Origin of the sequence: Pseudomonas sp. GW456-L13 (assembly GCF_017350115.1) — a bacterium.
GTDB classification, from domain to species: domain Bacteria; phylum Pseudomonadota; class Gammaproteobacteria; order Pseudomonadales; family Pseudomonadaceae; genus Aquipseudomonas; species Aquipseudomonas jessenii.
On record NZ_JACNAS010000001.1, the window covers coordinates 2,379,238 to 2,494,580 of the forward strand.

At 59.7% G+C, this 115,343-nt stretch carries 93 protein-coding genes, 3 tRNA genes, 1 other RNA gene and 1 pseudogene (1 of these 98 running past the window's edge); 39 read left to right on the top strand and 59 right to left on the bottom strand.

Features of this window, described 5'->3' with window-relative positions:
- Both mreC and mreB read right to left on the bottom strand, forming a co-directional pair.
- Positions 1-982, bottom strand: the 5' portion of a protein-coding gene (gene mreC / locus J4D25_RS10850) for a rod shape-determining protein MreC (protein WP_079246811.1). It extends 143 nt beyond the left edge of the window; only the first 982 of its 1,125 coding nucleotides appear in the window; its start codon is at positions 980-982; the stop codon falls past the left edge of the window.
- A gap of 143 nt (positions 983-1,125) precedes the next feature.
- Positions 1,126-2,163 (bottom strand): rod shape-determining protein MreB, encoded by a 1,038-nt coding sequence (mreB, locus tag J4D25_RS10855; RefSeq protein ID WP_002555108.1) that lies wholly within the window; start codon positions 2,161-2,163, stop codon positions 1,126-1,128.
- Positions 2,164-2,374: 211 nt separating this feature from the next.
- Between mreB and gatC the strand changes: the two genes are divergently transcribed.
- The 7 genes from gatC (at position 2,375) to J4D25_RS10890 (ending at position 9,310) form a co-directional block, all read left to right on the top strand.
- The gene (gene gatC, locus J4D25_RS10860) at positions 2,375-2,662 is read left to right on the top strand and encodes an Asp-tRNA(Asn)/Glu-tRNA(Gln) amidotransferase subunit GatC (protein WP_003221657.1); all 288 of its coding nucleotides are present in this window, start codon (positions 2,375-2,377) and stop codon (positions 2,660-2,662) included.
- A gap of 17 nt (positions 2,663-2,679) precedes the next feature.
- Complete coding sequence (gatA, locus tag J4D25_RS10865; protein WP_057398872.1) at positions 2,680-4,131, top strand: Asp-tRNA(Asn)/Glu-tRNA(Gln) amidotransferase subunit GatA; 1,452 nt, start codon at positions 2,680-2,682, stop codon at positions 4,129-4,131.
- 10 nt (positions 4,132-4,141) lie between these two features.
- Positions 4,142-5,587, top strand: a complete 1,446-nt coding sequence (gatB, locus tag J4D25_RS10870; protein WP_057716433.1) for an Asp-tRNA(Asn)/Glu-tRNA(Gln) amidotransferase subunit GatB — start codon at positions 4,142-4,144, stop codon at positions 5,585-5,587.
- A gap of 164 nt (positions 5,588-5,751) precedes the next feature.
- On the top strand, positions 5,752-6,126 hold the full coding sequence (locus J4D25_RS10875) for a septal ring lytic transglycosylase RlpA family protein (RefSeq protein ID WP_008051680.1): 375 nt from the start codon (positions 5,752-5,754) through the stop codon (positions 6,124-6,126).
- Positions 6,127-6,176: 50 nt separating this feature from the next.
- The gene (locus J4D25_RS10880; protein ID WP_057716434.1) at positions 6,177-7,238 is read left to right on the top strand and encodes a calcium/sodium antiporter; all 1,062 of its coding nucleotides are present in this window, start codon (positions 6,177-6,179) and stop codon (positions 7,236-7,238) included.
- Positions 7,235-7,615, top strand: coding sequence for a carboxymuconolactone decarboxylase family protein (locus J4D25_RS10885; protein ID WP_057716435.1), 381 nt, complete (start codon positions 7,235-7,237; stop codon positions 7,613-7,615). The genes J4D25_RS10880 and J4D25_RS10885 overlap by 4 nt, the downstream gene beginning before the upstream one ends.
- Before the next feature lie 213 nt (positions 7,616-7,828).
- The gene (locus tag J4D25_RS10890) at positions 7,829-9,310 is read left to right on the top strand and encodes a PhoPQ-activated pathogenicity-related family protein (RefSeq protein WP_057716436.1); all 1,482 of its coding nucleotides are present in this window, start codon (positions 7,829-7,831) and stop codon (positions 9,308-9,310) included.
- Here J4D25_RS10890 and J4D25_RS10895 read toward each other — a convergent pair.
- The 9 genes from J4D25_RS10895 to J4D25_RS10935 form a co-directional block, all read right to left on the bottom strand.
- Positions 9,307-10,248: an AEC family transporter gene (locus J4D25_RS10895; protein WP_057716437.1), complete on the bottom strand. Its 942-nt coding sequence runs from the start codon at positions 10,246-10,248 to the stop codon at positions 9,307-9,309. The genes J4D25_RS10890 and J4D25_RS10895 overlap by 4 nt on opposite strands.
- 187 nt (positions 10,249-10,435) lie before the next feature.
- Entirely contained in the window at positions 10,436-11,989 is a 1,554-nt protein-coding gene (gene garD / locus J4D25_RS10900) for a galactarate dehydratase (protein WP_057716438.1), read from the bottom strand.
- An 11-nt stretch (positions 11,990-12,000) separates the two neighbouring features.
- Positions 12,001-13,362 (bottom strand): MFS transporter, encoded by a 1,362-nt coding sequence (locus J4D25_RS10905; protein WP_057716439.1) that lies wholly within the window; start codon positions 13,360-13,362, stop codon positions 12,001-12,003.
- A gap of 188 nt (positions 13,363-13,550) precedes the next feature.
- Positions 13,551-14,996, bottom strand: a complete 1,446-nt coding sequence (locus J4D25_RS10910) for an aldehyde dehydrogenase family protein (protein ID WP_057716440.1) — start codon at positions 14,994-14,996, stop codon at positions 13,551-13,553.
- A 61-nt stretch (positions 14,997-15,057) separates the two neighbouring features.
- A complete protein-coding gene (kdgD, locus tag J4D25_RS10915; protein ID WP_057716441.1) occupies positions 15,058-15,969 on the bottom strand; it encodes a 5-dehydro-4-deoxyglucarate dehydratase in 912 nt (303 codons plus the stop codon).
- A gap of 403 nt (positions 15,970-16,372) precedes the next feature.
- Complete coding sequence (locus J4D25_RS10920) at positions 16,373-17,122, bottom strand: FadR/GntR family transcriptional regulator (RefSeq protein ID WP_178081865.1); 750 nt, start codon at positions 17,120-17,122, stop codon at positions 16,373-16,375.
- A gap of 189 nt (positions 17,123-17,311) precedes the next feature.
- Positions 17,312-19,039 (bottom strand): ABC transporter ATP-binding protein/permease, encoded by a 1,728-nt coding sequence (locus tag J4D25_RS10925; RefSeq protein WP_057716442.1) that lies wholly within the window; start codon positions 19,037-19,039, stop codon positions 17,312-17,314.
- Positions 19,040-19,136: 97 nt separating this feature from the next.
- A complete protein-coding gene (locus tag J4D25_RS10930) occupies positions 19,137-19,697 on the bottom strand; it encodes a response regulator transcription factor (RefSeq protein WP_007973041.1) in 561 nt (186 codons plus the stop codon).
- Positions 19,690-20,952 (bottom strand): ATP-binding protein, encoded by a 1,263-nt coding sequence (locus J4D25_RS10935; RefSeq protein ID WP_057716443.1) that lies wholly within the window; start codon positions 20,950-20,952, stop codon positions 19,690-19,692. The genes J4D25_RS10930 and J4D25_RS10935 overlap by 8 nt, the downstream gene beginning before the upstream one ends.
- Before the next feature lie 372 nt (positions 20,953-21,324).
- On the opposite strand from J4D25_RS10935, the gene J4D25_RS10940 reads away from it, so the two are divergent.
- The 9 genes from J4D25_RS10940 (at position 21,325) to J4D25_RS10980 (ending at position 33,266) form a co-directional block, all read left to right on the top strand.
- Complete coding sequence (locus J4D25_RS10940; protein WP_057716444.1) at positions 21,325-22,041, top strand: SIMPL domain-containing protein; 717 nt, start codon at positions 21,325-21,327, stop codon at positions 22,039-22,041.
- Positions 22,042-22,489: 448 nt separating this feature from the next.
- Positions 22,490-24,115 carry an ABC transporter substrate-binding protein gene (locus tag J4D25_RS10945; RefSeq protein WP_057716445.1) on the top strand — a complete coding sequence of 542 codons (1,626 nt, stop codon included), beginning with the start codon at positions 22,490-22,492 and terminating at the stop codon, positions 24,113-24,115.
- A 303-nt stretch (positions 24,116-24,418) separates the two neighbouring features.
- Positions 24,419-26,020: an ABC transporter substrate-binding protein gene (locus J4D25_RS10950; protein WP_057716446.1), complete on the top strand. Its 1,602-nt coding sequence runs from the start codon at positions 24,419-24,421 to the stop codon at positions 26,018-26,020.
- 174 nt (positions 26,021-26,194) lie between these two features.
- Entirely contained in the window at positions 26,195-27,628 is a 1,434-nt protein-coding gene (locus J4D25_RS10955) for an OprD family porin (protein ID WP_057716447.1), read from the top strand.
- A gap of 78 nt (positions 27,629-27,706) precedes the next feature.
- Entirely contained in the window at positions 27,707-29,302 is a 1,596-nt protein-coding gene (locus J4D25_RS10960; RefSeq protein ID WP_057716448.1) for an ABC transporter substrate-binding protein, read from the top strand.
- A gap of 72 nt (positions 29,303-29,374) precedes the next feature.
- On the top strand, positions 29,375-30,385 hold the full coding sequence (locus J4D25_RS10965; RefSeq protein ID WP_008051717.1) for an ABC transporter permease subunit: 1,011 nt from the start codon (positions 29,375-29,377) through the stop codon (positions 30,383-30,385).
- Between the two features lie 10 nt (positions 30,386-30,395).
- Positions 30,396-31,307: an ABC transporter permease subunit gene (locus tag J4D25_RS10970; RefSeq protein WP_057716449.1), complete on the top strand. Its 912-nt coding sequence runs from the start codon at positions 30,396-30,398 to the stop codon at positions 31,305-31,307.
- A gap of 10 nt (positions 31,308-31,317) precedes the next feature.
- Positions 31,318-32,286, top strand: a complete 969-nt coding sequence (locus J4D25_RS10975; protein ID WP_057716450.1) for an ABC transporter ATP-binding protein — start codon at positions 31,318-31,320, stop codon at positions 32,284-32,286.
- Positions 32,286-33,266, top strand: coding sequence for a peptide ABC transporter ATP-binding protein (locus J4D25_RS10980; protein WP_057716451.1), 981 nt, complete (start codon positions 32,286-32,288; stop codon positions 33,264-33,266). Before J4D25_RS10975 ends, J4D25_RS10980 begins: the two co-directional genes overlap by 1 nt.
- A gap of 195 nt (positions 33,267-33,461) precedes the next feature.
- On the opposite strand, the gene J4D25_RS10985 is transcribed toward J4D25_RS10980, so the two are convergent.
- Complete coding sequence (locus J4D25_RS10985) at positions 33,462-33,716, bottom strand: hypothetical protein (protein WP_057716452.1); 255 nt, start codon at positions 33,714-33,716, stop codon at positions 33,462-33,464.
- Positions 33,717-34,054: 338 nt separating this feature from the next.
- Positions 34,055-35,638: a peptide chain release factor 3 gene (locus tag J4D25_RS10990; RefSeq protein ID WP_057716453.1), complete on the bottom strand. Its 1,584-nt coding sequence runs from the start codon at positions 35,636-35,638 to the stop codon at positions 34,055-34,057.
- A gap of 438 nt (positions 35,639-36,076) precedes the next feature.
- Between J4D25_RS10990 and J4D25_RS10995 the strand changes: the two genes are divergently transcribed.
- The 5 genes from J4D25_RS10995 (at position 36,077) to J4D25_RS11015 (ending at position 41,351) form a co-directional block, all read left to right on the top strand.
- Positions 36,077-36,793, top strand: coding sequence for an ABC transporter permease (locus J4D25_RS10995; RefSeq protein WP_057716454.1), 717 nt, complete (start codon positions 36,077-36,079; stop codon positions 36,791-36,793).
- Positions 36,794-36,813: 20 nt separating this feature from the next.
- Positions 36,814-37,707, top strand: coding sequence for a glycine betaine ABC transporter substrate-binding protein (locus J4D25_RS11000; RefSeq protein WP_057716455.1), 894 nt, complete (start codon positions 36,814-36,816; stop codon positions 37,705-37,707).
- A gap of 12 nt (positions 37,708-37,719) precedes the next feature.
- Entirely contained in the window at positions 37,720-38,373 is a 654-nt protein-coding gene (locus tag J4D25_RS11005) for an ABC transporter permease (RefSeq protein WP_057716456.1), read from the top strand.
- Positions 38,370-39,527 (top strand): betaine/proline/choline family ABC transporter ATP-binding protein, encoded by a 1,158-nt coding sequence (locus tag J4D25_RS11010; RefSeq protein WP_057716457.1) that lies wholly within the window; start codon positions 38,370-38,372, stop codon positions 39,525-39,527. Before J4D25_RS11005 ends, J4D25_RS11010 begins: the two co-directional genes overlap by 4 nt.
- Before the next feature lie 660 nt (positions 39,528-40,187).
- Positions 40,188-41,351 carry a type III PLP-dependent enzyme gene (locus tag J4D25_RS11015; RefSeq protein WP_056728269.1) on the top strand — a complete coding sequence of 388 codons (1,164 nt, stop codon included), beginning with the start codon at positions 40,188-40,190 and terminating at the stop codon, positions 41,349-41,351.
- 157 nt (positions 41,352-41,508) lie between these two features.
- Here J4D25_RS11015 and J4D25_RS11020 read toward each other — a convergent pair whose 3' ends face one another.
- Positions 41,509-42,267 carry a tetratricopeptide repeat protein gene (locus tag J4D25_RS11020; RefSeq protein ID WP_057716458.1) on the bottom strand — a complete coding sequence of 253 codons (759 nt, stop codon included), beginning with the start codon at positions 42,265-42,267 and terminating at the stop codon, positions 41,509-41,511.
- Positions 42,264-42,944: a Fe2+-dependent dioxygenase gene (locus tag J4D25_RS11025; protein ID WP_057716459.1), complete on the bottom strand. Its 681-nt coding sequence runs from the start codon at positions 42,942-42,944 to the stop codon at positions 42,264-42,266. Before J4D25_RS11025 ends, J4D25_RS11020 begins: the two co-directional genes overlap by 4 nt.
- 207 nt (positions 42,945-43,151) lie before the next feature.
- Between J4D25_RS11025 and J4D25_RS11030 the strand changes: the two genes are divergently transcribed.
- Positions 43,152-45,476 (top strand): TonB-dependent siderophore receptor, encoded by a 2,325-nt coding sequence (locus J4D25_RS11030; protein ID WP_057716460.1) that lies wholly within the window; start codon positions 43,152-43,154, stop codon positions 45,474-45,476.
- Positions 45,477-45,638: 162 nt separating this feature from the next.
- Complete coding sequence (locus tag J4D25_RS11035; protein WP_057716461.1) at positions 45,639-48,167, top strand: sulfite reductase flavoprotein subunit alpha; 2,529 nt, start codon at positions 45,639-45,641, stop codon at positions 48,165-48,167.
- Positions 48,168-48,295: 128 nt separating this feature from the next.
- Here the strand turns inward: J4D25_RS11035 and J4D25_RS11040 are convergent, their stop codons facing one another.
- From J4D25_RS11040 to ptsP, 4 genes are all read right to left on the bottom strand, one after another.
- Positions 48,296-49,837, bottom strand: a complete 1,542-nt coding sequence (locus tag J4D25_RS11040; RefSeq protein WP_057716462.1) for an alkaline phosphatase — start codon at positions 49,835-49,837, stop codon at positions 48,296-48,298.
- A 176-nt stretch (positions 49,838-50,013) separates the two neighbouring features.
- The gene (locus J4D25_RS11045; RefSeq protein ID WP_057716463.1) at positions 50,014-51,753 is read right to left on the bottom strand and encodes a PTS fructose-like transporter subunit IIB; all 1,740 of its coding nucleotides are present in this window, start codon (positions 51,751-51,753) and stop codon (positions 50,014-50,016) included.
- 11 nt (positions 51,754-51,764) lie between these two features.
- Complete coding sequence (gene pfkB, locus J4D25_RS11050) at positions 51,765-52,703, bottom strand: 1-phosphofructokinase (RefSeq protein WP_057716464.1); 939 nt, start codon at positions 52,701-52,703, stop codon at positions 51,765-51,767.
- Positions 52,703-55,564: a phosphoenolpyruvate--protein phosphotransferase gene (gene ptsP, locus J4D25_RS11055; RefSeq protein WP_057716465.1), complete on the bottom strand. Its 2,862-nt coding sequence runs from the start codon at positions 55,562-55,564 to the stop codon at positions 52,703-52,705. The genes pfkB and ptsP overlap by 1 nt, the downstream gene beginning before the upstream one ends.
- A gap of 290 nt (positions 55,565-55,854) precedes the next feature.
- Between ptsP and cra the strand changes: the two genes are divergently transcribed.
- A complete protein-coding gene (gene cra, locus J4D25_RS11060) occupies positions 55,855-56,850 on the top strand; it encodes a catabolite repressor/activator (protein WP_057716466.1) in 996 nt (331 codons plus the stop codon).
- Between the two features lie 3 nt (positions 56,851-56,853).
- Entirely contained in the window at positions 56,854-57,630 is a 777-nt protein-coding gene (locus J4D25_RS11065) for a TatD family hydrolase (protein WP_057716467.1), read from the top strand.
- Positions 57,631-57,657: 27 nt separating this feature from the next.
- Here J4D25_RS11065 and J4D25_RS27260 read toward each other — a convergent pair whose 3' ends face one another.
- The 4 genes and pseudogenes from J4D25_RS27260 to ampD all read right to left on the bottom strand — a co-directional run bounded on the left by J4D25_RS27260 (position 57,658) and on the right by ampD (position 61,290).
- The gene (locus J4D25_RS27260) at positions 57,658-58,587 is read right to left on the bottom strand and encodes a methyl-accepting chemotaxis protein (RefSeq protein ID WP_373423036.1); all 930 of its coding nucleotides are present in this window, start codon (positions 58,585-58,587) and stop codon (positions 57,658-57,660) included.
- Positions 58,564-59,655, bottom strand: a pseudogene (locus J4D25_RS27265) (methyl-accepting chemotaxis protein); the annotation flags it as partial. The pseudogene J4D25_RS27265 and the gene J4D25_RS27260, both read right to left, overlap by 24 nt.
- Positions 59,656-59,896: 241 nt before the next feature.
- Positions 59,897-60,733 (bottom strand): regulatory signaling modulator protein AmpE, encoded by an 837-nt coding sequence (ampE, locus tag J4D25_RS11075; protein ID WP_057716469.1) that lies wholly within the window; start codon positions 60,731-60,733, stop codon positions 59,897-59,899.
- Positions 60,730-61,290, bottom strand: a complete 561-nt coding sequence (ampD, locus tag J4D25_RS11080) for a 1,6-anhydro-N-acetylmuramyl-L-alanine amidase AmpD (protein WP_057716470.1) — start codon at positions 61,288-61,290, stop codon at positions 60,730-60,732. The genes ampE and ampD overlap by 4 nt, the downstream gene beginning before the upstream one ends.
- Before the next feature lie 243 nt (positions 61,291-61,533).
- Between ampD and nadC the strand changes: the two genes are divergently transcribed.
- Entirely contained in the window at positions 61,534-62,382 is an 849-nt protein-coding gene (gene nadC / locus J4D25_RS11085; RefSeq protein ID WP_057716471.1) for a carboxylating nicotinate-nucleotide diphosphorylase, read from the top strand.
- Positions 62,383-62,513: 131 nt separating this feature from the next.
- Here nadC and J4D25_RS11090 read toward each other — a convergent pair whose 3' ends face one another.
- The 17 genes from J4D25_RS11090 to rlmE form a co-directional block, all read right to left on the bottom strand.
- Positions 62,514-62,819 (bottom strand): DUF6388 family protein, encoded by a 306-nt coding sequence (locus J4D25_RS11090; RefSeq protein ID WP_057716472.1) that lies wholly within the window; start codon positions 62,817-62,819, stop codon positions 62,514-62,516.
- Positions 62,820-63,150: 331 nt separating this feature from the next.
- A tRNA-Thr gene (locus J4D25_RS11095) sits at positions 63,151-63,226 on the bottom strand.
- 139 nt (positions 63,227-63,365) lie between these two features.
- Positions 63,366-65,471 carry a polyribonucleotide nucleotidyltransferase gene (gene pnp, locus J4D25_RS11100; RefSeq protein WP_007915263.1) on the bottom strand — a complete coding sequence of 702 codons (2,106 nt, stop codon included), beginning with the start codon at positions 65,469-65,471 and terminating at the stop codon, positions 63,366-63,368.
- Between the two features lie 206 nt (positions 65,472-65,677).
- The gene (gene rpsO / locus J4D25_RS11105) at positions 65,678-65,947 is read right to left on the bottom strand and encodes a 30S ribosomal protein S15 (protein WP_015093441.1); all 270 of its coding nucleotides are present in this window, start codon (positions 65,945-65,947) and stop codon (positions 65,678-65,680) included.
- Between the two features lie 117 nt (positions 65,948-66,064).
- On the bottom strand, positions 66,065-66,982 hold the full coding sequence (gene truB, locus J4D25_RS11110; protein ID WP_057716473.1) for a tRNA pseudouridine(55) synthase TruB: 918 nt from the start codon (positions 66,980-66,982) through the stop codon (positions 66,065-66,067).
- A gap of 3 nt (positions 66,983-66,985) precedes the next feature.
- Complete coding sequence (gene rbfA / locus J4D25_RS11115) at positions 66,986-67,387, bottom strand: 30S ribosome-binding factor RbfA (protein ID WP_007973108.1); 402 nt, start codon at positions 67,385-67,387, stop codon at positions 66,986-66,988.
- Positions 67,388-67,546: 159 nt separating this feature from the next.
- Complete coding sequence (infB, locus tag J4D25_RS11120) at positions 67,547-70,072, bottom strand: translation initiation factor IF-2 (RefSeq protein ID WP_057716474.1); 2,526 nt, start codon at positions 70,070-70,072, stop codon at positions 67,547-67,549.
- 27 nt (positions 70,073-70,099) lie between these two features.
- Positions 70,100-71,581 carry a transcription termination factor NusA gene (gene nusA / locus J4D25_RS11125; RefSeq protein WP_007988680.1) on the bottom strand — a complete coding sequence of 494 codons (1,482 nt, stop codon included), beginning with the start codon at positions 71,579-71,581 and terminating at the stop codon, positions 70,100-70,102.
- Between the two features lie 59 nt (positions 71,582-71,640).
- Positions 71,641-72,099: a ribosome maturation factor RimP gene (gene rimP, locus J4D25_RS11130; protein WP_007915250.1), complete on the bottom strand. Its 459-nt coding sequence runs from the start codon at positions 72,097-72,099 to the stop codon at positions 71,641-71,643.
- 138 nt (positions 72,100-72,237) lie between these two features.
- Positions 72,238-72,314, bottom strand: a tRNA-Met gene (locus tag J4D25_RS11135).
- Positions 72,315-72,411: 97 nt separating this feature from the next.
- Positions 72,412-72,497, bottom strand: a tRNA-Leu gene (locus J4D25_RS11140).
- Positions 72,498-72,519: 22 nt separating this feature from the next.
- Entirely contained in the window at positions 72,520-72,903 is a 384-nt protein-coding gene (secG, locus tag J4D25_RS11145) for a preprotein translocase subunit SecG (protein WP_017336473.1), read from the bottom strand.
- 4 nt (positions 72,904-72,907) lie between these two features.
- Entirely contained in the window at positions 72,908-73,663 is a 756-nt protein-coding gene (gene tpiA, locus J4D25_RS11150; RefSeq protein ID WP_057716475.1) for a triose-phosphate isomerase, read from the bottom strand.
- 66 nt (positions 73,664-73,729) lie between these two features.
- The gene (glmM, locus tag J4D25_RS11155) at positions 73,730-75,067 is read right to left on the bottom strand and encodes a phosphoglucosamine mutase (protein ID WP_057716476.1); all 1,338 of its coding nucleotides are present in this window, start codon (positions 75,065-75,067) and stop codon (positions 73,730-73,732) included.
- 16 nt (positions 75,068-75,083) lie between these two features.
- Entirely contained in the window at positions 75,084-75,935 is an 852-nt protein-coding gene (gene folP / locus J4D25_RS11160; protein ID WP_057716477.1) for a dihydropteroate synthase, read from the bottom strand.
- 8 nt (positions 75,936-75,943) lie between these two features.
- Positions 75,944-77,854 carry an ATP-dependent zinc metalloprotease FtsH gene (gene ftsH, locus J4D25_RS11165; protein WP_057716478.1) on the bottom strand — a complete coding sequence of 637 codons (1,911 nt, stop codon included), beginning with the start codon at positions 77,852-77,854 and terminating at the stop codon, positions 75,944-75,946.
- Positions 77,855-78,053: 199 nt separating this feature from the next.
- The gene (gene rlmE, locus J4D25_RS11170; RefSeq protein ID WP_057716479.1) at positions 78,054-78,686 is read right to left on the bottom strand and encodes a 23S rRNA (uridine(2552)-2'-O)-methyltransferase RlmE; all 633 of its coding nucleotides are present in this window, start codon (positions 78,684-78,686) and stop codon (positions 78,054-78,056) included.
- Between the two features lie 105 nt (positions 78,687-78,791).
- On the opposite strand from rlmE, the gene J4D25_RS11175 reads away from it, so the two are divergent.
- Positions 78,792-79,100 carry a YhbY family RNA-binding protein gene (locus J4D25_RS11175; RefSeq protein WP_020796529.1) on the top strand — a complete coding sequence of 103 codons (309 nt, stop codon included), beginning with the start codon at positions 78,792-78,794 and terminating at the stop codon, positions 79,098-79,100.
- 9 nt (positions 79,101-79,109) lie between these two features.
- On the opposite strand, the gene J4D25_RS11180 is transcribed toward J4D25_RS11175, so the two are convergent.
- From J4D25_RS11180 to grpE, 8 genes are all read right to left on the bottom strand, one after another.
- On the bottom strand, positions 79,110-79,514 hold the full coding sequence (locus J4D25_RS11180; RefSeq protein WP_057716480.1) for a hypothetical protein: 405 nt from the start codon (positions 79,512-79,514) through the stop codon (positions 79,110-79,112).
- 28 nt (positions 79,515-79,542) lie between these two features.
- Positions 79,543-80,019: a transcription elongation factor GreA gene (gene greA, locus J4D25_RS11185; protein WP_057716674.1), complete on the bottom strand. Its 477-nt coding sequence runs from the start codon at positions 80,017-80,019 to the stop codon at positions 79,543-79,545.
- A 2-nt stretch (positions 80,020-80,021) separates the two neighbouring features.
- Positions 80,022-83,243 (bottom strand): carbamoyl-phosphate synthase large subunit, encoded by a 3,222-nt coding sequence (gene carB / locus J4D25_RS11190; protein WP_007988688.1) that lies wholly within the window; start codon positions 83,241-83,243, stop codon positions 80,022-80,024.
- A 116-nt stretch (positions 83,244-83,359) separates the two neighbouring features.
- A complete protein-coding gene (carA, locus tag J4D25_RS11195) occupies positions 83,360-84,496 on the bottom strand; it encodes a glutamine-hydrolyzing carbamoyl-phosphate synthase small subunit (protein ID WP_046038697.1) in 1,137 nt (378 codons plus the stop codon).
- 259 nt (positions 84,497-84,755) lie between these two features.
- Complete coding sequence (gene dapB, locus J4D25_RS11200; protein WP_057716481.1) at positions 84,756-85,559, bottom strand: 4-hydroxy-tetrahydrodipicolinate reductase; 804 nt, start codon at positions 85,557-85,559, stop codon at positions 84,756-84,758.
- Positions 85,560-85,569: 10 nt separating this feature from the next.
- The gene (gene dnaJ, locus J4D25_RS11205; protein ID WP_057716482.1) at positions 85,570-86,694 is read right to left on the bottom strand and encodes a molecular chaperone DnaJ; all 1,125 of its coding nucleotides are present in this window, start codon (positions 86,692-86,694) and stop codon (positions 85,570-85,572) included.
- Positions 86,695-86,989: 295 nt separating this feature from the next.
- A complete protein-coding gene (gene dnaK, locus J4D25_RS11210; RefSeq protein ID WP_057716483.1) occupies positions 86,990-88,906 on the bottom strand; it encodes a molecular chaperone DnaK in 1,917 nt (638 codons plus the stop codon).
- Between the two features lie 102 nt (positions 88,907-89,008).
- Positions 89,009-89,575, bottom strand: a complete 567-nt coding sequence (grpE, locus tag J4D25_RS11215) for a nucleotide exchange factor GrpE (protein ID WP_015093431.1) — start codon at positions 89,573-89,575, stop codon at positions 89,009-89,011.
- A gap of 240 nt (positions 89,576-89,815) precedes the next feature.
- Here grpE and recN point away from each other — a divergent pair, with 240 nt between their 5' ends.
- Positions 89,816-91,489 (top strand): DNA repair protein RecN, encoded by a 1,674-nt coding sequence (recN, locus tag J4D25_RS11220; RefSeq protein WP_057716484.1) that lies wholly within the window; start codon positions 89,816-89,818, stop codon positions 91,487-91,489.
- A 76-nt stretch (positions 91,490-91,565) separates the two neighbouring features.
- Here the strand turns inward: recN and fur are convergent, their stop codons facing one another.
- Positions 91,566-91,970, bottom strand: a complete 405-nt coding sequence (fur, locus tag J4D25_RS11225; protein WP_003197684.1) for a ferric iron uptake transcriptional regulator — start codon at positions 91,968-91,970, stop codon at positions 91,566-91,568.
- 97 nt (positions 91,971-92,067) lie between these two features.
- Between fur and J4D25_RS11230 the strand changes: the two genes are divergently transcribed.
- A complete protein-coding gene (locus J4D25_RS11230; protein ID WP_057716485.1) occupies positions 92,068-92,595 on the top strand; it encodes an outer membrane protein assembly factor BamE in 528 nt (175 codons plus the stop codon).
- Positions 92,596-92,656: 61 nt separating this feature from the next.
- Here J4D25_RS11230 and J4D25_RS11235 read toward each other — a convergent pair whose 3' ends face one another.
- From J4D25_RS11235 to J4D25_RS11245, 3 genes are read right to left on the bottom strand one after another with little or no spacing between them, the layout of a single operon-like run.
- A complete protein-coding gene (locus tag J4D25_RS11235; protein ID WP_057716486.1) occupies positions 92,657-92,971 on the bottom strand; it encodes an RnfH family protein in 315 nt (104 codons plus the stop codon).
- Positions 92,964-93,398, bottom strand: coding sequence for a type II toxin-antitoxin system RatA family toxin (locus tag J4D25_RS11240; RefSeq protein ID WP_057716487.1), 435 nt, complete (start codon positions 93,396-93,398; stop codon positions 92,964-92,966). The genes J4D25_RS11235 and J4D25_RS11240 overlap by 8 nt, the downstream gene beginning before the upstream one ends.
- 7 nt (positions 93,399-93,405) lie before the next feature.
- A complete protein-coding gene (locus J4D25_RS11245; RefSeq protein WP_057716488.1) occupies positions 93,406-94,809 on the bottom strand; it encodes a sodium-dependent transporter in 1,404 nt (467 codons plus the stop codon).
- 118 nt (positions 94,810-94,927) lie between these two features.
- Here J4D25_RS11245 and smpB point away from each other — a divergent pair, with 118 nt between their 5' ends.
- The gene (smpB, locus tag J4D25_RS11250; protein ID WP_008057382.1) at positions 94,928-95,410 is read left to right on the top strand and encodes an SsrA-binding protein SmpB; all 483 of its coding nucleotides are present in this window, start codon (positions 94,928-94,930) and stop codon (positions 95,408-95,410) included.
- Between the two features lie 115 nt (positions 95,411-95,525).
- Here smpB and J4D25_RS11255 read toward each other — a convergent pair whose 3' ends face one another.
- Positions 95,526-96,293, bottom strand: a complete 768-nt coding sequence (locus J4D25_RS11255) for a GntR family transcriptional regulator (protein ID WP_057716489.1) — start codon at positions 96,291-96,293, stop codon at positions 95,526-95,528.
- A 261-nt stretch (positions 96,294-96,554) separates the two neighbouring features.
- Between J4D25_RS11255 and J4D25_RS11260 the strand changes: the two genes are divergently transcribed.
- The 8 genes from J4D25_RS11260 to ssrA all read left to right on the top strand — a co-directional run bounded on the left by J4D25_RS11260 (position 96,555) and on the right by ssrA (position 105,735).
- On the top strand, positions 96,555-98,249 hold the full coding sequence (locus J4D25_RS11260; protein WP_057716490.1) for a lactate permease LctP family transporter: 1,695 nt from the start codon (positions 96,555-96,557) through the stop codon (positions 98,247-98,249).
- A 150-nt stretch (positions 98,250-98,399) separates the two neighbouring features.
- Complete coding sequence (locus J4D25_RS11265) at positions 98,400-99,224, top strand: (Fe-S)-binding protein (RefSeq protein ID WP_057716491.1); 825 nt, start codon at positions 98,400-98,402, stop codon at positions 99,222-99,224.
- Positions 99,221-100,678 (top strand): LutB/LldF family L-lactate oxidation iron-sulfur protein, encoded by a 1,458-nt coding sequence (locus J4D25_RS11270; RefSeq protein WP_057716492.1) that lies wholly within the window; start codon positions 99,221-99,223, stop codon positions 100,676-100,678. The genes J4D25_RS11265 and J4D25_RS11270 overlap by 4 nt, the downstream gene beginning before the upstream one ends.
- Positions 100,675-101,346, top strand: coding sequence for a lactate utilization protein (locus J4D25_RS11275; RefSeq protein WP_057716493.1), 672 nt, complete (start codon positions 100,675-100,677; stop codon positions 101,344-101,346). The genes J4D25_RS11270 and J4D25_RS11275 overlap by 4 nt, the downstream gene beginning before the upstream one ends.
- Positions 101,343-104,153, top strand: a complete 2,811-nt coding sequence (locus J4D25_RS11280) for an FAD-binding and (Fe-S)-binding domain-containing protein (protein ID WP_057716494.1) — start codon at positions 101,343-101,345, stop codon at positions 104,151-104,153. Before J4D25_RS11275 ends, J4D25_RS11280 begins: the two co-directional genes overlap by 4 nt.
- 202 nt (positions 104,154-104,355) lie before the next feature.
- The gene (locus tag J4D25_RS11285) at positions 104,356-104,631 is read left to right on the top strand and encodes a hypothetical protein (protein WP_057716495.1); all 276 of its coding nucleotides are present in this window, start codon (positions 104,356-104,358) and stop codon (positions 104,629-104,631) included.
- A gap of 334 nt (positions 104,632-104,965) precedes the next feature.
- Positions 104,966-105,244, top strand: a complete 279-nt coding sequence (locus J4D25_RS11290; protein WP_057716496.1) for a hypothetical protein — start codon at positions 104,966-104,968, stop codon at positions 105,242-105,244.
- Positions 105,245-105,338: 94 nt separating this feature from the next.
- Positions 105,339-105,735, top strand: a transfer-messenger RNA (tmRNA) gene (gene ssrA, locus J4D25_RS11295).
- Positions 105,736-105,831: 96 nt separating this feature from the next.
- On the opposite strand, the gene J4D25_RS11300 is transcribed toward ssrA, so the two are convergent.
- From J4D25_RS11300 to J4D25_RS11310, 3 genes are all read right to left on the bottom strand, one after another.
- A complete protein-coding gene (locus tag J4D25_RS11300; protein ID WP_008047515.1) occupies positions 105,832-106,095 on the bottom strand; it encodes a hypothetical protein in 264 nt (87 codons plus the stop codon).
- Positions 106,096-106,607: 512 nt separating this feature from the next.
- Positions 106,608-107,435: a phosphatase PAP2 family protein gene (locus J4D25_RS11305; protein ID WP_057716497.1), complete on the bottom strand. Its 828-nt coding sequence runs from the start codon at positions 107,433-107,435 to the stop codon at positions 106,608-106,610.
- A 31-nt stretch (positions 107,436-107,466) separates the two neighbouring features.
- Positions 107,467-108,138: a phosphoglycerate kinase gene (locus J4D25_RS11310; protein ID WP_057716498.1), complete on the bottom strand. Its 672-nt coding sequence runs from the start codon at positions 108,136-108,138 to the stop codon at positions 107,467-107,469.
- A gap of 259 nt (positions 108,139-108,397) precedes the next feature.
- Here J4D25_RS11310 and J4D25_RS11315 point away from each other — a divergent pair, with 259 nt between their 5' ends.
- Positions 108,398-110,317, top strand: coding sequence for a methyl-accepting chemotaxis protein (locus J4D25_RS11315; protein WP_057716499.1), 1,920 nt, complete (start codon positions 108,398-108,400; stop codon positions 110,315-110,317).
- Positions 110,318-110,522: 205 nt separating this feature from the next.
- Here the strand turns inward: J4D25_RS11315 and J4D25_RS11320 are convergent, their stop codons facing one another.
- From J4D25_RS11320 to J4D25_RS11330, 3 genes are all read right to left on the bottom strand, one after another.
- Complete coding sequence (locus J4D25_RS11320; RefSeq protein ID WP_057716500.1) at positions 110,523-111,896, bottom strand: DUF1329 domain-containing protein; 1,374 nt, start codon at positions 111,894-111,896, stop codon at positions 110,523-110,525.
- Positions 111,897-112,030: 134 nt separating this feature from the next.
- On the bottom strand, positions 112,031-113,986 hold the full coding sequence (locus tag J4D25_RS11325; RefSeq protein ID WP_191622245.1) for a DUF1302 domain-containing protein: 1,956 nt from the start codon (positions 113,984-113,986) through the stop codon (positions 112,031-112,033).
- Positions 113,987-114,046: 60 nt separating this feature from the next.
- The gene (locus J4D25_RS11330) at positions 114,047-115,336 is read right to left on the bottom strand and encodes a hypothetical protein (RefSeq protein ID WP_057716502.1); all 1,290 of its coding nucleotides are present in this window, start codon (positions 115,334-115,336) and stop codon (positions 114,047-114,049) included.
- Positions 115,337-115,343: the final 7 nt, after the last annotated feature.

Genomic DNA, 115,343 nt, shown 5'->3' on the forward strand with positions numbered 1-115,343 from the left:
CAGGTGCCGCCGTCGCAGGAATCGCCAGTGCGGCGGCCGGTGCAGCGGGGACCGCGGGGCTGACCGGTTTCGGAACCGTCGACGGAATGATCGGCCCACCGCCCTGCGCATCCAGGCTTTCCTGGGCCTGGGCGGCAGCGTTGACGCGCTCTTCGGCAGTCCGGTTGTCGCTGAACACCAGCAACAGGTAACGGCTACGGTTCAAGGCGGCGGTCGGAACGGCGCGGACAATGGCAAACGGCTGGCCGGAATCGTGAATCACTTCCTTGACCGTCGCCACCGGATAACCCGCCGGGAAACGCTGACCGAGGCCGGAGCTGACCAGCAGGTCGCCCTCCTTGATGTCGGCGGTATCGGCCACATGCCGCAACTCTAGACGTTCCGGGTTACCGGTGCCGCTGGCAATCGCCCGCAAACCGTTACGGTTCACCTGCACCGGAATACTGTGGGTGGTATCGGTCAGCAGCAAGACGCGGGAGGTGTAGGGCATCAACTCGACCACCTGCCCCATCAGGCCACGGGCATCGAGTACCGGCTGACCGAGGACTACGCCATCGCGCTCACCTTTATTGATGATGATGCGATGGGTGAAGGGGTTGGGGTCCATGCCGATCAACTCGGCCACTTCGACCTTCTCGTTGACTAGGGCCGAAGAGTTGAGCAACTCGCGCAGCCGAACGTTCTGCTCGGTCAGGGCGGCAAGCTTCTGCATGCGCCCCTGCAACAGCAGGTTCTCGGTCTTGAGTTTTTCGTTTTCGGCGACGAGTTCGGTCCGGCTGCCAAACTGACTGGCAACGCCTTCCCACAGTCGTCCGGGCAGGTCGGTGATCCAGTAGGCGTCCATCAGCACCAGCGACATCTGGCTGCGTGCAGGCTTGAGCAGACTGAAACGGGCATCGACCACCATCAGCGCGACCGATAGCACGACCAGCACCAACAGGCGCACGCCAAGTGAAGGGCCCTTGGTGAAAAGCGGTTTAATAAGCCGCTCCTCCCAGGCAAATGTTCTGTTTATTCATACGGCAGCAATCCGGCCTGGATGCAGACTGACAGAAGATAAACGCGAACAGGCAGCACTGCAAAGTGCTGCCTGCGCGCTCAACAGCATAGAGGCAATCCGGCGACTTATTCGCTGGAAAGCAGGTCCATGGTGTGTTTATCCATCATTTCCAATGCACGGCCACCGCCGCGAGCAACGCAGGTCAGCGGGTCTTCGGCAACGATCACCGGCAGACCGGTTTCCTGGGCCAGCAATTTGTCCAGGTCACGCAGCAAGGCGCCACCACCGGTCAGTACCAGACCACGTTCGGCGATATCGGAAGCCAGCTCCGGAGGCGATTGCTCCAGGGCGCTTTTCACGGCCTGAACGATGGTTGCCAGCGACTCTTGCAGAGCTTCCAGCACTTCGTTGGAGTTCAGGGTGAATGCGCGTGGAACGCCTTCGGCCAGGTTACGGCCGCGAACGTCGACTTCGCGAACTTCGCCGCCCGGATACGCGGTACCGATTTCCTGCTTGATGCGCTCGGCGGTGGATTCACCGATCAGGCTGCCGTAGTTGCGACGCACGTAGGTGATGATCGCTTCGTCGAAGCGGTCGCCGCCCACACGTACGGATTCGGCGTAAACCACACCGTTCAGGGAGATCAGCGCGATTTCAGTGGTACCGCCACCGATATCCACGACCATCGAACCGCGAGCTTCTTCAACCGGCAGACCGGCACCGATCGCAGCGGCCATTGGCTCTTCGATCAGGAACACTTCACGGGCACCGGCGCCAAGGGCCGATTCACGGATGGCACGACGCTCAACCTGGGTGGATTTGCATGGAACGCAGATCAACACGCGTGGGCTAGGCTGCAGGAAGCTGTTTTCGTGAACCTTGTTGATGAAGTACTGCAGCATTTTTTCGCACACGCTGAAGTCGGCGATCACGCCGTCTTTCATCGGACGAATGGCAGCAATGTTGCCCGGCGTACGACCCAGCATGCGCTTGGCTTCGGTGCCGACAGCAACGACACTTTTCTGGTTACCGTGTGTCCGAATGGCCACAACGGAGGGCTCATTCAGGACGATACCGCGCTCGCGCACGTAAATAAGGGTGTTGGCAGTGCCCAGGTCAATGGAAAGATCGCTGGAAAACATGCCACGCAGTTTCTTGAACATGGGAAAGGGACCCTAGGCAACGCGTGGGTAAAAAAGTGCGGCAAACTCTAACAACGACAGGGATTTTGGGCAAGGCGCCAATATGTTAAATTGGCCGCTTTTCTGTGCACCAAGCCCCACAATCGCGGCCTTATGACCGTAGAAGTGCGGTAGTGTTCCGACAATCTAACACACGGACGCCGTCCGTTTTGTTTTCCACTGGAGAATCCCAATGGCGCTTGAACGCTCCGACGTGGAAAAAATCGCTCATCTGGCCTGCCTTGGCCTTAATGATGCCGATCTTCCACACATCACTTCGGCCCTTAACAGCATTCTCGGGCTGGTCGACGAAATGCAGGCGGTCGATACCGACGGTATCGAACCGCTGGCCCACCCACTGGAAGCCAGCCAGCGCCTGCGCGCAGACGTCGTGACCGAGACCAATCACCGCGAGGCCTACCAGTCCATCGCACCAGCGGTCGAAAACGGCCTGTACCTGGTTCCGAAAGTCATCGACTAATAGGGAAAGAGCCTGCAATGCATCAATTGACTCTGGCCGAGATCGCCCGCGGACTCGCCGATAAAAAGTTTTCCTCCGAAGAGCTGACCAAGGTCCTGCTGGCGCGCATCGCCCAGCTCGATCCGCAGCTCAACAGTTTCATCAGCCTCACCGAAGACCTGGCGCTGACGCAGGCGAAAGCCGCTGACGCCCGCCGGGCCAATGGTGAGAGCGGCGCCCTGCTCGGCGCGCCGATCGCCCACAAGGACCTGTTCTGCACCCAGGGCATTCGCACCAGCTGCGGCTCGAAGATGCTCGACAACTTCAAGGCCCCGTACGACGCCACCGTCGTCGCCAAGCTGGCCGCTGCCGGCGCCGTGACCCTGGGCAAGACCAACATGGACGAATTCGCCATGGGTTCGGCCAACGAGTCGAGCTACTACGGCGCGGTGAAAAACCCGTGGAACCTGGAACACGTGCCAGGTGGTTCGTCCGGCGGTTCGGCGGCGGCGGTGGCCGCTCGTCTGTTGCCTGCGGCTACCGGCACCGACACCGGCGGCTCGATCCGCCAGCCAGCGGCATTGACCAACCTCACCGGCCTGAAACCGACGTACGGTCGCGTATCGCGCTGGGGCATGATCGCTTACGCCTCCAGCCTCGATCAGGGCGGCCCGTTGGCGCGCACTGCCGAAGACTGCGCAATTTTGTTGCAAGGTATGGCTGGCTTTGATCCGAATGACTCCACCAGCATCGACGAACCCGTGCCGGACTACAGCGCCAGCCTCAACGGTTCGCTGCAAGGCCTGCGTATCGGTGTACCGAAAGAGTACTTCAGCGCCGGTCTCGACCCGCGCATTGCCGACCTGGTCATGGCCAGCGTCGAAGAGCTGAAAAAGCTCGGCGCCGTGGTCAAGGAAATCAGCCTGCCGAACATGCAGCACGCGATTCCTGCGTACTACGTGATCGCCCCGGCGGAAGCGTCCTCCAACCTGTCGCGTTTCGACGGCGTACGTTTCGGCTACCGTTGCGCAGACCCGAAAAACCTGGAAGACCTGTACAAGCGCTCCCGTGGCGAAGGTTTCGGGACAGAAGTGCAGCGCCGGATCATGGTCGGTGCCTACGCCCTGTCCGCCGGTTACTACGACGCCTACTACCTGAAGGCGCAGAAGATTCGTCGCTTGATCAAGAACGACTTCATGGCCGCCTTCAATGAGGTCGACATCATCCTCGGCCCAACCACGCCGAACCCGGCCTGGAAGCTTGGCGCCAAGAACAGCGACCCGGTCGCTGCGTACCTGGAAGACGTCTACACCATCACCGCCAACCTCGCAGGCCTGCCCGGCCTGTCGATGCCAGCCGGTTTTGTCGACGGCCTGCCGGTCGGCGTGCAATTGCTCGCTCCGTACTTCCAGGAAGGTCGCCTGTTGAACGTTGCCCACCAGTATCAGTTGAACACTGACTGGCACACCCGCACCCCAACCGGCTTCTGAGGAGACACACATGCAATGGGAAGTCGTGATCGGGCTGGAGATTCATACCCAGCTCACCACCCGGTCGAAAATCTTTTCCGGTAGTTCCACCACCTTCGGTTCCGAGCCGAACACCCAGGCCAGCCTGGTGGACCTGGGCATGCCCGGTGTGCTGCCGGTGCTGAACCAGGAAGCGGTACGCATGGCGGTGATGTTCGGTCTGGCGATTGACGCCGAGATCGGCCAGCACAACGTGTTCGCCCGTAAAAACTACTTCTACCCGGATTTGCCCAAGGGCTACCAGATCAGCCAGATGGAGCTGCCGATCGTCGGCAAGGGCCACCTGGACATCGCCCTCGAGGACGGCACGGTCAAACGTGTCGGCATCACCCGCGCGCACCTGGAAGAAGACGCCGGCAAGAGCCTGCACGAAGAATTCAGCGGCGCCACCGGCATCGACCTGAACCGTGCCGGCACGCCGCTGCTGGAAATCGTTTCCGAGCCGGACATGCGCAGCGCCAAGGAAGCCGTGGCCTACGTCAAGGCGATCCACGCCCTGGTGCGTTACTTAGGGATCTGCGACGGCAACATGGCCGAAGGTTCGCTGCGTTGCGACTGCAACGTGTCGATCCGTCCGAAAGGCCAGGTCGAGTTCGGCACCCGCTGCGAGATCAAGAACGTCAACTCGTTCCGCTTCATCGAGAAGGCGATCAACAGCGAAATCCAGCGTCAGATCGAATTGATCGAAGACGGCGGCAAGGTGATCCAGCAGACCCGCCTGTACGACCCGAACAAGGACGAGACCCGTCCAATGCGCAGCAAAGAGGAAGCCAACGACTACCGTTACTTCCCCGATCCTGACCTGTTGCCAGTGGTCATAGAGAACTCCTTCCTCGACGACGTGCGCGCCACCCTGCCGGAATTGCCACCGCAAAAGCGCGAGCGCTTCCAGGAGCAATTCGGTCTGTCGGTCTATGACGCCAGCGTGCTGGCCACCAGCCGCGAGCAAGCCGATTACTTCGAGAAAGTCGCGAGCATCGGCGGCGACGCCAAACTGGCAGCGAACTGGGTGATGGTCGAGTTGGGCAGCCTGCTCAACAAGCAAGGCCTGGACATCGAAGAGTCGCCGGTTTCCGCCGAGCTTCTGGGCGGCATGCTGCTGCGCATCAAGGACAACACTATCTCCGGCAAGATCGCCAAGGTGGTGTTTGAAGCGATGGCCAACGGCGAAGGCAGCGCAGACGAGATCATCGACAAGCGCGGCCTCAAGCAAGTGACCGACACCGGCGCCATCTCGGCGGTGCTGGACGAAATGCTCGCGGCCAACGCCGAGCAGGTCGAACAATACCGCGCCGCAGACGAAGCCAAGCGCGGCAAGATGTTCGGCTTCTTCGTCGGTCAGGCCATGAAAGCCTCCAAAGGCAAGGCCAATCCGCAACAGGTCAACGAACTGCTCAAAAGCAAGCTCGAAGGCTGATGAGAATGGAGCCAGCTCTAAAATCTGGCTCCATTCCCTGTGGGAGCGACGGTGCGACGATTCGACTTGCTCGCGATAGCGGTCCGGCACTCAACACAAAGTTGACTGTCAGAATGCCAATCGCGAGCAAGCTCGCTCCCACATTTGTTTTCGGAAGCTTTCAAATGAAGCGTCTACTTGGACTTTGCGCCCTCCTTTCGCTCCTGGCCGGTTGCGCCAGCACCGACACCGTCGATCCGCATGGCTACGACAAAACCGGCGTGGCTTCGTACTACGGCGCCAAACACCAAGGCAAACGCACCGCCAACGGCGAGCGTTTCAACATGAATTCCATGACCGCCGCCCATCGCCAGCTACCCTTCGGTACACGGGTGAAGGTCACCAATCTGAATAACGACAAATCCTGCGTGGTGCGCATCAATGATCGCGGGCCGCACACCCGGGGCCGCCTGATCGACCTGTCCAAGGAAGCCGCCGAGCGCCTGGGCATGCTGCGCAGCGGCACCGCGCGGGTTCGCGTGCAAGCCCTCGACGACTGACCGATGGAGCCCCGACCATTTTCGGATTAGCCGATTTACCCCTGATCAGCGTGATCGAATTGCTCAGCGGATTGCTCCTGCTGATTATCGGCGCCGAATTGATGGTGCGCGCCGCCGTACGCATCGCCGCGCGATTGCACGTACGACCGCTGATCATCGGCCTGACCATCGTCGCCCTCGGCAGCAGCGCACCGCAGATGGCGGTCAGCCTGCAAGCGACCCTGGCGCACAATGCCGACATCGCCGTCGGCAGTGTGATCGGCAGCAGCATTTTCAACATCCTCGTCACCCTCGGGTTGTCCGCGCTAATCATTCCTTTACGGGTTTCCCGGCAACTGGTGCGCCTGGATATTCCGTTGATGATCGGCGCCAGCCTGTTGGTGTTCGTACTCGCCTGGAATGAAGAACTGACCCGGGCCGACGGCGTGATGTTGCTGACGGCGCTGGCGATTTACCTGGGCTTGTTACTGCGTCAGTCGCGACACTCGGCACGCCCGGTATCGAGCCATGATCACAACGGCCAGGCGTCATGGCTGAGCAGCCTGCTGATGATCGTCGCCGGACTGGCGATGCTGGTGTACGCCGGACACTTGCTGCTGGGGGCAGCCGTTGCGGTCGCTACCGACCTTGGGTTGTCGGAGCGGATCATCGGCCTGACCATCGTCGCCGTCAGTACCTCACTGCCTGAGCTCGCCACTTCGTTGATCGCGGCTATACGCGGCGAACGCGATATTGCCGTGGGCAACGTGATTGGCAGCAACCTGTTCAACCTCCTGGGCGTGCTCGGCTTTACCGCGCTCGTAGCACCGTCACCGCTGTCGGTGTCGCCCAACGCCCTGGATTTCGACCTGCCGGTGATGCTCGGCATCGCGGCGCTGTGCCTGCCGGTGTTCTACTCCGGCTATCGGGTGACCCGCGCCGAAGGCCTGCTGTTTCTGGGTTTGTACCTGGCGTATGGGCTGCACGTGGTGTCGTTCACCACCGGCATGCCACTGGCCGGCAAGCTGGAACACTTGATGCTGTTATTCGTCCTGCCAGCGCTGGTAGCGTTTTTGCTGTTCACGTCACTTCGCGCCTGGCGTCGCCAGCACCATAAGAAGGAAGTCCCATGACCGAGAATAAAAAACCCGGCGTTGAAGTCCGCCGCCAAGTGATGGGCGACGCCTTCGTCGACCGCGCACTGGGCAACGCCACCGAGTTCACCCAGCCGCTGCAAGACTTCGTCAACGAACACGCCTGGGGCGGCGTGTGGAATCGCGAAGGCTTGCCGCTGAAAACCCGCAGCCTGATTACCCTCGCAGCCCTGACCGCACTCAAGTGCCCGCAGGAGTTGAAAGGTCACGTGCGCGGTGCGCTGAACAACGGCTGCACCGTGGAGGAGATTCGCGAAGCGCTGCTGCATTGCGCGGTGTATGCCGGCGTGCCGGCGGCGATCGATGCGTTTCGCGCGGCGCAGGAAGTGATCGACAGCTACCAGAAGCCGGAGTGATCACCATCGCCAGAGCGGACCACAGCCCTCGGTAACGCTCGTGACTGAACGGCTCAACCACATATTTCGACAATAAAAGGCGCCCCGCCAAACCTGTTCATCCACACCTCCTTTCGACACACTGCGCCGACAAAAAACCGCCAGGGGGAAGGCCGGCGCAGCTTCGTTACACCCAGCACTCGAACCTCCCCCTGCCTTACAAGGAGGGTTCCCATGCGATTGAAAGTCAGGTTCGTATTGTCGAAATTGATGTTATCCAGCCTGCTCGTCAGCAGTTCGATACATGCTTCAACCCAAGCGTGCTTCGAGGCCGGCAATCAAGACTTCAGCGAAGTGCTTGCCTGCTACAAGAAAGCCGAAGACGCCAATCCACTGGTTTACACCGCCAAAGGCAACACGACATTTCCAGGTGTGGAAAAGCGCAGTTTCGACCTGTCCTCCCAGCAATGGTCGCCGCTGGGATTGGTCAGTCCAGCACAGTGGAAACACACCGTGGACATCTACATCCCGGACAATGCCCTGCGCGCCCAGTCACTGTTGGTTGCCAATAACGGAACCCCCAACGCAGGGAAAAACAACGCCGGCGAACCGACGGACTTTACCGAAGCCATGGCACTTGAAGTGGCGCGCAAAACACGCACGATTGTCATTTCAGTCAGCAACGTTCCGAACCAGTACCTGACCTATGCCGACGACGGCATAGCGCGCACGGAAGATGCCAGTGTCGCCCACAGCTGGAAACTCTTCCTCGATGACCCGCACCAGCGCCCGTACATGTCGGTGCGCCTGCCCATGGTGGTGTCGATGGTCAAGGCCATGGACCTCGCGCAAAAGGAGCTGCAACCCTGGGGAATAGACCGATTCATTGCCAGCGGCGCATCAAAACGTGGCTGGACCACTTGGCTGGCGGCGATTGCAGATGACCGGATCATGGCCATCGTGCCGTTTGTGATCGACGTACTGGGCACGGACAATGTGCTTGAACATACCTGGCAAGCCTATGGAAAGAACTGGCCACTGGCATTTTTTGACTACCATCACGAGGGCATCACCCAACAGATCAAGACTGAAAACTTCGCACACCTGATGAAAATCGAAGACCCGTTAAGCTACCTGCAAACCCGCTATGCCGATCGGCTGGCGATTCCGAAATACATCGTCAATGCCAGCAGCGACGATTTTTTCCTGCCAGACAATTCGCAGTATTTCTTCGATCAATTGCCAGGTCCGAAAGCTTTGCGAGTCGCTCCCAATGCGAGCCACTACGGTATCAACCGGTTCATCGAGAACTCGCTGATACCGGTCATCAATCGCTGGCAACAGGACAAACCTTTGCCGGTCATTTCCATGCGCTCGAACCCGCACGTTTCATCACAAGGGATGGGGCTGAGCTTTTCCGAGGCACCGGTGCGAGTGGTTCAGTGGACGGCGGTAAATCCGGTCGCCCGGGACTTTCGTCACCCCTGTGGCATCCAGTACGCGCCGGAAGACGTAAAGCTCACGGACCCGTTCAACGCCGACATGCAGATCGACACACCGGAAAATGGCTGGAAAGCGACCTTTGTCGAAACGACTTTTGCCGATGGCTTCGTCGTGACGACCCCGGTTCAGGTCATACCCACGCACTATCCGACCCAGGCGCCTCCGGTTATCGAACCGGCGTGCAAAACCCTGGCCGATGAACAGAGGCGTTAAATCCAGCCACCCCACTGCAAAAAGAAGATCCCGACGTTAGTGGTGACCGCCGCCATCAGCGTGGTGATCACGATGATCGCTGCCGCCAACTCGTGATTGCCGTCCGCCGCCCGGGCCATGACGAAACTGGCTGCGGCTGTCGGGCTGCCGAAGTACAGAAACAGAATCCCCAGTTCCGCCCCACGAAAGCCCCACAACCACGCCCCCAGTGTCGCCAATACTGGCAAGCCGATCATCTTCACCAGGCTTGAACTCAGCGCCATGCTGCCGCTTTTGCGCAGTGCCGCCAGCGACAGCGTGCCGCCGATGCAGATCAGCGCCAGCGGCAACGTGGTTTGCGCCAGGTACTGGCCGGAGGTTTCCAGCCAGCCGGGCAAGCCGATCTTGAAATAGGCGAAGGGTGCAGCCGCAATCACGCTGATGATCAGCGGATTGCTGAACACGCTTTTACAGATGCTCCACGGATCGGACTTGATCACCGGGCTGTACACCGCCAGCACGATGGTCGAAAGGGTGTTGTAGAACAGGATCACCAGCGCCGCCAGGATCGCCCCGAGGGAAATCCCGTAGTCGCCGTACATGCTCGCCGCCAGCGCCAGGCCAATGACCCCGTTGTTACCGCGAAAGGCACCTTGGGTGTAGATCCCCCGATCTTCCCGCGGGCACTTCCAGATCGCCCAAACCCAGGCGATGGCAAAACACACCAGGGTCGCAAGGGAAAAATAGATCAGCAGCGCCGGCTGTAACGCCGCGTGCAGGTCGGCATGCAGGATGCCCAGAAACAGCAGCGCCGGCATGGTGACGTTGAACACCAATGCCGACGCGGTGTGGATGAAATTGTCGTTGATCCAGTCGATGCGCTTGAGCAGCCCCCCCAGAAACAGCATGACGAACACCGGCGCGGTGATGTTCAGGGTTTCGAGGAAAATTGCCAGCATGCCGGGATGACCTTGGGGGTGGGCGTCGTTAGGGGGCTAATGATAAGCCACCAAGTCCCCTGGCGTCTGTTAGACCGATATCGCGAGCAAGCTCGCTCCCACATTTTTCCAGTGCCGAACACAAAATCTGTGCACGGCGAAAATCCATTGTGGGAGCGAGCTTGCTCGCGATGAAGGCGACTCGGTCTTAGGTGATCGGCGCCGGGTTAAACAAGGTGATGTCGTTATGCAGCTTGTGCTGCTCGGCCCACGTCTGCTTCTTGCCGCTCGCCACGTCCAGATAGTAGTGGAACAACTCCCAGCCAAGATCTTCGATGGACGCGCGGCCGGTGGCAATACGCCCTGCGTCGATGTCGATCAGGTCCGGCCAGCGTTGCGCCAGTTCGGTCCGGGTAGAGACCTTCACCACCGGCGCCATGGCCAGACCGTAAGGCGTGCCACGACCGGTGGTGAACACGTGCAGGTTCATCCCCGCCGCCAACTGCAAGGTCCCGCAGACAAAGTCGCTGGCCGGGGTCGCGCAGAAGATCAGGCCTTTGCGCTTGAAACGCTCGCCAGGGCCAAGCACGCCGTTGATCGCGCTGCTGCCGGACTTGACGATCGATCCCAGGGATTTCTCGACAATGTTCGACAACCCGCCCTTCTTGTTGCCCGGCGTAGTGTTGGCACTGCGATCCGCCTCGCCCTTGGCCAGGTATCGGTCGTACCAGTCCATTTCCCGCACCAGTTCCTGGGCGACGTCCTGGTTTTCCGCGCGGGAGGTCAGCAGATAAATCGCATCGCGCACTTCGGTGACTTCGGAGAACATCACCGTCGCACCGGCCCGTAGCAGCAGGTCGGAGGCATAACCGAGCGCCGGGTTGGCGGTGATGCCGGAGAACGCATCACTGCCACCGCATTGCATGCCCAGGATCAACTCGGATGCCGGCACGGTTTCCCGGCGACGTTGATCGAGCTTCTTCAAGCGCGTCTCGGCCAGTTCCATGATCTGCTCGATCATCTCGGTGAAGCCGTGACTGGAATCCTGCAAGCGGTACAGCCATGGCTCGCTCAAATCCACCGAGCTGTCGTTCTCGTGCATCACTTGCCCGGCCTGCAATTTCTCGCAGCCCAGGCTGATCACCAAGGCTTCGCCACCCAGGTTCGGGTTGCGTGCCAGGTTGCGCACGGTGCGGATCGGGATGTACGCGTCGGTGGCGGTGATGGCCACGCCACAGCCGTAGCTGTGGGTCAGCGCCACCACATCATCGACGTGCGGGTACTTGGGCAGCAACTCGTCCTTGATGCGCTTGACCGCATGATCCAGTACTCCGGTCACGCACTGCACGGTGGTAGTGATGCCGAGAATGTTGCGCGTGCCGACGGTGCCGTCGGCGTTGCGATAACCCTCGAAAGTGAAGCCCTCCAGCGGTGCCTGCGCGGCCGGCACGTCGGTGGACAGCGGCAGGCTGTCCAGCGGTGGCGCGGTCGGCATGCGCAGTTGATCTTCCTTGACCCAACTGCCGCGGGGAATCGGCTGCAAGGCATAGCCAATGACCTGGCCATAACGAATCACCTGGCCACCTTCGGGAATGTCTTCCAGGGTGACCTTGTGGCTCTGCGGCACGAAATCCACGGTAACCAGACCGTCCGCAAACTCGGTGCCGGCCGGTACACCCTGATCATTGACCACGATCACTACGTTGTCCCGCTCGTGCAGGCGGATGTAGCGCGGCGAGTCGGAATGTTCAATCAACTGCATGACGCCGCTCCTCAGGAATGCGCTTGAGACAATTTGCCTGGGGCTTCAGTACCGTTCGCTGGTGGCTCTTTGAGCACCACGCGCTTGATCGGGCCCACGATCACCAGGTAGCTGAACACCGCAACCAGTGCGTTGCAACCGACGAACACCAACGCCCACTTGAATGAACCGGTGGAGCTGATGATGTAACCGATCACGATTGGAGTGGTGATCGAAGCAATGTTACCGAAGGTGTTGAACAGGCCACCGCTCAGACCGGCGATCTGCTTCGGCGAAGTGTCGGACACCACGGCCCAGCCCAGTGCGCCGACGCCTTTGCCGAAGAACGCCAGGGCCATGAAGCCGACGACCATCCATTCTACGTCCACGTAGTTGCACGCCACGATGCTGCTGGAAACCAACAGGCCAGCGATGATCGGTGCCTTGCGGGCGAAGGTCAGGGAATGGCCCTTGCGCAACAGGTAATCGGAAATCACCCCGCCGAGCACACCACCAATGAAGCCGCAGATTGCCGGCAAGGACGCAATGAAACCGGCCTTGAGGATGGTCATGCCGCGCTCCTGCACCAGGTACACCGGGAACCAGGTCAGGAAGAAGTAAGTGATGCCATTGATGCAGTACTGGCCCAGGTACACGCCGAGCATCATGCGGTTGGTCAGTAACTGGCGGATGTAATCCCACTTCGGACCGTCGGACTTCTTGCCCTTCTGGTCCATGTCGACCATGCCGCCGTTTTCGGAGATGTGCTTGAACTCAGCATCGTTGATCCGTGGGTGTTCGCGCGGGCTGTAGATCACTTTCAGCCAGACCAGCGAGAAGATGATGCCCAGGATACCCATGACGATGAACACGTGCTCCCAGCCGAAGGAGTAGACGATCCAGCCCATCAGCGGAGCGAACAGCACGGTGGCGAAGTATTGCGCCGAGTTGAAGATCGCCGAGGCCGTACCGCGTTCAGCAGTCGGGAACCACGCCGCAACGATTCGGGCGTTACCAGGGAAAGACGGCGCTTCAGCCAGGCCCACCAGGAAGCGCAGCATGAACAGCGCAACCACCGCCGTGGACATGCCGAATTCACCGACGAAGCCTTGCAGCACGGTGAACAGCGACCAGGTGAAGATGCTCAATGCGTAGATTTTTTTCGAGCCAAAACGGTCCAGTAGCCAGCCGCCGGGGATTTGCCCGGCCACATAGGCCCAACCGAATGCGGAGAAGATGTAGCCGAGGGTCACGGCGTCGATGCCGAGGTCTTTTTGCAGGCTGGAGCCAGCGATTGCGATGGTAGCCCGGTCGGCGTAGTTGATTGTGGTCACCAGAAACAGCATGAGCAGGATCAAATAGCGGACGTGAGTCGGCTTCTGGGTCGATTGCATGTAGATGTACTCCCACTGATTATTTTTATGCGGGTAATAACGGTGCTTTGCAGGAGCGAGCTTGCTCGCGATGGTCGTCAACGATGACGCTGGGCATCAGGCTGAACTTCGCGATCTCGAGACCATCGCGAGCAGAGCTCGCTCCTACAGGGGGCGCGGTATCGTTGCCAATACCGCGGTGTTTCTTGTTACGAACCGATGTAGCTGGTCTTCACGACCGTGTAGAACTCTTGCGCATAGCGACCTTGCTCACGTGATCCATAGGATGAACCTTTACGCCCACCGAACGGAACGTGGTAATCCACACCGGCGGTCGGCAGGTTGACCATCACCATCCCGGCCTGGGAGTGCCGTTTGAAGTGATTGGCGTACTTCAGCGAGGTGGTGGCAATGCCCGCCGACAGCCCGAACTCGGTGTCGTTGGCCATGGCCAGCGCGGCTTCGTAATCGGCGACGCGGACGATGTTGGCCACTGGGCCGAAGATCTCTTCCTGGCTGATGCGCATCGAAGCTTCGCTGTCGGCAAACAGGGTTGGCGCGAGGAAGTAGCCCTCGGTGTCGCACGTCACCAGACCACCGCCGCTGACCAGACGCGCACCTTCGGACTGGCCGATGTCGATGTACTTCATGTCCTGCTCGAGTTGCGCTTGCGAGACCACCGGACCGATATCGGTACCCGCCTTCAATGCATGGCCGACCTTGATCGACTTCATGCGCTCGGCCATGGCTTCGACGAACTGGTCGTGAATCCCGGCGGTGACGATAAAGCGGCTGGAAGCCGTGCAACGCTGGCCGGTGGAATAGAACGCGCTCTGTACTGACAACTCGACCGCTTGCTTGAGGTCGGCGTCGTCGAGAATGATCTGCGGGTTCTTGCCGCCCATTTCCAACTGGACTTTGGCCTGGCGCGATACACAGCTGACAGCGATCTGACGACCCACGCCCACGGAGCCTGTGAAGCTGATGCCGTCGACTTTCGGGCTGTGGACCAGTGCATCGCCCACCACGCGACCGCTGCCCATCACCAGGTTGAACACACCGGCCGGGAAGCCTGCGCGGGAGATGATTTCGGCCAGGGCCCAGGCGCAACCTGGAACCAGGTCTGCGGGTTTCAGCACGACGCAGTTGCCGTAGGCCAGGGCCGGGGCGATTTTCCATGCCGGGATGGCGATCGGGAAGTTCCACGGGGTGATCAGACCGACCACGCCCAAAGCTTCGCGAGTGACTTCAACGTTGACGCCCGGACGCACCGACGGCAGGTAGTCGCCGGACAGGCGCAGGCACTCGCCGGCGAAGAACTTGAAGATATTGCCGGCGCGGGTCACTTCGCCGATGGCTTCAGGCAGGGTCTTGCCCTCTTCCCGGGCCAGCAGGGTGCCGAGTTCTTCGCGACGGGCGAGGATCTCAGTGCCGACTTTATCCAGGGAATCGTGACGCGCCTGAATGCCGGACGTGGACCAGGCCGGGAACGCGGCACGGGCGGCGTCGATGGCAGCGTGGACCTGAGCCAGATCAGCCTTGGCGTAGTCGCCAATGGCGTCGGTCAGTTCGGACGGGTTGATGTTGGTCGAATAATCGCCACCGGCAACCCATTCGCCGTTGATGTAGTTATCGAAACGCTTTGTATCTGCCACTTTGAGATCTCCTCACGCAAAAGGCCGCTGATTGCTCAGCGGCCTTACTTGAACGGATGTGTTACTGCGCGCCCTGCTTGTCGATCAGCGCGGCGAGCATTTCGTACTCTTCGCCGGTCAGATCGGTCAGCGGTGCACGCACAGGACCTGCGTCGTAGCCGGCAATTTTTGCCCCGGCCTTGACGATGCTTACGGCATAACCGGCTTTGCGGTTACGGATGTCCAGGTACGGCAGGAAGAAGTCGTCGATGATCTTGCCGACGGTGGCGTGATCTTCGCGAGCGATCGCGTGGTAGAAGTCCATCGCGGTTTTCGGAATGAAGTTGAACACCGCCGAGGAGTAGACCGGCACGCCCAGTGCCTTGTAGGCCGCGGCGTAGACTTCGGCGGTCGGCAAGCCACCCAGGTAGCTGAAGCGATCACCGAGGCGGCGACGGATCGACACCATCAACTCGATATCACCCAGGCCATCCTTGTAGCCGATCAGGTTCGGGCAGCGCTCGGCCAGACGTTCCAGCAGCGGCGCGGTCAGGCGGCAGACGTTACGGTTGTAGACCACCACGCCGATGTTGACCGATTTGCACACGGCTTCAACGTGGGCGGCAACGCCGTCCTGGCTGGCTTCGGTCAGGTAGTGCGGCAGCAGCAGCAGACCTTTGGCGCCCAGACGCTCTGCTTCCTGTGCGTATTCGATAGCCTGGCGGGTCGAACCGCCGACACCGGCCAGGATTGGCACGCTGGTGGCGCAAGTGTCGACCGCAGTCTTGATGATTTGCGAATATTCGCTGGCCGCCAGAGAGAAGAACTCACCGGTGCCGCCTGCGGCGAACAGAGCCGAGGCGCCGTATGGGGCCAACCATTCCAGACGCTTGATGTAACCCGCGCGGTTGAAGTCGCCCTGTGCATTGAAATCGGTAACCGGGAAAGACAGCAGACCGGAAGAGAGGATGGACTTCAGTTCTTGTGGATTCATTATTCGAACACCCTGGATTGCGACGTTGTGTGAGAAAACCGTTCAGCCTGCGCTGAAGTTGTAGGTCATCGTACAACTTAAAATACAACCGTCAACTGCATTTCATCGCTGCGGGTGAAAATTGTTGGACAACCGGATCAGGAAACCAGCAAATCAGAGGCTCTCCGACCTAAGAGCACGGAGGAAAAAAGTCGCGACCGTAGGCGTATCAGAGATACGTTGTCAGAAGAGAAGTCAGTAGGAACGAGGCTTTCTGGTGTGGCTTACGGCCCAATCGCGAGCAAGTTCGCTCCCACAGGGGGCTGTGTGTGATCTCGATTCTACGATCAACACAAGACACTGTGAGAGCGAGCTTGCTCGCGATGGCGGCAGATCAGGCGAGGGATTACCGGAGTCGGATTTCTTATCCGCGCTGCGCCTCAGCCTCTTCATGGGCATGACGCAACCGCTCACGGCTGTTGGTCAGGTGCAAACGCATGGCGGCCCGCGCCGCATCGGAATCCTGACGGGCAATGGCGTCGTAGATTTCTTCGTGCTCACGGCTCAGGCGACTCATGTAGTGCTGCTGGTCGTCATGGGCCAGGCGCGCGGAGTTCAGCCGGGTGCGCGGAATGATACTGGTGCCCAGGTGGGTCATGATGTCGGTGAAGTAGCGGTTGCCGGTGGACAGCGCGATTTCGAGGTGGAAGGCGAAGTCCGAAGCCACGGCGTCACTGGCGTGAGCGGCACTTTCATTCAACGCATCGAGGGCGGCGCGCATGTTGGCCAGTTGTTCCGGACTGCGACGTTGCGCCGCCAGCCCGGCAGACTCCACTTCCAGACTGATGCGCAGTTCCAGGATCGCCAGCACATCTCGCAGGGTTACCACAGTCGCCGGGTCGATACGGAAACCGCTCGGGCTCGGCGTGTCGAGCACGAAGGTGCCGATACCGTGGCGGGTTTCCACTTGCCCTGCCGCCTGCAAACGGGAAATCGCCTCGCGCACCACCGTGCGGCTGACACCATGGGCATCCATGATGGCCGACTCGGTGGGCAACTTGTCGCCACGCTTGAGATGGCCGTCGCGGATCTGCTCCGACAGCACCGTCACCAGTTCCTGAGCGAGGCTGCGGCGCTTGCGTGGGAGGCGTGGTACGTCGTTCGGGTTTTCCATGGTGAACATCTGTCTCGAAAAAATCGGCGGCTGAAAGCGCATCATAGCGCAACGCGGTTGTACGATCACCTTACCCTGTAGGAGCGAGTCTGCTCGCGATGGAGGTTAACGATAACGCGTGCTTCCTGGATCAACGCGGCGTTTTCAAGTCCATCGCGAGCAAGCTCGCTCCTACAAGGGATTGTGGTGTTATGCAGTCACAGCCTGGTCCACCAGATGGCCATTCTCGATACGAATGTGCCGAGGGTGGAAGCGCTTCAGGCTGCTGCGATGGCCGACACTGACGATGCTCAGCCCCGGCAACTCGTCGATCAGCGCCTGATAAAGCGTGGCCTCGTCTTCTTCGTCCATCGCCGAGGTGGCCTCATCCATGTACAGCCATTGCGGTGCATAAAGCAGCGCACGGGCGAAGGCCAGGCGCTGCTGCTCACCCGGCGACAACATGCGCTGCCAGTGGTTGGCTTCGTCGAGACGGGCAATCAGGTGCGGCAAGCGGCAGGTTTCCAGCACCTGCGCGTAGCGCTCGTTCGGATAGGTATCGCCGGGCTGTGGATAACTGAGGACATCACGCAGGGTGCCAATCGGCAAATACGGTTTTTGCGGCAGGAACAGGTAGCGCGCCGATGGCAGGCGAATACTGCCGTGGCCGGTCGGCCACAGATGCCCCATCGCCCGCAGCAGGGTCGATTTGCCGCTGCCGGAACGACCGCTGAGCATCACACGCTCGCCCTCCTTCACGGTCATGTCGGCGTTGGTCAGCAGGTGACGACCTTCAGCCAGGTCGAGGCCGAGATTGTGCACCTTCAGCACCGATCCCGAATTCTGGACGTCGATGGCCGGCGCACGTTCTTCGTTGTCACGCATGGCCTGGTGGAAGCTCAACAGACGATCGCAGGTGGCGCGCCAGGAAGCGAGGCTCTGGTAGGCACTGATAAACCAGCTGAAACTTTCCTGCACATTGCCGAACGCCGAGCTGATTTGCATCAGTTCGCCCAGTTCGATCTTGCCGGAAAGGTAACGCGGGGCGGCAACCATGAAGGGGAAGATGATCGCGGCCTGGCTGTAACCAGCGGTGAAGAACGTCAGGCGCTTGGACACCTTCATGATGTCCCAGAAGTTATGCCAGACCATCCCGAAGCGGCTGCTCAGCCGGCGGTTTTCGTTCGGCTCTCCGTTGTACAACGCGATGCTTTCGGCGTTCTCGCGAATTCGCACCATGGAGAAACGCAGGTCAGCTTCAAAGCGTTGTTGCTGATTGTTCAGGCCGATCAGGCGACGACCGATCAAATGCGTCAACCAGCTGCCGACCACCGCGTAAACCAGCACGCACCAGAACATGTAGCCGGGAATGGTGATGCCGAATACTTCAATACTGCCCGACACGCCCCACAGGATGATCGAGAACGACACCAGGCTGACGATATTGCGCAGCAGCCCGATACCCAGCTCAAGGGTGTTGGAGGTGAAGTTGTTGAGGTCTTCGGAAATCCGCTGGTCCGGGTTATCGGTGTAACCGCCCTGCTCCAGCTGGTAGTAGTTTTTGTCACCCAGCCAGCGGGTGAAATGCTTTTCGGTGAGCCATGCCCGCCAGCGGATCGTCAGCATCTGCGTCAGGTACAGCCGATACACCGCGCCGACGATCGCCACCGCAGCAATCCCGCAGAAATACAGGATCAGCCGCCAGAATGCCTCCTCGTCCTTTTGTTGCAGCGCGTTGTAGAAATCCTTGTACCAGGTGTTGAACCACACCGAGATCCCTACGCTGATCAGCGACAGCGCAATCACGGCGATCAGCAGAGTCCAGGCTTTGACCTTTTCTTCACTGCGCCAGTAAGGCGTGATCATCGCCCACACTTTGCGAAAAAACTGCCCGCGCACAGCGTCGTTGACCGCGGAATACTCAGCGTTCTGATTCATGGATAAGGCTCGATAGAAAAAAGTACACACACGAACCGATCATAGATGATCGGTCCGGTTTTTCGCGAGATACGGCCCGCATTCGTTCAGCGCAGGTTCAGCGGCGAACGGGACGCTTCTGCAGTTTGCGCTGCAGGGTGCGGCGGTGCATGCCCAGGGCACGGGCGGTGGCGGAGATGTTGCCTTCGTGTTCCGTCAGCACGCGCTGGATGTGCTCCCATTGCAGACGGTCCACGGACATCGGGTTTTCCGGCACCAGGCTGTCGAGGTCGGCGTGCTCGGACAGCAGCGCCGCCAGCACGTCGTCGGCGTCCGCCGGCTTGCACAGGTAGTTGCAGGCACCGCGCTTGATCGCCTCGACGGCAGTGGCAATGCTCGAGTAACCGGTGAGGATTACCACGCGCATTTCCGGGTCCATTTCCAGCAACTTGGGCAGCAGCACCAGGCCGGAATCGCCGTCCATCTTCAGGTCCAGGGCGGCGTAATCCGGCAGATCGGCCTTGGCCAACTCCAGGCCTTCCTCGGCGGAACCGGCAGTGCTGACGCGAAAACCGCGGCGAGCCATGGCGCGGGCCATGACGCGGGTGAATGTGGCGTCGTCATCGACCAGCAACAAATGCGGCAGTTCTTCGCCTTCGACTTGGATCTCTTCACTCATGTTCGTCTCCTCGGGCGACACGGGGCAGGCGCAGCTCGGTGAGCGTGCCACCTTCCTCATGACTGTAGAGTTTCACTGAGCCGCCGGCGCGTGTCACGCTGGCCTTGCTCAAAAACAGGCCCAGGCCGAAGCCTTTGCCCTTGGTGGTAAAAAACGGCTTGCCGATTTGCTCGGCGATGGCCAGCGGCACACCGGCACCATGGTCACGAATGCTGATGGTGAGGTTTTCCCAATCCCAGTCCAGCGTCACTTGCAGCCCTTCGGGGCAGGCATCGGCAGCGTTGTTCAACAGATTCAGCAAAGCCTGGGTCAGGTCCGGCGGCGGCGCCATCCGGGGGACCGGGCCCTGGCCGAGGCGCTGGAAGCGATAACTGGCTTCCGGGCGCATCAGGTGCCAGCGATTGAGGGCTTCATCAAGCCAATCGGTGACGTCCTGCATCTCCACCGCCAACCGGCGATTGGCCTCGGCGGCGCGTACCAGATGCTGCAAGGTCTCTTTACACAGCTTGACCTGATCCTGCAGCACGCTCAGGTCGTCCTGCAACATCGGATCATGATGATCCTGGCGCATTTCCTTGAGTAGCACACTCATGGTCGCCAACGGCGTGCCCAGTTCATGGGCCGCACCGGCGGCCTGGGTGGCGACGGCCAGCAGTTGCTGATCGCGCAGGCCTTCTTCGCGGCGAATGGCGCGCAACTCTTCCTGACGACGCAGCTCTTCGGCCATGCGCGCGGCGAAAAACGTGATCACCGCTGCAGCCAGGGCGAAGCTCAGCCACATTCCGTACACCTGCAGGTTCTCCCGGGCGATCGGGAAGGTTTGCAGCGGGTAGAACTGCGCCAGCAACAGCGTGTACATCGTCAGCGCTATACCCGACAGGATCACCGAGTAACGCCACGGCAAGGTCACGGCGGCAATGGTCAGCGGCACCAGGTAATAGGAGACGAAGGGGTTGGTCGAACCACCGGAGAAATACAGCAATGCGCTGTGGATAAACAGATCGCAGGCCAGTTGCACGGCGTATTCGAGCTCGGTCACCGGCCACGAGGTACGCAGACGAATGGCCGTGAACACGCACAGCAGCATTGAACATGCGAGCGTCGCCGCCAATTGAAACCAGGGCAGTGGCAGCAATTCGAGCCAGTAGGCCAGACCAACGGAACCGGCCTGGGCGGCCAGCACCAACGTGCGGATGAACGTCAGCCGCCAGAGGTTCTGGCGAGTGGCGGAAGTGATTTGAACGGGGGCGAGCATGAGCTCTCCTGATGAGCGCTCCAGGCGGATCGCAGGGAGTATAACCAAGCGCGGGGGCTGACAGGCAAAAGTGCGGCAAACGGCCACAGTGCTACCCATAATTTCGCGGGCGATGACAACTGTGGCGAGGAGGCTTGCCCCCGTTAGGCTGCGAAGCAGTCGCAAATAGGTCGATGCGGTCTAACTGTCATTACGCGGTGCAGGTTTTGGGACTGCTGCGCAGTCCAACGGGGGCAAGCCCCCTCGCCACAGGGCCACCTGAGTTCCATCTGTATAGAAGTTGTAACTGTGCGAACCGAAACTTAAAAGCTAGAGTCTGATGGTTTCACGCAGGTCCGGACCATGCCCCTGCGCACCTTTCAAGGAGCCTTCATGCACACATTCCGCCGCAGCGCCGCCGTCCTCGCCCTGAGCGTTGGCACCGTCGCCAGCCTCCCGGCCCTGGCCGCCGACGAGCTTCATTACAACCAGATTTCCCTGCGCGCCGAAGTCAGTCAGGAAGTGGCCCGCGACCTGATGATCGTGACCCTCTACACCGAAGAACAGAACACCGACCCGGCCAAACTCGCCGCCGATGTCAGCACCACCATGAACAAGGCGCTGGCCAAGGCCAAGCAAGTCAAGGACATCACTCTGCGCCAGGGCAGCCGCAACAGCTACCCGATCTATGACACCAAGGGCCAGAAAATCACCGGCTGGCGCGAGCGCGCCGAATTGCGCCTGGAAAGCCCGGACTTCGCTGCGCTGTCGAAGCTGACCGGCGAACTGCTCACCGACCTGAAAATGGGCGGCATGGACTTCGCCATCGCCACCCCGACCCGCAAGGCCAGCGAAGATGCCCTACTCAAGGACGCCGTGACCGCCTTCAAGGCCCGCGCCCAACTGGCCACCGACGCCCTTGGCGGCAAGAGCTACAAAATCGTCAACCTGAACCTCAACAGCAACGGTTATCCACAGCCTTACATGCGCGCGCCGATGATGATGAAAGCCGCCGCCATGGACAGCGCACCGGTGACGCCGGATGTCGAGGCCGGCACCAGCCAGGTCAGCATGACCGCCGATGGCTCGATTGAAGTGCTGATGCCTTGAATCGGTAGCCCGTAAACAAAAACGGCGATCATGAAAATGATCGCCGTTTTTTTTTTGGCAGTTTTCAGGCATGAGCTATAACTGGATAGGTCCCCCCGAGAAAAGCCGTCGATTGGCCACTATCGGTACAACAATAACCACTCTTATTCACGCCATGCCCACCCCACAATCCGGGGTATGAATAAGTAACACCCCGCCCCACGCGGGAGCAACCCGAGTCAAGAGCGCACTGTAAAAGTGCGTCATTTGCACCATAAAAACGCTGCGCAAACGGTCAAATGCGTCAGGAATTATACAAATGCGACATTAAGGTACGTTCGTGCCACCGTTTAAGGCTTGTAGTCACTCTGGATCTTGCATTGGGTATGGCCCCTGCATAAGTATCCGCAGGCACGACTCACGAGGTCGTCCTCTAATTCCAAAAATGACAACAAATCATGAGGCCACCATGCTTAAACACGCGGTCATTCCGTTCTTAGTTGGCGCAAGCTTGTTAGCCAGCGCACCGTTCGCCCAAGCAGCGACTAACCTGGTGTTCTGCTCCGAAGGGAGCCCGGCCGGTTTCGATCCAGGTCAATACACCACCGGAACCGACTTCGACGCCTCTGCAGAAACCATGTTCAACCGCCTCACCCAGTTCGAACGTGGCGGCACCGCCGTGGTTCCTGGGCTGGCGACCAAGTGGGACGTTTCCGATGACGGCCTGACCTACACCTTCCACCTGCGTGAAGGCGTCAAGTTCCACACTACCCCGTATTTCAAACCGACTCGTGAGTTCAACGCCGACGACGTGCTGTTCACCTTTAATCGCATGATTAACAAGGATGATCCGTTCCGCAAAGCGTACCCGACCGAATTCCCGTACTTCACCGACATGGGGATGGATACCAACATCACCAAGATCGATAAAGTCGACGACCACACGGTCAAGTTCACCCTCAAGGACGTTGATGCCGCGTTCATCCAGAACATGGCCATGAGCTTCGCCTCGATCCAGTCCGCCGAGTACGCTGCCCAGCTGCTCAAGGAAGGCAAGGCCGCCGACATCAACCAGAAGCCGGTCGGCACCGGCCCGTTCGTGTTCAAGAGCTACCAGAAAGACTCCAACATCCGCTACACAGGGAACAAGGACTACTGGAAGCCTGACGACGTGAAGATCGACAACCTGATCTTCGCCATCACCACCGACCCGTCGGTACGCATCCAGAAGCTGAAGAAGAACGAGTGCCAGGTCACCCTGTTCCCTCGTCCGGCCGACCTGAAGGCGCTCAAGGAAGACAAGTCCTTGAAGATGCCTGAGCAGGCCGGGTTCAACCTGGGCTACATCGCCTACAACGTGATGGACAAGATCAAGGGCGACGACAAACCAAACCCGATGTCGCAGTTGAAAGTGCGCCAGGCCATGGACATGGCCGTCAACAAGCAGCAGATCATCGACTCCGTTTACCAGGGCGCTGGCCAACTGGCGGTCAACGCCATGCCGCCGACCCAGTGGTCCTACGACACCACCATCAAGGACGCCAAGTACGATCCCGAGAAAGCCAAGGAGCTGCTCAAGGAAGCCGGCGTCAAGGAAGGTACCGAAATCGTCCTGTGGGCGATGCCGGTTCAGCGTCCGTACAACCCGAACGCCAAGCTGATGGCAGAAATGCTGCAGTCCGACTGGGCCAAGATCGGCCTCAAGGTCAAGATCCAGAGCTACGAGTGGGGCGAGTACATCAAGCGCTCCAAGGGCGGCGAGAACGGCGCGATGCTGATTGGCTGGAGCGGCGACAACGGTGACCCGGACAACTGGCTGAACGTGCTGTTCGGCTGCGATTCGCTGGAAGGCAACAACTTCTCCAAATGGTGCGACAAGAAGTTTGACGACATCGTCAAGCAAGCCAAGCGCACTTCGGACCAAGGCAAACGCACCGAGCTGTACAAACAGGCGCAACACGTCCTCAAGGACGCTGTGCCTATGACACCTATCGCTCACTCGACGGTGTTCCAACCCATGCGCGCCAACGTGCAGGACTTCAAGATCAGCCCATTTGGCTTGAACTCCTTCTACGGCGTCAGCGTCAGCAAATAAGGTTTTGCAACGGCGACGTTCCTGACGTCGCCGTTGCTTTATCTTCCGAGAAAGCAGGAATTCGCCTACACCCTAGTCCGCAGCTGACTACAGCATCGGGCGAGGACGCGTTGCCATTTCCTACGAGTCTTTAGGACTCTACGCATTTACTGCCGGACCCGTGGCTCATACCGTCGGGATCTGACCAGTGCACGCGTGGGTCATCGGTTAATGCTGCGCGCATGGCTTGAAATCAGTGATGCCTCTACGTCCGCGGACGGGACGGCGACTCATTGAAAACACTTTGAGAGAGAAGGGAGCGTTATGCGCCATACCTTGGTTTTATCCGCATTGCTGGGCACCGGCCTGTTGGCCGCCACTTCCATCAGCCAGGCCGCCAACAACAGCCTGGTGTTCTGCTCCGAAGGCAGCCCCGCCGGTTTCGACACGGCACAGTACACCACTGCGACCGACAACGACGCCGCCGAGCCGCTGTACAACCGGTTGGCTGAGTTCGAAAAAGGCGCGACCAACGTCGTACCGGGCCTGGCCACGAGCTGGGATATTTCCGAGGACGGCCTCAAATACACGTTTCACCTGCGCGAAGGGGTGAAGTTTCATACCACCAAATACTTCACGCCGACCCGAGACTTCAATGCCGATGACGTGCTGTTCACCTTCAATCGCATGCTCGACCCGCAGCAACCTTTCCGTAAGGCTTATCCGACAGAGTTTCCGTACTTCAACGGCATGAGCCTGAACAAGAACATCGCCAAGGTCGAAAAGACCGGGCCACTGACCGTGGTCTTTACGCTCAATAGCGTGGACGCCGCGTTCATCCAGAACATCGCCATGAGCTTCGCCGCCATCCTTTCGGCCGAATACGCCGACAAGCTGCTGGCCGAAGGCAAGCCGAGCGACATCAACCAGAAGCCGATCGGCACCGGGCCGTTCGTGTTCAAGAGCTACCAGAAAGACTCGAACATCCGTTACACCGGCAACAAGCATTACTGGGCCCCTGACCGGGTCAAGCTCGATAACCTGATTTTCGCCATCAACACCGACGCCTCGGTGCGCGTGCAGAAACTCAAGGCCGGCGAGTGCCAGATCACCCTGCACCCGCGCCCTGCCGATGTGCCCGCACTGAAGAACGACACGGCCCTGCAACTGATCGAAAAGCCCGGTTTCAACCTCGGTTACATCGCCTACAACGTGCGCCACAAACCGTTCGACCAGCTTGAAGTACGCCAGGCGCTGGACATGGCGGTGAACAAGCAAGGCATTCTCAATGCCGTCTACCAGGGCGCGGGGCAACTGGCGGTAAACGCCATGCCGCCGACCCAATGGTCCTACGACGAGACTATCAAGGACGCCGCCTATAACCCGGAAAAAGCCAAGGAATTGCTCAAGGCTGCCGGCGTCAAGGAAGGCACCGAAATCACCCTCTGGGCCATGCCGGTCCAGCGTCCGTACAACCCCAACGCCAAGTTGATGGCCGAGATGCTCCAGGCTGACTGGGCGAAGATCGGCCTCAAGGTCAAGATCGTCAGTTATGAGTGGGGCGAGTACATCAAGCGCACCAAGAATGGCGAACACGACATCAGCCTGATCGGCTGGACCGGCGACAACGGTGACCCGGACAACTGGCTGGGCACGCTCTACAGCTGTGACGCCATTGGCGGCAACAACTACTCGATGTGGTGTGATCCGGCTTACGACAAGCTGATCAAACAGGCCAAGGTCGTCACCGACCGCGACCAGCGCACCCTGCTCTACAAACAGGCGCAGCAATTGCTCAAGCAGCAAGTGCCGATGACGCCAGTCGCCCACTCGACGGTCAACCAGCCGCTAAGCGCCAAAATCGAAGGGTTCAAGGTGAGCCCGTTCGGTCGCAATGTTTTCTCGGGTGTCAGCATAGAAAAATAACCGATTAGCCAGAAATGCCGGAGGGCGGATTTTCCGCCCTCACGCAGACGCTTTGCCGTCTTTTGCCAATTTGGCTGACAGCAAACGTTTGCGATGCCGTGAATGAGTTCTAAACCAATAGCCGGATCACAAAAAAAGACCGGCATAAAAAAAAGAAAGTAAGGAGCTTTACCCATGAAACTGAGCAGCACCGCGTTATTGGCCATGGCCATCAGCAGCGTAACCGCCACGGCTTACGCAGAAACCCAAAGCCAGGCTTTCACCCCGGTTACCGTGAACGAGAAAAGCGCCCAAAGCGAAGCCACCGGCTTTATCGAAGGCCAGTCGATCACCGGCACCACGCGCAACTGGTACGCCAACGAACAACTGCAACGCGGCGCAAAGTTCGCCTACAAGAAAGACGGCGTTTCGACCCCGACCGATCGCCGGATCAACTGGGTCCAGGGCACCATCCTCAAGTACAACTCGGGCTTCACCGAAGGCACCGTTGGCTTCAGCACTGAGGTAGCGGCGTACAACGCCATCGCACTGGACCAGGACCGCAAAGACCTGGCGTCCAACAACGGCGGCGCACCGGGCACTCGTCCAGGCGCGGGCAACAACCGTACCCTGACCAAAGAGGGCGGCGACGCTCAAGGCCAGTGGAGCAAACTGGGCCTGGCCAACGTCAAGGCTCGTGTCTCCAACAGCACCCTGACCGCCGGCCGCATGAACTTCAGCAGCCCGATGGTCGACGTGATCGGTAACCGTGCACTGCCTTCGAGCTTCCAGGGCGTGGCCCTCCACAGCGAAGAGCTGAACAACCTGGCCTTCGACCTGGCCACCTTCGACCGCAACTCACCGCGTACCGAAGAAAGCCAGCGCAAATTCCGCACCGAATACGCAAACGGCATCGTCGAAACCGACCACGTCTACACCGGCGGTATCACCTACAACCCGTTCGCCAGCCTGACCACCAGCCTCTGGGCGACCCAGGCTGAAGATATCTGGAACCAGTACTACTTCGGCGCCTCTCACGTACTGGGCGACAGCCAGGTACTGAGCCTGACCACCGGCCTGAACTACTACAAAACCAAGGAAACCGGTAAAGCCCTGATCGGCGACATCGACAACGACACCTACTCGCTGTCGTTCGGCCTGACCCACCAGGCCCACACCCTGACCTTCTCGTACCAGGAAGTGAACGGTAACGAGTACTTCGACTACCTGCACGAAACCAACGGCATCTACCTGGCCAACTCCCTGTTGTCGGACTTCAACGGCCCGAACGAAAAATCGTTCCAGGTTGCCTACGGTCTGAACATGGCCGAATACGGCGTACCAGGCCTGAAGTTCAACATCTACCAGGCTCGCGGCTGGGGTATCGACGGTACTCACTACACCGGCAACGGCGGCGTGGCAGGCAAGGGTTACGACGGCATCCAGTCCCAGGATGGCGAACACCATTATGAATACGGCATCGGCGCGACCTACGCCGTGCAGAGCGGCCCGCTCAAGGCCACCACGATTCGCGGCACCTACACCGCTCACCGTGCCAGCGAAAACCAGGCTGACGGCAGCATCAACGAGTTCCGCCTCGTGACCACGGTTCCGTTCAACATCCTGTAATGCCCGTGCCGAACGGCTGATTCAGTGACGAATCGGCCGTTCGGCTTTTGTCCTTTAACTGATTGCAGAGGGTTCTTGATGAAAATGCTTCCCCTACGTGCGGCCATCGCGGCCGCGTTGCTCAGTGTCGCTGTCGGTGTTTCGGCCAAGCCCCTGGTGGTTTGCACGGAAGCCAGCCCCGAAGGCTTCGACATGGTCCAGTACACGACTGCAGTCACCGCCGATGCCGTGGCCGAAACCATCTTCAATCGCCTGGCAGACTTCAAGCCCGGCACCACCGACGTGATTCCGGCACTGGCCGACTCCTGGGACATCAGCGAAGACGGCCTGACCTACACGTTCCATCTGCGTAAAGGCGTAAAGTTCCACACCACCGAATACTTCAAGCCGACCCGCGACATGAATGCCGACGACGTGGTCTGGAGCTTCCAGCGTCAGCTGGACCCGAATCATCCGTGGCACAAGCTGTCGAGCGTGGGCTTCCCGTACTTTGAAAGCATGGGCTTCAAGGAACTGCTCAAGAGCGTCGAGAAAGTCGACGACAACACGGTCAAGTTCACCCTGACCCGTCGCGAAGCACCGTTTCTGGCCGACATCGCCATGGCGTTCTCCTCGATCTACTCCGCCGAGTACGCCGACCTGTTGCTCAAAGCGAACAAGACCGGCGACCTGAACAACAAGCCGATCGGCACTGGCCCGTTCGTCTTCCAGCGCTACAACAAGGACGCCCAGGTCCGCTTCAAGGCCAACCCGGACTACTTCCGTGGCAAACCGCCAGCCGATGCGTTGATCCTGGCCATCGCCACCGACAACAACGTGCGCCTGCAGAAGCTCAAGGCCAACGAGTGCCAGGTCGCGCTCTATCCGAAGCCGGATGACATTCCGAGCATCAAGAAAGACGACAAGCTAAAAGTCGATGAACTGAACGCGATGACCGTTTCCTACATCGCCATGAACACCACGCACAAATATATGAGTGATGTGCGGGTGCGCAAAGCCATCGACATCGCCTTCGACAAAGAGGCATACGTCAATGCGTTGTTCGGCAAGGGCAATGCGACCGCCGCGGTCAACCCGTACCCGGACACCCTGCTGGGCTACAACCACAGCCTGAAAAACCCGGCCCGTGATCTGGACAAGGCTCGCGCCCTGCTCAAGGAAGCCGGCGTACCGGAAGGCACCACCTTCACCCTGTTCACCCGCAACGGTGGCGGTCCGACCAACCCGAACCCGATGCTCGGCGCGCAGATGATGCAAGCCGACCTGGCCAAGGTCGGGATCAAGATCGACATCCGTGTGATGGAATGGGGCGAAATGCTCAAACGCGCCAAAAACGGCGAGCACGACATGGTTTCCGCCGGATGGGCGGGTGATAACGGCGACCCGGATAACTTCCTGACGCCTATGCTCAGTTGTGAAGCGGCCAAGAACGGAGAAAACTACGCACGCTGGTGCAATGACAAGTTCCAGGCGCTGCTCGACCAGGCCCGGGAAAAAACCGATCCGGCCGAACGCGCAGCGCTCTACGAACAGGCCCAGGTTATTTTCAACCAGGACCAGCCGTGGATCAGCATGGCGCACACTAGAATGTTTACCGCAATGCGCAACAACGTAGAGGGCTATCACATTAGCCCCCTCACCACGAATAACTTCGCCACCACCCAGGTGAAGTAATAAGAAAACTCCCGGCATTCCTGACCCAGGCATGCCGGGCACGCCTAACCGGCTGATGAGGTACAACACACGATGTTTAGTTTTATTGCCCGCCGACTGGGGTTACTGATCCCCACGTTCTTCGGCATCACCTTGCTGACTTTCGCGTTGATTCGCATGATCCCGGGCGACCCCGTAGAAGTCATGATGGGAGAACGTAGGGTCGATCCAGAAATGCACGCTCAGGCAATGGAACGCCTAGGTCTGAACAAACCCCTGTATGCCCAGTACCTGGATTACATCGGCAAGCTGGCCCACGGCGATCTCGGGGAATCCCTGCGTACCCGTGAAAGCGTGTGGAGCGAATTCACCTCCCTGTTCCCCGCGACCCTGGAACTGTCCATGGCCGCCCTGTTGTTCGCCGGCATCCTGGGCCTTCTGGCCGGGGTGATCGCGGCACTCAAGCGAGGGTCCCTGTTCGACCATGGAGTGATGGGTGTCTCCCTGGCGGGATACTCGATGCCGATTTTCTGGTGGGGCCTGATCCTGATCATGTTCTTCTCGGTAAGTCTGGGCTGGACCCCGGTATCCGGGCGCATCGACCTGCTGTATGACATCGAGCCACGCACCGGCTTCATGCTGATCGATACGCTGCTGGCCGACGAGCCGGACGCCTTCTTCGACGCCCTGCACCACCTGATCCTGCCGGCCATTGTGCTCGGCACCATTCCGCTGGCAGTGATCGCGCGGATGACCCGTTCATCGATGCTCGAAGTGCTGCGTGAAGACTACATCCGCACCGCCAAGGCCAAAGGTTTGTCGCCGGCACGCGTGGTGTTCGTACACGGCCTGCGCAACGCTCTGATCCCGGTACTCACCGTGGTCGGCCTGCAAGTCGGCACCCTGCTGGCCGGTGCGGTCCTGACCGAAACCATCTTCTCGTGGCCCGGCATCGGCAAATGGCTGATCGAAGCCATTGGCGCCCGGGATTATCCCGTTGTGCAAAACGGCATCCTGTTAATCGCCTGCCTGGTGATTGTGGTCAACTTCGTAGTGGACATCCTCTACGGCTTTGCCAACCCACGCATCCGTCATCAGCGCTGAGATCATGACCATGACCACTCCAATTCCATCGGTAGCAGTCGATCAAAGCCTGCTGTACCCGTCTCCGTACAAAGAATTCTGGCAAGCGTTTTCCAAGAACAAAGGTGCCGTCGCTGGCCTGATGTTCATGCTGCTGGTGATTTTCTGCGCCATCTTCGCCCCGTGGGTTGCCCCTCACGACCCGAGCGAGCAATACCGTGATTTCCTGCTGACCCCGCCGGCCTGGCTGGAAGGTGGACAGATGCAGTTCCTGCTCGGCACCGACGAACTGGGTCGCGACCTGCTGTCGCGCCTGATCCAGGGCTCGCGCCTATCGTTGCTGATCGGTTTGTCGTCGGTGGTGATGTCGCTGATCCCGGGGATCCTGCTGGGTCTGTTCGCCGGGTTCTTCCCGCGCATACTTGGCCCGAGCATCATGCGTCTGATGGACATCATGCTGGCCCTGCCGTCCCTGCTGCTGGCCGTGGCGATCGTCGCCATCCTCGGCCCTGGCCTGATCAATACCGTGATCGCCATCGCCGTGGTGTCCTTGCCGTCCTACGTTCGTCTGACCCGCGCTGCGGTGATGGGCGAACTGAACCGCGACTACGTGACCGCCGCGCGCCTGGCCGGTGCCGGTCTGCCGCGCCTGATGTTCGTCACCGTGCTGCCTAATTGCATGGCGCCGCTGATCGTTCAGGCCACCCTGAGCTTCTCCTCGGCGATCCTCGATGCCGCCGCACTGGGCTTCCTCGGCCTTGGCGTACAACCGCCAACCCCTGAGTGGGGCACCATGCTGGCTTCGGCCCGCGACTACATCGAACGCGCCTGGTGGGTAGTGAGCCTGCCTGGTCTGACCATTTTGCTCAGCGTGCTGGCAATCAACCTGATGGGCGACGGCCTGCGCGATGCGCTGGACCCGAAACTCAAGAACGCCGCCTGAGGAGATTCCCATGTCACTGCTAGAAATCAAGAATCTCAATGTTCGCTTCGGCGACAAAAACGCCACGCCAGTCGTCGATGGCCTCGACCTGCAAGTGGACAAGGGCGAAGTGCTGGCCATCGTTGGCGAGTCCGGTTCCGGCAAGTCCGTGACCATGATGGCGCTGATGGGCCTGATCGAGCATCCGGGGATCGTCACCGCTGACGCCCTGAATTTCGACGGCAAGAACATGCTCAAGCTCAACAATCGCCAGCGTCGCCAGATCGTCGGTAAAGACCTGTCCATGGTCTTCCAGGATCCGATGACTGCCCTGAACCCGAGCTACACCGTCGGTTTCCAGATTGAAGAAGTGCTGCGCCTGCACCTGAAAATGTCCGGCAAGGCTGCCCGCAAGCGCGCCATCGAACTGCTGGAAAAAGTTGAAATCCCGGGTGCCGCCAGCCGTATGGACGCCTACCCGCATCAACTGTCCGGTGGCATGAGCCAACGTGTCGCGATTGCCATGGCGATTGCCGGCGAACCGAAACTGCTGATCGCCGACGAACCGACCACGGCGCTGGACGTAACCATCCAGGCGCAAATCATGGACCTGCTGCTGGCGTTGCAGAAAGAGCAGAACATGGGCCTGGTGCTGATCACCCACGACCTCGCCGTCGTGGCCGAAACCGCCCAGCGCGTGTGCGTGATGTACGCCGGCCAGGCGGTCGAAGTCGGCCAGGTGCCGCAACTGTTCGACATTCCGGCACACCCGTACAGCGAAGCGTTGCTCAAGGCAATTCCGGAACACAGCCTGGGTGCCTCGCGCCTGTCGACCCTGCCGGGCATCGTTCCCGGTCGCTACGACCGCCCGCAAGGTTGCCTGCTGTCGCCACGCTGCCCGTACGTGAAAGACAACTGCCGTCAACAACGTCCGGCCCTTGACCAGAAAAGCAACAGCCTCGCTCGCTGCTTCTACCCGCTGAACCAGGAGGTGGCGTAATGGCCGTCGTTCTTACCGCCCGCGACCTGACCCGTCACTACGAGGTGTCCCGAGGCCTGTTCAAGGGTCACGCCACCGTGCGCGCCCTCAACGGCGTGTCGTTCGAACTGGAAGCCGGCAAGACCCTCGCTGTCGTAGGCGAGTCGGGTTGCGGCAAATCCACCCTGGCCCGTGCCCTGACCCTGATCGAAGAGCCGTCCTCCGGCTCCTTGAAAATTGCCGGGCAGGAAGTCGCCGGTGCCGACAAGGCCCAGCGCAAGCAACTGCGCAAAGACGTGCAGATGGTGTTCCAGAGCCCGTACGCCTCGTTGAACCCTCGGCAGAAAGTCGGTGATCAGCTTGCAGAGCCGTTATTGATCAACACCAACCTGAGCGCCGCGGAACGTCGCGAGAAAGTCCAGGCGATGATGAAGCAGGTGGGCTTGCGTCCCGAGCACTATCAGCGTTATCCGCACATGTTCTCCGGTGGTCAGCGCCAGCGGATCGCCCTGGCCCGCGCGATGATGCTGCAACCGAAAGTGCTGGTGGCGGACGAACCGACCTCGGCACTGGACGTGTCGATTCAGGCACAGGTGCTCAACCTGTTCATGGATTTGCAGCAAGAGTTCAACACCGCCTATGTGTTCATCTCCCACAACCTGGCAGTGGTACGCCACGTTGCCGACCATGTGATGGTGATGTATCTCGGTCGCCCGGTGGAAATGGGCACGAAAGAGGACATTTACTCCCGACCTCTGCACCCCTACACCCAGGCGCTGCTGTCGGCGACGCCGGCCATCCACCCGGATCCGGACAAGCCGAAAATCAAGATCGTAGGCGAATTGCCCAACCCGCTGAACCCGCCGTCCGGCTGCGCCTTCCACAAGCGCTGCCCGTACGCCACCGAGCGTTGCAGCACTGAAGAGCCGGCCCTGCGCCTGATCGCCGGCCGCCAGGTGGCTTGCCACTACGCCGAGCAATTCCTCGACGGCGCGGCATAAAAATGTGGGAGCGGGCTTGCTCGCGAAGGCGTCATTCCAGTCAACCTCAAAGTCGACTGACAGATCGCTTTCGCGAGCAAGCCCGCTCCCACAGGGATTGAGTAGCTCAAGTAATTACGCGTTAACCAAACCCCTTCTGCCTCGAATGCGCATCACTCAGGTAGAAGGGGTTTTCTTTTGCCTGCAATAGAGCGACTACGTCTGGCTGTCGCCCTCTTCCTCATCGGAGTCCGGTTCGTCGGTGGTCGAGTCATCGTCGTTGTCCGCACCGCCCTGCCCCTGATCTCCCGGTTCCGATTCAGACTTGGCAATCATCAACCCCGCATAACCCGCCTGCCCGCTCGAAGCCTGCTCCCCGTGATCGATACACTCGGCCCACGCCGTCGAAGCTCCGAGCGAGAGCATCACCATCACCTTCAACAGCAGTAAAACGCGAAACAACCTGTTCATAGCCGATTCCTTCCTTTCGTTGAGTGCCTGTCTGGTGCTGAGTCAAATCTAGTTCCGATCAGCCGGGTTCTCCAGATTGGACGCTATCTGGCAGGGGAAAATGCAGCGGGTTTGGAGACTGGTTTGGAATAGGGGTTATTCACAACTCAACTAACACCGAAGCCCCCTGTTGGAGCGAGCCTGCTCGCGATGGATGCTAGCGATGACGCGCTCTGTCTGGATAAATACAGCACGGCTGGAATCATCGCGAGCAAGCTCGCTCCTACAGGGAATTGCGCCAGGCAACAAAAAGCCCCGCAGCTTTCGCAACGGGGCTTTTGGATTTTGCAACTCAGCGCTTAATGATGCTCACGGGTCGCACGGAATTTCACGTCCGGCCAGCGCTCTTCCATCAGGGCCAGGTTGACCCGCGTCGGTGCGAGGTAGGTCAGGTGACCACCGCCGTCCAGCGCCAGGTTTTCCACAGCCTTGTTGGAGAATTCCTCAAGCTTCTTCTTGTCGCTGCATTCGATCCAGCGCGCAGAGTAAACAGTGATCGGCTCGTAGGAGCACTCGACCTTGTATTCCTCTTTCAAACGGCTGGCGACCACATCGAACTGCAGCACACCGACGGCGCCGAGGATGATGTCGTTGCTGCGTTCCGGGAAAAACACCTGGGTCGCGCCTTCTTCGGCCAGTTGTTGCAGGCCCTGGCGCAGTTGCTTGGATTTCAGCGGATCTTTCAGGCGTACGCGACGGAACAGTTCCGGGGCGAAGTGTGGAATGCCGGTGAAACCCAGGACTTCGCCTTCGCTGAAGGTGTCGCCGATCTGGATGGTGCCGTGGTTGTGCAGGCCGATGATGTCGCCGGCAAACGCTTCTTCCAGTTGCTCACGCTCGGAGGAGAAGAAGGTCAGCGCGTCGCCGATCCGCACGTCCTTGCCGGTGCGCACGTGGCGCATCTTCATGCCTTTTTCGTACTTGCCGGAGCAGATACGCATGAAGGCGATGCGGTCGCGGTGTTTCGGGTCCATGTTCGCCTGGATCTTGAAGATGAAACCCGAGAACTTCTCTTCCACCGGCTCCACGGTGCGCTCGTTGGCCACGCGTGCCAGTGGACGCGGCGCCCAATCAACGACGGCGTCGAGGACGTGGTCGACACCGAAGTTGCCCAGTGCCGTACCGAAGAACACCGGAGTCAGTTGACCGTCGAGGAACTCCTGCTGGTTGAACTCGTGGCAGGCGCCCTGCACCAGTTCCAGCTGCTCGATGAAACGTTCGTACTCGTCACCCAGGTGGGCGCGGGCTTCATCGGAGTCGAGCTTCTCGATGATCCTGGTTTCGGTGCGTTCGTGGCCGTGACCGGCGGTGTACACGATGATGTAGTCATCGGCGAGGTGATACACGCCTTTGAAGTCACGGTAGCAACCAATCGGCCAGGTGATCGGCGCAGCCTTGATCTTGAGGACGGCTTCGATTTCGTCGAGCAGTTCGATCGGGTCGCGGATGTCACGGTCGAGTTTGTTGATGAAACTGACGATCGGCGTGTCACGCAGACGGCAGACGTCCATCAGGGCGATGGTCCGAGGCTCTACACCTTTACCGCCGTCGAGAACCATCAACGCCGAGTCCACCGCCGTCAGGGTGCGATAGGTATCTTCGGAGAAGTCTTCGTGGCCCGGGGTGTCGAGCAGGTTGATCATGTGTTCGCGATACGGGAACTGCATGACCGACGTGGTAATGGAGATACCCCGCTGCTTTTCCATTTCCATCCAGTCGGAGGTGGCATGGCGATCGGATTTACGAGATTTCACCGTACCGGCTACCGCAATCGCCTTGCCCATCAGCAGGAGCTTCTCGGTGATGGTGGTCTTACCGGCATCGGGGTGGGAAATAATGGCGAAAGTGCGGCGTTTCGCGACTTCGGCGGCCTGTTTGGTCATGGGAAATCGCCTGGCAGGTGATTCAAAAAAGGGCGCAGATTATAGCCCAAGTTGATCCAAGAACCGAACCGTTGAGCACATTAGGGGTGGCCAAATGCTGCTTCAGATGGGAACCTTTTAAGGCACGGAGACGTCCACTCCCCCGTAACGACCACTCGTCGGGGGCTTGAAACACCTGCAATTCGGCCTGACGAGGCTGTGCTCATGGCTCGATTGCCGTGCGTTTCCCCCTGTAGGAGCGAGCCTGCTCGCGATGGACGTCAACGATAATGCTGGGTACCTGAAGGTACGCATTGTCTTGAAGTTTTTCGCGAGCAAGCTCGCTCCTACAGTGAAACGCGCTCGGCATGAGCTGCTTATCGCGATCATTTTTTCGGCAGCCAGGAATGGCGTTGCCACACGAGAAAGTGTTCGCCGACTGAAAAAAGGAGTCCGCCTGTGGCTATCCACTATGGCAAAGGGCTGATAGGAGGCGCGCTGGTATTCGCCCTTCTGGCCCTGCTGATCCAATGGATCGGCATCAACACGATCGAACACTACCGCGACGATTTGTTGTTTTACCTGCAAGCTCATCTGGTTCTCGTCCTCGCTTCCATGCTGGCCGCCCTTGTCGTGGGCATTCCTGCCGGCATCCTCCTCAGCCGCCCGTCCATGATCGGCCGTGCCGAACGCTTCATGCAGTTCTTCAACATTGGCAACACCATTCCGCCCCTGGCCGTCCTGGCCATCGCCTTGGGCATCCTCGGCATCGGCAGCGGTCCTGCCATCTTCGCCCTGTTCCTCGCCTCTTTGCTGCCCATCGTGCGCAACACCTACGAAGGCCTGAAAAACGTTCAGGGTTCGCTCAAGGAAGCCGCCGTCGGCATCGGCATGACCCCGCGCCAGGTGCTGTGGAAAGTCGAATTGCCCAACGCGGTGCCGATCATCATCGGTGGTGTGCGTGTGGCACTGGCGATCAATGTCGGGACGGCGCCGCTGGCGTTCCTGATCGGCGCCAACAGTCTCGGCAGCCTGATCTTCCCCGGCATCGCCCTGAACAATCAGCCGCAATTGCTGCTCGGCGCGGCCTGCACCGCCCTGCTGGCCTTGTTGCTCGACGGCCTGGTGACACTCGCCAGCCGCCTCTGGCTCGAACGCGGCTTGCGCCCGTCTTAAGCCTCGGCAAAGGAATCGTCATGAAAACTTCAAGCTTTTTACTAGGCTGCGTCCTGCTGTTCGCAGGATTTGCCCAAGCCACGGAAAAACCGTTGATCCGCATCGGCGCCCGGGTGTTCACCGAACAGACCCTGCTGGCGGAAATCACCTCGCAGTACCTGCGCACCAAGGGTTACGAGGTGCAGGTGACCGGCGGCCTGGGCAGCAATCTGGCCCGCAGCGCCCACGAAAGTGGCCAACTGGACATGCTCTGGGAATACACCGGCGTTTCGCTGGTGGCCTACAACCATGTCACTGAAAAACTCGACAGCGAACAGTCCTACGCACGAGTAAAAGAACTCGACGCGAAAAAAGGCCTGGTCTGGCTGACACCGTCGAAATTCAGCAACACCTATGCCCTGGCACTGCCGAAAAACGTTGCTGACCAATACCCGCAGATCAACACCATCAGCGAGCTGAACTCGGTGCTGCGCAAGGAGGCCGAGACCAACAATCTGGTGGCGCTGGATACCGAGTTCGCCAACCGCTCGGACGGTCTTGATGGCATGGTCAAGCTCTACGACATGAACCTGACCCGCAAGAACATCCGGCAGATGGACGCCGGTCTGGTTTATACCGCCCTGCGCAACGGCCAGGTGTTTGCCGGTCTGGTCTACACCACCGACGGTCGCCTCAACGCCTTCAAGCTGAAGCTGCTGGAAGACGACAAGCATTACTTCCCCGACTACACCGCTGCACCGGTGGTGCGTCAGGCCTACCTCGATGCGCATCCGCAACTGGCCGAACAACTCAAGCCTCTGGCTGAGCTGTTCGACGACAACACCATGCGCGAGCTCAATGCGCGGGTCGATGTCGATCACCAAAGTCCTTCGTCCGTTGCCGCAGATTTCCTGCGCCAGCATCCAATCAAATAGGGAGGAAAAGCCATGGAATTTCTCAACGCCTTTTCCCACCTCGACTGGCAGCAGGTGATACAGCTGACCGGCCAACACATCACCCTGGTCGGCATCGCCGTGACCCTGGCGATTGTGGTTGGCGTGCCGCTGGGCATCCTGATGACACGCTTCCCGAGCCTCGCCGGGCCTTTGCAAGCCAGCGCCACGGTGCTGCTGACCGTGCCGTCGATTGCCCTGTTTGGCCTGCTGCTGCCGTTCTACTCCAAGTTCGGCCAGGGCCTGGGCCCGATGCCGGCCATCACCGCGGTGTTTCTGTATTCGCTGCTGCCGATCATGCGTAACACCTACCTGGCCCTGACCAACGTCGAACCGGGCATCCGTGAAGCCGCGCGCGGCATCGGCATGACCTTCGGTCAGCGCCTGCGCATGGTCGAATTACCCATTGCCGTGCCGGTGATCCTCGCTGGTGTGCGCACTGCCGTGGTCATGAACATCGGCGTCATGACCATCGCCGCGACCATCGGCGCCGGTGGCCTGGGCGTACTCATCCTCGCTGCCATCAGCCGCAGCGACATGTCGATGCTGATTGTCGGCGCTGTACTGGTCAGTGTGCTGGCGATCATCGCCGACCTGATCCTGCAAGTGCTGCAACGTTCGCTGACTCCAAAAGGACTGCTCAAATGATCGAACTTCAAAACCTCAGCAAGACCTTCCAAAGCAACGGCAAAGATGTGAAAGCCGTGGACTCGGTGAGCCTGACCGTCAATGAAGGCGAAATCTGCGTGTTCCTCGGGCCATCGGGTTGCGGCAAAAGCACCACGCTGAAAATGATCAACCGCCTGATCAAACCGACCTCAGGCAAGATCCTGATCAACGGTGAAGACACCACGGGCCTCGACGAAGTGACGCTGCGCCGCAACATCGGCTACGTCATCCAGCAAATCGGTTTGTTCCCGAACATGACCATCGAGGAGAACATCGTCGTGGTGCCGAAACTGCTCGGCTGGGACAAGCAGAAATGCCACGACCGCGCCCGCGAGTTGATGAGCATGATCAAGCTCGAACCCAAGCAATATCTGCATCGCTATCCACGAGAATTGTCCGGTGGGCAGCAACAGCGGATCGGCGTGATTCGTGCACTGGCCGCCGATGCACCACTGCTATTAATGGACGAGCCGTTCGGGGCAGTCGACCCGATCAACCGCGAGATGATCCAGAACGAGTTCTTCGAAATGCAGCGGGCGCTGAACAAGACCGTGATCATGGTCAGCCACGACATCGACGAGGCGATCAAGCTCGGCGACAAGATCGCGATTTTCCGCGCCGGCAAGCTGCTGCAGATCGATCACCCGGACACTTTGCTCGCACATCCGGCGGATGAGTTTGTCAGCAACTTCGTCGGCCAGGACAGCACACTGAAACGCCTGCTGCTGGTGAAAGCCGAAGATGCGGCGGACAACGCGCCTTCCGTCAGCCCGCATACCCCGGTGGCCGAAGCGCTGGAGTTGATGGACGAGCATGACCGACGCTATGTGGTGGTCACTTGCGCCGAGAATAAAGCCCTGGGTTATGTACGACGTCGCGACTTGCACCGTCAGGCCGGCACCTGCGCGCAGTACCAACGCGAGTTCAACGCCACGGCGGCGTACGACGAGCATTTGCGCATTCTGCTGTCGCGCATGTACGAGTTCAATCGGGCGTGGTTGCCGGTGATGGATGCCGAGCGGGTGTTCCTTGGCGAGGTCACACAGGAGTCGATTGCGGCGTACCTGAGCTCCGGACGTTCGCGGGGGATGAAGACCAATATCGTCTCGCCAGCTGAGGCAGTGGTCGCCTGACAGCTCACGTTACCCGGTAAAAATACAAAACCTGTGGGAGCGAGCTTGCTCGCGATGGCGTCATTTCAGGCAACTACGATGCTGGCTGTGAAAATGTCATCGCGAGCAAGCTCGCTCCCACAGGTTCGATGCGATTTTCCAGTGATTCGCAGGCCGGAAAAAAATATCAACAGTAGCGTCTGTAAAAGCTATCCGAAAACACGCTCCTGAATACTCAAATCCCCTATCAGCCTACCTTTTCGCGGCCAACGTCGCCGATGTTGACGCTATCGTAGTTACTAGCGACTTCGCACACAAAAGCGTCGAACGTGCAGGTATTTTTAACACTCCATAAATCCTCGGGAACATCCGACTGTCATCTGTGTCGGTTACAAAGAGTGATGCCTGCAACGCGCGTCAGAAGAGTGCAAAAACGCGACATTTTTTGTTGATCTCAAGCCCCTCACGCCCTAAAGTTCGCGCCGAACGTCCATGCTGGAAACGATCCATCCGGCTCAAGTACTGACGACGAGACAGCAAGGCCAAGGGAAAGCTGCACTTCCCATGGCCTTTTTGCTTTCGGCGACATGCCTTGGGAAGTAGGCGAACCAAAGTGGGGATACGGAGGACGTTCATTTGCACCCATTGATTAACAACGTTTGCCTTTAGGAGCTCCCAGGTATGTCGATCCAGGTCGAAGACTATTTCGCGCGTGAAACCTTTCAGAAAATGAAGGCGTTCGCCGACAAACAGGAAACCCCGTTCGTGGTGATCGACACCGCGATGATCAGCCAGGCCTATGACGACCTGCGCGCCGGTTTCGAATTCGCCAAGGTCTACTACGCGGTCAAGGCCAACCCGGCCGTCGAGATCATCGACCTGCTCAAAGAGAAAGGCTCGAGCTTCGACATCGCCTCGATCTACGAGCTGGACAAAGTGCTTGGTCGCGGCGTCAGCGCCGACCAGATCAGCTACGGCAACACCATCAAGAAATCCAAGGACATCCGCTACTTCTACGAGAAGGGCGTGCGCCTGTTCGCCACCGACTCCGAAGCCGACCTGCGCAACATCGCCAAGGCCGCACCGGGCTCGAAAGTCTACGTGCGTATCCTGACCGAAGGCTCGACCACCGCCGACTGGCCGTTGTCGCGCAAATTCGGCTGCCAGACCGACATGGCCATGGACCTGCTGATCCTCGCTCGCGACCTGGGCCTGGTGCCTTACGGCATCTCGTTCCACGTCGGCTCGCAGCAGCGCGACATCAGCGTCTGGGACGCGGCGATCGCCAAGGTCAAAGTGATCTTCGAACGTCTGAAGGAAGAAGACGGCATCCACCTGAAGCTGATCAACATGGGTGGCGGCTTCCCGGCCAACTACATCACCCGCACCAACAGCCTGGAAACCTACGCCGAGGAAATCATCCGCTTCCTGAAGGAAGACTTCGGTGATGACTTGCCGGAAATCATCCTGGAGCCAGGCCGCTCGCTGATCGCCAACGCCGGCATCCTGGTTAGCGAAGTGGTACTGGTTGCACGTAAATCCCGTACCGCGGTAGAGCGTTGGGTGTACACGGATGTGGGCAAGTTCTCCGGCCTGATCGAAACCATGGACGAAGCCATCAAGTTCCCGATCTGGACCGAGAAGAAAGGCGAAATGGAAGAAGTGGTCATCGCCGGTCCAACCTGCGACAGCGCCGACATCATGTACGAAAACTACAAGTACGGCCTGCCGCTGAACCTGGCCATCGGTGATCGCCTGTACTGGCTGTCGACCGGTGCGTACACCACCAGTTACAGCGCCGTCGAGTTCAATGGCTTCCCGCCGCTGAAGTCGTTCTACGTGTAAATACTGCGTAGAAAACAAAAAGCCCATGACCTGTCATGGGCTTTTTCATTTACGCCACCCTCTGTGGGAGCGAGCTTGCTCGCGATGGCGATAGCTCAATCAACATTGATGCTGAATATCATGACGTCATCGCGAGCAAGCTCGCTCCCACAAAGGCTCAAGAGACTGGGGTTAATTCTTCGGCACGATGATGGAATTCGTGGGCCAGTGCCTGGATCCGAGGATCGACCGCGCCCATCAGCGCCTGACTCGCTACTCGCAGAAAATTCAGGTTGCCACCGGCCAACGCCTTGCGCAGCCAGACCAACGCATCCTCGATATTCCCTTCGTCGGTCAAGACCGCAGCAAAGCTGAACTGCCCGCGAAAATCCCCGCCTTCGGCCGAACGTCGATACCAGTTACGAGCCGCTGCCGGATTCACAGGACTGACCCGCCCTTCTTCCAGATACCGCCCCAACAGATTCATCGATTTTGCATGACCCAACTCAGCCGCACGGCGATAGAGACTCAGTGCTTGAAGCTGATCCTCAATCACCCCGCGACCGGTCGCCAGCAGATTGGCGTAGTTGTACATCGCCCAATCCAGCCCTGCAGTGGCGGCAAGTCGGTAATGCCTGGCCGCTAGCGATGCATCGGCAGCGCAGCCCCAACCATGCTCATGGCAACGACCGAGCATGTTGCGCGCCATGAGGTGCCCCTGGCGCGCTGCGATGCCGAACCAGCTCAGCGCCAGCGGTTGGTCCTGCGCGATCCCCTGGCCGTCGAGCAGGATCTGCCCGAGCAAGGCCTGGGCTTCGACCTCTCCTTCTCGTGCGGCAATCAGGATGGCCTGGGCCGCACGGGCCGGACTTTCGTCGAGCATGGCTTTGAGCCGGTCACCGTCGAGTACTTCTTCGCGGCGCAGTTGATAACTCATACCTCGACCCAGCGACGCAACAGGTTGTGATAGGTGCCGGTGAGGCGAATCAGCGAAGGGTGGTCGGGCATGTCCTGGGTCAGTTGCTGGATCGCCCCGTCCATTTCGAACAGCAACGCGCGCTGGCTGTCTTCACGCACCAGGCTTTGCGTCCAGAAAAACGAGGCGAGCCGCGCTCCGCGTGTCACCGCATTGACCTTGTGCAGACTGGTGCCGGGATACAGCACCATGTCGCCGGCAGGCAGCTTCACCCGTTGGGTGCCGAAAGTGTCCTGGATCTCCAGCTCGCCGCCGTCGTAATCCTCCGGCTCGCTGAAGAACAGCGTGGCGGACAAATCCGTTCGCACCCGCTCGATGCTGCCTTTTGGCTGACGCACCGCGTTGTCGATATGGAAGTCGAAACTGCCACCGGCGGTGTAACAGTTCACTAACGGAGGGAACACTTTGTGCGGTAACGCTGCTGACATGAACAGCGGATTTTTCCACAGCCGCTCCAGCATCGCCGCGCCGATCTCCTTGGCCAGCGGGTGACCTTCCGGCAACTGCAAATTGTGTTTGGCCTTCGCCGACTGGTAGCCGGCGGTGATCTTGCCATCGGCCCAATCGGCTTGCTCCAGAGCCTCGCGAATGCGCTGCACCTCGTCTTTTTCAAACAGGCCGGGAATGTGCAGCAGCATGACAAAGGCACCTGAAACCAAAGGGATGCCAATGGTATTGATTCTTATTGCCTGTGTAAAACACATCTGACGAATGAGTCAGCAGAAACCGTAAGGGTAAATTGTAAAGAATGTAAATTCAGTGCGAATAGTAATGTTTCGCAATTGATACGAATACGTGTTTACCCTATATTCCGCGGCCTCAAATCCTTGGGGAGGGGAACTCAAATGTCGCGTCAACAACCACAAGTACCGGTCAGTTCACCACGTCTGCTCGCATCGGCCATCGGCATGGCGATTACTGCCGGCTCTGCGGGCCACATGGTTTTCGCGGCGGAAAAAGCCGACGAAAAAGCACCGGGCAATGTGATTTCGCTGGGCGCCACCGCCATCACCGGCGAAGCTCAGGACGAGACGACCTACAACGTAGAGAAAGCCTCCTCGCCCAAGTACACCGCGCCGCTGGTGGACACACCGCGCTCGATCACCGTCATTCCGCAACAAGTGTTGAAAGACACGGGCGCCATGAACATGCAGGACGCCCTGCGCACCATTCCAGGCATCACCTTCGGTGCCGGTGAAGGCGGCAACCCACAGGGCGACCGTCCGTTCATTCGCGGCTTTGACGCCCAGGGCGATACCTACCTGGACGGCGTTCGCGATACCGGTTCCCAGAGCCGCGAGATCTTCGCCGTGGAATCGATCGAAGTCAGCAAAGGCCCGAACTCTGCCATCGGCGGTCGCGGCGCTGCAGGCGGCAGCATCAACCTGGTCAGCAAGAAAGCTCACCTGGGCAATTCGTTCGATGGTGGTTTCACCTGGGGCTCCGACCAGACCCAGCGCTACACCATGGACGGCAACTATCAGTTCACCGACACTGCCGCTGGCCGTCTGAACCTGATGAGCCATGAGAGCAACGTCGCCGGACGTGACAGCGTCGACTACGACCGCTGGGGTGTCGCACCGTCCCTGGCTTTCGGCCTGGGTACAGACACTCGCGTCAACCTCGACTACTACCACCTCGAAAGCAACGACACGCCGGATTCGGGCATTCCGTACTCGATCCCGACCACTCTCGCGGCTGGACGCACCAAGTCCAACCCGGACAAGCCGAATGACGGCGGCGACAGCAGCAATTTCTATGGTCTGACCGACCGCGACTTCCGCAAGACCCGCACCGACACCGCGACCTTCGCCATCGAGCACGACCTGAGCGACTCGCTGACCATCAAGAACACCCTGCGTCACGGCACCAGCATGCAGGATTACATCCTGACCCAGCCGGACGACAGTAAAGGCAACGTCAACAACGGCAGCGTCTGGCGCCGGGCGAACACCCGCGTGAGCAACACCGAGACCACCACCAACCAGACCGACCTGTTTGGTGATATCTACATCGCCGGGTTCAAGAACAGCTTCTCCACCGGTGTCGAATACACCCACGAGGAAAGTGAAAAATCCTCGTACAACGTCAACACGGACACCACCCCGGGAACGGCAGCGGTAACCAACAACTGCTCGCCGGCACTGATCGGCGCGCCAAGCGGTTACAACTGCACCTCGCTGTCCAACCCGACGCCGAATGATCCGTGGAGCGGTGCCATCTCCCGCAACTACGCGGGCACCGATACCAAGGCCAACACCTACGCACTGTATGTATTCGACACCCTGACGTTGTCCGAGCAGTGGCTGGTGAACATGGGCCTGCGCTACGACCATTTCGACACCGACTACAAAACCTTCAACGGTTCCAGCGTGACCACGTCCAAGGGCGATGACACCAGCGAGTTCGTTACCGGTCAGTTCGGTGTGGTGTACAAACCAGCGGAAAACGGCAGCATCTATGCCTCCTATGCGACGTCTGCCACTCCACCAGGCAACACCCTCGGCGATGGCGCGGAAGGCAACCCGTTGGGTGGCACGCCGGATCGCAACGGCAACCTGCTCAAAAGCGACATGGAGCCGGAAACCACCAAGAACTACGAAATCGGTACCAAGTGGGATCTGCTGAACGATCGTTTGTCCCTGACTGCCGACATCTTCCGCACCGAGAAAGAAAACGCTCGTGTGCAAACCAACACCACTACGTTTGAAAACGTCGGCAAAACCCGCGTTCAAGGTATCGAACTGTCGGCCACCGGCAAGCTCACCGACAAATGGCAGGTCTTCGCCGGTTACGCCTACATGGACAGCGAGCAAGTCGATGGCGGCGACCTGCCGGCAAACAAAGCCAACAACGGCAACGAACTGCCTAACACGCCGAAAAACAGCGCCAGCCTGTGGACGACCTATCAGGTCACGCCAAGGCTGACCATCGGTGGCGGTGCGTTCTATGTCGATGACGTGTTCGGCAGTGCCGCCAACACCACCATGGTCGATTCCTACGTTCGTTACGACGCAATGGCGGCGTACAAGCTGACCAAGAACGTCGACCTGCAACTGAACGTACAGAACCTGACCGACGAAACCTACTACGACAAGGCGTTCTCGACTCACTTCGCCAACCAGGCGGCCGGTCGTACCGCTTTGCTGAGCACCAACTTCCACTTCTGATTGCCACTCACACTGCAATCCCTGTGGGTGAATGCTGAAATCAGACCTGGCCCCGTTCATCCACATGAACGGGGCCTTTGTGCGTAAAAAGAATGCTTCTCGACAACCCCACGGCATAATGCGCGCCGTGATGAATCAACTTGAACGAACAAGGCGAGCGACGTGTTGAAGAAAACCCTGTTCCAGTTGCACTGGTTTTTCGGCATCAGCGCCGGGCTGGTCCTGGCCCTGATGGGCATCACCGGGGCGGCGGTGTCGTTTCAGGATGAAATCCTGAGCACACTCAATCCTTCTGTGTTGCAGGTCGAGAAACAGGTCGCCGGTGTGCTGCCGCCCGTCGAACTGGTGGAGCGAATCGAAGCCGCATCGGGCAAAAAAGTCTCGATGCTCACGGTGGAGACCGACAGCGGCAGCGCCGCCAAAGTGTGGTTCACCCCGCCGCCGGGTGAACGCCGTGGCGAGATGCGCTACTTCGACCCGTACACCGCCGAGTTCCTCGGCGACGCCAACGGCCAGGGCTTTTTCGGCCTGATGCTGCAACTGCACCGTTTCCTCGCCATGGGCGACACGGGGCGGCAGATCACCGGCGCGTGCACGCTGATTCTGGTGTTCTTCTGCCTGTCCGGCCTATACCTGCGCTGGCCTCGCCAGTGGAAAAGCTGGCGGACCTGGCTGACCCTGGACTGGAAGAAAAAGGGCCGCAGCTTCAACTGGGACCTGCACTCGGTGGCCGGCACCTGGTGCCTGGTGTTTTACCTTCTGGCGGCGCTGACCGGGTTGTTCTGGTCCTACGAGTGGTACAACAAAGGCCTGACCCGGTTGCTCTCCGACTCACCACAGAGCGAACGCGTTCGCGGCGGACGCGGCCCTGCGCCAAGCGGTCCGGCACCGACGGCCGATTACGCGGCGATGTGGAGCAGCATCTACAGTGCGGCCGGTCCGCAACTGAGCTCCTATAACGTGCGCATGCCACCCGTGGCCGGCCAACCGGCGACCGTTTATTTCCTGCTGAAAACTTCGCCTCACGACCGCGCCCTGAACCAGATCACCCTCGACCCGGTCACCGGCGTGGTCAAACGGGTTGATCGCTACAGCGACAAGAGCCTCAAGGCGCAACTGCTGACCAGCATCTATGCGCTGCACGTCGGTAGTTACTTCGGCATCGTCGGGCGCATTATCCTGACCATCGCCTCGCTGACCATGCCGCTGTTCTTCATCACCGGCTGGATGCTGTACCTGGATCGTCGGCGCAAAAAACGCCAGATCAAGGATGCGCGCAAAGATCTCGTGCAAACCGCCAGCGACGCGCCGGCGTGGCTGATCGGCTTCGCCAGCCAAAGTGGTTTTGCCGAACAGCTGGCATGGCAAACCGCCGGACAATTGCAGGCCGCAGGCTTGCCGGTCAAAGTGCAGCCATTGGCGGACGTCAGCGAGCAGGACTTGCATGAATCGAACAATGCCTTGTTCGTCGTCAGCACCTTCGGCGACGGCGAAGCACCGGACAGCGCCCGCAGTTTCGAGCGCAAGGTACTGGGCCGGACACCGAGCCTGGGACGCCTGAATTACGCCGTCCTGGGGTTGGGCGACCGGCAGTATCAACACTTCTGCGGTTTCGCCAAACGCCTGCACACCTGGTTGGGCGAACATGGCGCAAAGACCCTGTTCGCCCCGGTGGAGGTCGACAGCGGTGACCCTTACGCCTTGCGCCACTGGCAACAGCAACTGGGCCTGTTGACCGGCCAGGCCCCCGTGGATACCTGGCAAGCGCCCAGCTACGACAACTGGACCCTGCTGCATCGTGAACTGCTCAATCCGGACAGCAGTGGCTCGCCGGTGTACTTGTTGGGCCTCAAGCCTCCTTCCACCAGCAGCTGGCTGGCGGGCGACCTGGTGGAAGTGATGCCGCGCAATTGCCCGTGGGCCATCGAGCACTTCCTCGACGGCATGGGGATTCACGGTGAAACCAAGGTGCAACTCAACGGCCTGGAAGAAACCCTCGAACAGGCCCTGGCCAGCCGCCAGTTGCCGGAGAACCGCGCCCACCTGGTCGGCCTGCACGCCCAAGCGTTGGCAGAGGCCCTCGTGCCGCTGGCCATGCGCGAGTATTCCATTGCGTCGATCCCGGCCGATGGCGTGCTGGAATTGATCGTGCGTCAGGAAGTGCATGCCGACGGCAACCTCGGTGTCGGTTCCGGCTGGCTGACCGAACACGCGCCGGTGGGCAGCTCCATCAGCCTGCGCGTGCGGCGCAACAGTGGTTTCCATCTGCCGGCCCAACCGGTGCCGATGATCCTGCTGGGCAATGGCACGGGCCTGGCCGGGTTGCGCAGCCTGCTCAAGGCCCGGATTGCCGATGGTCAGCAACGCCAGTGGCTGCTGTTTGGCGAGCGCCACCGCGAGCACGATTACCTGTGCCGAAAGGAGCTGGAGGAGTGGCTGATCAATGGTGATCTGGCGCGCCTCGACCTGGCATTTTCCCGCGACCAGGCCGAAAAGATCTACGTACAGGATCGCCTGCGTGAATCGGCGGCCGAGCTCAAGAAGTGGCTGGCGGACGATGCGGTGATCTACATCTGCGGCAGCCTTCAAGGCATGGCTTCGGGCGTGGATCAGGTGCTCAACGAAGTGTTGGGTAGCGCCGAAGTGGAGCGCCTGATCGAACAGGGCCGCTACCGCCGCGACGTGTACTGATTCACTGAGTTCCCTGTGGGAGCGAGCTTGCTCGCGATTACGGTCTATCAGTCAACCAATGTGTTGAATGTAATACCGCCATCGCGAGCAAGCTCGCTCCCACAAGGGTTCATGTATCCATCTCCATCTCAAACCGGCTGCAGCTTTTTCTCAAATACAGACACCCCGTCCAGATCCCGCAACACCACGCTCAACTCCCCGCTCTGTCCATCGATGTTCACCTCGCCAAAAAACTGAAACCCGGCAAACGGCGAGACGTTCTGCGCGGGCGGCGCCTTCTCGAACACCACTTCAGGACCAAAGGTTTTATCCAGCGAGTTCGGTCCAAAGCTACCGGCATTCAGCGGTCCGGCGACGAACTCCCAGAACGGTTCGAAATCCTGAAACGCCGCCCGATCCGGATGGTAATGATGGGCCGCGCAGTAATGCACATCCGCGGTCAGGAACAGGAAATTGCGTACCTCTTGCGCCCGCAGAAAGCCGAGCAATTCTGCGATTTCCAGTTCACGCCCCTGTGCCGGGCCGGGGTCACCGTTGGCCACGGCCTCCCAGCGCGCGACACCAGGGCTGACCTCGCCGTCGGGCACGCCGAGGCCAATGGGCATGTCGGCGGCGATCACTTTCCATTGCGCGTTCGAGGCCTGCATTTCGCGCTTGAGCCAGTCCAGTTGTTCACGCCCGAGGAAAGGTTTTTCAGCGCCCTGATTGTCATCGTTGGGCCCGCGATAACTGCGCATGTCCAGTACAAAAACATCGAGCAGCGGCCCGTAACCAAGCTTGCGATAGATCCGCCCGCCGCCATCGGCACTCTGCAAACGCATCGGCGCATATTCAAGCCAGGCCTGGCGTGCGCGGCCCACCAGACTGTGGATATCTTTGTCCTGGTAACGCGCATCCAGCTGCTTGCCCGGCGACCAGTTGTTCACCACTTCGTGGTCGTCCCACTGCCAGACCTGCGGGACCTCGGCATTGAAACGACGGATGTTTTCGTCCATCAGGTTGTAGCGGTAATTGCCGCGGTACTCATCAAGGGTCTCGGCGACTTTGCTCTTGGCCTCGGTGGTGATGTTGCGCCACACCCGGCCACCTTCTGTGATGAGCTGTTCCGGGATCGGACCGTCGGCGTAAATGGTATCGCCGCTGTGGATAAAAAAGTCTGGCAGACGCAGGCGCATTGCTTCGTAGATGCGCATGCCGCCAATGTCGGGGTTGATGCCGAAGCCCTGGCCGACGGTGTCGCCGCTCCAGACAAAACGGATGTCACGGCGGGTCTGCGGCACGCTGCGCAAATGACCGAACCAGGGCTCGCTGGCGATACCGCTCTGGGCGTCTTCAAACTGCACGCGATAGAAAATCGCCTGGTCGGCGGGCAGCCCGGTGAGTTCGACCCGAGCAGTGAAATCGGTGCGTGCATCGGCCAGGGACGAGGCGAATCGCCGGGGGTTGGGAAACAGGCTGCGGGTGTCCCACTCCACCACCATCCGCGCGGGGCGGTCGCAGCGGCTCCAGATGATCGCCCGGTCGCCCAGCAGGTCGCCGGACTGTACGCCGTCGGTGAGTTGCGGCCGATCCTTGACCGAAGCGATCACCGCCGGCGCCAGCCCCGGCAACAACAGCCCGGCGCCGACCGCTTGCATGACACGACGGCGCCCGAGGTTGAAATCGCTCATGGTGTTCTCCCTGGAAAAGGAAAAACTAAAGCATGGCTGGATGAAGCCGGCATGACATCCCCACCCTGTAGGAGCGAGCCCGCTCGCGAAAAACCAATGGGCGCCGCTGGGCATCTGGTTTGACGCGTTATCGTTCGCGACCATCGCGAGCGAGCTCGCTCCTACAGGAATCGGTGTCAGGCGGTGACGGGCTCTACCGCCAACTCCACCACTTCCGGCCGTTTCACCAGCGCATACGCCACCGCCGTCAACAGACTCCCCGCCACAATCGCCAACAGGTAGAGCAGCGCATGGTTGATTGCATTCGGGATCGCCAGGACGAACAACCCACCATGGGGCGCCATCAATTTGCAGCCGAAATACATCGACAACGCACCCGTCAGCGCACCGCCGGCGATGCTCGCCGGAATCACCCGTAGCGGATCTTTCGCCGCAAAAGGAATCGCCCCTTCAGAGATAAAGCACAGCCCCAGCACCAGCGCTGCTTTACCGGCCTCGCGCTCGGTCTGGGCGAACTTGCGTCGGGCAATGAACGTGGCGATGCCCAGGCCGATCGGCGGCACCATGCCGGCCGCCATGGTCGCCGCCATCGGCGCGTAGCTCTGCGACGCCAGCAACCCCACCGAAAACGCATAGGCCGCCTTGTTGATCGGCCCGCCGAGGTCGACGCACATCATGCCGCCCAGCAACACACCGAGCAGAATCGCGTTGGTGGTGCCCATGCTGTCGAGAAAGTTCGTGAGCCCGGCAAGCATCCCGGCGACCGGTTTGCCGACCACGTAGATCATCACCAGACCGGTGAACAGACTCGCCAGCAGCGGGATGATCAGGATCGGCTTGAGCGCCTCAAGACTTTGCGGCAATCGCGCATAACGGTTGATCGCCCTGGCCGCATAACCGGCAAGAAAGCCGGCAATGATCCCGCCGATGAAACCGGCGCCCAAGGTGCTCGCCAGCAGTCCGCCAATCATCCCCGGCGCGAGGCCCGGACGGTCGGCGATGGAATAGGCGATATAGCCTGCCAGCAGCGGCACCATCAGCTTGAACGCGCTGTCGCCACCGATCTGCATCAACGCCGCCGCCAGTGTGCCCTCCTCCTTGAACGCGGTGATGCCGAACACGAACGACAAGGCGATCATCAAGCCGCCGGCCACCACCATCGGCAACATGAAGGACACGCCGGTCAGCAGGTGTTTATAGACGCCCGTCTTCTCCTGTTTGGCCGTTGTTTTGGCAGCGCTCGATGCGCTTTCCTGTTGGCCTTCGGCCAAGGCCTTTTTCAACGTCGCTTCGGCTTGCTTAAGGGCAATGCCGGTGCCGCAGCGATAGATTTTCTTGCCGGCGAAACGCTCGGTGGCGACTTCGATATCGGCCGCCAGCAGCACCACATCGGCCTCGGCAATCGCTTGCGCGCTCAATGGATTGCGCGCGCCGACCGAGCCCTGGGTTTCCACCTGCAGCTCATAGCCCAGGCGCTTGGCCGCTTGCTGCAAGGCTTCGGCGGCCATGAACGTGTGAGCGACACCCGTCGGGCACGCGGTAACGGCCACCAGTCGCGGCGCGTTCTGGACAACCGCCACAGGTTCGACGGCGGCCTCTTCGGCGGCGTAAACCTGAGCGTCCTGCGCTCCACGGCGCAGCACGGCTTCCACGTCTTGCAGGGCCTGGGCCGGGGTGCTCTGGAACACTCGCTTGCCGACAAAACGCGACATTTCCACCGGCGCGCTGGTCACCAGCAACACCCACTCAGCCGCGTCGAGGGTGGCCGCCGACAGTTGCTTTTCGGGATGCGCGGCATCGGTGACTTCGACACTGGTGCTCCAGCCCTGACGCTGGGCCGCGGCATCGAGCAGCCGGGCACACAGCACACTGGTGACCATGCCGTTCGGGCAGGCCGTAACGATGGCTAACTTCATGACAATCCCTCTTATTGTTCTGTCAGGGGACGCACGCGCACACCCTGTTCGAGCTGCGCCAGTTGCGCTGCATCGCCAATGCCGAATCCGATCTGGGTCACTGCCATCGCGGCAATCGCCGTGGCGGTGCGCAAGGTCTGCTCCGGCGTATCGGCACTGAGCAAACCGTGGAGCATCCCCGCCAGCAACGAATCACCCGCGCCCACCGTGCTGGCGACGTTGACCCTGGGTGGTGTGGCATGCAGCGCCGAGCCGACGCTGAACCAGTTCACGCCATCGACGCCATGGGAAATCACCACATGCTCGATGCCCTGGGCATGCAAACGCTCCGCCGCCAAGGCCTGGGCACTGACCGACACGACCTCGCCCAGCACCTCGGCCAACTCTTCAGTGTTGGGTTTGATCAGCCACGGCCCCGCTTTCAGCGCTGCGCGCAATGCCTCGCCGCTGGTGTCGAGGGCGACATTCAGCCCCAGGTTCTTCAAGCGCAAGATCAACGCCTGCAACCATTGCGCACTGACGCCCAGCGGCAAGCTTCCGGCGACAACCACCGCATCGTGCCCCGGAGCAATCTGCTCCAGTCGATCCATCAAGGCCTGCTGCGCCGCCTCGCTGACCTGCGGCCCCGGCCCGTTGATGTCGGTGATGCGGCCGTCGCTTTCCGCCAGTTTGATATTGCTGCGGGTTTCGCCAGGAACACGGATGAAGGCATCAACAAAACCGCGTTTGGCGAACAATGTTTCGAACGCTTGCAGGTTGTCTTCGCCAAGAAAGCCACTGACGGTCAGTTGATGCCCGAGGTCCGCCAGCACCTGTGCCACGTTCACGCCTTTGCCCGCCGCGTGGGTGTGCATCACATCGCTGCGGTTGACCTGGCCGGCGTCAAGGCGCGGCAACTGGACGGTCAGGTCCAGCGCCGGGTTAAGGGTTAGGGTAAGTATCCGGGCCATTACAGGGCCTCCACTAATGCGCGCACTTCATTGGCGCTGCCCACGGCCAGGGCCTGTCGGGCAAGGGTTTGAGTCTGAGTGAAGCCCAGTTCGCGAATCCGCGCCTTGACCTCGGCAATGCTGCGCGCCCCGACGCTGAGCTCATCCACTCCGAGGCCGACCAGCACCGGCACCGCCAGCGGGTCGGCCGCCAGCTCGCCGCACACACCGACCCATTTACCGTGAGCATGGGCCGCACGCACGGTGATGTCGATCAGTTGCAGCACCGCCGGATGCAAGCCATCGGCCTGGGCCGACAGCGTCGGATGGCCACGGTCGATGGCCAGGGTGTACTGGGTCAGGTCGTTGGTGCCGACGCTGAAGAAATCGACTTCCTTGGCCAGGACCGGTGCCAGCAATGCCGCCGACGGCACTTCGATCATGATCCCCAGTTGCAGGTCGGCGACCGGGATTTCCTGGCGCAGGCGTTCGGTCATGTCACGGGCCTGGCGCCACTCGTCGACGCTGCCCACCATCGGAAACATGATCCGCAGCGGCCGGTTGTCGGCAGCCCGCAGCAAGGCGCGCAGTTGCGCTTCCATGATCTGCGGACGCTGCAAGGTCAGGCGAATGCCGCGCACGCCGAGGAACGGGTTTTCTTCCTTCGCAATCGGCCAGTACGGCAGCGGTTTGTCGCCACCGACATCGAGGGTGCGCACCACCAGCGGCCGCCCGGCCAGACCGTCGAGTACGCGGCGGTACTCGACTTCCTGGGTCGCCTCGTCGGGCACTTGCGGGTGGGCCATGAAAATCAGTTCGGTGCGCAACAGGCCAATGCCTTCGGCGCCCTGCTCCACCGCACTGGTGACGCCGGCGCTTTCACCAATGTTGGCGAACACTTCGACGGCGTGGCCATCGATGGTCAATGCCGGTTGATGACGCAGTTCAGCAGCCGCCTTCAAGCGTTGCTCGCGGGTATCGCGTTCGGCCGTGGCGCGCTGCAAGGTCGCCGCGTCAGCGTCCACATGCAGACGACCACGCTGGCCATCGAGCAGCAAAGCCGTACCCGGTGCCAGCAGCAACACGCCGGGACCGGCGCCGACCAAGGCCGGAATACCCAGCGCCCGGGCAACAATCGCACTGTGCGCCGTAGCACCACCCCGCGCGGTGAGAATCCCCGCCACGCGAGCCGGGTCGAGACGCGCGACGTCGGACGGGCCGACCTCGTCCATCACCAGAATGTACGGTTGATCCGGTTCGCTCGGGGTTTCGATGCCGCTGAGTTGCATCAACACCCGACGCCCGATGTCGCGCAAGTCGGCCGCACGCTCGGCGAGCAAGGCATCCTGCAACGTTTCCTGCTGCCGAGCCGCCGCTTCAATCACGGCCATCCACGCCGCCTCGGCACTTTCGCCCTGTTTGAGGCGCGTATCGACCTCATCGGTCAGTTCCGGGTCGTCGAGCATCTCTTGGTGGGTAATGAAGATTTCGCGAATGGCTTTGCTCTTGCTGCGCTCGATCAGGCCCTGGATGTCACGGCGTACCTGCGCCAGGGCGTGCTGGAGGCGCTCGCGCTCGATGCCGGCGGACTCGCCGCGCAACGGGTAATCGATGGTTTGCAGCACCTGAATATGCGCCGGGCCGATGGCGAACCCCGGAGCGGCGGCAATCGCCTGAACCACGCTGCCAGATGACGGGGCGAGGACCACTTCGGCCATATCGGCAACGACTTCACGCGCCTGACTTACCGGCGGCAGCGGTTCGACTTCCTCCCCGAGGCCTTCTTCGATGGCGGCCAACAAGGCCGGCAACGCATCCGCCGCGATGCCCGGTTCGGCGATGATTTCCAGGACCTGCCCCCGACGGGCGCCGAGGCTGAGCAACTTGCTCAAGCTCTTTACCGACACCGCACTGTCATGGCCATCGACGATGCGTACGCGGATGTCACCTTCAAAACTCTTTGCCAGTTGCGCGAGGATTTTCGCCGGGCGCGCATGCAAACCGTGGGCGTTGGCCAATGCAATTCGCGCGCTGGGCCAGTCGGCGGGCACTTCACCACCGAGCACTTCGAGGACCTTGCGGCTGCTGGTGGCGCGCCCCAACTCATGGCCACGCCCTTCGATCAACAACGCGCACAGGCGTTCGAGCAGGGCTTGATGGGCCTCACCGAGGCTGGCCAGGCAGAACAGTCCAGTGAGTGGCTGGCCGAGATAACGCAGCGGTCTGTCCGGGGTGACGAAGGCCAGGCCCGGACGCTTCACCGTCTGTTCGCTGTGCAGCCACCACAGGCCATCGCCCAAGGGCAGCGCTTCAACCTGCTGCAGCACGGCGGAGAAACCGTTGCTCACGCAGTCGGCCTGCCGCAGCAAACGTGCACCACGCCAGACCAGCTCTTCGAAATCTTCGGCCGCCACACCGAGACCGATCATCTGTGCATCCAGCGCCAACTCCTGCGGCGCGCCTTGCAGCAACTTCAGCAAGGCTTCGGCGGAACCGGCGCGACGCAGGGCCTGGCCCAGGTCAGTCTCGCCGAGGGCGCGGGTGAGCAATTGCAACAGGCGCAGATGTTCATCGGATTTGGCGGCGATGCCGATCGCCAGGTAAACGATATGACCATCGCCCCAGTCCACGCCATCGGGGAACTGCATCAGGCGCACACCAGTGGTGAACACCAGGTCGCGGGTTTCGGGCGTACCGTGGGGGATGGCAATACCTTGACCGAGAAAGGTCGAGCCCTGAGCCTCCCGCGCCTGCAAGCCGGCGAGATAACCCTCGGCAACCAGGCCGTCGGCGACCAGATGCCCGGCCAGCAATTGCAGGGCTGCGGACTTATCCACAGCCGACTGGCCCATCGAAATCTGCTCTACAGTGAGCTCGAGCATGCTTTCTCCTTTTTGGCGCCTTGGGGCACCAGGTATTGTTTTGAATGAGTCAGCTTAGGCGCTTGGTCATCGCTTTTGGCGGTTTCACGGCAGAACCGGCCAAAGGCGCCTAAAACGTAGAAAATACGCTTGCTGAAACGTTTAATCTATATCGATTGGCACGTTACTCGAAATTGGCCCATCCTTGAAGTCCAACTTGTCGGATGCGTTGCGACAATGGTCGCCTGCCTTAATCGGTTAGGATTGACGAAAATGTCGAGGCAATCTCGAAAAAACAAGGAAACAGCGGGTTGAAACTCAGTGATATCGCCCAGTTGGCCGGTGTGTCCGTCACCACCGCCAGCTATGTCATCAATGGCAAGGCCGAACAACAGCGCATCAGCAGCGCTACCGTCGAACGCGTGCGCGCGGTCGTCGAACAACATGGCTTCACGCCTAACCCACAGGCCGCCGGATTGCGCAGCCGACACACCCGCACATTGGGGTTCATTCTGCCGGATCTGGAAAACCCCAGTTACGCGCGAATCGCCAAATTGCTGGAACAAGGTGCGCGGGCCCGGGGTTATCAGTTGCTGATCGCCAGTTCCGACGATGCGCCGGACAGCGAACGGCAATTGCTGCAGTTGTTCCGCGCCCGGCGCTGCGACGCACTGATCGTTGCCAGCTGCCTGCCGCCCGGCGACGACAGCTATCGCCAATTGCAGGCCAAGGGCATTCCGATCATCGCCATCGACCGGGTCATGGAACCCGAGCATTTCTGCTCGGTGATCAGTGACGACCGCGAGGCCAGCCTGCAACTGACCCGCAGCCTGCTCGCCCCCTTGCCCAAACAGATCGCGCTGATTGGCGCCCGCCCGGAGCTGAGCATCAGCCAGGAACGTTGCGCCGGCTTCAAAGAGGCGCTCGTCGGGTTCAACGGTGAGGTGCTGATTGAAGAAGGCGAATCCTTCAGCCGCGAGTGCGGCAAACAATTGATGGAAGAATTGCTGCAGCGCCTGGGCCATTTGCCCGATGCCCTGGTGACCACATCCTACGTGCTGCTTCAAGGCGTGTTCGATGCGCTGCACGACTTCCCGCTGAAAAACCGCCCGCTGCGCCTCGGCACGTTCGGCGACACTCAGTTGCTGGACTTCCTGCCGCTGCCGGTCAACGCCATGGCCCAGCAGCACCAGTTGATCGCCGACAAGGCCCTCGCGCTGGCCCTGGCAGCCATCGAGCAGTCGGATTACCGGCCCGGTGTGCAAGCCATTGCCCGCACGTTCAAGCAGCGTATTCGCCAGGACTGAACCGTGGAGCTGATCGACACCCACACCCATCTGGATTTTCCGGACTTCGACGCCGACCGTCAGGCGCTGCTGGCCGAAAGCCGCGCCCTCGGGGTGCGGCGGATCGTGGTGCTGGGGGTTTATCAGGCCAATTGGCAGCGGGTCTGGGAGCTGGTGCAAAACGATCCCGACCTGCATGCGGCGTTCGGATTGCACCCGGTGTATCTGGACGATCATCGCCCTGAAGACTTGAGCGAACTCGGCGATTGGCTGACCCGCCTGGCTGGCCATCGGCAACTGTGTGCCGTCGGCGAGATCGGCCTGGACTACTTCATCGAAACCCTCGACCGTGAGCGCCAGCAGTCGTTGTTCGAGGCGCAATTGCAATTGGCGGCGGACTTCAATCTTCCAGCACTGATCCATGTGCGGCGCAGCCATGCGGCGGTGATTGCCACGCTCAAACGGTTTAGCCTGAAACGGGCCGGCATCATCCACGCCTTTGCCGGCAGCCAGGAAGAAGCCCGGGAATACATCAAGCTGGGTTTCAAACTCGGCCTGGGCGGTGCCGCGACCTGGCCTCAAGCGCTGCGCATGCACCGAGTGCTCGCCGAGCTACCGCAGGATTCTGTGGTGCTGGAAACCGACTCCCCGGACATGGCGCCCGCCATGTTCCCCGGCCAACGCAACAGCCCCGCGCATCTGCCCGCGATCTGCGCGGCACTGGCCGACATCATGGCGATCAGCCCCGAGCAATTGGCTGCGGCCAGTACGGCCAATGCCTGCGAGTTGTTCAACTGGTGAATCAAATCCTGTGGTATCAGGCGACCGCTACACCCGAAACGCGCTGATCAACTGTTTCAACTCCACGACCTGGGCCGACAACGCCCGACTGGCATCTTCGGTCTGATGCGCACCTTCAGCGGTGCGCTCGCCGGCGCGATTGATCTCGACGATGTTCTGGTCGATGTCGTGGGCCACGGCAGTTTGCTGCTCCACCGCGGCGGCAATCTGCTGGTTCTGGTCGACGATCATGCCAACCGCTCCCAAGATGTTTTCCAGCGCCCGCTGGACCTTTTCCGACTGCCCGACCGTGCCATTGGCCATTTCATGGCTGGTGCCCATGGCCTTGACCGCCGCGCCGACACCGCCATGGAGCTTGGCGATCATCTGCTCGATTTCTTCGGTCGATTGCTGGGTTCGTTTGGCCAGGGTCCGGACTTCGTCGGCTACCACGGCGAAACCACGGCCCTGCTCACCGGCCCGTGCCGCCTCGATGGCGGCATTGAGCGCCAGCAGGTTGGTCTGCTCGGCGATGCTCTTGATCACTTCGAGCACACGGCTGATGGACTGGCTGTCGCTGGCCAGTTGGTTGATCACCAGTACCGATTGATCGATCTCGCTGGCCAGCGCGGCAATGCTGCCTTGCTGCGACTCCACCAGGCCACGACCACTGATGGTCTCATCGTTGACACTGTGGGCACTGCTCACCGCCGCGGCGGCACTGCGCGCCACTTCCTGGGAAGTGGCCGACATCTGGTTCATCGCCGTGGCCACTTGTTCGATCTGCGTTCGCTGCCCGGCGACGGCCTGGTTGCTTTGTGCGGAAACGCTTTCCACCTGGCCGGCCTGACGCTCGACTTCGCTGACGGTCTGCCCCACCCGCTCGATCAGGTCATGGATCTTTTTCACCGTGCCGTTGAACACTTCGCCCAGCTCCCCCAGCTCATCGCGGCTGTGGGCGCTGAAGGTCACTGTCATGTCGCCGGCCGCCACCTTGTCCATCACCGCGCCCAGGCGCTTGAGCGTGGTGCGGGTCGAGGCATAGAAAGCGCCGTAGAGATAAAAGATCAACACAAAGACGACTGACAGCGCCACGGCCTGCAAGACCATGTGCGTGCGATTCTGCTCAAGTCGCTGCTGCAATTGCGGGCCGAGATACTTCAGGACCGCCTCGTTGAGTTGGTAAGTCTGGTCCATCAGGGCGCTGACCTGATCGTAAAAGCCCTGCCACGGCGCGTCGAGGGTATCCGCCATGACCACTTGTTCTTCGAACAGCTCGCTGGCTTTCTTCAGGGATGCCCGGCTGCTGTCGGCCTGAGCGGCCAGGGTATCGCGCGCAGCCTTGCTGGAACCCAGGGCATCCAGCAACTTCAGGCCATACTCGGCCTGGAGCTTTTCAATCTGCGCCAGCAATTCATCGAAACGGGTACTCGAAGCCGAGTTGATGAATCCCTGCCCCAACGAGTAAGACCCCATTGCCCGACCTTCGCCCAGGATCTGGGTGACCCGCGGCGTGACGAGGGTGACAAGCTCGCTCAACTGGCGCATGTCGCTCTGGTTGTCGCGACTGAGACCGGACTGGCTGGTGATGAGCTGGCTGAAAATCTGCGCGCTGCCCACCAGCTTGCCGATCAAGGCACTTTTGCTTTGCAGGGAATTTTCCGTTTGCTGGGCCTTGAACGCGGCGATCATTTCATCGCGTTTGCCATCAAACACCGCAACCTGCTCCGGGTCGCTGGTCATCGCCGTCAGCCCTTGCAGACGAGTCAGAATATTCTGCTCAAGGGCGCTGATTTTCGACTCGACGTTGCCGGCCTTGCCGGATTGGCCGAGGCTGACATTGATCTGCACCAGGTTGTTCAGGGTTTCCAGATCGCGCCGCAACGTCAGGCTGCTGCCCAACAGGTCGAGACTTTGCAGCTCGATGCGCGTGCCCTGGAATTCGCGGTAGGAGTCACGCACCAGATAGAAGTTGGTCACCAGCATCGGCACCAGGAACAGTACGCTGATCAGGCTGAACTTCATACCGAAGCTCAGACGGTTCATCAGTGCGACAGCGGGATAGAGCAAGCTCTTCACTGGATGTCTCCCTTCAGTTTCTTATTTTTTTTATTGGCAGGCGCAGACAGAAAGCAGATAGCCACTATTCGACGCTATCTCTGTATAACTTAAATCGGCAGGAGGTTTTGTAACTTAAGGTTAACGACAGAAGTCCGCGAGCGATACGAAGCGAACTCAATGTGGCGAGGGGGCAAGCCCCCTCGCCACAATGGCTCAGACAGCCGGGCTAATGCAGGACCGTCCACAACGCAAAGCCGGCATACCAGAGCACCGCCGCACGCAGCAGCAGCGCCCAGATGCGGTCCAGATTGTTGATACCTTCCGCGCCGGTCACCGGCGCCGGAATTTCACCGGCCACCAGCCCGACTTTCACGATCAATTGCGCGGCGCTGATGTTCCAGTTCAGCAGCTCATGCAGCATCACCCGACTGACCGCGACAAAATTGCCGACCAACGCCAGGCTCGCGGCCAGCAGACGCACCGGCAACCAGTCGAAGGCGTGACGCAGTTGCCCGGCGCGCTCGACCACTGCAGGGTTTTTCCCGTGCTCTTCGGCCAGCGCCAGCAACCGATAACTCAGCGCCGCAACCGGACCCAAAAGGAAGTACCAGAAAATCACCGCGAAAAAGCTCTGGTAGGCTTCCCACAGCAAATGCCCTTCGACCTGCTCCAGCAGCTGCTCGCCATTGTCTGCGCAGATATCCAGATCGCGCTGGGCGACATGGGCCGCCGCTTGCAGGTCCTCCCGACGCCAGGCATCGCGGAACGGCCCGAGATCGCCCAGTAGATCACCGCGCCCCAGGCTATAGATGACTACCAGCATATGGATCGGCAACGCCAGCAAGCCGTAGGCCACCGGCTCGATGACGACCAGCAGCAACCCCAGCAACGCCACCGGCAACAAGACCAGTATCGACAGCACCAGCCATGGTCGGTTTGAAAATCGCGGGCTGGCCTCAAGCTTGTTCAGCTCGTGTGTCCAGCCATTGTCACGCTGAACCCGATGGCGCAGGGCCGAGAACTTCTCGATCCACACCGCCAACAGCAACACCAGAAAACTCATCGTCCTTCCTCTTGTGCCAGGGCGGCACGATAGCGTGCCCAGTCGAACGCCGGCCCTGGATCGGTTTTGCGCCCCGGTGCAATGTCGCTGTGCCCGCAGATGCGCTCTGTGGTGATTGCCGTGAACGCCTGTTGCAACTGGCGCGTCAGGGCTGTCAACGCGTGGTATTGCGCGTCGGTGAACGGCAGATCATCCGTGCCTTCGAGCTCGATGCCCACGGAAAAATCGTTACAGGTTTCCCGCCCCTCGAAGCTCGAGACGCCCGCATGCCACGCACGCTCAAGGCACGAAACAAACTGGGTAACGGTACCGTCACGCTCGATCAGAAAGTGCGCCGACACTCGCAAGTCCACGATCCCTTCAAAATAGGGATGTTCGGTGACATCCAGACGATTCTGGAAAAACTCCTGCACCTTGCCGGTGGCGAACTGCGCTGGCGGCAGGCTGATGTTGTGGATCACCAGCAGGGAAATTTCGCCTGTGGGGCGCGCATTGAAGTTGGGAGAGGGGCAGACATGCACACCCTGAATCCAACCGCTCGCGGGGTCCAACTGCATACCGATTCCTTCAACGTCGACTGTATTGGCACAGTATGCCGCGATAATCCCCCAGGACGCGATCACTTGCCGCGTTTGAGGTTGCCGATCTCAAACAGGCGTATGTTCGGAATCGACAGCCAACGCCGGTAACGTCAGGGATTCGACCAAATACAGGTGCCAGCGCAAACGTAACGCTCTGATGCCTTGGGTTGGTCGGTGCCATGGCCCTATAATCGAGCCACTTTGTTTGTGGAGTCCGTTATGCCGAATCTACGTCTCGCCGATCTGACCGCCGAAATCGAAGCCAACGTGCGCCGTGCGCTGCATGAAGACATCGGCAGCGGCGATATCACCGCGCAGTTGATCCCGGCTGAACGCCTGGCCAAAGCCACCATCATTACCCGCGACGCGGCCGTCATCAGCGGCACCGCCTGGGTCGATAACGTGTTTCGGCAACTGGACCCGCGGGTGGCGGTGCACTGGCAGGTTGCTGACGGTGAACGGGTGACGCCCAATCAGGTGCTGTTCCACCTCGAAGGCCCTGCGCGCTCACTGCTGACCGGCGAACGCAGCGCCCTGAATTTCCTGCAACTGCTCTCCGGTGTGGCGACCCGCGCGCAATACCTGGCGGACTTCGTGGCCGAGACTCAGGTCAAGCTGCTCGACACCCGCAAAACACTGCCGGGGCTGCGCCTGGCGCAAAAGTACGCCGTGACCTGCGGCGGTTGCCATAACCACCGCATCGGCCTGTATGACGCCTTCCTGATCAAGGAAAACCACATCGCCGCCAGCGGCGGCATCGCGCAGGCCATTGCCGCTGCGCACAAGATCGCTCCGGGCAAACCGGTCGAGATTGAAGTGGAAAGCCTGGATGAACTCAAGGAAGCGCTGGCGGCCGGTGCCGACATCATCATGCTCGACGAACTGAGCCTGGACGACATGCGTGAAGCCGTGCGCCTGAATGCCGGCAAGGCCAAGCTGGAGGCCAGCGGCGGGATCAACGAAAGTACGTTGCTGCCAATTGCACAGACCGGGGTGGATTACATTTCGATCGGTGCGATGACCAAGGATGTGAAGGCGGTCGATCTGTCGATGCGCCTGAGTCTCTGATCACACGTATGTGAGTTGCCAAAACTGTAGGAGCGAGCTTGCTCGCGATGTACCTGAGAGCGCCATGTTTAACCAGTAAACAGGCGTTATCGTTAACGACCATCGCGAGCAAGCTCGCTCCTACATGAGTGTCAGACCACCAGATTGTTCATCTCGCAGTACTCTTCCCACTCGACGCCCAACACCTCGGCAGCTTCCTTGTGCAGTTTCAGGCGTTCGGTCTCGTATTCTTCCGGGGTTGATGTGTACTTGAGCGTCAGTTCCCACGGTTGCAAGCCCTGGGCTTCGGCTTCATCCTCGAACGCCCACTGGATCTGGTCTTTCTGATCGTCGGCGGGCAAGTCCTTGATCTCGTCCATCAACTCGGGGGCATCCAGCACATACTTCTTCAGCGCTTCTTCGTGTCGGGCTTCCTGGGTCATCTCTTTAACAGTCATGGCGTTCTCGCTGATCTGGGAATGGAAGATGGATCTGGATCTTCAAGGATCTCTCTGACACAAAAAACCGGATCAAGCCCGGTTTATATGGCCTTCAGAACCATTCTGGATCATCTGAAAACTGCTGGGCGTTGCTCAGGCAGACTCCGAATATAGGACGTTTGGCTGAGGATTTACACGTCTCTTTACATCTCCCCACAAAAAGTTGTGCACACAATGTTTTGATGGCGGCGGGAACATAAATTCAAACAGCGATCAGGACCGCGAACTCGAGAACCTCAAGCGCACCGTCGAGAACCTGAACAGAAAGGTGAAACAAGCGAGGGAGAAATGGTGCCCGAGACAGGAATCGAACCTGCGACCTTCGCGTTACGAGTGCGCTGCTCTACCGGCTGAGCTACACGGGCGGTGGGCTAAACCTAGCACCGAGTTTCAGCAACGGCAACGTCGTCAATCAACTCTGTGATCTACAGACAAAAAAATGCCCCGCCGTTTTCACGGCGGGACATTTTTTATAACGTTGAAGCGGTCAGGCGTGAGGCGTGATTAAACGCCCGAAGCCTTGGCTGCCGCCACGTCTTTGATGGACAGTTTGATACGGCCGCGGTTGTCCACGTCCAGTACCAGCACTTCCACTTCCTGGCCTTCTTTCAGGATGTCGGTCACTTTCTCAACGCGAGCATCGCTCAGCATGGAGATGTGAACCAGACCGTCCTTGCCCGGCAGGATGTTGACGAACGCGCCGAAGTCGACGATGCGCTCAACCTTACCGACGTAGATCTTGCCGATCTCGGCTTCAGCGGTGATGCCCAGTACGCGCTGACGTGCTGCTTCAGCCGCTTCCTTGGTTTCGCCGAAGATCTTGATCGAACCGTCGTCTTCGATGTCGATCGAAGCCTTGGTTTCTTCACAGATCGCACGAATGGTCGCGCCGCCTTTACCGATGACATCACGGATTTTGTCGGTGTCGATCTTCATCGCGATCATGGTCGGAGCGTTGGCCGACAGTTCGGTACGCGACTGGCCAATGATCTGGTTCATCTGGCCGAGGATGTTCAGGCGCGCTTCCAGGGCTTGGCCCAGAGCGATTTCCATGATCTCTTCGGTGATGCCCTTGATCTTGATGTCCATCTGCAGCGCGGTGACGCCTTTGGCGGTACCGGCTACCTTGAAGTCCATGTCGCCCAGGTGGTCTTCGTCACCCAGGATGTCGGTCAGGACGGCGAATTTCTCGCCTTCTTTAACCAGACCCATGGCGATACCGGCAACCGGCGCCTTCATCGGCACACCAGCGTCCATCAGGGCCAGGGAAGCGCCGCAAACGGAAGCCATCGAGCTCGAACCGTTGGATTCAGTGATTTCCGACACAACACGGATGGTGTACGGGAACACGTCAGCGGCAGGCAGCATGGCCGAAACCGAACGACGGGCCAGACGGCCGTGACCGATTTCGCGACGACCAGCGCCACCCATGCGACCACACTCGCCTACCGAGAACGGAGGGAAGTTGTAGTGCAGCATGAACGGGTCTTTCTTCTCGCCTTCCAGGGTGTCCAGCAGTTGTGCGTCACGGGCGGTGCCCAGAGTTGCAACGACCAGAGCCTGGGTTTCGCCACGGGTGAACAGAGCCGAACCGTGGGTTTTAGGCAGTACGCCGACTTCGATGTTCAACGGACGTACGGTCTTGGTGTCGCGACCGTCGATACGTGGCTTGCCGTTAACGATGTTTTCGCGAACGGTGCGGTATTCGATTTCGCCGAAAGCCGCTTTGACTTCGCTGGAAGAAGGCTGGCCTTCTTCACCGGACAGCTTGGCAACGACCTGGTCCTTCAACTCGCCCAGGCGAGCGTAACGGTCGGCCTTGACGGTGATGGTGTAGGCCTGGGAGATCGCTTCGCCGAACTCGGCACGGATAGCGCCCAGCAGTTCGGTAGCTTCTGGCGCAGGAGCCCAGGTCCAGGTTGGCTTGGCAGCTTCAGCGGCCAGTTCTTTGACGGCGTTGATCACAACCTGGAACTCGTCGTGAGCAAACAGTACCGCGCCCAGCATCTGGTCTTCGGTCAGCTCTTTGGCTTCCGATTCAACCATCAGCACAGCGTCCGAAGTACCGGCAACGACCATGTCCAGGCTCGATGCAGCCTGTTGCTCGTAAGTCGGGTTCAGCAGGTAACCGGTGCTTTCGTGGAACGCAACGCGGGCAGCGCCGATCGGGCCATCGAAAGGAATGCCGGAGATCGCCAGCGCAGCCGAGGTACCGATCATCGCAGCGATGTCCGGATCGGTCTTCTTGCTGGTGGAAACGACGGTGCAGACAACCTGCACTTCGTTCATGAAGCCTTCCGGGAACAGCGGACGGATCGGACGGTCGATCAGTCGGGAAGTCAGGGTTTCTTTCTCGGAAGGACGGCCTTCGCGCTTGAAGAAACCGCCAGGGATCTTACCGGCAGCGTAAGTCTTTTCCTGGTAGTGAACAGACAGAGGGAAGAAGCCCTTGCCTGGATCGGCTTGTTTTGCACCGACTACGGTCACCAATACGCTGACGTCGTCGTCAACGGTGACCAATACTGCGCCGGAGGCCTGACGGGCGATACGGCCAGTCTCGAGGGTAACGGTCGACTGACCGAACTGGAATTTTTTGATTACCGGGTTCACGGTGTCCTACCTTCTTTGTGGCTCTTGGGGGAACTGGTTTCTTGCGAAATTCTTGGGCAACGCCGGGAATCGGCCCGACTGGTTTGTCCAGGTGTTACTCAGGTAAAGCAGGTATCCAGATAAAACTTGAGGCTGGGAGCCTGCCATGCGCCGGCGGGAAACCCGCTGGTGCACGACAGACAACCAACCTCTAGCGCAATCGCTTATTAGCGACGCAGACCCAGGCGACCGATCAGAGTCTGATAACGACCCAGATCCTTGCCTTTCAGGTAGTCCAGCAGCTTACGACGCTGGTTAACCATGCGGATCAGACCACGACGGGAGTGGTGGTCTTTACCGTTGGCCTTGAAGTGACCTTGCAGTTTGTTGATGTTGGCGGTCAGCAGTGCAACTTGCACTTCTGGCGAACCGGTGTCACCAACAGCTTGCTGGTAGTCAGCTACGATTTGAGCTTTTTCTTGAACGTCGAGAGCCATGAGGCAATCCTTTTATCAGGAAACTGTTTCAGAAAAACAGTTTCAACAGGCCAGGGACAAATCCCTGTATCTAAAAATGAGTAGTGACCGTGCCTGTTGACAGCCACCCTCGTCCGGTCATTCTGACCGAATCAGTCGACGCGGCGCGATGCGCCCGTCTTCGCTCACTTCACCGATACCGATGAAGCGACCATTGTGATCCTGTACCCGTACCATGCCGAACTTCGGAGCATCCGGGGCACGTACCGGCTGGCCGTTGAGCCAGTAGAACGCACTCGCTTCCGAGAACTGCAACAGTGGCCAATCCAGCAGGCCGCTGTCCGATGGCATCAGGAAGCGATCGACCGCTTCGTTGCCGCCTTCGGCATGTACCGCTTCCAGCTCTTCGAGGGTAACCGTCTGCGCCAGGGTGAATGGCCCGGCCTGGGTACGTCGCAGTTCTGCAACGTAAGCGCCACAACCGAGTTGCTCACCGATATCCTCCACCAGGGTACGGATATAGGTGCCTTTGCTGCAATCCACCGCCAGCCGCGCAGTATCTCCTTCGAAGGCCAGCAATTCCAAGCGCGTAATAGTAACAGAACGCGGTTCGCGCTCCACTACTTCGCCTGCACGAGCCAGCTTGTACAGTGGCTGGCCGTCACGCTTGAGCGCCGAGTACATCGGCGGTATCTGACTGATTTGCCCACGAAATTTCGGCAGTACAGCCTCGATATCGGTGCGACCAACGGTCACCGGGCGCTCCTGCAAAACTTCACCTTCGGCATCCGCCGTGGTGGTGGTCTTGCCCAGTTGCGCCAGGGTTTCATAACCCTTGTCGGAATCGAGCAGGTATTGCGAGAACTTGGTCGCCTCGCCGAAGCACAGCGGCAACACGCCGGTGGCCAAGGGATCGAGACTGCCGGTATGACCTGCCTTTTCGGCGTTCAGCAACCAGCGAACCTTCTGCAAGGCCGCGTTGGAGGTGAACCCCAGCGGTTTGTCGAGAAGGATAATGCCGCTGACGTTACGACGGATACGTTTGACCTGAGCCACCGATTACTCCTTGGTGTCTTCGGCTTCTGCCGCAACCGGATGCTGATTGTCTTCAGCCACTGCGCGCTCGATCAATGCCGACAGATGCGCACCACGCACGACGCTTTCGTCGTAGTGGAAGTGCAGCTGTGGAACGCTGCGCAGTTTCATCTCGCGAGCCAACTGCATGCGCAGGAAACCGGCGGCGGAGTTGAGCACCTTGATGCTTTGTGCAATTTCTTCGGCGCTGTCCTGCCCCATCACGGTGATGAAGATCTTGGCGTGACCGACGTCACGGCTGACTTCCACTGCGGTAATGGTGACCAGGCCGACGCGCGGGTCTTTGACTTCACGACGGATCAGTTGTGCCAGCTCACGCTGCATCTGATCGCCGATGCGTTGGGTACGGCTATATTCTTTTGCCATGTCTTGTTACCTGTTACTGCCCCACGGTGAAACCCGTGAGGTCTGAAAGCGGCAAACGCCCGGCCTGACAAAAGCCAGACCGGGCGTTGCGTTTAGAGTCCTGGTGACGAATTGCGCATTTGCATGCGACGACCCGTCACGGCTCCTGAAGTGCGCGAGTTAGAGGCTGCGAGCAACCTGCACCTTCTCGAAGACTTCGATCTTGTCACCGACTTTAACGTCGTTGTAGCTCTTCACGCCGATACCGCATTCCATGCCGGCACGTACTTCGGAAGCGTCATCCTTGAAGCGGCGCAGGGATTCCAGCTCGCCTTCGAAGATAACGATGTCTTCACGCAGTACACGGATTGGACGGTTACGGTGAACAACACCTTCGATAACCATGCAACCGGCGATCGCGCCAAACTTCGGCGAACGGAACACGTCACGCACTTCGGCGATACCCAGGATGTTCTCGCGAACATCGCTGCCGAGCATACCGGTCAGGGCTTTCTTGACGTCTTCGATGATGTCGTAGATCACGTTGTAGTAACGCATATCCAGACCTTCCTGCTCGACGATCTTGCGCGCGCCGGCATCGGCACGCACGTTGAAGCCGAACAGTACAGCGTTGGAGGCCAGTGCCAGGTTGGCATCGGATTCGGTGATACCACCGACACCGCCACCCACTACACGCACTTGCACTTCGTCGTTACCCAGGCCGTTCAAGGCACCGTTCAACGCTTCCAGCGAACCACGGACGTCGGATTTGAGGACGATGTTGAGCGTCTTCTTCTCTTCCTGGCCCATGTTTTCGAAGATGTTTTCCAGCTTGCCGGCGTGAGCGCGAGCCAGTTTGACTTCGCGGAACTTGCCTTGACGGAACAAAGCCACTTCACGGGCTTTCTTCTCGTCGGCAACCACGCTCATCTCGTCGCCAGCGTCCGGGGTACCGTCCAGGCCGAGAATCTCGACAGGGATGGCCGGACCGGCTTCCTTGATTGGCTTGCCGTTCTCGTCGAGCATGGCACGTACACGGCCATAGTTCGAACCGACCAGGACCATGTCGCCTTGGCGCAGGGTACCGTCTTGAACCAGAACGGTAGCCACCGGGCCACGGCCCTTGTCCAGACGCGATTCAACCACGACGCCACGACCAGGAGCCGACGGAGTTGCAGTCAGTTCCAGGACTTCGGCTTGCAGCAATACGGCTTCGAGCAGTTCGTCGACGCCAGTACCCATCTTCGCCGAGACCGGTACGAACGGAGTGTCACCACCCCACTCTTCCGACGTCACGCCGTGAACCGACAGTTCGCTACGGATGCGATCGAGGTCAGCACCTGGCTTGTCGATCTTGTTCACTGCAACAACCAGTGGCACACCAGCCGCTACTGCGTGCTGGACAGCTTCAATGGTCTGCGGCATCACGCCGTCGTCCGCTGCAACCACCAGGATCACGATGTCGGTCGCCTTGGCACCACGGGCACGCATTGCGGTAAACGCGGCGTGACCAGGGGTGTCGAGGAACGTCACCATGCCACGGTCGGTTTCAACGTGGTATGCGCCGATGTGCTGGGTGATACCACCGGCTTCGCCAGCAGCAACCTTGGCACGACGGATGTAGTCGAGCAGGGAAGTCTTACCGTGGTCAACGTGGCCCATTACGGTCACGACTGGTGCACGGGAAACTGCCTCGCCTTCAAACTTCAGGGACTCGGCCAGGGAATCTTCCAGGGCGGTGTCGCTGACCAGGGTCACTTTGTGGCCCAGCTCCTCGGCAACCAACTGGGCAGTTTCCTGATCCAGTACCTGGTTGATGGTCGCTGGAGTACCCAGTTTGAACATGAACTTGATGATTTCAGCAGCCTTCACCGACATCTGCTGGGCGAGATCGCCAACAGTGATGGTTTCGCCGATCTTCACTTCGCGCACGACAGGGCCGGTCGGGCTCTGGAAACCGTGGGCGTTGCGCTTCTTCAGCTTGGCCTTGCCGCGACCACCACGACGGAAGCCATCGCTTTCTTCGTCGGTAGTACGTGGGGCAACACGTGGAGCCGGAGCCTTTTCCTTGACCGAAGCACGATGCGGAGCGTTTTTGCGCTCGCCATCGCCGCTACCGCGACGATTGTTGTCGTCGGCACGTGGCTTGTCCGGACGGCGCTGTTCGTCGCGCTTGCGGGTATCGGCCGCAGGAGCTGGAGCAGCCGCCACAACCGGTGCGCTTTCGCGAACTGGCTCGGCCACCGCAGCAGGCGCTGCAACAGGTTCGGCTTGAGCGGTCGGCGCAGCAGCAGGCTGGCGACGCGCTTCTTCTTCGGCGCGACGCTTGGCTTCTTCTTCAGCCTTCTGACGAGCAGCATTTTCTACTGCGCGACGTTCATCCAGTTCACGCTTGCGCTCGGCTTCGATTTCTTCCGGGCTGCGCTGTACGAAGACTTTCTTCTTGCGTACTTCAACGCTGATGCTCTTGCTGCCAGCAACACGCAGGGTGCTGGTGGTTTTACGCTGCAGCGTAATCTTGCGTGGTTCTTCCACTTTCGCCTTGTGGCTGCTTTTCAAGTGAGTCAGCAACGATTGCTTCTCACTGTCAGTCACACTTTCTTCGGCGGCGGTGTGCGGCAGACCTGCCTCACGCATCTGCTGCAACAGGCGCTCTACCGGTGTTTTGACCTCATCGGCCAGTTGTTTCACCGTGACTTGCGTCATGCACTTCTCTCCTCAGGCCGCGCCTAATTACTCGAACCAGTGGGCTCGGGCGGCCATGATCAACTTGCCGGCACGATCATCGTCAATGCCGTCGATGTCGAGCAGGTCGTCAATAGACTGCTCGGCCAGGTCTTCGCGGGTAATTACGCCGCGCACCGCCAGTTCCATCGCCAAATCCTTGTCCATACCCTCAAGCGAGAGCAGGTCTTCGGCCGGATGGGCGTCTGCCAGCTTTTCCTCAGTAGCGATGGCTTTGGTCAACAAGCGATCCTTGGCACGAGCGCGAAGCTCGTTGACGATTTCCTCGTCAAAGCCGTCGATGTTGAGCATTTCTTCCAACGGTACGTAGGCAATCTCTTCCAGGCTGGTGAAGCCTTCATCAACCAGCACCTGAGCCAGTTCTTCGTCGACTTCCAGCTCGTCGATGAAGTTGCGCAGGATGTCGCCGGTTTCTGCTTGCTGTTTAGCCTGGATGTCCGATTCGGTCATCACGTTCAGGGTCCAGCCAGTCAACTGGCTGGCCAGACGCACGTTCTGACCACCGCGACCGATGGCCTGAGCCAGATTGTCTGCGCCAACGGCGATGTCCATTGCGTGGGCATCTTCGTCAACGATAATTGCCGCAACCTCGGCCGGGGACATGGCGTTGATCACGAACTGAGCCGGGTTGTCGTCCCACAGGACGATGTCAACACGCTCACCGCCCAACTCACCCGACACTGCCTGGACGCGCGAACCGCGCATACCGATGCAAGCGCCCTGCGGGTCGATGCGTTTGTCCTTGGAGCGAACGGCGATCTTGGCGCGCGAACCCGGATCACGGGACGCAGCCATCACTTCGATCAGGCCTTCGGCAATTTCCGGCACTTCGATGCGGAACAACTCGATCAGCATTTCCGGCGCGGTACGCGACAGGATCAACTGCGGGCCGCGGTTCTCAGTGCGGATTTCCTTGAGCAGCGCACGCAGACGCACGCCAACCCGGAAAGTTTCGCGAGAAATGATGTCTTCACGGGCCAGCAACGCTTCAGCGTTGTTGCCCAGATCAACGATCACGTTGTCGCGGGTAACTTTTTTCACGGTGCCGGAGATGATTTCACCCAGGCGCTCGCGGTAAGCGTCAACAACCTGAGCGCGCTCGGCTTCGCGAACTTTCTGCACAATGACTTGCTTGGCAGTCTGTGCAGCAATGCGGCCGAACTCGATGGACTCGATCTTCTCTTCTACGACGTCACCGACCTTGGCGCCAGGATGCGTTTCAGCAACCTTGCTCGGCCAGGTTTCGATGGCCGGATCGTCCAGGTCTGCTTCTTCGACGACCGTCCAGCGACGGAATGTCTCGTATGCACCCGTGTGGCGGTTGATTTCCACACGCAGATCAACTTCGTCTTCAAAACGCTTTTTGGTAGCAGTGGCCAAGGCCAGCTCCAGCGCTTCAAAAATCACGTTTGCCGGTACGCCCTTTTCATTGGATACCGACTCAACAACCAGCAGTACTTCTTTGCTCATCGTACGCCTCGCCTTTCGCAAGCCATTGGATCCGCGGGATCCGCAGTATCTGGCACGCCTCAGTCAAAACTGGGAATAATGTTGGCCTTGTCGATCATATCGATCGGCAACAGGAACTCATGGTCATCTACCTGCACCACGACATCCTGCTCTTCTACGCCGCGCAGAAGGCCCTGAAAGTTGCGTCGTCCTTCAAAAGGCGAGCGCAGCTTGATCTTCACTTGTTCACCGGCAAATTTTGCAAACTGCTCAAGAGTGAACAGAGGGCGTTCCATGCCAGGCGAGGAAACTTCAAGGGTGTACTCAACGGAGATTGGATCTTCAACATCCAGCACACCGCTGATCTGACGGCTGACGATGGCGCAATCGTCCACCAGCACGCCGCCTTCTTTATCGATATAAACGCGCAACATCGAGTGACGACCCTGAGCCGAAAACTCGATACCCCAGCATTCATAGCCTAGGGCCACGACCACCGGGGCCAGCAAGGCCTGCAACTCTTCTAGCTTGCTCGACACCTGAACCCCCTAGTGCATGTATGTGCATGCTATGCAAAATAAAAAAATGGGCGAAACGCCCATCCTTGAAACGCCGTCGAACAGCGGCGTTGAAAGTGTCCAGCTAACAAAAAGCCCCTTAAAAGGGGCTCCTTAAACTGGTTGCGGGGGCCGGATTTGAACCGACGACCTTCGGGTTATGAGCCCGACGAGCTACCAGACTGCTCCACCCCGCGACAAAGCTGGGGCGGAAGTATACGACCGATCCCCTACAGGGTCAATGTAACCTTCCACCTGCAAGAAAGCCCGCAACAGCGGGCTCTCCTGACTAATTGGTACCGAGAAGGGGACTCGAACCCCTACACCCTATGGGCACAACCACCTCAAGGTTGCGTGTCTACCAATTCCACCACCTCGGCAATACTACGTTTGAAACCCTTCTTACTTCTGCTCTTGAGCTGGAGGCACGTCAGTCGCTGGAGTAGCCGACTTTTGCTCTTGAAGCACCGGGACATCATCAGAAGCCGGTTGTTGCTTTGGAACTTCCAGTACCGCTGGATTTGGGAGACCTACTTGAGTCAGCTGGTGAGCCTTCTCTTTAGCAAAGTAACCTAACCCCAAGCTGGTTATGAAAAAACCTGCGGCAAGTATAGCAGTAAACTTACTAAGAAAGGTAGAGGAACCTTGGCTTCCGAACACAGTATTTGAAGCACCTGCTCCGAAAGACGCGCCAGCATCCGCACCTTTACCCTGCTGCAGCAAAACCAGAGCTACTACGCCCAATGCACCCAGCAGATGAAAAACGACTACGACTGTTTCCAGCATTTTTTCAGTTTCCCGCGGCGCGACAGATCGCACCGAACTCATCTGCATTCAGGGAAGCCCCACCAATGAGACCCCCATCGATATCCGGCATGCCGAACAGTTCGACCGCATTGGCCGCCTTCACGCTGCCGCCGTATAGAAGCCGCACACCTTGTGCGACTTCAGAATTCTCTGCCGCCAACTGGGCGCGAATGGCTGCGTGCACATCCTGCGCCTGTTGCGGCGTTGCAGTCAGCCCCGTGCCAATGGCCCAGACCGGCTCGTAAGCGATCACTGCCTTGGCAAAGGCACCGACACCCAGCTCCTCAATGATACTGCCAAGCTGACGCGAGACAACCTCAAGAGTTTTTCCGGCTTCACGTTGCTCCAGGGTCTCCCCTATGCACAACACCGGAGTCAAGCCACATGCCTGTGCCGCTGCGAACTTGCGGATCAGCACTGCGTCCTGCTCCCCCAGAATCTGGCGGCGCTCGGAATGCCCGACAAGTACCAGGGAACAACCTGCATCCACCAACTGACTCGGTGCAACTTCACCGGTCAACGCACCTTGTCCGGATTCCACCGCAGAATTCTGCGCGCCGACCGAAATCGACTTTCCTTCCAGGCCTTCAATCACTTGATTGATATGCAGGAAAGGCGGGAATACCGCAACATCAACACTGCTCGGCAAGGCCAAGTCACGAAGGCCGTTGATCAGCTCTGCGACGCTGGCGCGGGTACCGTGCATCTTCCAGTTACCAGCTACCATAGGGCGACGCATGCTGTACCTCGTCGGTCAAAGTGGGCGCAGATGTTACCCAACACAATCATGGCTGGCAAGCCGAATTCAGGCAGAAACTTCAGTAACCAGTTTTGCCAGCTCTTCGGCATACCCACGAACCTGCGTTTCGTCTTCGCCTTCGACCATCACACGCACCAGCGGTTCGGTTCCGGACTTGCGCAACAGCACACGCCCGCGACCTGCCATGGCCTTGGTCACACGCTCGCTGGCCTCCTTGACCGACGGATGCTCGAGAGGGCTTGCGCCGCCGCCGAATCGCACATTGATCAGCACCTGAGGACACTTGCGCAGCGCCTGCCGCGATTGCGCCAGACCTTCGTCACGCCTGCCCAGCGCCATCAACACCTGCAGCGCCGCAATAATTGCATCGCCCGTGGTGGTGTGGCTGAAGCACACGATGTGCCCGGAGTTTTCACCACCCACGATCCAGTTGCGCTCCAGCAGTTCGGCAATGACATAGCGGTCACCGACATTGGCGCGCACCAATGGAATACCCAGATCCGCCAAGGCCAGCTCCAGCCCCAGGTTACTCATCAGGGTTCCGACCACGCCGCCCTGCAGCTTGCCGCGCTCATGCAGGTCACGGGCAATGATGAACAGCAATTCGTCGCCGTCCACCACCGCTCCCGTGTGATCGACCATCTGAACGCGATCACCGTCACCATCGAAGGCAATGCCCAGATCAGCCTTCTCGGCCACGACGGCAGCCTGCAGCGACCCCATATGGGTCGAACCGCAATTGTCGTTGATGTTCAATCCATTCGGCTGCGCCGACAATACGACGACTTCAGCGCCCAACTCGCGGAACACGCTCGGCGCCACTTTGTAGGTCGCACCGTGAGCGCAGTCGATCACGATCTTGAGGCCGGTAAAGCTGGTACCGGTCGGCACACTGCTCTTGCAGAATTCGATATACCGACCCGACGCGTCATTGATTCGCGACACCTTGCCGATCTTGCTCGACTCAACCACAGTCATTGGGGTATCGAGCAGCTCTTCGATCATGTGCTCGACTTCATCCGGAAGCTTGGTGCCCTGGCCGGAGAAGAACTTGATGCCATTGTCATCATGCGGATTATGTGACGCACTGATGACGATGCCTGCCTCGGCATGGAAAGTGCGCGTCAGGTAGGCGATTGCCGGAGTCGGCATCGGCCCCAGCAGCATCACATCGGCACCTGCCGACGTCAGCCCCGCTTCAAGCGCCGACTCAAACATGTAGCCGGAGATTCGGGTGTCCTTGCCTACCAATACCTTGCAGGCGCCCATCTTGCGGAAAGCCATGCCTGCAGCCCAGCCGAGCTTGAGCATGAAATCAGGAGTAATCGGGTACTCACCGACACGCCCACGAATACCATCGGTGCCAAAATATTTTTTGCTCATAAGTGCTCCTTCATTCTTATTCGGCTGATTCCACTGCGGCGATCATCCGCACCACATCCACTGTTTCGGCTACATCATGGACGCGCAATATACGCGCACCTTTCGCCAAAGCCAGCGCCGCGAGCGCCAAACCACCATACAGCCGGTCTCCCACCGGACGATTCAATGCCTGACCAATCATGCTCTTACGCGAAACCCCGACCAACAGGGGCCGCCCCAAGACATGCAGGGCTTCCATATGTTTGAACAAACTCAGATTGTGCTGCAAGGTTTTGGCGAAGCCAAAGCCGGGATCAAGAATGATCCGCTCAGCTGGAATACCCGCCAATGAACACCGATGCATGCGCTCGGCGAGAAACTCGCCGACCTCCCGGGTGACATCCTGATACTGCGGATTGTCCTGCATATCGCCCGGCTCGCCCAGCATGTGCATCAGACAAACCGGCAGCCCGGTGGCAGCAGCAGCATCCAGGGCACCATCGCGTCGCAACGAACGCACATCATTGATCAGGCCCGCACCCAGGCGCGCTGCTTCTCGCATGACGGCAGGCGTTGAGGTGTCGACCGAGATGATCACATCCAGCTCGCGATTGATGCGCTCGACGATGGGGGCTACGCGCTCCAGCTCTTCGAGTGGCGACACAACCCTGGCACCAGGGCGGGTGGACTCTCCACCGACATCGATCAGCGTCGCGCCGGCCGCCACCATGGCTTCGGCGTGGCGCATGGCCGCGTCGAGCTGGCTGTATTGGCCACCATCGGAGAAAGAATCAGGGGTGACATTGAGAATACCCATGACATGCGTCTGGGCCAAATCAAGAACCCGGTTGCCGCAAGGCAACCGGGTCGAGGACTGAACAGAAGTCATTTAAAACCTTATACGTCAGCAGCAGGACCGCCGATCGGTGTTTCCGGACGCTCATCCTGCACCACCGGAGGGGTGCCGGAAGTACCCGTGCCACCCGACCAGTCGCGCGGCTCGCGAGGCGTACGACCCGCCATAATGTCGTCGATCTGCTCGGCATCGATCGTTTCGTACTTCATCAAGGCATCGGCCATCGCATCGAGCTTGTCACGGTTGTCCGTGAGAATCTGCTTCGCCGTGCCATAGCACTGATCGATGATGCTGCGCACTTCGGAATCGATCAGCTTGGCTGTCTCACCAGAGAAGCTTGCACTCTGACCGCCACCGCCGCGACCGAGGAACACTTCACCCTCTTCTTCGGCGTACATCAACGGACCGAGCTTTTCCGAAAGACCCCACTTGGTCACCATGTTCCGCGCAATCTGGCTGGCGCGCATGATGTCGTTGGAGGCACCGGTGGTCACGCCATCGAAGCCCAGGGTCATTTCTTCAGCGATACGACCGCCGTACAGCGAGCAGATCTGGCTGATCAACGCACGCTTGGACAGGCTGTAACGATCTTCTTCCGGCAGGAACATGGTCACACCCAGCGCGCGACCGCGCGGGATGATCGACACCTTGTACACCGGATCATGCTCAGGCACGACACGACCTACAATGGCGTGACCCGCTTCGTGATAAGCCGTGTTCTGCTTTTCTTTCTCGGACATGACCATGGATTTGCGCTCGGCGCCCATCATGATCTTGTCTTTCGCCAGTTCGAATTCTTTCATCTCGACGATGCGCTTGCCGGCACGGGCAGCGAACAACGATGCCTCGTTGACCAGGTTCGCCAGGTCAGCACCGGAGAAGCCTGGAGTACCACGAGCGATCACAGCCGGGGCAACGTCGTCGCCCATCGGCACTTTGCGCATGTGAACCTTGAGAATCTGTTCGCGACCACGGATGTCCGGCAGACCAACTACAACCTGACGGTCGAAACGGCCCGGACGCAGCAGCGCAGGGTCCAGAACATCGGGACGGTTGGTCGCGGCAATCACGATGATGCCGTCATTCATCTCAAAGCCGTCCATCTCAACCAGCAATTGGTTGAGCGTCTGCTCGCGCTCGTCGTGACCACCACCCATGCCAGCACCACGATGGCGACCGACCGCATCGATTTCGTCGATGAAGATGATGCATGGAGCGTGTTTCTTGGCCTGCTCGAACATGTCGCGAACACGGCTGGCACCCACGCCGACGAACATTTCGACGAAGTCGGAGCCGGAAATGGTGAAGAACGGTACCTTGGCTTCGCCGGCGATGGCCTTGGCGATCAAGGTTTTACCGGTACCCGGAGGACCCACCATCAGCACACCGCGAGGAATGCGGCCACCCAGGCGCTGGAATTTGCCCGGATCGCGCAGGAACTCGACCAGTTCACCGACTTCTTCCTTGGCTTCGTCGCAACCGGCAACGTCAGCCAGGGTCGTCTTCACCTGATCTTCGGAGAGCAGGCGCGCCTTGCTTTTGCCGAAGCTCATCGGCCCGCCCTTGCCACCGGCACCGCCCTGCATCTGCCGCATGAAGAACATGAACACGGCGATGATCACGAGGATCGGGAAGCTGGCAACCAGAAGCTGAGTCCAGATGCTTTGCTGTTCAGGCTGCTTGCCTTCGACCACGACGTGGTTATCCACCAGGTCGCCGATCAGGCCGTTGTCCTGGATCGCCGGGCGAATGGTCTTGAAGCTGTCGCCATCGTTGCGCTTGCCGGTAATCACGTAGCCATCAACCGCTACGCGCTCGACCTTGCCATCCTTGACCTGCTGGATGAAGTCGGAATAGTTGAGGGTCTGCGGCTCGTTAGGGCTGGAGAAGTTGTTCATCACCGTCACCAGGACAGCCGCGATGATCAACCACAGGATCAGATTCTTTGCCATATCGTTCAATTAACTACCCTCTGAAGCAAGCTCCGCTACTGGCGCGCGCTTCGCATGATATTCACCGGCCTAACTTACTACATTACCTACAACTTGGCAGGCGCCGTCTGTAACCCTTTGTGAAACACTTCCTACACAATATTCGCTAATTCTGACAAGGCGTAATACAAAAATCCTATCGCCTTGATCGAAAATTCACTCAACTCTCACTGCGTCCGCGGAAACCACGGCCCAGCAGGTACTGCTCGCGAGAACGGTCGCGCGACGAAGTCGGCTTGCGCATCTGCACCTTCTCGAACTGCTGGCGAACGCTCTTGTGGAACTCGTCGAAACCTTCGCCCTGGAAGATCTTGATCAAAAAATCACCACCGGGCTTGAGCACCCGAGTCGAAAGATCCAGTGCCAACTCGCACAGGAACATCGCTCGCGGCATGTCCACGGCTGGTAGTCCACTCATATTGGGGGCCATATCGGAAATCACAAGGTCTACTTCCTTATTTCCGACGGCATCGAGGATCTGGGCCAGCACGGCATCCTCGGTAAAGTCGCCCTGAATGAAGGTCACGTCCGGGATGCTGTCCATTTCCAGAATGTCAGAAGCGATCAATGTCCCCTGCCCACCAATCAGACGACTGGTCACCTGGGACCAGCCACCAGGGGCCGCTCCAAGGTCGATTACGCTCATGCCCGGGCGGATCAGACGGTCCTTTTCCTGGATCTCCAGCAGTTTGTAGCTGGCGCGGGAACGATACCCGTCTTTTTGTGCCATTTTGACGAATGGGTCGTTGAAATGTTCTTTCAGCCAGTTAAGGCTTGTCTTGGAACGGGCCACGGGCCACCTCGAAAATAAAACGGGTCGTGATTAACTGGGCGGTCCCGGACTCGCTCGGGTAAACTGGCCGCCGCTTTTTACAAGATCAGACGCAGGGGTCAGATTATGCCGCTCACTCAAGAGCAGAAGAAACAGTACAAATCCATTGGCCACCATCTGAAACCGGTTCTAATTGTGGCAGACAATGGTTTGACTGAAGGTGTGTTAGCCGAATTCGAACGCGCATTGGCGGATCACGAGCTGATCAAGATCAAGCTCAACATCCTCGATCGCGAATCGCGCCTGGCGTCCATTGCAGAGCTCTGCAAGGTCGGCAAAGCGGATCTGGTCCAGGTCATCGGCAAGATGGCACTGATCTACCGCAAGAACTTCAGCGTCAACAAGCAGCTGTCGAACGTCCATCGCTTCAAGTGATGGCAAGGGTCAAGGGTGTGCTTCGCGCACCCTGCCACTCCATCCCGGCATCGGCTGCAACACCAGCACCAGCCCTGTAAAGCCCAGAACAAGATAGCTGAACGCCTGCCAACGCACGGCATCCGGCCAGCCGAAACGCACCACGAAGTACATCGCGCACGCATACAGCGCCATCAACAGCAGTTGCCCGCGAATATCGCGCCATAGACTGACAAGGCCCTCGGCCTTAACCAGCACCAAAGCCTGCAATATCACACACGCCGTAGCGAATCCCACTACCAACGCATTGAGCATGCCTGCGATTTCTTCGATCAGCAGCGGTGCCAGGCCAATTCGTCCCAGCACCGGCAAAAGACCGACGTGCAACAGCCACAAGCCGCCGACCCACAACATCTGGGTCAGCTGCCAAAGCATGACGCCCGCACGAAGCGGGCGCCGGCCTTCAGACGTGGCGAACTTCGACAATCTCGTACTCGATAACGCCACCAGGCGTTTTGACTGCAACCACATCACCCTCTTCCTTGGCAATCAAGGCGCGGGCAATCGGCGAGCCGACAGAGATCTTGCCGAGTTTGATGTCAGCCTCGTCCTCACCAACGATCTGGTAAGTCACGCTTTCATCGGTTTCGACGTTGGCGATTTCGACGGTTGTGCCGAAAATCACCTTGCCGGAGTGAGGAATGGTCGTCACATCGATGATCACCGCGTTCTGCATGCGGCCTTCGATATCACGGATCCGCGCCTCGACCATACCCTGCTGCTCACGGGCAGCGTGGTATTCGGCGTTTTCCTTCAAGTCACCCAACTCGCGGGCCGTACCGATGTCCTGGCTAAGCTTCGGACGGACGACCTTGGTCAGGTGAGTGTGTTCCTCTTCCAGGGCGCGAGCGCCCTGAACGGTCATTGGGTACTTCGTTATGCTCATGCCTTCAATCCTGCGTGTAGATCCTGCAAGCGGCGTACGGTCTTCTCGGGACCGAACTTCAGCGCTTCGCAGATGGCTTCGCCAGCAGCAATGGTGGTGGTGCAGTAAATCTTGTGCTGCAAGGCATTACGACGAATGGAGTACGAATCAGCGATCGACTGACGACCTTCGGTGGTGTTGATGATCAGCGTGACTTCGTCATTCTTGATCATGTCGACCACGTGCGGACGACCCTCGGTCACCTTGTTCACACGACGCACTTTCAGGCCTGCAGCCTCGATCAGCTTGGCAGTGCCGGCAGTGGCGACCACTTCGAAGCCCAAGTTGATCAGATCACGGGCCACGCCTGCAACCAGTGGCTTGTCGTCGTCACGTACGCTGATGAACGCAGTACCGCCGGTTGGCAACACTTCGCTGGCACCCATCTGGGCCTTGGCGAACGCTTCACCGAAGGTGTCGCCCACGCCCATCACTTCACCGGTGGACTTCATCTCCGGGCCGAGGATCGGGTCAACGCCAGGGAATTTGGCGAACGGGAACACCGCCTCTTTCACGCTGTAGAAGTTCGGAATGATTTCCTTGGTGAAACCCAGTTCTTTCAGGGTTTTACCGGCCATCACGCGCGCCGCGATCATCGCCAGGGAAACACCGATGCACTTGGACACGAACGGTACGGTACGGGAAGCGCGCGGGTTGACTTCGATGACGTAGATGTCCTCGCCTTGCAGCGCCAACTGTACGTTCATCAGGCCGACTACACCCAGCTCCAGGGCCATTTTCTTGACCTGTTCGCGCATCTCGTCCTGGATGTGCGCCGGCAGCGAGTATGGCGGCAGCGAGCATGCGGAGTCACCGGAGTGAACGCCAGCCTGCTCGATGTGCTGCATGATCGCGCCGATTACCACGTCCTTGCCGTCGCAGACCGCATCAACGTCCATTTCGATGGCGCAATTGAGGAAGTGGTCCAGCAGCACCGGGCTGTCATTGGACACTTGAACCGCTTCGCGCAGGTAGCGCTTGAGTTCTTCTTCTTCGTAGACGATTTCCATCGCACGACCGCCCAATACATAGGACGGACGCACCACCAGCGGGTAACCGATCTTGGCGGCGGCACGAATCGCTTCGTCTTCGCTGCGCACGGTGGCGTTTGGCGGCTGACGCAGGTTCAGGCGCTGAACCATCTGCTGGAAGCGCTCACGGTCTTCCGCACGGTCGATGGCGTCAGGGCTGGTACCGATGATCGGCACGCCAGCAGCTTCCAGGGCACGAGCCAGTTTCAGCGGGGTCTGGCCGCCGTACTGGACGATAACGCCTTTTGGCTTCTCGACGCGGACGATTTCCAGCACGTCTTCCAGGGTTACTGGTTCGAAGTACAGGCGATCGGAGGTGTCGTAGTCGGTGGATACGGTTTCCGGGTTGCAGTTGACCATGATGGTCTCGTAGCCGTCATCGCGCAGGGCCAGTGCCGCGTGTACGCAGCAGTAGTCGAACTCGATTCCCTGGCCGATACGGTTCGGACCGCCACCCAGGATCATGATCTTGTCGCGACCCGATGGCGCCGCTTCGCACTCTTCTTCGTACGTCGAGTACAGGTAAGCGGTATCGGTGGCGAACTCAGCGGCGCAGGTGTCGACGCGCTTGTAGACCGGGAAGATTTCCAGCTTGTGACGATGAGCACGCAGGCTCTTCTCGGTCACGCCCAGCAGTTTGGCCAGGCGCATATCGGAGAAGCCTTTGCGCTTGAGGCGGAACATCAGGTCGCGGTCGATGCTGGTCAGACCCAGGGTCTTGACCTTCTCTTCGTCCTTGATCAGGTCTTCCATCTGCACCAGGAACCAAGGATCGATCATGGTCATGCCGAAGATGTCTTCAACACTCATGCCGGCGCGCATGGCGTCCGCCACGTACCAGATACGCTCGGCGCCCGGCACGGTCAGCTCGCGCTTGAGCACGCTCATGCTTTCCGGGTTGGCCAGATCAACCTTCTCGTCCAGACCGCAAACACCGACTTCCAGGCCGCGCAGGGCTTTCTGCAGGGACTCCTGGAAGGTCCGGCCGATGGCCATGACTTCACCGACCGACTTCATCTGAGTGGTCAGGCGCGCGTCAGCCTTGGAGAACTTCTCGAAGGCAAAGCGTGGCAGCTTGGTGACGACGTAGTCGATGGACGGCTCGAAGGACGCCGGGGTCTTGCCGCCGGTGATGTCGTTCGACAGCTCGTCGAGGGTGTAACCCACGGCCAGCTTGGCCGCAACCTTGGCGATCGGGAAGCCGGTGGCTTTCGAAGCCAGGGCCGACGAACGGGATACACGCGGGTTCATCTCGATCACGACCATGCGGCCAGTGTTCGGGCAGATACCGAACTGAACGTTGGAGCCGCCGGTTTCCACGCCGATCTCGCGCAGTACCGCCAGGGAGGCGTTACGCAGGATCTGGTATTCCTTGTCAGTCAGGGTCTGTGCAGGTGCCACGGTGATCGAGTCACCGGTGTGCACGCCCATCGGGTCGAAGTTTTCGATGGAGCAGACGATGATGCAGTTGTCCTTCTTATCGCGGACAACCTCCATCTCGTACTCTTTCCAACCGATCAGCGATTCGTCGATCAGCAGCTCCTTGGTCGGCGACAGGTCCAGACCACGGGCGCAGATTTCTTCGAACTCTTCACGGTTGTAAGCGATACCGCCACCGGTGCCGCCCATGGTGAAGGACGGACGGATGATGCACGGGAAGCCGAGCTTCTCGAGGACCGCATTGGCCTCTTCCATGCTGTGGGCGATACCGGAACGCGGGCACGCCAGGCCGATGGACTTCATCGCCTTGTCGAAACGCGAACGGTCTTCAGCCTTGTCGATGGTGTCGGCGTTGGCACCGATCATCTCTACGCCGAACTTCTCCAGAACGCCTTCGCGCTCCAGGTCCAGGGCGCAGTTCAGAGCAGTCTGGCCGCCCATGGTCGGCAGCAGCGCGTCCGGACGCTCTTTTTCGATGATCTTGGCAACGGTCTGCCACTTGATCGGCTCGATGTAGGTGGCGTCGGCCATGGCCGGGTCGGTCATGATAGTGGCCGGGTTGGAGTTCACCAGGATGACGCGGTAGCCCTCCTCGCGCAGGGCTTTACAGGCCTGGGCGCCGGAGTAGTCGAATTCGCAGGCCTGGCCGATCACGATCGGGCCAGCGCCGAGAATCAGGATGCTTTTAATGTCTGTACGTTTTGGCATGGGTTTGTCACTCAAATCCGCAGGTCAGTCGGCAAGCCGTCTTGTTCAATCTGAAGCCTTGAGGGGGCCGCCGGTATCGGGACCACCCTCAAGCCTTGCTACATCAGGGCGAGCGATCAGCGTCGCTTGGCCATCTCGGTGATGAAGCGATCGAACAATGGCGCTACGTCGTTCGGGCCAGGGCTGGCTTCCGGGTGACCCTGGAAGCTGAAGGCGCTCTTGTCGGTACGCTCGATACCTTGCAGGGTGCCGTCGAACAGCGATTTGTGGATCGCGCGAACGTTGGCCGGCAGGGTCGCTTCGTCTACGGCAAAACCGTGGTTCTGGCTGGTGATCATCACCACACCGCTGTCCAGGTCCTGGACGGGGTGGTTGGCACCGTGGTGGCCATGACCCATTTTCAGGGTCTTGGCGCCGGAGGCCAGGGCCAGCAGTTGGTGACCGAGGCAGATACCGAAGACCGGAATTTCGGTTTCCAGCACGTCCTTGATCGCCTGGATCGCGTAGTCGCAAGGCTCCGGGTCACCAGGGCCGTTGGACAGGAATACGCCGTCCGGCTTCAGCGCCAGCACATCGGCAGCAGGTGTTTGCGCAGGCACGACGGTCACGCGGCAACCGCGCTCGACCAGCATGCGCAGGATGTTCACCTTGACACCGTAGTCGTAGGCAACCACGTGGTACGGCAGCTCGGAAGCTTCGATAGTCGCGTGGCTGTCGGTTTTCAGATCCCAGACAGTCGAGCGCCACTCGTAGCTTTCCTTGGTGCTGACGACTTTCGCCAGGTCCATGCCCTTGAGGCCTGGGAAACCCTGGGCGGCGGCAATGGCGGCGGCTTCGGAAATGTTGTCACCAGCCATGATGCAGCCGTTCTGTGCGCCTTTTTCACGCAGGATGCGCGTCAGGCGGCGGGTGTCGATACCGGCGATGGCCACAACATTGTTGGCCTTCAGGTAGTCGGACAGGGACATCGTGTTACGCCAGTTGCTCGCCACCAGTGGCAGGTCACGGATGACCAGGCCGGCAGACCAGACGCGGTTGGATTCGGCGTCTTCCGGCGTGGTGCCGGTGTTGCCGATGTGCGGGTAAGTCAGGGTAACAATCTGTTGGGCGTAGGAAGGATCGGTAAGGATTTCCTGATAGCCGGTCATTGCGGTGTTGAACACCACCTCACCAACGGTTTGACCGTCGGCTCCAATGGCTTCGCCGCGAAAAATGCTGCCATCAGCAAGGGCGAGTATGGCTGGCTTAGTCAAGAAGACCTCCCGTAAATAAAGCCTGAAAGGGCGATCGCAGGTTGTAAAAAAGCGGAGTGACGTATGGACACGTCACCCCGCTTCTTCACTGAATTATTCTGCGCGCTTTTAGTGGACACACTAAAGCTGTAGCTTACAGAAAAAGGCCTTTTTGGTCTACCGCCAATGAGCCTTAAAGGCTGGAGAATGCGACAGGACGTCGCTTGGCGGAACAAAACCGGGCTCAAACGCTGTGCGCGAGCCCGATTTCGGGTGCATCTTAACGCAGATCGAGTACGTCTTGCATGTCGTAAAGGCCAGGCTCGCGCCCGTCCAGCCACAATGCAGCACGTACCGCGCCCTTGGCGAACGTCATGCGACTGGACGCCTTGTGGGTGATCTCGACACGCTCGCCGTCGGCGGCGAACAGCACGGTGTGATCACCGACGATGTCGCCAGCGCGTACAGTGGCGAAACCAATGGTCTCGCGATCACGAGCGCCGGTCTGGCCCTCACGGCCATACACCGCCACCTTTTTCAGATCGCGACCCAACGCATCGGCAATCACCTCCCCCATGCGCACGGCAGTGCCGGACGGCGCATCGACTTTATGCCGATGGTGAGCCTCGGTGATTTCGATATCGACATCGTCGCCCAATACGCGAGCGGCCGTGTCGAGCAACTTCAGGCACAGGTTGACCCCGACACTGAAGTTGGCCGCGAAGACAATCGGTATGTCCTTGCCCGCTTCCGCCAGCAGCTGCTTTTCTTCAACGCTGAAACCGGTGGTACCGATGATCATGGCCTTGCCGTGTTTACGGCAGAAAGCCAGGTTCTTCAGGGTCACCGTCGGGTGCGTGAAGTCGATCAGCACGTCGAACTCGTCGACCACCCGATCCAGATCACCGGACAGAGGCACGCCGATACGACCCAGCGCAGCCAACTCACCGGCATCCGCGCCGACCAACGTGCTGTCGGGACGATCCACCGCCGCCGTCAGACCGGCGCCCGGGGTTTGCTGCACGGCTTCAATCAGGGTCTTGCCCATGCGCCCGGCGGCGCCCATCACTGCAATACGTCGCATGCCTGTCTCCTTACAAATCGCCGAAGAAACGCTTCACGCCTTCGAACCAACCGGTAGTTTTTGGTGAATGGCTGTTGTCATCCGCCAGCGAACTACGGAATTCCTCGAGCATTTCACGCTGGCGACGGCTCAGGTTGACCGGAGTCTCGACCGCCACGCGGCACATCAAGTCGCCAGCACCACCGCCACGCACTGGCGCGACACCCTTGCCACGCACTCGGAACTGCTTGCCGGTCTGGGTCCCCTCAGGGATCTTCAGCTTGACCCGGCCATCAAGGGTCGGAATCTCCAGCTCGCCACCCAGCGCCGCATCGACGAAGCTGATCGGCACTTCGCAGAACAGGTGCTTGCCATCGCGCTGGAAAATCGAGTGCTCGCGTACATTGATCACCACGTACAGGTCGCCAGTCGGGCCACCCTGGGCACCCGCCTCGCCTTCGCCGGACAGACGAATGCGATCACCGGTATCGACACCGGCCGGCACCTTCACCGAGAGGGTCTTGTACTCTTCGACACGACCTTCGCCGTGGCAGGAATCGCACGGATCGGAAATGATCTTGCCCTGGCCATGGCAGCGCGGGCAGGTCTGCTGCACCGAGAAGAAACCTTGCTGCATGCGCACCTGGCCGATACCGCCGCAAGTCGGGCAGGTCACCGGCGCAGAACCTTTCTTGGCGCCGGAGCCGTCGCAAGGCTTGCAGTTGACCAGCGTCGGAACGCGGATATTCACGGTCGTACCGCGCACCGCCTCTTCGAGATCCAGCTCCAGGGTGTAGCGCAAGTCACTGCCGCGCTGAGCACCGCCACGGGAACCGCCGCGACCGCCACCGAAGAAGTCACTGAAGACATCACCAAAGATATCGGAGAAGTTCTGACCGCCGAACCCGGCACCGCCGCCGCCCATGCTCGGGTCGACACCGGCATGGCCGTACTGATCGTACGCCGCGCGCTTGCTGGAATCGGACAGCACTTCGTAGGCCTCGTTGGCCTCCTTGAACATCTCTTCCGACGCCTTGTCATCGGGATTACGGTCCGGGTGGTGCTTCATCGCCAGGCGACGGTAAGCCTTCTTCAGGTCCGCTTCGCTTGAGCCACGCTCAACACCCAACACTTCGTAATAGTCACGCTTTGCCATAAGTCTTTGCACTCTTGAGGACGTCCGACAAAACCCTCCTGAGTTTGCCGAACTCGTTGAGCCCCAATACAGGCCCGGACCCAACTCACGTCAATTCAACGATCCTGGTCTTTGATTCTTGCGGTACTTGCGGCACGAAAAGCAGGAGCATTTCCGGCCATACCACCAGCACGTGAACGTTGTCGCATGCTGTAAAAATTCGCGTATTCCAGATACGCCAACGCGGGAGCAAGCTCCCGCGCGGCGACATCCTACCAGTCACCACCTAAAGGCAGTCAACCGGCCGACCAACAACTTACTTGTGGTCTTTGACTTCTTCGAACTCGGCGTCGACAACGTCGTCAGCCTTTTCTGCCTTGTCGTCGTGCGGTGCCGCGCCTTCAGCAGGCTGAGCCTGTTCGGCGTACATCTTCTGCGCCACTGGAGCGGAGACTTTCGACAGTTCTTCAACCTTGGCGTCGATAGCAGCCTTGTCGTCGCCTTTAACGGCGGCTTCCAGGGCAACTACGGCAGCTTCGATTGCAGTCTTCTCTTCAGCGGTCACTTTATCGCCGGCGTCGGAGACCATTTTGCGAGTCGAGTGAACCAGTGCATCACCCTGGTTACGGGCAGCGGCCAGCTCTTCGAACTTGCGATCTTCCTCGGCGTTAGCCTCGGCATCACGCACCATGCGCTCGATTTCTTCGTCGGACAGACCGGAGTTGGCCTTGATCACGATCGACTGAGTCTTGCCGGTAGCCTTGTCCTTCGCACCTACGTGCAGGATGCCGTTGGCGTCGATGTCGAAGGTCACTTCGATCTGCGGCACGCCACGTGGAGCTGGTGGAATGTCGGCCAGGTCGAACTTGCCCAGGGACTTGTTCTGTGCGGCTTGCTTACGCTCGCCTTGCAGCACGTGAATGGTCACGGCGCCCTGGTTGTCGTCGGCAGTCGAGAACACTTGCGATTTCTTGGTAGGAATCGTGGTGTTTTTCTCGATCAGCGCGGTCATCACGCCACCCATGGTTTCGATACCCAGGGTCAGCGGGCTGACGTCGAGCAGCAGAACGTCTTTCACGTCACCGGCCAGTACCGCACCCTGGATGGCAGCACCCATGGCAACCGCTTCGTCCGGGTTGACGTCTTTACGAGCTTCTTTACCGAAGAACTCGGTTACCAGCTTCTGAACCAGTGGCATACGGGTCTGACCGCCCACCAGGATCACGTCGTTGATCGCGCCAACGTCGATACCGGCATCTTTCATTGCGATGCGGCAAGGTTCGATGGTGCGCTGAACCAGGTCTTCCACCAGCGCTTCGAGCTTGGCGCGGGAGATCTTCACGTTCAAGTGCTTAGGACCGGTGGCGTCTGCAGTGATGTACGGCAGGTTCACGTCGGTCGACTGGCTCGAGGACAGTTCGATCTTGGCTTTTTCAGCAGCTTCTTTCAGGCGCTGCATGGCCAGCGGGTCGCCCTTGAGGTTCATGCCGCTTTCTTTCTTGAATTCGTCGACGAGGTAGTCGATCAGACGAATGTCAAAGTCTTCACCGCCCAGGAACGTGTCACCGTTGGTGGCCAGTACTTCGAACTGGTGCTCGCCATCGACTTCAGCGATCTCGATCACGGAAACGTCGAAAGTACCGCCGCCCAGGTCGTAAACGATCACGGTGTGATCGCCCTTGGCCTTGTCCATGCCGTAAGCCAGAGCAGCTGCGGTTGGTTCGTTGATGATACGTTTTACGTCCAGGCCAGCGATGCGGCCGGCGTCTTTGGTCGCCTGGCGCTGGCTGTCGTTGAAGTAGGCCGGAACGGTGATCACCGCTTCAGTCACGGTCTCGCCGAGATAGTCTTCGGCGGTCTTCTTCATCTTCTTAAGGATTTCAGCCGAGATTTGTGGCGGTGCCATTTTCTGGCCGTTCACTTCAACCCAGGCGTCGCTGTTGTCAGCCTTGACGATCTTGTAAGGGACCATCTGAATGTCTTTCTGCACGACTTCTTCGTCGAAACGACGACCGATCAGACGCTTCACCGCGTACAGGGTGTTGTGCGGATTGGTCACGGCCTGACGCTTGGCCGACTGGCCAACCAGGATTTCGCCATCGTTGGCGTAAGCGATGATCGACGGCGTGGTACGCGCGCCTTCAGCGTTTTCAATAACTTTTGCCTTGCCGTTTTCCAGCACGGAGACGCAGGAGTTGGTAGTCCCCAGGTCGATACCGATAATTTTGCCCATGTTCACTCTCCCGAAACTTTGGATTTGGTTGCCGCAGCAGTGGTGGCTAACTGCGGTAGCACTTAAACGCTTGACTTATAAATGGGGGCCTTGCGGCGGATTTCAAGCCTGCTCGTCAATCGAAGGCGAAACCGGCGCAGGCGCCTTGCTGACCACGACCATCGCCGGGCGCAACAGGCGACCATTGAGCTGATAGCCCTTCTGGAACACCTTCAGAACGCTGTTCGGCTCGACATCTGCGCTTTCCTGCATGGCCATTGCCTGATGCTGAACGGCGTTGAACGGTTCGCCATGCGGATCGATCGCTTCAAGCTGATAACGCTTGAGAGTGTCGTGGAACATTTTCAGGGTCAGCTCGATGCCTTCGCGCATCGGACGGATGCTTTCGTCGTCCGGGCTGGACAGTTCCAGGCCACGCTCCAGGCTGTCGACGATCGGCAGCAGGTCGCCGGCGAATTTTTCCAGCGCGAACTTGTGAGCCTTCTCCACATCCTGCTCGGCGCGACGGCGGACGTTCTGCAGATCGGCGGCTACACGCAAAGCCTGATCCTGAGCGCCTGCCAGTTGCTCTTCGAGCACTTGTACACGAGCCGCCAGGTCATCACCCGAAGCCTCGGGCGCCTGGTTGGCGTCTGGGTTTTGCGTATCCACTGTCTGTTCGTCAGCCATAGATTTCTCCTTTCAATTTCGTCCGCGAGCTCAACTCGCGCGTCTGCCCAGCTATATGGGGCCGCAAAATCCGGCTTCAAGGGGGGCCGACGATTAACCCTACAAAAAACAACTGCTTTGTCATTCCCGGTCGCGATAAGGCTTTCGTCGGTCCGAGCGAATCGAGCTAACGAGGGGCATTGTCAGCCCGAAACAAAACACTGTATAAATAACCAGACCTAACACCTGGGAGCGGCCCATATGCTGGTGCACCTGTCCGTACACAACTACGCCATCGTTGAACATCTCGATCTCGAACTCGATCGCGGGATGAGCGTGATCACCGGAGAAACCGGCGCGGGCAAGTCGATCATGCTCGACGCGCTGGGCCTTACCCTGGGTGATCGCGCCGACAGCGGCGTGGTCCGCCCCGGCGCCGACAAGGCCGATATCCTGGCCACCTTCGATCTGGTCGACATTCCGGAAGCCAGCGCCTGGCTGGCCGAACGCGACCTCGAAAACGACGGCCCGTGCATCCTGCGCCGGGTCATCACATCCGAAGGACGTTCGCGCGGCTACATCAACGGCACGCCCTGCCCGCTTGGCGACCTCAAGGCGCTGGGCGAGCTGCTGATCGACATTCACAGCCAGCACGAACACCAATCCCTGCTCAAGACCGATACTCACCGCCGCCTGCTCGATGAATATGCCGGCGCGACCGACCTTGCCCGTCAGGTTCAGCTCGCCGCCCAGCGTTGGCGCCAGACCCGCCAGGAACTGGAGCGACTCTCCAACTCCGGCGATGAGCAACGCGCTCGCCATCAGTTGCTCAGCTATCAACTCGAAGAACTGGAGAACCTTGGCCTTGGCGACAACGAGCTGGAGCAGCTTGAGCAGGAACACAAGAACCTGACCAACGCAGAGACCTTGCTCGGGATCTGCCGGCAAGTCGTCGAGCAATGCAGTGAAAGTGATTCCGGGAATGTACTGAACGCCCTGACCGCCAGCCTCAACCGCCTGTCGAGCGTGAACAGCTCGATCGGTGCGCTGGGCGAAGCCAGCAGCCTGTTGACCAGTGCACAGATCCAGGTTGAAGAGGCCGTGGGTGAACTGAACCGCTTCCTCGACAACTTCGACGCCGATCCATCGCGCCTTCAATACCTTGAAGAGCGCCTCGACGCGATCTACACCCTGGCGCGCAAACACCGCATCCAGCCGACCGAAGTTGCCGAGATGCAGCAGAAACTGCTGGATGAAATCGAAACCCTCAACGCCAACGACGAATCAATCGAGCGACTGAGCGATGAGCTGTCTTCATACGCTCGCCATTATCAGGAAAAGGCTCGCGAACTGAGCGACCTGCGCCATCAAGCCTCGAGTAGCCTGGCCAGCGCCGTGGAACAGGAGATCCAGCGCCTGGGCATGCCTGGCGGGCGTTTCACCATCGAGTTGCGCCCAAACAGTAGCGACGAACTGCTGCCTAACGGACTTGAACAGGTTGAACTACTGGTCAGCGCCAACCCGGGCCAACCATTGAAAGCCTTGGCAAAAGTTGCATCCGGAGGCGAGCTGTCACGGATCAGCCTGGCGATCCAGGTGATCACCGCGCAGACATCTCGCGTTCCCACTCTGGTGTTCGACGAAGTGGACGTTGGTATCGGTGGTCCGACTGCAGAAATCGTCGGCCAGCTGTTGCGTCGCCTCGGCGAGCGCGGGCAGGTACTGACCGTGACCCACTTGCCGCAAGTGGCAGCGCAAGGCCATCAACATCTATTTGTGCATAAAGTGCGCGGCGAAGATGCCACCCGCACGGCCGTTTCCAGATTGAGCAAAAACGACCGCGTCGAAGAAGTCGCACGGATGCTGGGCGGCATCGACCTCACCAAGGAATCCCTGGCGCATGCCAAAAAAATGGTGGTGGCCGCAAAAGCCTGAATAAAGGCAGAAAGCACGAAGGCGACCCTGGGGTCGCCTTCGTTCGTTTCGCGAACTGAATGTTCGCGCGACATGCTTACTTTTTCTTGCGCACGTACAGCACCAGATTGTGATCAACCATCTCGAAGCCATACTTGTCGACGATTGCTTTCTGAAGCCGCTCGATTTCTTCGTCGAAGAATTCGATCACTTCGCTGGTTTCGACGTTGACCATATGGTCGTGATGCTTTCCGTCGTCCAGTTCGAAGACCGCATGGCCTCCGTCGAAGTTGTGCCGCACCACAAGGCCAGCTGCCTCGAACTGGGTCAGAACACGGTAAACCGTGGCCAGACCGACGTCCTCACCAGCCTCCATAAGGGCCTTGTAGACATCCTCGGCACTCATGTGGCGCTGCTCGGCGGAATCGAGCATTTGCAGAATTTTGACCCGTGGCAGGGTCACTTTGAGGCCGGCTTTGCGTAGTTCGCTATTTTCAACCATGGTCAGCTTTCTCGCGATGCTGCTTCGCAGCTTCTCTTAATGCGGGTATGATCGGCGTTTACGTTGTCCCAGCCAAGATAGTGGAAGTCGCCCACCGATGCAAAACACCAAGCTCTTGCTAACCAGTTTCACCTTTGTGGGACTGCTCGCACTCGCCGGTTGTTCATTCCCCGGGGTTTACAAAATCGACATCCAGCAGGGCAATGTCGTCACGCAGGACATGATAGACCAGTTACGCCCGGGAATGACCCGTAAGCAAGTACGGTTTATCATGGGCAACCCTCTGCTGACTGACACGTTCCATGCCGATCGCTGGGATTATCTGTACAGCCTGCAACCGGGTGGCGGTGAACGCCAACAGGAACGCATTAGCGTTATCTTCAACCCAAATGATCAGCTTGTCAGCCTCTCTGGTGATTTCATGCCAGGCGTGAGCCGTGACGAAGCCATTCTCGGCAAGGACAGCGGCACGACAGTGGCTGCCCCGGCAGAAAACGTCGAGAAGCCAAAACCGGAAAAACCGGTCAAGCCAGGTTCGTTGCTGGATCAGATCCAGAAGGACGTCGACGGCGTAGAAACCGTTCCGGTCCCGACGCCGGAGCCACTGGACACCTCGCCGCAATAATTTGCGACGCAATAAAAAGCCCGGCATGCCCGGGCTTTTTATTGTCTGGCGTTCAAGCCACTCACTGATTCCGCGCTTTGGCCTCGGCAGCTTTCGCCGCGCGCAGTCGGCGCACCTCTTTCGGATCGGCCAGCAACGGGCGGTAAATCTCGATGCGATCCCCGGCCTGGACTACCCGACTCCCCGGGTCAGCGACCACCTTGCCGAAGATCCCCACAGGGCAATGGGTCAGATCCAGCTCCGGAAACTCTTCAGCCACGGCCGACCTGAGCAAGGCCGCCCGCACGGTCGTTCCGACAGGTACTGCCACTGTCAGCAGCACCTGACGGTCTACGGCCGCGTAGACCACCTCGACTTCAATCATGACCTCAACCATGTATCTGCTTGGCGCGCTGGCAGAACGCATCCACCAAAGTGTTGGCCGCCTGATTGAACAGCGGCCCCAAAGTGGCGCGAACCAGCGGCCCGGCATAATCGAATGACAGATCGAGGCTGATCTTGCAGGCTTTGTCGGTCAGCGCCTTGAATACCCAGATGCCATGCAATTGGGTGAAAGGGCCCTCTTCGAGGTTCATTTCGATCGACTGCCCCGGAATCAACGTGTTGCGCGTCACGAAATGCTGACTGAGGCCACCCTTCGCCACGCCGACACTCGCCCGCATATGCTCAGGTGAGCTCTCCAGGACTTCGGCGGACGAGCACCACGGCAGAAACTCCGGATAGCGCGCCACGTCGTTGACCAGGTCATACAGCGCTTGCGCCGGGTACGGCAGCAAGGCCGAACGTGAAATGTGTGTCGTCATGTCAGCGTCACTTCCACAGCTGGGCGGCAAACACTACGAGAATGCCGATGGGCGCCACATAGCGCATCAAGAACAAGGACAGGCCAAACAGCGCAGGGTTACGGATCGACAACTCGTCACGCACCGCTTCACGCCCCATGATCCAGCCCGCAAACACCACGAAACACAAACCGCCAAGCGGCAGCATGAGTCGCGAGGTGAAGAAATCGATCACACCAAAGAAGTCGAGGCCTCCGGCCGCTCCCCATTGGTAGAGGTGGAACATCCCGCCTTCGTTCACGAAGAACTTGGCCTCCTTCCAGATATTGAAGGAGAACACCGTACCCAGGCCGACAAACCAGCAGCTGAACGCCAGCCAGAAGGTGACCCAGGCACGACTCACTTTAGTGCGCTCGACCAGGTAGGCCACCATCGGTTCCAGCAGGGAAATCGCCGAACTCCAGGCAGCGACCGCCACCAGCACGAAGAACACAACACCCATCAATTGCCCGAACGCTACGTTACCGAAGGCAAACGGCAGGCTGACGAACATCAGCCCCGGCCCTTCGCTCGGATTCAGGCCCGCCGCGAAAACAATCGGAAACAACGCCAGGCCGGCCACCAGGGAAACGAAGGTGTCGAGCAGCGCCACGCCGACAACCGTCCCTGAAATCGATGAGTTCTTCGGCATGTACGCACCGTAGATCATGATCGAGCCAACGCCCACGCTCAGGGAAAAGAACGCATGCCCCATCGCGGGCAACAAGCCGTCCATGACCTTTTCCGGGTGGAAGTCGAACATGAAATGCACGCCTTCCATGAAATGACCGGTGGTCATGCTGTAGCCCAGCAGCACGAGGATCATCACGAACAACAACGGCATCATGATGCGCAAACTGCGTTCAAGCCCGGCAACCACGCCCTTGGCGATCACCACCGCTGACAACAGCATGAAAATCGTGTGCCAAAGTGTCAGGCGCCAGGGATCGGCGATCACATTGCCGAAGTAAGCCCCCACTTGATCAGGCGTCGCGCCCTGGAAGTCGCCACGCCCCATGTCGATGATGTAGTCCAGCGACCAGCCGCCAACCACACTGTAGAACGACAGGATCAGCAATGCCGTGATCATCCCGGCAAACGCGCCCCAGGACCATTTGGCCGAGTGCCCCGCCTCGACCGCCAGCATCTTCAAGGCATTGGCCGGACTCTGCCGGGCACGCCGGCCGATCAGGGTTTCCGCCAGCATGACCGGCACGCCGATCAATGCGATACAGGCCAGGAACATCAGCACGAAGGCGCCGCCGCCATAGACGCCGACCATGTACGGGAATTTCCAGATACTACCCAGCCCCACGGCCGAACCGGTCGCGGCGAGTATGAAGACCCAGCGGCTAGCCCAACTGCCGTGGACAGAAACCTTGTCTGTCGACATCGTTATCACGCCCAAGCGTTCAAAAAAGAGGCCGCATTGTCCGGGATTCAATCAACCTGCTCAAGCACGTAGCAACACCGTAGCCGACTCGCGTGCAACTCCCTATAATGCCGCCCCTATGGCTAAACAGAAGAAACACCCAACAGGGACCATCGCGCAAAACAAAAAGGCGCGACACGATTACTTCATCGAACATCGTTTCGAGGCTGGTCTGGTCCTGGCCGGCTGGGAAGTAAAAAGTCTGCGGGCAAGCAAGCTGCAGCTGGTTGACAGCTACGTACTGCTCAAGGATGGCGAAGCCTGGCTGCTCGGCAGCCACATTACGCCCCTGACGACCGCCAGTACCCACGTCATTGCCGATCCGGTGCGCACCCGTAAATTGCTGCTCAACCGGCGCGAGCTGGAAAAGCTGGCCGCGGCCGTGCAGCAAAAGGGTTATGCCTGCGTGTGCCTGTCCTGGTACTGGAGCAAGCACATGGTCAAGTGCGAGATCGCTCTGGGCAAGGGCAAGAAGGAGTACGACAAGCGCGATACCGAGCGCGAACGCGACGCTGGTCGCGAGTTGCAGCGTGCGGTGCGCAACAAGGGCAAGGAAGACTGACTCTTTCGCCTTGAGGCCCCTTCGCGGGCAAGCCCGCTCCCACAGGGTTTCGGTGTACCTGTGGGAGCGAGCTTGCCCGCGAAAGCAACCTCACAAACGATATGGAACCGACTGGCTACATCCCCTTGCGCCGTTCCGCCCGGGCCACGCGCTGCACTTCCTGACGCACCTCCTCCAGTACCTCCTGCACATACAGAATGTGTCGGCTGGAAACTTCCCGCGCCTGCTCCGCCCGCCCTTCGATAATCGCCTGATACAACTCTCGATGCTGCGTGATCAGCATGTCGCGGGTTTCAGTGCGCTGCTTGTACATGCCACCTATGTTCGTCACCACGTTGCGCTTGAGCAGGTCGAACAGCCCGCGAATGGTGTGAAGCAGCACAGCATTGTGGCTGGCCTCGGCGATCGCCAGGTGAAAGCTTGCGTCCGCCGCACCCTCTTCGGCACGACTCACCTCTTCGTGACGCGAATAGCAGTCCTGTAATTCGTTGAATGCTGCGGTCAGTCGCTCGCGATCCACATCAGTGGCACGCAACGCCGCGTAGTAGGCGCAAGACGCTTCCAGCGTATGCCGAAACTCCAGCAGATCGCGCTGTGCCTCGGGGTTGCTTTCCAGCAAGTGCAACAAGGGATCACTGAAGGTGCTACCCAGCGACTCCACCACATAGTTGCCGCCGCCCTGGCGACTGACCAGCAGGCCTTTGGCGGTCAGCTTCTGAATGGCTTCGCGCAATGAAGGGCGTGACACGCCAAATTGTTCGGCCAACGCACGTTCGGCCGGCAAGCGCTCACCCGCTTTCAGCGTGCCCTCGAGGATCATGCCCTCAAGCTGCTCGACAATATCGTCAGACAAACGGCGCTGACGAATCTGATCAAACCCCATAACTCGATTACTCCACGATCCGACGGCTCGCCGGGGCTCTATTCTGGCCTATCGGCGCCGCGCCAGCACCTGCCACAACGCATTTGGTCTTACCAGGCAGGCGACCTGCGGACTTTGCATTCGACAAAAGTTTTAGGGCGGCAAATTGACACACCGCCTACAAGGCTTTTACCCTAGCCAACAGCGATTGTAAATTGGTCTTACCAATTATCCAAGAACGCTGATCAGTGCCTGACCAACAACAATTAGGGGCCACCCCATATGCAAACCTGGCAACAGCTCTATACCCCGCTTGGCAGCCTCGGCTTGTCCGCACTCGCCGCCGTCATCCCCATCGTATTTTTCTTCCTGGCTTTGGCCGTGTTCCGCCTCAAAGGACATGTGGCCGGCAGCATCACCCTGGCCTTGTCGATCCTGGTGGCGATCTTCGCCTTCCAGATGCCGGTCGATATGGCGTTCGCCGCCGCCGGGTATGGCTTCGCTTATGGCCTGTGGCCGATCGCTTGGATCATCGTGGCAGCGGTGTTCCTCTACAAACTGACGGTCAAGAGCGGGCAGTTTGAAGTCATCCGCAGTTCGGTTCTGTCGATCACCGATGACCAGCGCCTGCAGGTTCTGCTGATCGGTTTCTGCTTCGGCGCCTTCCTCGAAGGTGCAGCCGGTTTTGGCGCACCCGTGGCGATTACCGCTGCGCTGCTGGTAGGTCTTGGCTTCAACCCGCTGTACGCCGCCGGCCTGTGCCTGATCGCCAACACCGCGCCGGTGGCCTTCGGCGCCCTGGGCATTCCGATCATCGTTGCCGGGCAAGTGACCGGTATCGACGCGTTCAAGATCGGCGCCATGACCGGCCGCCAACTGCCGCTGCTGTCGCTGTTCGTGCCGTTCTGGCTGGTGTTCATGATGGACGGCCTGCGCGGCGTGCGGGAAACGTGGCCGGCAGCGCTGGTGGCCGGCTTGAGCTTTGCCGTCACCCAGTACTTCACCTCGAACTTCATCGGCCCGGAACTGCCGGACATCACCTCGGCCCTGGCCAGCCTGATTTCCCTGACCCTGTTCCTGAAAGTCTGGCAACCAAAACGCGCCGCCGGCCAACACATCGTCGGCGCTGTCTCGGCCTCAGTGGTAAGCGCCAGCGTCGGTGGTTTCGGTCAGAAGCGCACCACCGTGGCTTCGCCCTACAGCCTTGGGGAAATCTTCAAGGCATGGTCGCCGTTCCTGATCCTGACCGTACTGGTCACCATCTGGACCCTGAAGCCGTTCAAGGCGATGTTCGCCGCCGGCGGTTCGATGTACAGCTTCGTATTCAACTTCGCCATCCCGCACCTGGACCAGATGGTGATCAAGGTCGCACCGATCGTAGTCGCGCCAACCGCCCTTCCGGCAGTGTTCAAACTGGACCCGATTTCCGCCACCGGCACGGCGATTTTCTTCTCGGCGCTGATCTCGATGCTGGTGCTGAAGATCAATATCAAAACTGGTCTGACCACTTTTAAAGAGACCTTCTACGAACTGCGCTGGCCGATCCTGTCCATCGGCATGGTGCTGGCGTTTGCCTTCGTCACCAACTACTCGGGCATGTCTTCGACCATGGCCCTGGTGTTGGCTGGCACCGGTGCAGCGTTCCCGTTCTTCTCGCCGTTCCTCGGCTGGCTGGGCGTATTCCTCACTGGCTCCGATACCTCGTCCAACGCCCTGTTCAGTTCGCTGCAAGCGACCACTGCGCACCAGATCGGCGTCAACGACACCTTGCTGGTGGCGGCGAACACCAGTGGTGGCGTGACCGGCAAGATGATCTCGCCACAATCGATCGCCGTGGCTTGTGCCGCGACCGGCCTGGTGGGCAAAGAATCGGATCTGTTCCGCTTCACCCTCAAGCACAGCCTATTCTTTGCAACGATTGTCGGCTTGATCACGTTGGCCCAGGCCTACTGGTTCACCGGCATGCTGGTGCACTAAGGACTACAGGCAACACGATAAAAACCGACGCCGGGCCACGCCCCCGGCGTCCGCTATTCACACCCCGGTCTGTAAGGCTGCTGAAAGCTACCGGCTCTATATTCAGCAGCCTCAACAGACGAATAACCGGGACCACCCGGAGACCGCCTGATGAGCGAGCTTTTTTACAACGCCGTGCCGAATGCGACCCGTGTCGCCCCGCCACTGCCCGAGCCTCGGCAATACCCCAGCGAGAAACCGTCACGGGTCTACCTGTTCGGGACCTGCGTGGTCGATTTGTTCTACCCGGAAGCCGGGATGGATGCGATTCACCTGCTGGAGCGTGAAGGCATTCGTGTCGAATACCCGCAAGGGCAAAGCTGCTGCGGCCAACCGGCCTACACCTCGGGTTACACCGAGCAGGCACGGACCGTGGCGCGCTCGCAACTGGCGCTGTTTGCCGGCGACTATCCGGTGGTGGTGCCCTCAGGCTCTTGCGCGGGCATGCTGCGCGAACATTACGCCGACTTGTTCAAGGACGAGCCGGACACGTTGAAACAGGTCCAGGCCCTGGCGGCCAGAACCTACGAGCTGGCCGAGTTCCTGTTGTTTGTCTGCAAGGTGCAGCTCAAGGACGGCGGCGAGCCCGTAAAAGTGGCGCTGCACACCTCGTGCTCGGCACGCCGTGAAATGAACACCCACCTGCACGGCCGCGAGTTGTTGGCGCAGTTGAGCAATGTGGAGCGGGTCAACCACGATCACGAAAGTGAATGCTGTGGCTTTGGTGGGACATTCAGCGTCCGTATGCCAGACATTTCCGGCGCGATGGTGGCTGACAAGACCCGGGCGCTGAAGGAGTCCGGCGCGCACAAGGTATTGAGTGCCGACTGCGGCTGTTTGATGAACATCAACGGCTCGCTGGAAAAACAGCAGGAAGCATTGCGCGGTCAGCATCTGGCCAGCTTCCTCTGGCAGCGAACCGGAGGTGTGAAATGAGCACCTCGACGATTATTCCTACGGTTGCCGTAGAAGAAGATTTCCGCACCCGCGCCCACAACGCACTGGGTGACCCGCAATTGCGAAGCAACTTTCGCAAGGCGATGGATTCACTGATGACCAAACGGGCAGCCGCTTTCAGCGATGCCCATGAAAGAGAACACTTGCGCGCACTGGGCAATGCAATCCGTGCCCGCGCGCTCTCCAAGTTGCCCGACCTGCTCGAGCAACTGGAACAGAACCTGACCCGCAACGGTGTGACAGTGCACTGGGCGGAAACGGTGGACGAGGCCAATGGCATCGTCCTCTCGATCATCCGCGCTCACGAGGGGCGGCAAGTGATCAAGGGCAAATCGATGGTCAGCGAAGAGATGGAGATGAACCATGTCCTCGCTGAACAGGGCATTGAATGCCTGGAATCGGACATGGGCGAGTACATCGTCCAGCTCGACCACGAGAAGCCTTCACACATAATCATGCCGGCAATCCACAAGAACGCCGGTCAGGTCGCGTCCTTGTTCCACGACAAACTTGGCGTGGAATACACCAAGGACGTAGACCAACTCATTCAGATCGGCCGCAGAGTCCTGCGGCAGAAATTCTTTGAAGCGGACATCGGCGTCTCCGGTGTCAACTTCGCCGTGGCCGAAACCGGCACCCTGCTGCTGGTGGAAAACGAAGGCAACGGTCGCATGACCACCACGGTGCCACCCGTGCACATCGCCGTCACCGGTATCGAAAAAGTCGTGGAAAACCTGCGTGATGTGGTGCCGTTGCTGTCACTGCTGACCCGTTCAGCCTTGGGCATTCCGATCACCACCTACGTCAACATGATCTCCGGCCCGCGCAAGGAACATGAACTCGACGGCCCGCAGGAAGTGCACCTCGTACTGCTCGATAACGGCCGCAGCCAGGCCTTTGCCGACAGCGAATTGCGCCAGACCCTGAACTGCATTCGCTGTGGCGCCTGTATGAATCATTGCCCGGTGTACACCCGAATCGGCGGCCATGCCTATGGGGAGGTTTACCCCGGGCCTATCGGAAAAATCATCACCCCGCACATGGTCGGCCTGGCGAAAGTCCCGGATCACCCGAGCGCCTCGTCGCTGTGCGGTGCCTGCGGTGAAGTGTGTCCGGTGAAAATCCCGATCCCTGCTTTGCTGCGGCGCCTGCGGGAAGAAAACGTCAAGGCCCCGGACAGCCCCCATCAAGTGATGCGCGGCCAGGGCAGCAAGTATTCGCGCAAGGAGCGGTTCATCTGGAACGCCTGGGCCAAGCTCAACAGTTCGCCGACGCTCTATCGCCTGTTCGGTTTCTTTGCCACCCGTTTGCGCGCCCTTACGCCGAGCAATGTCGGCCCGTGGACGCAAAACCACAGCGCACCGAAACCCGCTGCCCGCTCATTGCATGACATGGCCCGCGAGCACTTGGCCAAACAGGGAGAACGCCGATGAGCGCCAAACAAAATATCCTCGCCAAACTGCGTAAAAGCCTGACAGGCACCACGCCAGTGGCCGACAACTTCGATGTCGATCTGGTGACCCAGCCTTACACCTACGCGCCAGAGCAGCGCATTGCGCAGCTGCGCAAATTGATGGAAGCGGTGCACACGGAAATTCATCTGACGTCCGGCCAAGAGTGGCCGACGCTACTCGCGCAGTTGCTGCAGGACCGCCAGTTGCCAAGCCTGCTGATCGCACCGACAACGCCCCACGGTCAACGGATCACGCAGCACTGGGCGAATAATCCCGGCCTGCCAATGCTGAAAGCCTACGACCGCCCGATTGAAGAATGGAAAGCCGAGCTGTTCAACGACACCCCGGCGAGCATCACTGGAACCCTCGGTGCCATCGCTGCCACGGGCAGCCTTATTCTCTGGCCGACCCGGGAAGAACCGCGCCTGATGAGCCTGGCGCCACCGGTGCATTTCGCCCTGCTCAAGGCCAGTGAAATCCGCGACAACTTCTATCAGGTGCAACAGGAATTCGAATGGGCCCAGGGCATGCCGACTAACGCACTGCTGGTGTCCGGCCCGTCGAAGACCGCCGACATCGAGCAAGTGCTGGCGTACGGCGCCCACGGTCCGAAAGACCTGGTGGTGCTGATCCTGGAGGACCTATGAGTCTACCGGCCGCTTTCCTGCGTGATGCACAGCAACTGATTCCCCAAGAGCGACGTTTCGACGACCCGCTGTCGACCCTGGCCTTCGGCACCGACGCCAGCTTCTATCGTTTGATTCCGCAACTGGTGATCCGCGTCGAGTCCGAAGACGAAGTGGTGGCACTGCTGCAACTGGCGCAACGGGATCAGGTGCCGGTGACTTTCCGCGCCGCCGGTACCAGTCTGTCCGGACAAGCCATCAGCGACTCGGTGCTGATCGTGCTGGGGGATAACTGGAACGGTCGCGAGATCCGCGGCCAAGGCACGCAAATCCGCCTGCAACCGGGGGTGATCGGCGCCCAGGCCAACGCCTGGCTGGCACCGTTCGGACGCAAGATCGGTCCGGACCCGGCCTCGATCAATGCCTGCAAGATCGGCGGGATCGTCGCCAACAATGCCAGCGGCATGTGCTGCGGCACCGCGCAAAACACCTATCACACCCTGGCCGGCATTCGTCTGGTGCTGGCCGATGGCAGTCGTCTCGACACCGAGGATGCCGCCAGCGTCACGGCGTTTCGCCAAAGCCACGCCGCGCTGCTGGAACGCTTGGCGATCCTGGGCCGCGAGACCCGCGCAAATACCGAGCTGGCTGCGAAAATTCGCCACAAATACCGCCTGAAAAATACCACCGGCCTGTCGCTCAATGCACTGGTGGATTTCGACGAGCCTGTGGATATCTTGAGCCACTTGCTGGTCGGCTCCGAAGGCACGCTCGGGTTCATCAGTGCCGTGACCTACGACACGGTGATCGACCATCCGAATAAAGCCTCGGCCCTGATTGTGTTCCCGGATGTCGAGACCTGCTGCAATGCGGTCACCGTGTTGAAAAGCCAACCGGTGTCGGCCGTGGAACTGCTGGACCGGCGCAGCCTGCGCTCGGTACAGAACAAACCCGGCATGCCCGCTTTCGTACAACATCTGTCGAACAATGCCTGCGCCTTGCTGATCGAATCCCGCGCCGCGTCGTCCACTTTGCTGCACGAGCAACTGGCGCAGATCATGGCGTCGCTCAAGGCGTTCCCGGTAGAAAAGCAGGTCGACTTCACCGAAGACCCGCAAGAAAACGCCCGGCTCTGGGCCATCCGCAAGGACACCTTCCCCGCCGTCGGCGCCGTGCGCAAGACCGGCACCACGGTGATCATCGAAGACGTCACCTTCCCGGTCGAACAACTGGCCATCGGCGTCAACCGCCTGATCGAACTGTTCGACAAACATCACTACGACGAAGCGATCCTTTTCGGACACGCCCTGGAAGGCAATCTGCACTTCGTCTTCACCCAAGGCTTCAACAGCCCGGAAGAAGTCGCACGCTATCAGGCGTTCATGGACGACGTGGCGCAACTGGTGGCGGTGGAGTTCGGTGGTTCGCTGAAGGCTGAACACGGCACCGGACGCAACATGGCGCCGTTCGTTGAACTGGAATGGGGCAGCGATGCCTACCAGTTGATGTGGCAGCTCAAACGATTGCTCGACCCCAATGGCATTCTCAACCCGGACGTGGTGCTCAGCGAAGATCCACAGATCCACCTCAAGCACCTCAAGCCCTTGCCCGCTGCTGACGAGATTGTGGACAAGTGCATCGAATGCGGCTTCTGCGAACCGGTCTGCCCGTCAAAAGGCCTGACCCTGAGCCCGCGTCAGCGCATCGTGATCTGGCGCGACATTCAGGCGAAGAAACGCGCGGGCATCGATACGTCCGAACTCGAAGCCGCCTACGACTATCAAGGCATCGATACCTGCGCCGCCACCGGCCTGTGCGCACAACGTTGCCCTGTAGGCATCAATACCGGCGAGCTGGTGAAAAAGCTGCGCAGCCGGAAGGCGACACATACGAAAACCGCTAACTGGCTTGAAGGACATTTCGCCACGGCACTGCAAGGTGCACGCTTCACCCTGCACGTGGCCAATGGTGCGCGGATGTTGCTGGGGGCACCGAGATTGGCGAAGTTGTCGGCGACGTTGACGCGCCTGTCCAAGGGTCAAGTCCCGCAATGGACCAACGCCATGCCTCAGCCTGAACGGCCGATTCGCTTCAGCCCGACGGTGACGGACGCGCGCCCGCGCGTGGTCTATCTGGCGGCCTGTGTATCCCGCGCCATGGGCCCGGCAGTGGGCGATACGGAGCAAATGTCGCTGCACGACAAGACCCGAGGCCTGCTGGAAAAGGCCGGCTACCAGGTAGTGTTCCCGGACAACCTCGACAACCTGTGCTGCGGCCAGCCATTCGCCTCCAAAGGCTACGCCGAGCAAGCCGAGCACAAACGACAGGAACTGATCGGCGCCCTGCTCCACGCCAGCCGTGGCGGGCTCGACCCGATCTACTGCGACACCAGCCCCTGCACCTTGCGCCTGGTTCAAGACCTCGGGGAAGTCCGCCTGGACCTGTACGACCCGGTGCGTTTCATCCGCACACACCTGATGGATCGCCTGGACTTCACGCCACAGGAGGCGCCGATCGCCGTGCACGTGACCTGCAGCACTCAGCACCTCGGCGAAAGTCAGGCGTTGATCGACCTGGCGCGCAAGTGCAGCAAAAACGTGGTCATTCCCGAAGGTATTCACTGCTGCGGCTTTGCCGGCGACAAGGGCTTCACCACGCCGGAGCTGAACGCCCATTCGCTGCGCACGCTCAAGGATGCGGTGCAGCAGTGCAGCGAGGGGATTTCCACCAGCCGTACCTGCGAGATCGGTCTGACGCAACATGGCGGCATTGACTACCACGGACTAGTCTATCTGGTGGACCGCGTTACCCAGGCTAGGGTGCCCTGATAGCAGGATCTAAAGGAAGGTGCATAAAGGTGCCCTTCGTTAACGCTTCTTGTCGGAATCGACAGTTCTACAGCAGAAAAAAGAACCCTGATGTGCCGCCGCAGTCCACTGATCAAGTCCCGCCAATGCGGGACCTTCCCAAAACTCGGTAGACCGATTTGATGGCCAGCAATGCTTGGTCCTTCAGTTCAAGGAGAAACACATGAATCGTTCTGTGCTTTTAGGTTTGTTCGTTGCTGCTTCCATGATGGCTTCCACTTCGTTTGCGGCCGAAAAAGACCTATGCGCGGTCAACCTGCAAACCATCGAAAACGGCAAGGCACAGATTCCTCCGGAAATGACTGACCAGGTAAAAGCCTCCGTCGAGCAAGCCAAAGCCGACCAGGCAAAAGGCACCAAGGAAGGCATTGATGATTGCATCGCCGAGACCAACGACATTATCAAGGCCGTCACCGACTCGAAAAAAGGCGCCAAGTAACTCGGCTCAAGGCCAACCTTCGGGTTGGCCTTCCGGGCCGCGTTGGCGTACATCAACAACGGAGTACTGGCAGCCGGGAGCTCAAAGCCCGGCCGTGCCCGATACGAAGCAAACCAAAACCCGCCAATTGCGGGTTTTGTTGCATCTGGGGGGCTGGATACGTGTAACCGCCCGCATCGCTGCAAAAGCTCGACACATTTTCTGAGAAAAACGAATTCTTGCGTTGAATCGTAGTCTTTGAGGTAGGCCCCATCAGACCGGGCGGACTTTTCGGGCTCGGCTTGGCCGTCTACTCATACGACAGCACCGAGACCATCAGCTCAAGGAGATACCCATGAAACGCACCACACTCGCTGGCCTGTTCATTGCTGCTGCCATGCTGGCCTCTCCTGTATTTGCTGCGGACAACAACCTCTGTACGAGCAAGCTGCAAGAGCTCAAAGGCAAAGTGAATGCGCTGCCGGCGAACTCCGCAAACACCACGATGGAGATCAAAAGACTGATGTCCAGCGCCGAAGCCTCACAAGCCTCCGGAGACGACAAAAAATGCGTCACCGAGGCCACCCAGGCATTGGCGCTCGCTGACAGACAGAGCACCCAACCAAACCCATGATCTGTGGTGGCCAACCTTCAGGTTGGCCTTCCGGGGCGTGATGACGTACACTGTATATGCCTGCTGCTCACTTGATTCACAGAGCATCAGGCTCGGGGCCGTTTAGGATTCGACGCCGGTTGCGAAACTTTAGGTGCATGCCGAGTTGGTAACAGAACTCGTAAATCCACTGTTGCAACTACTTATAGTTGCCAATGACGATAACTACGGCCAGGAATTCGCTCTCGCTGCGTAAGCAGCCTTAGCCCTGAGCTTCTGGTACCTTCGGGTCCAGCAATCACCAGGGGATGTCTGTAAACCCAAAGTGATTGTCATATAGAACAGAATCGCCGTGCAGTACGTTGTGGACGAAGCGGCTAAAACTTACACAACTCGCCCAAAGCACCCTGCCCGTCGGGTCGCTGAGGGTTAACTTAATAGACACGGCTACGCATGTAGTACCGACAGCGGAGTACTGGCGGACGGGGGTTCAAATCCCCCCGGCTCCACCAATTGAGACACCAACGAAGCCCGCCCAGTGCGGGCTTTGTTGTTTCTGGCTGTATCGCAAGCCCTGCAACCGTCTGAAACAGGACCCACGCCAACGATCAGTACTTGATATCCCGAGCTGTGCGACGGGTATCCTGCTTGGTGCTGCGCTTGTCCTGGCGACATTCCACGTTGCTCTTGTCATTGCCCTTTCTGCATTCATCCTTGGTTTGCCGGGCAGTGGATCGCCCTTCCTGCCTGGTATCGCGGGCTTCACGCCGCTGTTCACCCTGCTCGGTCGCGTAGACGGGTAGCGTCACCCACTGCACGCCAGCGGCGATAAGCAGCGTCGCCAGGGCTTTCAAGTAGTGCTTGCGAATCATGATTTTTCTCCAATTCAACATCGCTCGGTCGCTTCGTTCGCTCCCCCAGGCATTCAGCTAAAACGTGAGTTACATCGTACGCCCACAACTCACAAAAACACTTTGTGGCAGGTGAAATCTGACGATAGGGTCACATGGTCAGTCGCGCAATGCCGCTATGTGCATGGTTGCAATATGGGCACCGGCCCGAACCTCCTTGTTTCCAGGTAGTGGCGTCGAGTCGATGCCTGACAGACAAACCGGTCGGAAGCAGACTTTGCCGCGGATCATTTGCCGTAGCTATGCCGCAAGCTCTGGTACAAGGCTTTGATCCAGATGAATTTTTCTTCACCCCACGGTTGCGTTACTGCCTGTACATTGCACTCGCTCATTCAAGAAACTACGGTTTGCCCGCCCTCCCGCGGGCTTTTTTTTGTCTGCGAATTCGCAATTCGAGACTCACTGAAGGTTTCCGCGAGCAACAAAAAACCCGCACCCCTTTCGAGATGCGGGTTTTGCGGTTCAACACCAACTCAATTCGCTGCCTGGATCTGAGTCGCCGCCACCGGTTGTTGCGCTTTGGAGAGCACCGGCTGTTCCAGCCTCGCTCGCCCGTAGAACGCCAGCGCCGTCAGCAAACACGCCAGCCATACGAAGATCCCGGCCCAGAAGGTGTGGGACATGTAGTGCCACCCTTGCAATACCCGCGTGGTGCCATAGATGAAACCGAGGGTCAGCGAGCCGTACATGATCGCTTTCGAATAACGCCAGCGATAACGGCGAGCCACGAAGTACAACGCCAGCATGGTGAAACCGCCCGATGCATGTCCGCCCGGCCAGCAGCGCCCCTCACCGGCGACTTTCAACAGGTCGAAATTTTCATACCACTCGATGTGCTCCAATTTGCCGCCGTACAGGGTCGTCTCGATCGGGCAATACACGCTGGTGTGGCCCTTGAGGTAGTGAATGACCCCGGTGCTGATGGAGAACGCGAACACCACGTAGAGAAAGTCGCGTCGATGGCGATTGGCAAAGCGCAGCACCGGTGCGACTTTGATTTTTTCCAGGAAGGCGATGATTTTCGAGTGCTTTTCAGTCTTCAGGCGCGGCCAGAGAAACGACAGCAAGGCACCGATAATCGCCATTTCTCCGGTCCAGTTCGGAATGATCCGCGCCCATTTGTGGGTGATTTTTTCGAACAGATGGACCTGGTCCAACGGGTACGTCTGCGTCACCGGATCAAAAAAGTAATTGTTGAAGGCGATGTCGATACTGATCATGTCGAACATCAGGAACACCGCGACCGCGCAGGCCAGCGGAATACCAAAATTCACCCAGTAAAAGCGGGAAGCGGTCTGCATGCTCAGTCCTGATTCGAAGGGATGGTGACATTCAACGGGTCGTCACCGTCGGCCAATCCGATGCTTCGATAAAGCCAAGCATGCGCGGAGTCTGCGGCGTTTCGGCGGAGATAAACAAAGAAGCCCCGTAACCCAGGGTCGACGTCGGCAAATGGAGGTCTTTTTCCATTTGGTCCATGCATTCGCTGTGGGTCACCAGAATCAGGTTACGTCCGGCTACCTTGTGCGCCAATGCGTCGCGCAGCATGGTGCCCCTGCAACCGATCAGCCAGTCTTCGCCCGTGCCGACCTTGTTGAACATGAAACCGGCGGTCTGCGCCGTACGCAGGATCGGGCTGTTGTAGATATCGGCCTTGTCCAGGCCCAGGTTCTGGAAATGCGCACCGACACCCATGGCGACACTGCGCGAGCGCTCGGTAATGCCATCGTTGCCAACCAGGCAAGGCGCCGAGGAGTGATCGCAGCGCTCGACGTGGCGCACCAGAACGATCAGGTCGCCCTTGGCCCACCCGGTCATCAACGCCTGTGCACCGGTCACATTGCCGTGAGCCAGGTCCGCAACGGCAGCAGGTCGCAGCAAGAACAGCACCAACGGGATCACCAGCAGCGCCGAGACCAACACCACCGCAGCGTTGCGATAACGGGCGAAGCGGTTCAGATCGATCGAGCGTTTTACCCCAAAAAGACTCAGTCTTAATTCCACATCAAGCCGCCTCGCCGGCACGCACTACCTCATCAGATACCGGCAGGTTAAGGAAACGCGCGTCGGTGGCTGGTGAAACCCATGTGAAAAAAAGCTTAAAGCCGCTGTAAAAGTCTTGTTACAGAACCGTGCGGAAAAAACCTTTCAGCTCCCGGGATTGCTGCCGATACATCCTGCTTACACCGCTTGGCGGCTTCCAAAAAAAACAACCTTCCAGCCAACCGACGATAAAGAAGTACCAAGTTCCTGGAGGAATGAGATGAATAGCTGGTTCGGCAACATCAGCGTGAACCTGAAACTGGGCCTGGGGTTTGGCCTGGTCCTGGCACTGACCTGCGTCCTGGCCCTGACCGGCTGGACCAGCCTGGGCGGGTTGATCGACCGCAGCAACTGGATGAGCGACATCACCCAGCTCAACGCCGGCCTGACCAAGCTGCGCGTGGTTCGCCTGCAATACATGCTGACCAACGGCGACGAAACCGCCGCGCAGAATGTGCAGACCACCCTCGACGCCTTCTCGGCCCAGCAGCAAGCCCTGCTGGCGAAGTTCAAGAGCCCGGAAAACCTCAAGCTGCTGCGAGAGCAAGGCGCCGTCATCGACGCCTACAGGACGTCCCTGGGCAAGATGCGCAGCGCCTATCGCGCCGGCAACAGCGCCCGCGACACCATGGGTGCCAACGCCGAAACCGCCAACACGCTGATCAATGACATCAATACCCGCGTGCAGCAAATGCCGTTGAGCGACCAGCGCGTCGAACAGTTCCAGGCCATCACCGCGGCCAAGGAAGCGTTCCTGCTGGCCCGCTACGAAGTGCGCGGCTACACCGCCAGTACCAATGCCGAGACCGAGCAAAAAGCCGTCGGTCAACTGGACGCCGCCATCGCCAGTCTGAAACCGCTGAACGTGCATTTCGCCGATTCCCAACAAGACGCCTTGCGTCAGCTGGAAACCGCGCTGGGCAACTACCGCAGCGCCTTGCAGACCTACAAGGCCGCCAGCAATGACGCGGTGCAGGCGCGCAAGGAAATGACCGAACAGGGCGCCGCCATCGTGTCCCAGAGCGATCAGCTGTACCAGATCCAGCTCGACCGCCGTGATGCCGAAAGTGCCCAGGCCCGCACCCTGCAACTGATCAGCACGTTGCTGGCACTGCTGGTGGGCGTCATTGCCGCCGTGGTCATCACTCGCCAGATCACCCGTCCATTGCGCGACACCCTGGCGGTGGTCGATCGCATCGCCAGCGGTGACCTGTCCCACAATGTGCTGGTCACTCGCCGTGATGAACTCGGCGTGTTGCAGCAAGGCATCGCGCGCATGGGCGTGACCCTGCGCGACTTGATCAGCGGCATCCGCGACGGCGTGACCCAGATCGCCAGCGCCGCCGAAGAGCTGTCGGCCGTGACCGAGCAGACCAGTGCCGGGGTCAACAGCCAGAAAGTCGAGACCGATCAGGTCGCTACCGCCATGCACGAGATGACCGCCACCGTGCAGGAAGTCGCGCGCAACGCCGAAGAAGCCTCGCAAGCCGCTGCGGCGGCGGACGGCGAAGCCCGTGAAGGCGACAAAGTGGTCAACGAAGCCATCGCCCAGATCGAGCGCCTGGCCAGCGAAGTGCTGCGCTCCACCGAAGCCATGAGCGTGCTGCAACAGGAAAGCGACAAGATCGGCAGCGTCATGGACGTGATCAAGGCCGTGGCCGAGCAGACCAACCTGCTGGCGCTCAACGCTGCCATCGAAGCGGCCCGCGCCGGGGAAGCCGGTCGTGGTTTTGCGGTGGTGGCCGACGAGGTCCGCGGCCTGGCCCAGCGCACGCAGAAATCCACCGAGGAAATCGAAGGCCTGGTAGCCGGCCTGCAGAACGGCACGCAGCAAGTGTCCGCCGTGATGAACAACAGCCGCGTCCTCACCGACAGCAGCGTGGCCCTCACCCGCAAGGCCGGCGAGTCACTGGAGAACATCACCCGCACGGTGTCCAACATCCAGTCGATGAACCAGCAGATCGCCGCCGCTGCCGAACAGCAAAGTGCCGTGGCGGAAGAGATCAGCCGCAGCATCATCAACGTGCGCGATGTGTCCGAGCAGACCGCTGCGGCGAGCGATGAGACCGCCAAGTCCAGCATTGAACTGGCGCGGTTGGGTGGTCAATTGCAGCAGATGGTGAGCCACTTCCGCGTCTGACGTTCAGCGCTCGCTGAATCGACCATCCAATCGCGAACAGGCTCGTCCTGTAGGAGCGAGCTTGCTCGCGATGGTGGTCAACGATAACGCGTGCATTCTGAATGACCGCGGCGCTGGCAGGTACTTCGCGAGCGAGCTCGCTCCTACAGGACCGGTTTTCCGCGATTGAGGTCTGACTGACTGCAACTTTCCAAGACTTACGCCCTCACCGCGTCCCGCGCTGGCGCAATGCCGACGGCATGAAGTACGCGTCTTCGGGTACCGGCTGGGCAAAGTCCACTGTGCCCGGCTCTTCGTTATCCAGGTTCTGCACGTAGTAACGACGCGCCTGCAAGTCATGGAATACGTCCAGCGCACTCCAGGTGGTGGGCAGGTCGTAGAAGTTTTTCAGGTAGGCCATCGACACCCGCCACAACTCCCCACGCCCGTCATATTGATCCACCAATGCGGCGCCCCAACTGTCCTCGTCCAGAAACAGCACGCGCTTGGAATAGATATGCCGCGCGCCCGGCTTGAGCGTGCCTTCGACCACCCAGACCCGATGCAGCTCATAACGGGTGAATTGCGGGTTGAGGTGGCCCGGTGTGAGCAACTGCTCGTACTTCACCTCAGGGCTGCCGACCTTGTAATTGTTATAGGGGATGTAGACCTCTTGCTTGCCCTTGAGCTTCCAGTCGTAGCGGTCTGGCGAGCCGTTGAACAGGTCCGTATCGTCCGCCGTGCGCAGGCCGTCGGATGAGGCGATCGGGGTGTCATACGCGAGGTTCGGCGCCCGGCGCACACGGCGCTGGCCCGCGTCGTAGACCCAGGCCTGACGCGGGTCCTTGAGCTGGTCCAGGGTCTCGTGAACCAATGCCGCACCGCCCGCCAGACGGGCCGGGCTCTTCACGAACGCCAGGTAATAGAACAGGATGTTTTTCAGGTCGGCAAACTGCCCGCTCGGGCGGTAATAGTTGAAGAGTCCCTCCTGCTGCGAGGTCACGAGCGCGAAGCTGCCGTTGCGTTGTACCGGCGCTTCGGAGGCACGACGGACCACATAGATGCCGCGATAACGGGTGATGTGGTTCCACAGCACCTCGATGCCATCCTTGGGCACCGGGAACGGCACACCGCCATAGGCATCGTCAAAACCGGTGCCGCCATCGAGCAGCTTGGCCGAGGTCGCGTTTTTCAAGGTGTTGTCATACAGCCACTGCGGCGCCGCGCCCGAGCGGCGAGAGGGATAGACCGGCATCTGGAAGGTGTCGGGGTAGCTGTTGAACAGTGCGATCTGACCCGGGCTGAGGTGGGCCTTGTATTGTTCAAGGTTGGTCTTGGTGATGGTGAACAGGGGCTTGTCCGCCGCGTACGGGTCCAGGTGATGCTGGCCCGGCTTGTAGCCCGCCGGCGCCTGGGTGATGCCGCCGTTCCAGGCCGGAATGGTCCCGGCCGCATTGCCGGCACGCTCGGCCCCCAGCGGCGTCAGCGTGGTCTTCAATTGCTCGGCCTGCTGGGGCGAGATCGCGGCCAGCGCGCTGCCGGCGGCCAGGCTCAGGAGCAGCGCCAGCGTGGTCTTGGTCAGTTGTGAAGTGTGAAACATGATCGTTCTCCGAAGTACAAAAACCTGTGGGAGCGAGCTTGCTCGCGAATGCGGTTTTTCAGGCGACATCTGCGTTGAATGTGCCGCCCATTTCGCGAGCAGGCTCGCTCCCACAATGGGTCTGCGTGTAGCAATCAAAGGAAGTACTTGAGGTTGAAGCCGACGTTGTCGCGGTCACGCAGGCCGTTGTCCTGCCCACCGCCGTAGAACTCGGTGTATTGCAGCTCGGCCTCCAGCTTGTTCTGGTAGTTGGCCTTGATCCCCAGGGTGTAGGCCTTGCGGCCCTCGATGATGTTGCCCGCCTGGTAACTGTTGCCCTTGAAGTCATCCTTGTAGACGACATAAGGCGAGACGTTGACCCCGGCATACACGTCGTTCCAGGTGCCGTTGAGCATCGCGGTGTAGCTGTAGGAGTTGCGGTTGACCTGATCGCTGCGTTCGCCGCCGGACACATAGGAAAAGTTACCGGTGCCAGCGTAGTAACGGGTACTGCCGTCATACGCGGTGTATTGCAGGCTGCTGCCGCGCAGGTGCTCGGACGCCAGCTCGAATACGCCGAACATCGAGTCGAATGACAGGCTCGGGCCAAAGTTGTAAATGGTGCCCATGGACGTGTTGAACGCTTCCACCCGCTCGGCGTTATTGATCTGGCTGTCGAGCGTGACCTGCTGCCCGCCGATGTTGATGGTCTGGCCGCCTGCCGCTGCGGCGGCACCGTTGGCCAGGTCGCCGATCAGGTCGTTGGTGGCGGCGACCCCGATGGGCAGGTTCGGCCGATAGGCCACTTCGCCGAAAACCGACGCCTGGCCCAGGGTGGTGTTGAAACTGAAGCCGTACATGCGGATGTCTTCGGCGTAGCGCCGATGCGCCTGAATATTGCCCAGCACATCCATGGTCGCCAGGCCGTTGGCCAGTTGCCCCGCCTGGCTGCCGGCAACACCGGCCAACAGGTTGGTCAGGGCGTTCATGTCGATGCCCTTGTACCCACCCAGATCGGCGGAAATGGTCGGTTCCTTGGCGTGGTAGTTGACCATGTACAACCCGAACTCGGTGCTGTTGAGCTCTTCTACGATGTAGCGAAAAGCGAAACCGAACTGGCCGTCGTTGCGCGCGTTGTAATCCTTGCCGACCGAGGCCACTTTGACGGTGTTGCCAAAGGCCGGGGTGACCCCGTTGGCGTACAGGCCGGTGGTGCTCAGGGCCTGGCTGAGCAGCGGGTTGTTGCCCAGCGCGCTGTACAGATCGATCACGTTGCCGAAGCCAGGCACCGGGGTGTCCAGGGCGGTACCGGTAAAGTTGTTGTAGGCGGTGTTGCCGCCGTCGGCGAACAGGTCCGTCTGCGAGTAGAACGTGCCGACCGGGTCGATGCGGGTTTCCTTCCAGTTCGTCTGGTAAAAGCTTTCCATGGTCAGGCTGTCGGTCAGGCCGATGTTGAAGCTCAGCGCTTCCACCGGCACCAGCACTTCCTTGACTTCAGCCCCGGGCAAACGGTATTTGGCCGCGTCCACCGGGTTGGTGGTGTTGACCCCGCCACGGTAGAAAATCCCCTCACCCCAGTTGAACACCTGGCGCCCGACACGGGCCGTGACTGGCATCTGCGCAACGTCCCAGTTGCCATAGAGGTAGGCATCGAGCATCTCCACCCGGCTGCCGGCGATATCGCGGGTCTGGTCAGTGAAGTGGTCGTCCTGCGGGAAACTCTGGCTGGGTTGCGACGGGTTGTTGTTGCGGTAGTAATCGTTGCGCTTGTCCATCAGTTGCGTGTCATAGAACGCGGTGCCGCGCACGAACATCCCGTAGTTCTGATAGTTGGCCTCGAGCTCCGAGGTGATCTTGTACACCTCGGAAACCAGCCCGGTGTCGAAGTTGCGATTGCCGTCGTTGGTGTTGACGTCGTCGTTGTTTTTGTCCCGGCCCTGGACCCGCCACAAGCGGCCATAGGACAAGGTACTGTCGAATGAACCGGTGATCTGGTTGTCCAGCACGCTGAACTCCTTGGCCTGCACGCCGTCGACCGCGCACAGTTGCAGCAGCCCTGCCAGGCCCACGCCGGGAAGCGCCGCGCCAGACAGGCGAAATCGAGTGCTCATGATCCGTTCCTCTTTCCCTGGTTTTATTGTTTTTGTGTTCTGAAAATGTGGCTGCGATGGCTATGGTGCCAATCCCGCACGGGCGTAAATCCGGCTGTGGGCGCCGAAATTTCCCAGCAGATTGAACAGCTGCCGGTTAAGTGCCGGATGGTCGAAGTCTTCGCGCTGCAGCTGATTACCGCTGCTGAAATCGCTGGTGGTCGGTGCCGTGTCCAACCACTGGCCGATGGCTTCATCAAACGCCGCGGATTCGTCGACGGACTCGGCACTCACCACTTCACGCAGGTAGTTCACTGAATACGGCGGATAGCGGCCGTCCTGTGCAGAGTCGGTATAAGCGTCGAGCATCGGGTGTGCATGGCCGGCACGCAGCAGGCGACGAAGCCAGATCGACTGATACTTCTCCACTTCCATGTGTCGGGTGGCGACCCGTTCGATGGCGGCATGTTTGTCCGCATCGAAGCCGGCCAGGGCCTTGCCTTCCAGCACCAGCAGGCTCGCCAGTTCGACACCGGGCAGCGGCTTGGCGTGATAAGGCTGGGTCAGATCCTGAACGTGGTGCAGGCCCCAACCGAGAAATCGATAGCCCCAATAAGAATGGCCAGTGGCAAACGCCAGTCGCGCCAAGCCCATGTACTGGTAGGCGCGCCAGTCCGGCCAGCTGCGCTGAAGAAACCCGGCAGCGGCGTACACCACCGGGCTTTCATGGAAAAAGCCCATATGGAACGGCGCCTGGGAGCTGTACTGAAACCGGGCGTCGCCGAAAGGCTGCGGGCCGAAGCCGTACAACGCGCCGACTTCGCCGGGGTTGTCACTGAACAGGTTGATGTCGTGGCCGTAATCCGGCTCATCGGCAGCGCTGGCCAACACGGCCAGGGGCGCGACTTGTTCGTGGTCAGCGACAACGATGAAGCGCTGGCGATTCCACGGTGAAAGCGTCTGTTGCACCATGACTTGTTCGGTCTTGAGGTGTTCACGCTCGGGCAGATCCTTGCCCGGCATCGGCTGGATGACCATCGCCAGATGAATCCCGGGGTTGATGCGCAGTGCGCTGAGGAAGTCGTGGCGCAGATTGTCCCCAGGCACGACAGGCAATCGCAGGTTGTCGGGGCGCGGCGGGTATTGGGCGAAGTGCTCGCGGGCGAAGCGCTCCTGCTCATCGAGCAGCGCACTCACGGCTTGGTATTGCTGCGAAAGAAACTGTTCCAGCGGCTCGACTTCGACCTGCGGTGCATCACGCAAGGCCGGCAAATCCTGCAACGCCAGGTAGCTGCCCACCGTATGGTTCGACCAGCCCCAGGCTGTGGGGGCCGTTGCACAAAGCAGCAACAGGAGGAATGTCAGCTTCATTGCTTGG

What these genes read in the sequence shown, in the direction of transcription:
- J4D25_RS10980 (WP_057716451.1), top strand. Translation starts at nt 32,286, where the DNA reads ATGGCCGTCGTTCTTACCGCCCGCGACCTGACCCGTCACTACGAGGTG.
- recN (WP_057716484.1), top strand. Translation starts at nt 89,816, where the DNA reads ATGCTGGTGCACCTGTCCGTACACAACTACGCCATCGTTGAACATCTC.
- smpB (WP_008057382.1), top strand. Translation starts at nt 94,928, where the DNA reads ATGGCTAAACAGAAGAAACACCCAACAGGGACCATCGCGCAAAACAAA.
- J4D25_RS11290 (WP_057716496.1), top strand. Translation starts at nt 104,966, where the DNA reads ATGAAACGCACCACACTCGCTGGCCTGTTCATTGCTGCTGCCATGCTG.
- fur (WP_003197684.1), bottom strand. Translation starts at nt 91,970, where the DNA reads ATGGTTGAAAATAGCGAACTACGCAAAGCCGGCCTCAAAGTGACCCTG.
- ampD (WP_057716470.1), bottom strand. Translation starts at nt 61,290, where the DNA reads ATGCAGTTGGACCCCGCGAGCGGTTGGATTCAGGGTGTGCATGTCTGC.
- nusA (WP_007988680.1), bottom strand. Translation starts at nt 71,581, where the DNA reads ATGAGCAAAGAAGTACTGCTGGTTGTTGAGTCGGTATCCAATGAAAAG.
- J4D25_RS11265 (WP_057716491.1), top strand. Translation starts at nt 98,400, where the DNA reads ATGAGCGAGCTTTTTTACAACGCCGTGCCGAATGCGACCCGTGTCGCC.
- J4D25_RS11005 (WP_057716456.1), top strand. Translation starts at nt 37,720, where the DNA reads ATGGAATTTCTCAACGCCTTTTCCCACCTCGACTGGCAGCAGGTGATA.
- J4D25_RS11260 (WP_057716490.1), top strand. Translation starts at nt 96,555, where the DNA reads ATGCAAACCTGGCAACAGCTCTATACCCCGCTTGGCAGCCTCGGCTTG.
- J4D25_RS11245 (WP_057716488.1), bottom strand. Translation starts at nt 94,809, where the DNA reads ATGTCGACAGACAAGGTTTCTGTCCACGGCAGTTGGGCTAGCCGCTGG.
- J4D25_RS11235 (WP_057716486.1), bottom strand. Translation starts at nt 92,971, where the DNA reads ATGGTTGAGGTCATGATTGAAGTCGAGGTGGTCTACGCGGCCGTAGAC.
- J4D25_RS11230 (WP_057716485.1), top strand. Translation starts at nt 92,068, where the DNA reads ATGCAAAACACCAAGCTCTTGCTAACCAGTTTCACCTTTGTGGGACTG.
- J4D25_RS11015 (WP_056728269.1), top strand. Translation starts at nt 40,188, where the DNA reads ATGTCGATCCAGGTCGAAGACTATTTCGCGCGTGAAACCTTTCAGAAA.
- J4D25_RS11175 (WP_020796529.1), top strand. Translation starts at nt 78,792, where the DNA reads ATGCCGCTCACTCAAGAGCAGAAGAAACAGTACAAATCCATTGGCCAC.
- J4D25_RS11000 (WP_057716455.1), top strand. Translation starts at nt 36,814, where the DNA reads ATGAAAACTTCAAGCTTTTTACTAGGCTGCGTCCTGCTGTTCGCAGGA.
- tpiA (WP_057716475.1), bottom strand. Translation starts at nt 73,663, where the DNA reads ATGCGTCGCCCTATGGTAGCTGGTAACTGGAAGATGCACGGTACCCGC.
- J4D25_RS10940 (WP_057716444.1), top strand. Translation starts at nt 21,325, where the DNA reads ATGCACACATTCCGCCGCAGCGCCGCCGTCCTCGCCCTGAGCGTTGGC.
- J4D25_RS11180 (WP_057716480.1), bottom strand. Translation starts at nt 79,514, where the DNA reads ATGCTTTGGCAGCTGACCCAGATGTTGTGGGTCGGCGGCTTGTGGCTG.
- secG (WP_017336473.1), bottom strand. Translation starts at nt 72,903, where the DNA reads ATGCTGGAAACAGTCGTAGTCGTTTTTCATCTGCTGGGTGCATTGGGC.
- rbfA (WP_007973108.1), bottom strand. Translation starts at nt 67,387, where the DNA reads ATGGCAAAAGAATATAGCCGTACCCAACGCATCGGCGATCAGATGCAG.
- J4D25_RS11045 (WP_057716463.1), bottom strand. Translation starts at nt 51,753, where the DNA reads ATGAAGTTAGCCATCGTTACGGCCTGCCCGAACGGCATGGTCACCAGT.
- folP (WP_057716477.1), bottom strand. Translation starts at nt 75,935, where the DNA reads ATGACTTCTGTTCAGTCCTCGACCCGGTTGCCTTGCGGCAACCGGGTT.
- glmM (WP_057716476.1), bottom strand. Translation starts at nt 75,067, where the DNA reads ATGAGCAAAAAATATTTTGGCACCGATGGTATTCGTGGGCGTGTCGGT.
- J4D25_RS11305 (WP_057716497.1), bottom strand. Translation starts at nt 107,435, where the DNA reads ATGCAGACCGCTTCCCGCTTTTACTGGGTGAATTTTGGTATTCCGCTG.
- gatC (WP_003221657.1), top strand. Translation starts at nt 2,375, where the DNA reads ATGGCGCTTGAACGCTCCGACGTGGAAAAAATCGCTCATCTGGCCTGC.
- J4D25_RS10985 (WP_057716452.1), bottom strand. Translation starts at nt 33,716, where the DNA reads ATGAACAGGTTGTTTCGCGTTTTACTGCTGTTGAAGGTGATGGTGATG.
- J4D25_RS10895 (WP_057716437.1), bottom strand. Translation starts at nt 10,248, where the DNA reads ATGCTGGCAATTTTCCTCGAAACCCTGAACATCACCGCGCCGGTGTTC.
- garD (WP_057716438.1), bottom strand. Translation starts at nt 11,989, where the DNA reads ATGCAGTTGATTGAACATTCCGACTCGCCGCGCTACATCCGCCTGCAC.
- J4D25_RS10920 (WP_178081865.1), bottom strand. Translation starts at nt 17,122, where the DNA reads ATGGAAAACCCGAACGACGTACCACGCCTCCCACGCAAGCGCCGCAGC.
- dapB (WP_057716481.1), bottom strand. Translation starts at nt 85,559, where the DNA reads ATGCGACGTATTGCAGTGATGGGCGCCGCCGGGCGCATGGGCAAGACC.
- J4D25_RS10965 (WP_008051717.1), top strand. Translation starts at nt 29,375, where the DNA reads ATGTTTAGTTTTATTGCCCGCCGACTGGGGTTACTGATCCCCACGTTC.
- J4D25_RS11280 (WP_057716494.1), top strand. Translation starts at nt 101,343, where the DNA reads ATGAGTCTACCGGCCGCTTTCCTGCGTGATGCACAGCAACTGATTCCC.
- nadC (WP_057716471.1), top strand. Translation starts at nt 61,534, where the DNA reads ATGCCGAATCTACGTCTCGCCGATCTGACCGCCGAAATCGAAGCCAAC.
- mreB (WP_002555108.1), bottom strand. Translation starts at nt 2,163, where the DNA reads ATGTTCAAGAAACTGCGTGGCATGTTTTCCAGCGATCTTTCCATTGAC.
- J4D25_RS10955 (WP_057716447.1), top strand. Translation starts at nt 26,195, where the DNA reads ATGAAACTGAGCAGCACCGCGTTATTGGCCATGGCCATCAGCAGCGTA.
- J4D25_RS10945 (WP_057716445.1), top strand. Translation starts at nt 22,490, where the DNA reads ATGCTTAAACACGCGGTCATTCCGTTCTTAGTTGGCGCAAGCTTGTTA.
- kdgD (WP_057716441.1), bottom strand. Translation starts at nt 15,969, where the DNA reads ATGAATCCACAAGAACTGAAGTCCATCCTCTCTTCCGGTCTGCTGTCT.
- dnaJ (WP_057716482.1), bottom strand. Translation starts at nt 86,694, where the DNA reads ATGGCAAAGCGTGACTATTACGAAGTGTTGGGTGTTGAGCGTGGCTCA.
- J4D25_RS11300 (WP_008047515.1), bottom strand. Translation starts at nt 106,095, where the DNA reads ATGATTCGCAAGCACTACTTGAAAGCCCTGGCGACGCTGCTTATCGCC.
- J4D25_RS11325 (WP_191622245.1), bottom strand. Translation starts at nt 113,986, where the DNA reads ATGAGCACTCGATTTCGCCTGTCTGGCGCGGCGCTTCCCGGCGTGGGC.
- J4D25_RS27260 (WP_373423036.1), bottom strand. Translation starts at nt 58,587, where the DNA reads ATGACAGTGACCTTCAGCGCCCACAGCCGCGATGAGCTGGGGGAGCTG.
- J4D25_RS10935 (WP_057716443.1), bottom strand. Translation starts at nt 20,952, where the DNA reads ATGCTCGCCCCCGTTCAAATCACTTCCGCCACTCGCCAGAACCTCTGG.
- J4D25_RS10970 (WP_057716449.1), top strand. Translation starts at nt 30,396, where the DNA reads ATGACCACTCCAATTCCATCGGTAGCAGTCGATCAAAGCCTGCTGTAC.
- rpsO (WP_015093441.1), bottom strand. Translation starts at nt 65,947, where the DNA reads ATGGCTCTCGACGTTCAAGAAAAAGCTCAAATCGTAGCTGACTACCAG.
- J4D25_RS11285 (WP_057716495.1), top strand. Translation starts at nt 104,356, where the DNA reads ATGAATCGTTCTGTGCTTTTAGGTTTGTTCGTTGCTGCTTCCATGATG.
- J4D25_RS11320 (WP_057716500.1), bottom strand. Translation starts at nt 111,896, where the DNA reads ATGTTTCACACTTCACAACTGACCAAGACCACGCTGGCGCTGCTCCTG.
- J4D25_RS11330 (WP_057716502.1), bottom strand. Translation starts at nt 115,336, where the DNA reads ATGAAGCTGACATTCCTCCTGTTGCTGCTTTGTGCAACGGCCCCCACA.
- J4D25_RS11270 (WP_057716492.1), top strand. Translation starts at nt 99,221, where the DNA reads ATGAGCACCTCGACGATTATTCCTACGGTTGCCGTAGAAGAAGATTTC.
- gatB (WP_057716433.1), top strand. Translation starts at nt 4,142, where the DNA reads ATGCAATGGGAAGTCGTGATCGGGCTGGAGATTCATACCCAGCTCACC.
- J4D25_RS10975 (WP_057716450.1), top strand. Translation starts at nt 31,318, where the DNA reads ATGTCACTGCTAGAAATCAAGAATCTCAATGTTCGCTTCGGCGACAAA.
- gatA (WP_057398872.1), top strand. Translation starts at nt 2,680, where the DNA reads ATGCATCAATTGACTCTGGCCGAGATCGCCCGCGGACTCGCCGATAAA.
- ampE (WP_057716469.1), bottom strand. Translation starts at nt 60,733, where the DNA reads ATGAGTTTTCTGGTGTTGCTGTTGGCGGTGTGGATCGAGAAGTTCTCG.
- J4D25_RS10885 (WP_057716435.1), top strand. Translation starts at nt 7,235, where the DNA reads ATGACCGAGAATAAAAAACCCGGCGTTGAAGTCCGCCGCCAAGTGATG.
- ptsP (WP_057716465.1), bottom strand. Translation starts at nt 55,564, where the DNA reads ATGCTCGAGCTCACTGTAGAGCAGATTTCGATGGGCCAGTCGGCTGTG.
- carB (WP_007988688.1), bottom strand. Translation starts at nt 83,243, where the DNA reads ATGCCAAAACGTACAGACATTAAAAGCATCCTGATTCTCGGCGCTGGC.
- J4D25_RS10950 (WP_057716446.1), top strand. Translation starts at nt 24,419, where the DNA reads ATGCGCCATACCTTGGTTTTATCCGCATTGCTGGGCACCGGCCTGTTG.
- J4D25_RS11090 (WP_057716472.1), bottom strand. Translation starts at nt 62,819, where the DNA reads ATGACTGTTAAAGAGATGACCCAGGAAGCCCGACACGAAGAAGCGCTG.
- J4D25_RS11315 (WP_057716499.1), top strand. Translation starts at nt 108,398, where the DNA reads ATGAATAGCTGGTTCGGCAACATCAGCGTGAACCTGAAACTGGGCCTG.
- ftsH (WP_057716478.1), bottom strand. Translation starts at nt 77,854, where the DNA reads ATGGCAAAGAATCTGATCCTGTGGTTGATCATCGCGGCTGTCCTGGTG.
- J4D25_RS10875 (WP_008051680.1), top strand. Translation starts at nt 5,752, where the DNA reads ATGAAGCGTCTACTTGGACTTTGCGCCCTCCTTTCGCTCCTGGCCGGT.
- J4D25_RS10890 (WP_057716436.1), top strand. Translation starts at nt 7,829, where the DNA reads ATGCGATTGAAAGTCAGGTTCGTATTGTCGAAATTGATGTTATCCAGC.
- J4D25_RS11020 (WP_057716458.1), bottom strand. Translation starts at nt 42,267, where the DNA reads ATGAGTTATCAACTGCGCCGCGAAGAAGTACTCGACGGTGACCGGCTC.
- J4D25_RS11030 (WP_057716460.1), top strand. Translation starts at nt 43,152, where the DNA reads ATGTCGCGTCAACAACCACAAGTACCGGTCAGTTCACCACGTCTGCTC.
- J4D25_RS10905 (WP_057716439.1), bottom strand. Translation starts at nt 13,362, where the DNA reads ATGCAATCGACCCAGAAGCCGACTCACGTCCGCTATTTGATCCTGCTC.
- J4D25_RS11010 (WP_057716457.1), top strand. Translation starts at nt 38,370, where the DNA reads ATGATCGAACTTCAAAACCTCAGCAAGACCTTCCAAAGCAACGGCAAA.
- grpE (WP_015093431.1), bottom strand. Translation starts at nt 89,575, where the DNA reads ATGGCTGACGAACAGACAGTGGATACGCAAAACCCAGACGCCAACCAG.
- J4D25_RS10925 (WP_057716442.1), bottom strand. Translation starts at nt 19,039, where the DNA reads ATGAATCAGAACGCTGAGTATTCCGCGGTCAACGACGCTGTGCGCGGG.
- J4D25_RS11255 (WP_057716489.1), bottom strand. Translation starts at nt 96,293, where the DNA reads ATGGGGTTTGATCAGATTCGTCAGCGCCGTTTGTCTGACGATATTGTC.
- J4D25_RS11275 (WP_057716493.1), top strand. Translation starts at nt 100,675, where the DNA reads ATGAGCGCCAAACAAAATATCCTCGCCAAACTGCGTAAAAGCCTGACA.
- J4D25_RS10990 (WP_057716453.1), bottom strand. Translation starts at nt 35,638, where the DNA reads ATGACCAAACAGGCCGCCGAAGTCGCGAAACGCCGCACTTTCGCCATT.
- J4D25_RS11025 (WP_057716459.1), bottom strand. Translation starts at nt 42,944, where the DNA reads ATGCTGCTGCACATTCCCGGCCTGTTTGAAAAAGACGAGGTGCAGCGC.
- J4D25_RS11040 (WP_057716462.1), bottom strand. Translation starts at nt 49,837, where the DNA reads ATGAGCGATTTCAACCTCGGGCGCCGTCGTGTCATGCAAGCGGTCGGC.
- dnaK (WP_057716483.1), bottom strand. Translation starts at nt 88,906, where the DNA reads ATGGGCAAAATTATCGGTATCGACCTGGGGACTACCAACTCCTGCGTC.
- J4D25_RS10930 (WP_007973041.1), bottom strand. Translation starts at nt 19,697, where the DNA reads ATGAGTGAAGAGATCCAAGTCGAAGGCGAAGAACTGCCGCATTTGTTG.
- pfkB (WP_057716464.1), bottom strand. Translation starts at nt 52,703, where the DNA reads ATGGCCCGGATACTTACCCTAACCCTTAACCCGGCGCTGGACCTGACC.
- J4D25_RS10960 (WP_057716448.1), top strand. Translation starts at nt 27,707, where the DNA reads ATGAAAATGCTTCCCCTACGTGCGGCCATCGCGGCCGCGTTGCTCAGT.
- J4D25_RS11240 (WP_057716487.1), bottom strand. Translation starts at nt 93,398, where the DNA reads ATGACGACACACATTTCACGTTCGGCCTTGCTGCCGTACCCGGCGCAA.
- infB (WP_057716474.1), bottom strand. Translation starts at nt 70,072, where the DNA reads ATGACGCAAGTCACGGTGAAACAACTGGCCGATGAGGTCAAAACACCG.